A 115,343-nucleotide genomic window follows, 5' to 3' on the forward strand; every position below is an offset into this window, starting at 1 on the left:
TCGTGCCAACAAGGCTGGCAACTATGGCCTCACAGGCCATGGCACGTTGCAACAAATGTGGGAGCGGGCTTGCCCCGCGAAGCGCCGCGCGGGCGGCGCTCGATCTCAAAGGCGCTAAAGATCCCAAGCCAAGCGCTTCGCGAAGCGCCGCGCGGGCGGCGCTCGATCTCAAAGGCGCTATAGATCCCAAGGCAAGCGCTTCGCGATGCGCCACAAACCTCCTGCCTAGCGCTTGCGCCCCCCCAAGACACGCCCCTGTCCCCGCTTCCCATGTCAGACCGTCCGGTCACGATCCTTTAGCGTGTCCCCGATTCCCATTTCCAGGCAAAGCAGGATGCTTACCGATGCACTTCAGCGAACTGATGGCTGCTCTTTCCACCCGTGCAATCCGACTCCAGCGCGAAGACCAGGACCTGATCGTTCTGGGCGATGACGACACCCTGGACGATACCCTGTGGGAGGCGCTGTCTCGGCATAAGCCGGCCTTGCTGGAGATGCTCGCCGAACGCGATGACGACTGGCTGAGCCCGGCGTTTCGCATCACCCCCGACATGCTGCCGCTGGTGCAACTCGACCAGCAGGCCATCGACCGCATCGTCGCCAGCGTACCGGGCGGCGCGGCCAACGTGCAGGACATCTACCCGCTGGCGCCGCTGCAGCAAGGCATGTTGTACCAGCACCTGGCAGCCAGCGATGGCGATCCGTACCTTGCCCAGGTGCAACTGCGCTTCACCAGCAAGGCGCACCTCGAAGCCTTTGCCCAGGCCCTGCAATGGGTGATCCAGCGCCATGACATTCTGCGCACGGCGCTGCATTGGGAATACCTCGACGAACCGGTGCAGGTGGTATGGCAGGAGGCGACGCTGGTGCGCGAGGCCATCGCGGTCGATGGCAGCGATGTGTTGGCCAAGCTGTGCGCGCGTTTTGACCCACGGCACTACCGCCTCGACCTGCGCCAGGCACCGCTGATGCAATTGATGCATGCGCAAACTGAAGGCGATGAGTGGGTCGCCTTGCTGATGTTCCATCACGTGGTGATGGACCATACCGCGCTGGACATCGTACGCCGCGAAATCCAGGCGCATCTGGCCGGTGAATCGGCGCAGCTGGCTGCGCCCATGCCGTTTCGCAACGTACTCGCCGCCGCCCGCCTGGCGCTGGACGAGAAGGCCCACGAGCACTTCTTCCGCGACATGCTGGCCGATATCGATGAGCCGACCTTGGCCTTCGGCCTGCAGGATAAAGGCGACCAGGCACTGGAACAGGCGCGCCTGACCTTGCCAGCGGCGCTCAGCCAACGCCTGCGCAGCCAGGCGCGCTTGCTTGGGGTAAGCCCGGCAAGCGTGCTGCACCTGGGCTTCGCCCGCCTGGTAGGGCAATTGTCGGCGCGCCAGGCTGTGGTGTTCGGCAGCGTCCTGCTGGGGCGCATGACCACCGGCGACGGCAGCGAGCAAGCCTTGGGCATGTTCATCAATACCCTGCCGCTGCGCATCGACCTTGGCCAGCAGGGGGTGCGCGATGCACTGCTGGCGACGCATCGACGCCTCACTGCCTTGCTCGGCCATGAGCAGGCTTCCCTGGCCCTGGCCCAGCGTTGCAGCGGTGTTGCCGCGCCGGCGCCGCTTTTCAACAGCATGCTCAACTACCGCCACAGTGCCGCCGGTGATGCGGCTGAAATCATTCCGGTGGCACCCGGTATCGATATCGTCGGCGCCGAAGAGCGCACCGACTACCCGCTGACTGTCAGTGTCGATGACCTGGGTGACGACCTGCGCCTGACCGTCCAGAGCCTGCCGCAGTGGGGCGCGGCCCGTTTGAGTGAGCAGTTCGCACAAGTGCTGGCAAGCCTGGTGCAAGCACTGGAGCACCAGCCTTCGACGCCCCTGCAGGTGTTGCCGGTGCTACCGCCGCGCGAGCGCGAGCAAGTGCTGCAGCAGTTCAACCGCACCACACAGGCCTATGCGCAGGGGCAGACCGTGCATGCCCTGGTCGAGGCCCAGGCCGCGCGTGCGCCGCATGCGGCAGCGCTGGTACAGGCTGAGCAGGTGCTCAGCTACGCCGAGCTGAACCGGCGCGCCAACCAGCTTGCCCACCAGTTGATCGCGCAGGGGGTCAAGGTGGGTGACCGGGTCGCCCTGTGCCTGCCACGCAGCGCCGAGCGCCTGGTCGGCCTGCTGGCGGTGCTGAAGGCCGGTGCCGCCTACGTGCCCGTGGACCCGGCGTACCCAGCCGAGCGCATCGCCTATCTGCTGGCCGACAGTGCCCCAACCCTGGTGCTGGCGACGACGGCCAGCGAGAACCTGGCAAACGTGCCACGCTTGAACCTGGACCAGCCCGGCGCCTTCGCCGCGGATGAGGGTAACCCGGCACTGCCCGGGCTGGACGCGCAGCAGCTGGCCTACCTGGTCTACACCTCCGGCTCCACCGGCCAGCCCAAAGGCGTGATGGTCGAGCACCACACCCTGGCAAACCTTGTTCATTGGCATTGCCAGGCGTTCGAGCTGCACGCCGAATCGCACAGCTCCAGCGTCGCAGGCTTTGGTTTCGACGCCATGGCCTGGGAAGTCTGGCCGACCTTGTGTGCCGGTGCCACCTTGCACCTGCCGCCTGTGCACATCGGCAACGAACACGTCGACGAATTGCTCGACTGGTGGCTGCAGCAGCCGCTGCAGGTCAGCTTCCTGCCGACCCCGGTGGCCGAACAGGCCTTGCGCCGCGACCGCCAGCACCCAACCCTGCGCACCTTGCTGATTGGCGGTGACCGCCTGCGCCAGTTCGATCGCGACCCAGGCTTTGCCGTGGTCAACAACTACGGCCCAACCGAAACCACGGTGGTTGCGACCTCCGGGCAGCTCACCCCTGGCGCGGCTCTGCATATCGGCCAGCCAATCGCCAATACCCGCGTGTATGTGCTCGATGAGGGCCTGCAGCCTGTACCGGTAGGTGTTACCGGTGAGTTGTATATCGGCGGTGCGCAGGTCGCGCGCGGCTACTTCAATCGCCCTGAACTGACCGAGCAGCGTTTTCTGGCCGACCCGTTCAGCGAGGCTGCCAACGCCCGCATGTACCGCAGTGGCGACCTGGTGCGCTGGAACACCGACGGCACGCTGGACTACCTGGGCCGCAACGATGACCAGGTGAAGGTCCGCGGCGTGCGGGTGGAGCTGGGCGAAATCGAAGCCGCCCTGGCTATGCAACCGGGTATCGCCGATGCCGTGGTACTGGTGCGCGATGCGCGCCTGCTGGCCTGGTTCACCGAGGCCGCGCCAGTAGACCTTGAACAACTGCGTCAGGCCCTGCAGGCCAGCCTGCCGGCGCAACTGATACCGGCCGCGTTCATACGCCTGGCTGAACTGCCGTTGACCAGCCACGGCAAGCTCGACCGCCGCGCGCTGCCCGACCCCGACAGTGCGTTGCTGGCCGGCCAGGCCTACGAAGCACCGCAGAATGCCACCGAAGCGACCATGGCCGCGATCTGGGCCGAGGTGCTGGGTGTCGAGCGGGTAGGGCGCCACGACAACTTCTTCGAACTGGGTGGCCATTCGTTGCTGGCCGTGACCCTGGTCGAGCGCCTGCGCAAGGCGGGCCTGGTGATCGACGTGCGGGTGCTGTTCGCCCAGCCGACCCTGGCGGCGCTGGCCAGTGCAGCCGGGATCGGCCATGAAGCCCAGGTGCCGGCCAACCGTGTGCCGCACAACGCCCAACGCATCACCCCGGACATGCTCAGCCTGATCGACCTGGACCAGGCCGCGATCGACGCCGTAGTCGCCAGCGTGCCCGGTGGCGCCGCCAACGTGCAGGAAATCTACCCACTCGCGCCGTTGCAGGAAGGCATTCTCTATCACCACCTGAGTGCCGAGCAGGGCGACCCGTACCTGCTGCAGACCCGCCTGGCCTTCGACAGCGTCGAACGCCTGCTGGCTTGGGCCGGCGCCCTGCAGCAGGTCATCGACCGCCACGATATCCTGCGCACCTCGGTGCTCTGGCAAGGCCTGGCGCAGCAGCTGCAGGTGGTGTGGCGCAAGGCCGAGCTTGCCGTCAACGAAGTCGACGACCTGGCCGATGAGCCCGGTGCCGACCGCATCGAACAGCTGCACGCCCGCTTCGACGCCCGCCACCACCGCCTCGACCTGGGCCAGGCGCCGCTGACCCGCCTTTACTACAGCCTCGACCCTGCCAACCAGCAGGTGGTGGCGATCCTGCTGTTCCACCACCTGACCCTCGACCACACCGCCATGGACGTGGTCGCCCGGGAAATGCGCGCGCTGCTGTTCGGCCAGGCCGATACCCTGCCGCCGGCGGTGCCGTACCGCAACTATGTGGCCCAGGCCCGCCTGGCCGACCAGGCCGGGCATGAAGCGTTCTTCCGCACGATGCTGGCAGACGTCGACGAGCCGACCTTGCCGCTGGGTTTGGCCGATGTACAAGGCGACGGCCGCGGAATCGAAACCGCCTTCCAGGCACTGGATGGCGGCATCAGCCAGCGCCTGCGCAGCCAGGCCCGCCAGCTGGGCGTCAGCGCCGCAAGCCTGATGCACCTGGCCTGGGCGCGTGTGCTGGGGGTGCTCGCCAACCGCCACGACGTGGTGTTCGGCACGGTGCTGATGGGCCGCCTGCAGGGCGGCGAGGGCGCCGACCGCGCGTTGGGCATGTTCATCAACACCTTGCCGCTGCGGGTCGATACCCGCGCCTCGGTGCAAGCGGCCGTGCGCGCCACCCACCGCAGCCTGTCGGGGTTGCTTGGCCATGAGCACGCCCCCCTGGCGCTGGCCCAGCGTTGCAGCGGCGTGGCGGCCTCGGCGCCGTTGTTCAGCGCGTTGCTCAACTACCGCCACAGCGCAGCCGATGCGCCGCGCGAAGGCGAAGGGATCTGGGAAGGCGTTCGGCTGCTGGGCGGCGAAGAGCGCAGCAACTACCCATTGACCTTGAGCGTCAACGACCTGGGTGAAGGCTTCAGTTTCAGCGTGCTGGCAGTCGAAGGCATCGGCGCCACCCGGGTTGTCGCCTGGATGGCTGAAGCCGTAGGCCAGCTGCTGCAAGCGCTCGAACAAGGTCACGGCACTTCGGTCGATAGCCTGCCGATCCTCAGCGATGAGGCGCGGCATCAACTGCTCGGCAGCTTCAACGACACCGCCCGGGAGTTCTCACAAGGGCAGACCGTGCACGCCCTGGTCGAAGCCCAGGCTGCCCGTACGCCCGACGCCTCGGCGCTGAGCCAGGCAGACCGCGCGGTGAGTTACGCCGAGCTGAACCAACGCGCCAACCGCCTGGCCCACCGCCTGATCGAGTGCGGTGTGCAGCCGGGCGACCGGGTTGCCCTGTGCCTGCCGCGCAGTATTGAGCGGGTCATTGCCCTGCTGGCCGTGCTCAAGGCCGGCGCCGCTTACGTGCCGGTGGACCCGAGCTACCCGGCAGAACGTATCGCCTACCTGCTCAGTGACAGCGCCCCCGCCTTGCTGCTGGCCGAGTCGAGCCTCAATGGCCTGCCAGACGCCCCACGCCTGGACATCGATCAGCCGGCCGCCTGGCACTCATTCGACGGCAACCCGCAGGTGGCCGGGCTGGATGCCCATCACCTGGCCTATGTGGTGTACACCTCCGGCTCTACCGGCCAGCCCAAGGGCGTGATGATCGAACACCAGACGCTGGCCAACCTGGTGCACTGGCACTGCCAGGCCTTCGCGCTGGGCGCCGGCGAGCGCACCTCCAGCGTCGCCGGTTTCGGGTTCGATGCCATGGCCTGGGAGGTCTGGCCGGCATTGTGCGCCGGTGCCACCTTGCACTTGCCGCCTGCGCACATCGCCAACGAGCACGTCGACGAGTTGCTCGACTGGTGGCTGGAGCAGCCCCTTAAAGTCAGCTTCCTGCCCACCCCGGTGGCCGAGCAGGCGCTGCGCCGCGAGCGCCAGCACCCCACCTTGCGCACCTTGCTGATCGGTGGCGACCGCCTGCGCCAGTTCGACCGCGACCCCGGGTTCGACCTGGTCAACAATTACGGCCCGACCGAAACCACTGTGGTCGCCACCTCTGGCAAGGTGCTGCCGGGTGCTGCGCTGCACATCGGGCAGCCCATCGCCAACACCCGCGTCTATGTGCTCGACGAACAGCGCGAGCCAGTGCCGATCGGGGTTGCCGGTGAGCTTTACATTGGCGGTGCGCAGGTCGCCCGCGGCTATTTCAACCGGCCCGAACTGACCGCCGAGCGCTTTCTCGACGACCCGTTCAGCCGCAAGCCGGGCGCGCGCATGTACCGCAGTGGCGACCTGGTGCGCTGGAACGCCGATGGCACCCTGGATTACCTGGGCCGCAACGACGACCAGGTGAAAATCCGCGGCGTGCGGGTTGAACTGGGCGAAATCGAAGCGGCCCTGGCGGCCCAGCCGGGTATTGACGATGCCGTGGTGCTGGTGCGTGGCGAGCGGCTGCTGGCCTGGTTCACCGAAACCGCGCCGGTGCAGCTCGAACACCTGCGCCAGGCCCTGCAGGCCAGCCTGCCGGCACACCTGTTGCCGCAAGCATTGATCCGCCTGGCCCAGCTGCCGCTGACCAGCCACGGCAAGCTCGACCGCCGTGCATTGCCCGAGCCTGCGGCCGCCGACCTGGGCAGCCAAGGCTACGTGCCGCCTCAAGGCGAGACCGAAGCCGCGATGGCCGCAACCTGGGCTGACGTGCTGGGTGTGGAACGGGTAGGGCGCCACGACAACTTCTTCGAGCTGGGCGGCCATTCGCTGCTGGCCGTCACCCTGATCGAGCGCCTGCGCCAACAGGGCCTGCAAACCGACGTGCGCGTGCTGTTCGGCCAGCCGACAGTGGCCGCACTGGCGGCGGCGCTGGGCAAAGGGCGCCAGGTGACGGTGCCGGAAAACCGCATCCCGCCCGCCTGCACCCATATCACCCCGGACATGCTGGCGCTGATCGACCTGAGTGAAGCCAGCATCGCGCGCATCGCGGCCACGGTGCCGGGCGGCGCTGCCAACATTCAGGACATCTACCCGCTGGCGCCGCTGCAGGAAGGCATCCTCTACCACCACCTCAGTGCTGCCGGCGAAGACCCGTACCTGCTGCAATGGCGCATTGCATTCGACAGCCCTGCACGGCTGCACGCCTTCGCCAGCGCCCTGGACAAGGTCATCGCTCGCCACGACGTGCTGCGCACTGCGGTGCTCTGGGACGGCCTGCCGCAGCCCGTGCAAGTGGTCTGGCGCACGGTCCACCCTGTCACTGTTGACGCAGATCTTGTGGGCGCGGGCTTGCCCCGCGAAAGCAGCGCCGCCGACCTCAACTTGAGCGGCGCCCCGCTGATCCGCCTGCTGCATGCCCAACCGGCTGACGGCCAACGCATCGAAGCCACCCTGCAATTCCACCACATCGTCCTCGACCACACCGCCATGAAGGTGGTGCTCGAAGAGATCCGCGACCACCTGCGCGGCCAAGCCCCAAGCCACGCGCCCGTGCCGTACCGCAACTACGTGGCCCAGGCGCGCCTGGCCATCAGCGAAGCCGAGCACGAAGCGTTCTTCCGCACCCAACTGGCCGATATCGCTGAGCCGACGTTGCCCTACGGCCTGACCGATCTCCAGGCCCAGGCCAGCCGCTTCGAGTTGGCCAGCGTGCAACTGCAAGCCGCCGACTACCAACGCCTGCGCCACCAGGCCCAGCAACTGGGGGTGAGTGCCGCCAGCCTGCTGCACCTGGCCTGGGCCCGCCTGGTGTCGGCCACCAGCGGCAACGGCAGCGTGGTATTCGGCACCGTGCTGCTTGGCCGCCTGCAAGGTGGCGCCGGCGCCGACCGTGGCCTGGGCATGTTCATCAACACCCTGCCGCTGCGCCTGGACCTAGATGGCCTGGGCGTACGGGACGGTGTGCGCCTGGCCCACGAGCGGCTGAGCGCGCTGCTGGTGCACGAACACGCGTCGCTGGCCCTGGCCCAGCGCTGCAGCGGTGTGGCCGCGCCAATGCCGTTGTTCAGCGCGATGCTCAATTATCGCCACGGTGCGAGTAATGCCGAGCAACAGATGCACCGCGAAGCCCTTGAAGGCATCGAAGCATTGCCCAGCGGCGGGCATGGCAACTACCCGTTGAGCGTTAACGTCGACGACCTGGGCGATGGCCTGCGCATGACCGCACAAGTGACTGCGCAGGTGGGCGCGCAGCGGGTCTGCGAGCAACTGCTGCAGGTGCTCGTTGGCCTGCTCGATGCCCTTGAACAGCAGCCACAGTTGCCCCTGCAGCAACTGCCGGTGCTGGCAGCCGAGGAGCGCCAGCAATTGCTGGTCGAAAGCAACGCCACTGCGTCGCCGCATGACCTGCAACAGCCCCTGCACAGCCTGTTCGAGGCGCAGGTGCGGCGTGCGCCTGATGCGTTGGCCCTGGTGGCCGAAGAAGGCACGCTGAGCTACCGCCAACTGGACGAGCAGGCCAACCGCCTGGCCCACTACCTGATCGGCCTTGGGGTAAAACCCGACGACCGCGTGGCGATCTGCGTCGAGCGTGGCCTGTCGCTGGTGGTCGGCTTGCTGGCCATTCTGAAAGCGGGCGGGGCCTACGTGCCGGTCGACCCCGGCTACCCGGCCGAGCGTATTCGCCACATGCTGGCCGACAGCGCACCGCTGGCCGTGCTGGTGCACGGTGCCACCCGTGCGGCAGTGCAAGCGTCGCCAGCGCTGCTGGTCGACCTGGACCAGCCGGCCTGGGGCGCCCAGCCGCTCAGCAACCCGCGTGTACCGGGCCTGGCAGCGCAGCACCTGGCGTACGTGATCTACACCTCCGGCTCCACCGGCCTGCCCAAGGGCGTGATGGTCGAGCACCGCAACGTGGTCAACCTGGTGCACTGGAGCCGCCGCCTGTGCGCCGTACCGGCCGAAGGCAGCGTGCTGCACAAGACCCCGGTCAGCTTCGACGCCTCGGTGTGGGAGCTGTTCTGGCCACTGTGCAGCGGCCTGCGCCTGGTGCTGGCACGGCCAGACGGCCAGCGTGACCCGCAGTACCTCGCGAAGCTCATCCAGAAGCAGCAGGTGAGCGTGGTGCAGTTCGTACCGGCGCTGCTGCAGCAGTTCCTCGACGAAGCGCAAAGCGCCCAGTGCAGTAGCCTCAGCGATATCGTCTGTGGCGGCGGCGAGTTGACCGCAGCCCTGGCGGCACGTGTACGCCAGCGCTTGCCAGGCGTTCGCCTGCACAACGTCTACGGCCCTACCGAGACGACGGTCGACTGCAGCGTGTGGACCCTGGAGCCCGACGCCGCGCTGCCACCCGGCGTACTGCCGATCGGGCGGCCGATCGACAACACCCACCTGTACGTGCTCGACAGCCTCGACCAGCCTGTGCCGTGGGGCGTGGCCGGCCACCTGCACATCGGCGGCGCTGGCGTTACCCGGGGCTACCTGGGCCTGGCGCAGCAGCAGGCCGAGCGCTTCATTGCCAGCCCGTTCGTGGCGGGCGAGCGGCTATACCGCAGCGGCGACCTGGTGCGCCAGCGGGCCGACGGCAACCTTGAGTTCCTGGGCCGTAACGACCACCAGGTGAAAATCCGCGGCCTGCGGATCGAACCGGGTGAGATCGAGGCCTGCCTGAGCGGCGTGGCCAGTGTGCGCGAAGCCGTGGTGCTGGCCTTTGGCGAGCGCCTGGTCGGGTACTACACCGGCGCCGAACAGCCAGCTGACAGCCTGCGCCAAGCGTTGCTGACACAGCTGCCCGAGTACATGGTGCCGGGGCTGTTCATCCACCTCGACAGCCTGCCGTTGACACCCAACGGCAAGCTTGACCGCAAAGCGCTGCCCGCGCCGGACGCTGCGTTGCAGCAACGCCCCTTCGAGGCACCGCAAGGCAGCACCGAAACCCTGCTGGCACGCCTATGGGCCGAACTGCTGGGTGTCGAGCAGGTAGGGCGGCACGACAACTTCTTCGAACTGGGTGGCCACTCGCTGTTGGCCGTGAGCCTGACCGCACGCCTGCGCCTAGAGGGGCTGCAGGTCGATGTACGCACCCTGTTCGGCCAGCCGACCATTGCCGCGCTGGCAGCGACCCTCGGCCAGAACCAGCAGGTCGTTGTGCCCGAGAACCGTATCCCGGCAGATTGCGCTTCGATCACCCCGGACCTGCTCAGCCTGGTCGAGCTCGACCAGGCGGCCATCGACCGGGTCGTCGCCAGCGTGCCCGGTGGTGCCGCCAACGTGCAGGACATCTACCCACTGGCGCCGTTGCAGGAAGGTATCCTCTACCACCACCTGAGTGCGCCTGAGCACGACCCGTACGTGCTGTATTCGCGGCTGCGTTTCGACAGCCTTGCACGCCTGCAAGCCTTCGCCAACGCCCTGGACCAGGTCATCGCCCGCCACGATGTACTGCGCACCGCTGTGCTTTGGGACGGCCTGCCGCAACCGGTGCAGGTGGTCTGGCGCACGGTCCCCCCGGTCACTGTTGACGCAGATCTTGTGGGAGCGGGCTTGCCCCGCGAAAGCAGCGCCGCCGACCTCAACTTGAGCAGCGCCCCGCTGATCCGCCTGCTGCATGCCCAACCGGCTGACGGCCAACGCATCGAAGCCACCCTGCAATTCCACCACATCGTCCTCGACCACACGGCCCTGGAAGTCATTGGTGAAGAGTTGGTCGCCTTGCTCCAGGGCGAACCTGCCCCCTCGCAGCCGCCGGCACCCTATCGCAACTACGTCGCCCAGGCCCGCCTGGGCATCAGCCAGGCCGAGCACGAGGCGTTCTTCCGTTCGCAGCTGGCCGATATCGACGAGCCGACCCTGCCGTTCGGCCTGAGCGACGTGCAAGGCGATGGCCGTGGCATGCAGGAGGTCAAGCTGCCCTTGTCTGCGCACCTGGCCGCTGGCCTGCGCCACCAGGCGCGGGTGCTGGGTATCAGCGTCGCCAGCCTGTTCCACCTGGCCTGGGCGCGCCTGCTGGCAGCGGCCAGTGGCAAGGACAGCGTGGTGTTCGGCACCGTCTTGCTGGGTCGCCTGCAAGGCGGCGAGGGCGCCGAGCGGGCACTGGGTATGTTCATCAACACTTTGCCGCTGCGGGTCGACCTGGGCAGCGTCAGCCTGCGCGCGGCGGCCCATGCCACCCATCAGCGGCTCAGCGCACTGCTGGCTCACGAGCATGCTTCCCTGGCGTTGGCCCAGCGTTGCAGCGGCGTGGCGGCACCGTTGCCGCTGTTCAGCGCAATGCTCAACTACCGCCACGGTGCTCAAAGCAGTGCCGAGCAGCGTCAGGCCTGGCAGGGCATCGAGGTACTGGAGGGGCAGGAACGCACCAACTACCCGTTGAGCCTGAACGTGGATGACCTGGGTGACGGCTTCCGCCTGGTCGCCATGACGCCTGCGGACATAGGTGCGGCGCGGATCTGCGGGCAGATGAACCAGGTGCTCGAGGCCATGGTCGCGGCACTGGAGCACGAACCTGAGCTGCCGTTGCAGCGCTTGCCGGTGCTGGAGGCCGAGGAGCGCCAGCGTGTGCTGGTGGGCTTCAACGACACGGCGCAGGACTACAACCTTGCGCAGACCTTGCATGGGCTGATCGAGGCGCAGGTCGAGCGCACGCCGGATGCCGTGGCCGTGCGGGCCGAAGAGGGTATGTTGAGCTATCGCCAGCTCAACGAGCAGGCTAACCGCCTGGCGCATTATCTGATCGATCTTGGGGTGAGACCGGACGATCGCGTGGCTATCTGCGTCGAACGTGGGTTGTCGATGGTGGTGGGGCTGCTGGCCATCCTCAAGGCCGGTGGTGCTTATGTACCCGTCGATCCGGATTACCCGGCCGAACGCGTGCGCCACATGCTGAGCGACAGCGCGCCGGTGGCGGTGCTGGTGCATGGCGCGACTCGCCATGTACCGGAAGCGGGGCTGGTGATCGATCTGGAGCAGCCAAGCTGGCATGCACAGCCTGCCAGCAACCCGGTTGTGGCTGCGCTGACGCCACATCATCTGGCCTATGTGATCTACACCTCGGGCTCGACCGGCCTGCCCAAGGGCGTGATGAACGAGCACTCGGGGGTGGTCAACCGCCTGCTGTGGATGCAGGACGCCTACGGCCTTGGTGCCGATGACGTGGTGCTGCAGAAAACCCCGTTCAGCTTCGACGTGTCGGTGTGGGAATTCCTCTGGCCGCTGCAAACCGGTGCGCGCCTGGTCATGGCTCGCCCAGGCGGGCATCGCGATCCGGAGTACCTGCGCGAGGTGATTCGTAGCGAAGGCGTCACCACCTTGCACTTCGTGCCGTCGATGCTGGACGTGTTCCTCGCGCATGGCGACGCTTCGGCAGATCGCCTCAAGCGCGTGCTGTGCAGCGGCGAGGCATTGCCTGGCAGCCTGGTACGGCGATTCCATACCCAGCTTCCAACCGTGGAACTGCACAACCTCTACGGGCCGACCGAAGCCGCCGTGGATGTGAGTGCCTGGCACTGCGTCACCGCGCCGGACAACACCCCAATCGGCAAGCCAATCGCCAACACCACGTTGTACGTGCTGGATGGTCAAGGCCAGCCGGTGCCGCAGGGCGTGGCGGGCGAGCTGTTCATTGGTGGCGTACAAGTTGCCCGTGGCTACCTGAACCGTGCCGAACTGACCGCCGAACGCTTCATCGACGATCCGTTCAGCACCCGGCCCGGGGCGCGTCTGTACCGCACCGGCGATCTGGCGCGACACCTTGCGGACGGCAATATCGAATACCTGGGCCGCAACGACGACCAGGTGAAGGTCCGCGGCCTGCGTATCGAACTGGGGGAAATCCAGGCCGGCCTGACCGCCATTGCGGGTATCAAGGAAGCCGTGGTGGTGGCCCGCGATCAACGCCTGATCGCCTACTACACCGGCGAGCCGCAAGCGGTAGAAACCCTGCGCGCCGGACTGCTCCAGCACCTGCCGGAATTCATGGTGCCCGCGCTATTCATGCACCTCGAAACCCTGCCACTGAGCCCCAACGGCAAGCTCGACCGCAAAGCATTGCCGCAACCCGATGCCGTTCAGGATCGCCCGTTCGAGGCCCCCGAAGGCGAAACCGAAACCCTGCTGGCCGCGATCTGGGCCGAACTGCTGGGCGTGGAACGGGTAGGGCGCCACGACAACTTCTTCGAACTGGGCGGCCATTCGCTGCTGGCGGTGTCGCTCACCTCGCGCCTGCGCCAACACGGCCTGCATGCAGACATCCGTGTGCTGTTCGGCCAACCGACCCTGGCGGCGCTGGCGGCTGCAGTGAGCGGCGAAACCGGCCTGAGGGTGCCCGCCAACCGCATACCGGCTGACTGCAAGCACATCACGCCAGGCATGCTGCCGCTGGCCGATCTGTCGCAAGCCTCTATCGACAGGCTGACGGCGCAGGTCCCCGGCGGCGCCAGTAATATCCAGGACATCTACGGCCTGGCACCCCTGCAGCAGGGTATTCTCTACCACCACCTGGCCAGCGAAGGCGCCGACCCCTACGTGCTGCAGGCGCGCTTCGCCTTCCCCGACCAGGCCACGCTGGACGCCTTCGCTGCTGCGCTGGATCAAGTCATCGCGCGGCACGACATCCTGCGCACCAGCATCCACTGGCAGCACCTCGAAGAACCCGTGCAGGTCGTCTGGCGCGAAGTGCCCTCCGTGGGCGCGGTCTCGCCCAACGAAGGAAACGCCAACGCCCTGAACCTCGGCACCGCGCCGTTGATCCGCCTGCTCCCGGTGCAAGCCAACGGCCGCCTCGAAGCGACCCTGCTGATTCACCACATCATCCTCGACCACGCCGCAGTCGAGCACCTGGTGGCGGAAGTTACCGCCGTGCTGCAGCACCAGCCGCTGCCACACGCCAGCGTGCCTTACCGCAACTACGTGGCCCAGGCGCGCCTCGGCGGCGACAGCCAGGCCGAAGAAGCGCTGTTCCGCGAGTTGTTGGGGGATATCGACGAACCGACCGAAGTCTTCGGCTTGCGCTCTGCGCACAGCGACGGCAGCCGCGTGCTCGACAGCCGACAGGCGCTCGATGCCAGCCTGGCCAAGCGCCTGCGTGAGCAGGCCAGGCAGCTGGGCATCAGCGTCGCCAGCCTGGTCCACCAGGCCTGGGGCCAGGTGCTGGCGCAGCTGTCCGGGCGCCAGGAAGTGGTGTTCGGCACGGTGCTGCTCGGCCGTATGCAAGGTGGCGAGGGCGCCGAGCGGGCGCTGGGCATGTTCATCAATACCTTGCCGTTGCGCGTCAGCATCGGCGCAGCCGGCGTCGCCGATGGCGTGCGCCTGACCCATCAACGCCTGGCGCGGCTGCTTGCCCACGAGCAAGCCTCGCTGGCCGTCGCCCAACGCTGCAGCGGCGTACCGGCCACCCAGCCGTTGTTCACCAGCCTGCTCAACTTCCGCCACAGTGCACCGGCCAAGGCCGAATTGCGCGACGCCTGGCAAGGCATCGAGCAACTGGCGGCCCATGAACGAAGCAATTACCCGCTGGTGGTCAACGTCGACGACCTGGGCGATGGCTTCGTTGTCACGGTGCAAGCTCTGGCGCAAGTGGACGGGGCGCAGGTGTGCCGCCTGCTGGGCACAGCCCTGGAGCAGTTGGTGCATACCCTGGAGCAGGCACCGGCCACCGCCCTGCAGCGGGTCAGCTGCCTGGCGCCTGGCGAACGCGAGTTGGTACTGCATGGTTTCAACGCCACGCGCCGTGACTACCCCCACGAGCATGCCGTGCACACCCTGTTCGGTGCCCATGCGGCGCTCAGCCCGGACGCCGTGGCGGTGGTGCACGGCGAGCAGCAGGTCAGCTACCAGCAGCTTGATCAACGCGCCAACCGCCTGGCGCATCACCTGCTCGCCCTTGGCGTGCGCCCGGGGGATCGCATCGCGCTGCTGCTGCCACGCAGCGTCGACCTGTTGGCGGCGCAACTGGCCGCCAGCAAATGCGCGGCGGTCTATGTACCGCTGGACAGCAATGCACCGGTCGAGCGCCAGGCGTTCATGGTTGCCGACAGCCAGGCGCAGGTGCTGCTGACCCTCAGCGACGAGCCGCAACTGGGCCAGGCCCAGCGGGTCGAGCTGGATCAGCTCGACCTTGCGGGCTACCCCGCCCAGTCGCCAGGGCAGGCAGTCAACGCCAACAGCGCGGCGTACATCATGTACACCTCAGGCTCCACCGGTACGCCAAAAGGCGTGCAAGTGCCGCACCGGGCCATCGTGCGCCTGGTGATCAACAACGGTTTTGCCGTGTTCAACAACCAGGACCGGGTTGCCTTTGCCTCCAACCCCGCGTTCGATGCCAGTACGCTGGAAGCCTGGGCGCCGTTGCTCAACGGTGGGCGCGTGGTGGTCATCGACCAGCATCAGGTGCTGTCACGCGAAGCCTTGCGCGATGCGTTGCTGAAGCATGGGGTGAGCGTGCTGTGGCTGACTGCCGGGCTGTTCCACCAGTTTGCCGGCGACCTGCTGCCTGCGCTGGCCAAGCTGCGTTACCTGATGGTGGGCGGTGATGTGCTGGACCCGGCTGTGATCGCCAGGGTGCTGCGCGAAGGTGCACCGGCTCACCTGCTGAACGGCTACGGCCCGACCGAGGCCACCACGTTCAGTACCACCCACGAGATCACCGAAGTCGGCGAGGGCAGCATCCCCATTGGCCAGCCGATTGGCAACGGCCGCTGCTATGTGCTCGACGCCCGCCAGCAGCCGCTGCCGGTCGGTGCCGTGGGCGAACTCTACATCGGCGGCGACGGCGTCGCCCTGGGTTACCTGGGCCAACCGGCGTTGACTGCCGAGCGCTTCCTGGACGACCCGTTCAGCCCCGAGGCAGGCGCACGCATGTACCGCAGCGGCGACCTGGTGAGCTGGCAGGCCGACGGTACCCTGCGCTACCTGGGCCGCGCCGACCAGCAGATCAAGCTGCGGGGTTTTCGGATCGAGCTGGGCGAGATCGAGGCCTGCCTGGCCAACTGCACCGGCGTTCGCGACACGGCCGTGGTGCTGCGCGAGGACACGCCGGGCGACAAGCGCCTGGTCGCCTACTTCACGGCAAACGGCGCAGCCCCGGCCATCGCCGAGCTGCACGGCCAGCTGCAAGGCCATTTGCCCGACTACATGCTGCCAGCAGCCTATGTGCACGTGGCTGAACTACCGCTGACCGCCAACGGCAAACTCGACCGCCGCGCGCTGCCGCTGCCCGGCAACGAGGCGCTGCTCAGCCGTGCCTTCGAGGCGCCGCAGGGCCAGGTGGAGCGCAGCCTCGCGGCGATCTGGGCAGAGGTGCTCAAGGTCGAACAAGTAGGCCGCCATGATCACTTCTTCGAACTGGGTGGCCACTCGCTGCTGGCCGTTACCCTGATCGAGCGCATGCGCAAGGCCGGCCTCAGCGCCGATGTGCGTGTGCTGTTCGCCCAGCCCACCCTGGCCGCCCTGGCCGCAGCGGTGGGCAGTGGCCGCGAAGTGCAAGTGCCCGCCAACCGCGTGCCCGAGGGCGTCGAGCGGATCACACCGGCCATGCTCAGCCTGATCGAACTCGACCAGGCCAGCATCGACCGGATCGTCGCCAGCGTCCCAGGCGGCGCTGCCAACGTGCAGGAGATCTACCCGCTGGCGCCGCTGCAGGAGGGCATTCTCTATCACCACCTGAGCTCCGAGCAGGGCGACCCGTACCTGCTGCAGTCGCGCCTGGCCTTCGACAGCCTGGCGCGCCTGCAGGCCTGGGCCGGGGCGCTGCAGCAGGTCATCGACCGCCATGACATCCTGCGCACGTCGGTGCTGACCGAGGGGCTGGAGCAACCGGTGCAGGTGGTCTGGCGAGCAGCACGCATGGAGGTGACGGCAATCACCGACCTGGCCGGCGCTTCGCCGATCGATGCCTTGCAGGCCCGTTTCGACGCCCGCCACCAGCGCATTGACCTGGCGCGGGCACCGCTGATGCGCCTGGTACATGCCGACGACCCGGCCAACCAGCGCGTGGTGGCCATCCTGCAGTTCCACCACTTGGCTCTCGACCACACCGCCATGGAAGTGATTGCCGGCGAAATGCAGGCATTGCTGGCGGGTAACGCCGGGCACCTGGCCGCACCGGTGCCTTACCGCACCTACGTCGCCCAGGCTCGCCTGGGGGCTGATGATGCCGGGCACGAGGCGTTCTTCCGCGACATGCTCGGCGACCTCGACGAACCGACCCTGCCGTTCGGCCTGGCCGATGTGCAAGGCGATGGCCGCGCCATCGAAGAGGCACAGTTGCCCGTCGAAGCAGAGGTGGCCCGGCAGCTGCGCGAGCAGGCCCGGCGCCTGGGCGTAAGCGCCGCAAGCCTGGCGCACCTGGCCTGGGCGCGGGTGCTCGGGGTGCTGGCCAACCGCAGCGACGTGGTGTTCGGCACCGTGCTGATGGGCCGCCTGCAGGGCGGTGAAGGCGCCGACCGTGCGCTGGGTGTGTTCATCAATACCCTGCCGCTGCGTATCGACCTTGCCGCGCCTGCGCTGCAGGCCGTACGGGTTACCCACCAGCGCCTGTCGGCACTGCTCGGCCATGAACACGCCTCGCTGGCGTTGGCCCAGCGCTGCAGCGGCGTGGCACCTGGCTTACCGTTGTTCAGTGCCTTGTTCAACTACCGCCACAGCAGTGCCGGTGCACCTGCCGAAGGCGATGCCAGCGTGCAGGGCGTGCGCCTGCTGGGCGGCGAAGAGCGCAGCAACTACCCGCTCACCCTCAGCGTCGACGACCTGGGCGACGGCTTTACCTTGAGCGTGCTCGCCCAGCAGGGCATCGGTGCCGGGCGCGTCGCCCAGTGGATGAGCCAGGCGCTGGCGCAGTTGAGCGATGCGCTGGCACATGCCGACAGCACCCCCGTGGACGCCCTCCCGATCCTCGACGCAGCTGCCCGCCAACAGCTGCTGCACACCTTCAACGCCACCGCCCGAGCCTACCCGCAGGGGCAGACCGTGCATGCCCTGGTGGAAGCCTGGGCCGCCCGTGCGCCGCAAGCGGCGGCCCTGGTGCAGGATGGCCAGGTGCTGAGCTACGGCGAGCTCAACCGCAGCGCCAACCGCCTGGCCCATCACCTGATCCGCCGCGGCGTGCAACTGGGCGACCGGGTTGCCCTGTGCCTGCCGCGCAGCCTCGAACGCCTGGTTGGCCTGCTGGCGGTGCTCAAGGCGGGTGCTGCCTATGTGCCGGTGGACCCTGGTTACCCGGCCGAGCGCATTGCCTACCTGCTGCAGGACAGCGCCCCTGCGCTGGTGCTGGCCGACGCCAGCACGCTGGGCGTGCTCGGCGATAGCGCACGGGTCGAGCTGGACCGCGATGACTGGCAGGGCGAAACAGACATCAACCCGCAAGTCGCGGGCCTGGACGACCGGCAGCTGGCCTATGTGATCTATACCTCCGGCTCCACCGGCCAGCCCAAAGGGGTGATGGTCGAGCACGGCACGCTGGCCAATCTGCTGCACTGGCACTGTGAAGCCTTCGACCTCGGCGCGGGCAGCCACACCAGCACCGTGGCCGGTTTCGGTTTCGACGCCGTGGCCTGGGAGGTCTGGCCGGCCCTGTGCAGCGGGGCGGTGCTGCACCTGCCGCCTGCGCGCATTGCCGGTGAACACGTCGACGAACTGCTCGACTGGTGGCTGGAGCAACCGTTGCAGGTCAGCTTCCTGCCCACGCCGGTGGCCGAGCAGGCCCTGCGCCGCCAATGCCAGCACCCGACCCTGCGTACCCTGCTGGTCGGCGGCGATCGCCTGCGCCAGTTCGACCGTGACCCAGGCTTTGCTTTGGTCAACAACTATGGCCCGACCGAGGCGACCGTGGTCGCCACTTCCGGCCAACTGCAGCCGGGTGGCGCCTTGCATATCGGCCTGCCGATCGCCAACACCTGCGTCTATGTGCTGGACGCGCATCGTCAGCCGGTACCGGTGGGTGCGGTCGGCGAGCTGTACATCGGCGGTGCGGGTGTCGCCCGGGGTTACCTGCACCGGCCAGAACTGACCGCCGAGCGTTTCCTCGCCGACCCGTTCAGTGCCCAGGCCCAGGCGCGGATGTACCGCAGTGGTGACCTGGTGCGCTGGAACGCCGATGGCACCCTCGACTACCTGGGCCGCAATGACGACCAGGTGAAGATCCGCGGCGTGCGCGTGGAGCTTGGCGAAATCGAAGCCGTACTGGCAGCGCAGCCGGGCATCCAGGATGCGGTGGTGCTGGTGCGTGACGAGCGCTTGCTGGCCTGGTTCACCGGCGCGGCGCCGCTGGAGGCACTGCGGGAGGCGCTGCAGGCCAGCCTGCCGTCGCACCTGGTGCCGCTGGCGTTCATCCATCTGGATGCCTTGCCACTGACCCCCCATGGCAAGCTCGACCGCAAGGCCTTGCCAAACCCGGCCCCAGAACTGCTCTGCGGGCAGGCCTATGTTGCCCCGCAAGGCACCGTGGAAACTGCGCTTGCCAACGTCTGGGCCGAGATGCTGGGCGTGGCGCAGGTCGGCCGGCATGACAACTTCTTCGAACTGGGCGGGCATTCGCTGCTGGCGGTGAACCTCACCGCGCGCCTGCGCCGTGAAGGCCTGCAAGTCGACGTACGCACATTGTTCGGCCAGCCGACCATCGCCGCTTTGGCGACGACCCTGGGCCAGGCACGGCTGGTGGTAGTGCCGGACAACCTGATCCCCGCGGGCTGCACCCACATCACCCCAGCCATGCTGCCGCTGGTCGCGTTGGAGCCGCACGCCATCGAGCGTATCGTCGCCAGCGTGCCGGGCGGTGCTGCGAACGTGCAGGACATCTACCCGCTGGCGCCGCTGCAGGAAGGCATCCTCTACCATCACTTGAGCGCAGCGGAGCACGACCCTTACGTGCTGCAATCGCGGTTTGCCTTCGCCAGCCGCGAGCACCTGGCCAACTTCGCTGCGGCGTTGAACACCGTCATCGCCCGCCACGACGTGCTGCGCACGGCGGTACTCTGGGAAGGCCTGCCGCAGCCTGTGCAAGTGGTCTGGCGCAGTGCATCGCTGGGCATCTTCGAAGGTGAGGGCAGTCACAGCCTCGACCTGAGCCAGGCCCCGCTTATCCGCCTGTACTACACCCAAACCGAACAGGCCATCGAAGCCACCCTGCAGTTCCATCACATCGTCCTCGACCACACCGCCATGGAAGTGGTCGGCGAAGAGCTGATTGGCTACCTGCAGGGCAACCGGGAACCTGCCCACGCGCCGGTGCCTTACCGCAACTACGTGACCCAGGCCCGCCTGGGGGTCAGCCAGGCCGAGCACGAGGCGTTCTTCCGCTCGCAGCTGGGCGATATCGACGAGCCGACCCTGCCGTTCGGCCTGAGCGACGTGCAAGGCGATGGCCGTGATATCGAGGAGGCGCAGCTGTGGCTGCATGACGACCTGGCCCAGCGCCTGCGCCAGCAAGGGCGGCAACTGGGTATCAGTGTCGCCAGCCTGTTCCACCTGGCCTGGGCGCGGTTGCTCGGGGCCGCCAGCGGCAAGGACAGCGTGGTGTTCGGCACCGTGCTGCTTGGCCGCTTGCAGGGCGGCGAGGGCGCCGAGCGGGCGCTGGGTATGTTCATCAACACCTTGCCGCTGCGCATCGACCTTGCCGGCACCGGCCTGCGTGAAGGGGCGCAGGCGGCCCACCAGCGCCTCAGCGCGCTGCTGGCCCACGAGCATGCTTCGTTGGCACTGGCGCAACGCTGCAGCGGCGTGGCGGCACCGTTGCCGCTGTTCAGCGCAATGCTCAACTACCGCCACAGCACCCAGGTCAGTGCCAGCCAGCGCAAGGCCACCGAGGGTATCGACAACCTGGAAAGCCAGGAGCGCAGCAACTACCCGTTGAGCCTGAACGTGGATGACCTGGGCGACGGCTTCCGCCTGGTGGCCATGACGCCTGCGGACATTGGCGCAGCGCGGATCTGCGGGCAGATGAACCAGGTGCTCGAGGCCATGGTCGCGGTGCTGGAGCACGAACCTGAGCTGCCGTTGCAGCGCTTGCCGGTGCTGGAGATGGAGGAACGTCAGCGTGTGCTGGTGGGCTTCAATGACACGGCGCAGGAATACAACCTTGAGCAGACCTTGCATGGCCTGATCGAGGCGCAGGTCGAGCGCACGCCGGATGCCGTAGCCGTGCGGGCCGAAGAGGGTGTGTTGAGCTATCGCCAGCTCAATGAGCAGGCTAACCGCCTGGCGCACCATCTGATCGATCTTGGGGTGAGACCGGACGATCGCGTAGCTATCTGCGTCGAACGTGGGCTGTCGATGGTGGTGGGGCTGCTGGCCATCCTCAAGGCCGGTGGTGCCTATGTGCCGGTCGATCCTGATTACCCGGCCGAACGTGTGCGCCACATGCTGAGCGACAGCGCGCCGGTGGCGGTGCTGGTGCATGGCGCGACTCGCCATGTACCGGAAGCGGGGCTGGTGATCGATCTGGAGCAGCCAAGCTGGCATGCACAGCCTGCCAGCAACCCGGTTGTGGCTGCGCTGACGCCACATCATCTGGCCTATGTGATCTACACCTCGGGCTCGACCGGCCTACCCAAGGGCGTGATGAACGAGCACTCGGGGGTGGTCAACCGCCTGCTGTGGATGCAGGACGCCTACGGCCTTGGTGCCGATGACGTGGTGCTGCAGAAAACCCCGTTCAGCTTCGACGTGTCGGTGTGGGAATTCCTCTGGCCGCTGCAAACCGGCGCACGCCTGGTCATGGCTCGCCCAGGCGGGCATCGTGATCCGGAGTACCTGCGCCAGGTGATTCGTAGCGAAGGCGTCACCACCTTGCACTTCGTGCCGTCGATGCTGGACGTGTTCCTGGCGCATGGCGACGCTTCGGCAGATCGCCTCAAGCGCGTGCTGTGCAGCGGCGAAGCGTTGCCGGGCAGCCTGGTACGGCGATTCCACGCCCAATTGCCCACGGTCGAACTGCACAACCTCTACGGGCCGACCGAAGCCGCCGTGGATGTGAGTGCCTGGCACTGCGTCACCGCGCCGGACAACACCCCAATCGGCAAGCCAATCGCCAACACCACGTTGTACGTGCTGGACAGCCAAGGCCAGCCGGTGCCGCAGGGCGTGGCGGGCGAGCTGTTCATTGGTGGCGTACAGGTTGCCCGCGGCTACCTCAACCGTGCCGAATTGACCGCCGAGCGCTTCATCGACGATCCGTTCAGCACCCGGCCTGGTGCGCGTCTGTACCGCACCGGCGATCTGGCGCGACACCTTGCGGACGGCAACATCGAATACCTGGGCCGCAACGACGACCAAGTGAAAATCCGTGGCCTGCGCATCGAACTGGGCGAAATCCAGGCCGGCCTGACCGCCATTGTCGGCGTCAAGGAAGCCGTGGTGGTAGCCCGCGATCAACGCCTGATCGCGTACTACACCGGCGAGCTGCAAGCGGTAGAAATGCTGCGCGCCGCACTGCTCAAGCACCTGCCGGAGTTCATGGTGCCCGCGCTGTTCATGCACCTCGAAACCCTGCCACTGAGCCCCAACGGCAAGCTCGACCGCAAGGCCCTGCCGCAACCGGATGCCATTCAGGAACGCCCGTTCGAGGCCCCGGAAGGCGAAACCGAAACCCTGCTGGCCGCGATCTGGGCCGAACTGCTGGGCGTGGAACGGGTAGGGCGGCACGACAACTTCTTCGAACTGGGCGGCCATTCGCTGCTGGCGGTGACCCTCACCTCCCGCCTGCGCGAACAAGGCCTGGAGGCCGACGTGCGCGCCCTGTTCGACCAACCCACACTGGCCGGCTATGCAGCCATCACAGACAGAATGGAGATCGTCCTGTGAGCATCAACCAACTCTTGGCAACACTGACGGCCAACAACGTGCAACTGGCACTCAAGGATGGCCAGCTGGTGGTCCAGGGCAACCGTCAGGCCTTGACCGACGCCGCCTTGGTGGCGCGCCTTCGCGAGCACAAACCGGCCCTGGTGGCGATGATCGAGCGCGGCGAGTACGTGGCCGTGAAGCAAGGTGCAGTGAACGTGCCGGTCAACCTGATCCAACCCAGTTGCACACGGATTACCCCGCAATTGTTGAACCTGATCGAGCTCGACCAGGCCAGCCTCGACCGGGTCGTCGCCTGCATCCCAGGTGGTGCTGCCAACGTGCAGGACATCTACCCGCTGGCACCGCTGCAGCAGGGCATGCTGTTCCACCACGCCAGTGCCACCGACCATGACCCCTACGTGATGCAGGCGCGCTTCGTGTTCGCCAGCGAAGCGCGCTTGCAGGCGTTCGCCGACGCCCTGCGCGGGGTGGTTGCGCGCCACGACATCCTGCGCACCTCGGTGCACTGGCAAGGCCTGGAGACCCCGGTGCAAGTGGTGTGGCGCGCGGCCGAACTGAAGGTTCTGGCGCTGCCCGAGGATGATCCGCAGCGTAACCGGCTCGACCTGACCCAGGCTCCCTTGATCCGCCTGCTGCGCGAGCCGACCCAGGCCGATGGCAGCCTGAGCGCCACGCTGCAGTTCCACCATATCGCCATGGACCACAGTGCCTTGGAGGTGGTCCGCCACGAGCTGATCGCCTTCCTCACCGGCGACCAGCAGCACCTGGGCACCCCGGTGCCGTTTCGCAATTATGTCGCGCAGGCGGTGCTGGGCATCAGCGAAGCGCAGCATGAGGCGTTTTTCCGCGAGATGCTCGGCGGCATCGATGAGTCGACCCTGGCCTATGGCATTCAGGACGTGCAGGGCGATGGCGCCGTGCACAACGAGCACATGCTCGACCTGCCGCTGGACCTGTGCCTGCGCCTGCGGGCCTATGCACGGGGGCAGGGCGTCAGTGTCGCCAGCCTGTTCCACCTAGCCTGGGGCCGGGTGTTGGGCGGCCTGACCGGGCGGGCACAGGTGGTTTTCGGCACAGTGCTGATGGGCCGCCTGCAGGGCGCCGAAGCTACCGACCGCGCGCTGGGCATCTTCATCAATACGCTGCCGCTGCGGGTGGACCTGGCCAACGTCGACCTGCCCACCGCGCTGCGCGCCACCCATCAGCGCCTCAGCGCCCTGATGCGCCATGAACACGCCCCTCTGGCGCTGGCCCAGCGCTGCAGCGGCGTGGCGGCCCCCGCGCCGCTGTTCAATGCACTGCTCAATTACCGGCACAGCGCGGTCGCGGCCAGCGCACCGCGCCGCGCGGCACTGGCCGGCATCGATATCGTCGAATCGGCCGAGGCCACCAACTACCCGCTGACGCTCAGCGTCGATGACCTGGGCGAAGCCTTCCGCCTGACGTTGCTGGCCAGCGCCGAAGTGCCGGCGCAACGGGTTTGCGCCTATCTGCAGCAAACCCTGGAAAGCCTGCTGCAGGCGCCCGCAGCGCAGGTACTGGCGCTGGACATGCTGCCGGCCAGCGAGCGTTACGAACTGCTGCAAGGGTTCAATGACTACGCCGCCAGCCATGAAACCGACCTTGCCTTGCACCAGCGCATCGAACGCCAGGCGCAGGCACACCCGAACGCCATCGCCGCCACCCATGCGGGCGAAGCGCTGACGTACGCCAGCCTCAACCGCCAGGCCAATGCCTTGGCCCATCACCTGATCAGCCTTGGCGTACGCGCCGATGACCGTGTTGCGGTGGTCGCCCGGCGTGGCCTGGAGACCCTTGTGGGCATGCTGGCCGTGCTCAAGGCCGGTGCCGGCTATGTGCCGATCGACCCGGCCCACCCGGATGAGCGGGTGCAGTACCTGCTCACCGACAGCGCACCCGTGGTGGTGCTTGCCCAGCAGGCCCTGCGCGCGCGGCTGGGGGGGCTGGATGTTCCGGTAGTGCTGCTCGACCAGCCGGCCTGGGCGGCACGTGAAGACAACCCGGCGGTGCCAGCCCTCAGCGCGCATAACCTGGCCTATGTGATCTACACCTCCGGCTCGACCGGCCAGCCCAAAGGGGTCATGGTCGAGCACCAGACCGTCAACAACCTGGTCGACTGGCACTGCCGCGCCTTCGACCTCTGCCATGGCCGGCATACCTCGTGCCTGGCAGGCTTCGGCTTCGACGCCATGGCGTGGGAGGTCTGGCCCGCCTTGTGTGCCGGCGCCACGCTGCATTTGGCCCCGGCCGCCGATGGCAACGAAGACCTTGATGCGATGCTCGCCTGGTGGCGCGAGCAGCCGCTGGACGTGAGCTTCCTGCCCACGCCGGTGGCCGAATATGCCTTCAGCCACCAGGTCGAGCACCCGACCTTGCGCACGTTGCTGATCGGCGGCGACCGCTTGCGCCAGTTCAACCGCACCCAGCGCTTTGCCGTGGTCAACAACTACGGCCCCACCGAAACCACGGTGGTGGCCAGCTCCGGCGTGGTCGAGGCGGGCGGGGTGCTGCACATCGGCCGGCCAGTGGACAACGCCCGGCTGTACGTGCTCGACGAACACCGCCAGCCTGTGGCGTTGGGCGTGCCAGGGGAGCTGTACATCGGCGGTGCCGGGGTTGCACGCGGTTACCTGAACCGCCCTGAACTGACCGCTGAACGCTTCCTGGAAGACCCTTTTGCGGCCACGCCAGGCGCGCGCATGTACCGCACCGGCGACCTGGTGCGCTGGCTGGCCGATGGCACCCTCGACTACCTGGGGCGCAACGATGACCAGGTGAAGATCCGCGGCGTGCGTATCGAACTCGGTGAAATCGAGAGCCGCCTGGCCACCTTGGCGGGCATCAACGAAGCCGTGGTGCTGGCCCGCGAAGACCAGCCCGGCCAGCCGCGCCTGGTCGCCTATTTCACGCCACAGGCCGATGTCGAGGCGGCCACCCCTGAAAGCCTGCGCGCCCAGCTGCAGGCGCACCTGCCGGAGTACATGGTGCCGGTGGCGTTCGTCGAGCTGGCGGCCTTGCCCTTGACCGCCAACGGCAAACTGGACCGTCGCGCGCTGCCCAAACCTGAACGTTCGGCACTGTTCGAGCAGGGTTACGAGCCCCCCCAGGGCGAACTCGAAAACGCCCTGGCGCAGCTTTGGGCCGAGCTGCTGCAGGTCGAGCGGGTTGGCCGGCATGATCACTTCTTCACCCTCGGCGGCCATTCGCTGCTGGCGATGCGCATGGTCTCGCAGGTGCGCCTGCGCCTGGGCGTCGAGCTGAGCTTGGCCGAGCTGTTCGCCAATGCCGAACTGGCGGCGGTGGCGGCCGTACTGGCAACGGCCGGTCGCAGTGAACTGCCGGCGATAGTGCCGGTGCCACGCGAACAACCGCTGCCCATGTCGTTCGCCCAGCAGCGGCTGTGGTTCATGGCGCAGATGGAAGGCGGCAACCAGGCCTACAACGTCCCGCTGGCCCTGGGCCTGCGCGGGCCGCTGGATGCCGATGCGCTGGAGTGTGCGCTGCTGCGCATCGTCGAGCGCCATGAAACCCTGCGCAGCCGCTTCGTGCCGCGTGATGACAGTGCCGAGGTGATCATCGCTGCCACCGCCGGCGGCGAGTGGTTCCAGCGCGAAGCATCAAGCTACGATGCGTTGCCCACCCGGTTACGTGAAGAGGCCAGCGCGCCGTTTGACCTGGCCCATGGCCCGCTGCTGCGGGCACGCCTGCTGCGCATGGGCGCCGAACACCACGTGCTGGCACTGACAGTGCACCACATCGTCGCTGACGGCTGGTCGCTCGGTGTGCTGACCCAGGAGCTAAGCGCGTTGTACCCCGCCATGTGTCAAGGCCAGCCAGACCCGCTGCCGCCCTTGGCCATCCAGTACGGCGACTACGCGGTATGGCAGCGTCGCTGGCTGGCCGGTGAACAGTTGCAACGCCAGGCCGACTACTGGCGACAGGCGCTGCACGGCGCACCAACCTTGCTCAAGCTGCCCAGCGACCGGCCGCGCCCCGAACGCCAGGACTTTGCCGGGGCGAGCCTGCCGCTGGAAATTGACCTGCGCTTGGCCGCCGGCCTGCGCACGTTGGCGCAACGCCACGGCGTCACCCTTTACATGACTGTACTGGGTGCGTGGGCGGCGCTGCTGGCACGGCTTTCTGGGCAAACCGAAGTGGTGATCGGCTGCCCGGTGGCGGGGCGCAGCCGGGCCGAGGTGGAAGCGCTGGCGGGCTTGTTCGTCAATACCCTGGCCATCCGCATCGACACGCAAGCTGCGCCGACTGCGCAAGCATTGCTGGAGCAGGCCCGCACCCGCGTGCTCGACGCCCAGGCACATCAGGACCTGCCGTTCGAGCAGGTGGTCGAGATCGTCCGCCCCGCCCGCAGCCTGGCCCACACGCCGTTGTTCCAGGCAACCCTCAACTGGCAGGCAACCCATGGCCCGGCCCTTGAACTCCAGGGCCTGCAGCTGGAGGCCGTGGCCCAGACCGGGCAGGTGGCCAAGTTCGACCTTACGCTGAACCTGGGCGAGCACGGTGAGCTGTTGGCCGGCAGCCTGGAATACGCGACGGCGCTGTTCGATGAACCTACCGTGCGCCGTTACCTCGGTTACTTTGAAACCCTGCTCTGGGCGATGGTCGGCAATGACCAGGCAACCCTGGCGCATGTCGAGCTGATCGACGAGCAAGAGCGTCACACCCAGCTGCACGCGTTCAACGAAACCCGCCGCGATTACCCGCGCGAACAGAGCGTGCAGCGCCTGTTCGAACAACGCGTCGCCCGCCACCCATTGGCGCTGGCGGCGGCGCATGGCCAGCAGGCGCTGACCTATGGCGAGCTCAATGCCCGCGCCAACCGCCTGGCCCATTACCTGATCGCCGAGGGCGTAGAGCCCGGTGCCTGCGTGGCAATCCTGCTGCCACGCTCGCTGCCGCTGCTGGTGGCGCAACTGGCGGTGCTCAAATGCGCGGCGGTGTATGTGCCGTTGGATATCCATGCGCCTGTGGAACGCCAGGCGTTCATGGTCGATGACTGCCAGGCCGTGGCGCTGCTGACGCTGGCCGACGTGGCTACGGATTTCCCGGTGAGGCGCCTGGACCTGGATCAGCTGGCGCTCGACAGCCAGCCTGGGCACAACCCCGGTCTGCCCCAAGGCGCCGGCAGCAGCGCCTACGTGATGTATACCTCGGGCACCACCGGCATGCCCAAGGGGGTGTGCGTGCCGCACCGGGGCATCGTGCGCCTGGTGATGGTCAATGGCTACGCCGACTTCACGGCGCAGGACCGCATCGCCTTCGCCTCCAACCCGGCTTTCGACGCCAGCACCCTGGAGGTCTGGGGCGCGCTGCTCAACGGCGGCCAGGTGCGGGTGATCGATCACCCGACGCTGGTGGACCCTCAGCGCTTTGCCGCTGCACTGGCAGAGGAAGGCATCAGCGTGCTGTTTCTGACCACGGCGCTGTTCAACCAGTATGTGCAACTGCTGCCCGACGCGTTGGCGCGGCTGCGCATCCTCATCAGCGGTGGCGAGCGCGCCGAGCCTGCGGCCTTCCGGGCCCTGCGCGAGCGTGCGCCGGCGCTGCGCCTGATCAACGGCTACGGGCCCACCGAAACCACCACCTTCGCAGTCACCTTCGAAGTGCGCACGCTGCCCGCCAGCGCCACGCAGGTGCCGATCGGGCAACCCATCGGCAATACCCAGGTCTACGTGCTGGACACCCAGCGCCAGTTGGTGCCGCTGGGTGTGGTGGGTGAGCTGTACATCGGCGGCGATGGCGTGGCGCTGGGCTACCTCAACCGGCCTGAGCTGACCGCCGAACGCTTTGTCGATGACCCGTTCAGCCAGCAGCCCGGTGCCAGGCTGTACCGCACCGGCGACCTGGTGCGCTGGCAGGCCGATGGCCAACTGGAGTGCCTGGGGCGCAACGACGACCAGGTGAAGATCCGCGGTTTCCGTATCGAACTGGGGGAAATCCAGCAGCAGTTGGCGCAGTGCCCGGGTATCGGCGACGTCATCGTCATGGCCGTGCCAGGTGAGCAGGGGCCGTTGCGCCTGGTGGCCTGGTTCACCCGCCTTGATGAGGCGCTTGATGCAAACGGGCTGCGCAACTACCTGCGTGGGCGCCTGCCTGAATACATGGTGCCGGCGGCCTTTGTCGCCCTGCAGCGGATGCCCCTGAGCAACAACGGCAAGGTCGAACGCAAGGCATTGCCGCTGCCGGGGCCGCAGGACTTCGCGGCGGCGGCCTACGAGGCACCGCAAGGCCAGCACGAGCAGGTGTTGGCGCAGTTGTGGGGCGAGTTGCTGCAGGTCGAACACGTTGGGCGCAACGACCGCTTCTTCGAGCTGGGCGGCCACTCGCTGCTGGCCATGCGCATGCTCGCCCAGGTGCGTCAGCGCTTGGGCCTGGAACTGGCGTTGGCCGACCTGTTTGCCGATGACCGCCTGGCGGCGGTCGCGGCGAGCCTGGCCAGCCACCCCGCGCAGGTGTTGCCGGCCATCCAGCCGAGCCTGCGGGTGGGCCGCATGCCGCTGTCGTTCGCCCAGCAGCGCTTGTGGTTCCTGGCGCAGATGGCACCGGGCAGTGCGGCGTACCACATCCCCATCGGCCTGCGCCTGGAAGGGGCGCTGGACGCAAGTGCACTGGAACGGGCGCTGCAGCGCCTGGTCGAGCGGCATGAGAGCTTGCGCAGCCATTTTGTAGAGCAGGATGGCGAGCCGCAGGTAGTCCTGTCGACCGAGGCTTTCAGCCTTGCCAGGGTACAAGCCCCAGGCCTTGAGGCGGCGGCGCTGGCTGCATTGATCGAGCAGGAAGCGAGTCGACCCTTCACCCTGACCCAGGATCTGCCAATCCGTGGCCGCCTGCTGCACCTGGCGCAGGGCCACCATGTACTGCTGCTGACCCTGCACCACCTGGTGGCCGACGGCTGGTCGCTGGGCGTGCTGGTACGCGAGCTGGGCGAACTGTACCAAGCCTTCAGCCAGGATCGTGCGGACCCATTGCCAGCGCTGCCGGTGCAGTACCTGGACTATGCCCTGTGGCAGCGGCGCTGGCTGGGCGGCGATACCTTGCAGCGCCAGGCCGAATACTGGGCCGCCCACCTGGCCGGCGCGCCAACGTTGATCAGCTTGCCGTGTGACCGGCCACGGCCTGAACGTCAGGACTACACCGGTGACAGCGTTGCGATCTGCCTGGACCCACGCTTGAGTGTCGAGCTCAAGGCGCTGTGCCGCGACCAGGGGGTAACCCCGTACATGCTGTTCATGGCGGCCTGGGCGGCGTTGCTGGCGCGGCTGGCGGGGCAGGACGAGGTGGTGGTGGGTTCGCCACTGGCCAACCGCCGGCAGGCGGAGGTGGACGGGCTGATCGGCATGTTCGTCAACTCCATCGCCGTGCGCGTGGATACCACTGGCGCGCCGGACGTTGCCACGCTGCTGGCACGGGTCAAGGCGACCGTACTGGCCGCCCAGGCGCATCAGGACCTGCCTTTCGAACAGGTGGTCGAGGCCCTGCGGCCTCAGCGCAGCCTGGCCCATACACCGGTGTACCAGGTGTCGCTGGACTGGGACGGTAGCCCGGACCGCCAGGCGCTGCAGCTGGGCGAGTTGGCAGTGACCGCGCTCGGCGGCCAGGCGCGGATCGCCAAGTTCGACCTGAGCCTGGGCATGGGCGAAGGGGCGGACGGCTTTGCCGGGGGCATTGTCTACGCCACCACGCTGTTCGATCGTTCGACCATCGCGCGTTACGCGGGGTACTTGGAGCAGTTGCTGTGGACTTTTGCCGAAGGTGCGGGGGCTATTCCAGCGCACACCGGGCTGCCGGATGCGGATGAGCGCAAACAGTTGTTGCTGGCGTTCAACGACACGGCGGTGGACTACGACCTTGAGCAGACCTTGCATGGCCTGATCGAGGCGCAGGTCGAGCGCACACCGGATGCCGTGGCTGTGCGGGCTGAAGAGGGTACGTTGAGCTATCGCCAGCTCAACGAGCAGGCTAATCGCTTGGCGCACCATCTGATCGATCTTGGGGTGAGACCGGACGATCGCGTAGCTATCTGCGTCGAACGTGGGCTGTCGATGGTGGTGGGGCTGCTGGCCATCCTCAAGGCCGGTGGTGCCTATGTGCCGGTCGATCCTGATTACCCGGCCGAACGTGTGCGCCACATGCTGAGCGACAGCGCGCCGGTAGCGGTGCTGGTGCATGCCGCGACTCGCCATGTGCCGGAATCCGGGCTGGTGATCGACCTGGATCAGCCGACCTGGCATGCACAACCTGCCAGCAACCCGGTTGTGGCTGCGCTGACGCCACATCATCTGGCCTATGTGATCTACACCTCGGGCTCGACCGGCCTGCCCAAAGGTGTGATGAACGAGCACGCCGGGGTGGTCAACCGTCTGCTGTGGATGCAGGACGCCTACGGCCTTGGCGCCGATGACGTGGTGCTGCAGAAAACCCCGTTCAGCTTCGACGTGTCGGTGTGGGAATTCCTCTGGCCGCTGCAAACCGGTGCGCGCCTGGTCATGGCTCGCCCGGGCGGCCATCGCGATCCGGATTACCTGCGCCAGGTGATTCGCAGCGAAGGCGTCACCACCTTGCACTTCGTGCCGTCGATGCTGGACGTGTTCCTGGCGCATGGCGACGCTCCGGCAGATCGACTCAAGCGCGTGCTGTGCAGCGGCGAAGCGTTGCCGGGCAGCTTGGTACGGCGCTTCCACACTCAGCTTCCAACCGTGGAACTGCACAACCTCTACGGGCCGACCGAAGCGGCCGTGGATGTGAGTGCCTGGCACTGCGTCACCGCGCCGGACAACACGCCAATCGGCAAGCCAATCGCCAACACCACGTTGTACGTGCTGGATGGCCAAGGCCAGCCGGTGCCACAGGGGGTAGCGGGCGAGCTGTTCATTGGTGGCGTACAAGTTGCCCGCGGCTACCTCAACCGTGCCGAATTGACCGCCGAACGCTTCATCGACGACCCGTTCAGCACCCGACCTGGTGCGCGTCTGTACCGCACTGGCGACCTGGCGCGGCACCTTGTGGACGGCAACATCGAATACCTGGGCCGCAACGACGACCAAGTGAAGATCCGCGGCCTGCGCATCGAACTGGGCGAAATCCAGGCCGGCCTGACCGCCATTGTCGGCGTCAAGGAAGCCGTGGTGGTAGCCCGCGATCAACGCCTGATCGCGTACTACACCGGCGAGCTGCAAGCGGTGGAAATGCTGCGCGCCGCACTGCTCAAGCACCTGCCAGAGTTCATGGTCCCCGCGCTGTTCATGCACCTCGAAAATCTGCCGCTGAGCCCCAACGGCAAGCTCGACCGCAAGGCATTGCCGGAGCCCGATGCCATCCAAGACCGCCCGTTCGAGGCCCCGGAAAGCGAAACCGAAACCCTGCTGGCCGCGATCTGGGCCGAACTGCTGGGCGTGGAACGGGTAGGGCGTCACGACAACTTCTTTGAACTGGGCGGGCACTCGCTGGCGGCTATCCGCTTGATCGACAAGCTCACCAAGGCAGGCCTGCAGGCCGCTATCAATGATGTGTTCCAGCAGCCAAGTGTGGCGTCGCTGGCCCGTCATCTGGAAGCCGGCGGTGCCCGCCAGGCGCCAACCGTTATCCGGGTCAGGTCCGCAGGTACGCAACCCGCAGTGTTCCTGGTTCACGAATTCACCGGCCTGGACTTCTACTTCCCCGTGCTGGGCCAGCACCTGCCCGGTGATTTCCCGGTGTACGGCCTGCCCGGTGTGCCTTGCGGCGAACCCCAACCGCGCACCCTGGAATGCTTGGCCCGCTACCAGATCGAACAGTTGCGCAAGGTGCAGCCACAGGGGCCTTACCGCCTGGCGGGCTGGTCCTTCGGTGGCGTGGTGGCCTTTGAAATGGCCAACCAGTTGCTGGGCGAGGATGAAGTCGTCGAGTTCCTCGGCCTGATCGATACCTATGTGCCGCGCCTGGCCGACCAGGGCAAGGCGCGCTGGCAAGGGCCGCGGGCGCTGGAGCGGCAGTTGCTGCTCAACTGCAGCACCTTCTGGCGCTCGCAGGGCGAGGCTGGCGAAGCACGCCTGGCGCAACTGCAGCGCCTGGAGGCCGCGCAGGCCGATTTCGCCACGCTGCTGGCCAGCTGCCGTGAACACCACCTGCTGTATGGCCTGTGGTCGAGCATGAGCGATGAGCAGTTGCGCCATTACTTCACCCGCGAACTGGCGCACGGCCATGCCATGGCCCAGTACCGCCTGGCACCGCTGAATGTGCCGGTGCATTTGTTCCGGGCCGAGCAGGGCAGCGAGGGCCTGGCAAGCCTGGGTTGGCGCGAAGCGCTGCCGACCCAGGCGCTGGTCGAGATCGCCGTGCCCGGTGACCACCGCAGCATGATGCAGGTCCCGCAGGTGGCCGCGGTCGGTGCGGCCATTGCGCAGGCGCTCGCCAGCGCAACGGCTCGCCCGGCTGAACAGGCTGTGGCTTATCAGCCGCTGGTGGCGATCCAGACTGGGCAGCACGGCCATGCGCCGCTGTTCTGTGTGCCGGGCGCCGGTGACAGCGTTACCAGCTTCATCGGCCTGGCCGAAGCGCTGGGGCCGGACTGGCCGCTGTACGGGCTGCAGGCCCGTGGCCTGGACGGCTGCTCGGTGCCGCATGCCTCGGTGGAAGCCGCGGCCGACTGCCATCTTCAGGCCATCGAGGCGCTGTACCCGCAAGGGCCGCTGAACCTGGTGGGCCACTCGTTTGGCGGTTGGGTCGCGCATGCCCTGGCGGCCCGTTTCGAGGCAAAGGGGCGCCAGGTGCGTTCGTTGACCCTGATCGACAGCGAAGCGCCGGGTGGCGGCGCTACCTGCGGCCAGCCCTACACCTTAGGTGAAGCGCTGCAGCGCCTGATCGACTCGCTGCAGCTGTCGACCGGCAAGGCCTTGGGTATCGAGCCCCTGGCATTTGCCCAAGCCAGCGATGACGAGCAATTGCGCCAGTTGCACGGGGCCATGGTGCGGGCCGGGTTGATGCCGGCGCGCTCTGCGCCCAGGGCCCTGGAAGGCACCGTACGCACCTTTGCCACGGCGCTGCGCACCTGCTACCGGCCGGCGCAGGGTTACAGCGGGCCGGTGGGCCTGGTACTGGTCGATGACCCGAGCCTGGACGCGGCCGGTAATGCGCGGGAACAGGCGGCGATGCAGGCCGGCTGGCAGCAACTGATGCCGCAATTGGCGCTGTGGCAGGGGCCGGGCAACCACTTCAGCATCCTCAAGGTGCCGGATGTGTTCAGCCTGGCGGCTTGGTGGCATGACGGGCAGGCCCTGCAGCGGGACCGAGTGGCTCAGTAGATAGGTGGAAGGCGACTTCTTGTACTGCTGCTTGCGGCCTCATCGCCGGCAAGCCGGCTCCCACAGGTACATCAGTGCTCTCTGGTGCAGCACTGGATCTGTGGGAGCCGGCGAGCCGGCGATTGGGCGGCAGAGCAGACCCACACTTGTATGTTTTGAATGGAAAGTGAGTGTTCATGGACAAGTCCAGATTCCGCAAATACACCCTCGGCGCCGCCGTGGCCCTGGTCGCCGGCATCGCGCTGTACGCCATCCAGGCGCCGGCCAAGGCGCCGCAGTACATCACCGCCACGGTCGAGCGGGGCGACATCGAAAACGCGGTGCTGGCCACCGGCACCCTTGAAGGGATCAAGCAAGTGGACGTCGGCGCCCAGGTCTCCGGGCAGTTGAAGTCGCTCAAGGTCAAGCTCGGCGACAAGGTGGACCAGGGCCAGTGGCTGGCCGAGATCGACCCGCTGGTGTTGCGCAACACCTTGCGCCAGGCCGAGGTCGATGAAGAAAAACTGCAGGCCGAACGGCGCTCGACCCTGGCCCAGCTCAAGCAGGCCAGGCGTGTGTACGAGCGCTACCGCGAGCTGCAGGCCGACGAGTCGGTGTCGCGCCAGGACTTCGAGAACGCCGAATCGGAGTACGAGGTGCAGCAGGCCGCCGTACGCTCGCTCGATGCGCAGATCCAGAGCGCCCGGGTCGAGATCGACACCGCCAAGGTCAACCTTGGCTACACCCGCATCAACGCGCCCATTACCGGGCATGTGGTGGGCATCGTCACCCAGGAAGGCCAGACCGTGATCGCCAACCAGCTCGCACCCATTCTGCTCAAGCTGGCCGACCTCGACACCATGACCGTCAAGGCCCAGGTTTCCGAAGCCGACGTGATCCACATCACCCCCGGCCAGGAGGTGTACTTCACCATCCTCGGCGAGGACAAGCGCTACTACGCCAAGCTGCGCGGCACCGAGCCTGCCCCGCAGAACTACGCACAAAGCAGCGACAAGAGCGACGGCAGCAGCGCCAAGCCCAATGGTGCGGTGTTCTACAACGCGCTGTTCGAAGTGCCCAACCCCGAGCACCGCCTGCGCATCTCGATGACCGCCCAGGTGCATATCGTCCTCGACACCGCCGCCGGCGTACTGACGGTGCCGGTGGCGGCGCTGGGCCTGCGCAATGGCGATGGCAGCTTCCCGGTACGCGTACTCGACGGTAAAGGCTTCGCCCAGGTGCGCAACGTGCAAACCGGCATCAACAACAACGTCAAGGTGCAGATCAAGGACGGCCTGGCCGAAGGCGACCGGGTGGTGATCGGCGAGCCAGTGTCCGGCGAAGCAGGGGCCTGAGCATGAACATGAATGTCGAGCTTACCCCGCACAGGGCAGTTGCCAGCGGCACCGGCGAGCCCTTGCTGCGCCTGCAAGGCGTCACCCGCAGTTTCATGGCGGGCGACCGCGAATTCCTGGCGCTCAAGGGTATCGACCTGGACATCCGCAGCGGCGAACTGGTGGCGATCATCGGTGCGTCCGGCTCGGGCAAATCGACCCTGATGAACATTCTCGGTTGCCTGGACAACGCCAGCAGTGGCAGCTACCAGGTGGGCGGGCAGGAAACCCGCGAGCTGGACGACGATGCCCTGGCCGCGTTGCGCCGCGACCATTTCGGCTTCATTTTCCAGCGCTATCACCTGCTGCCGCACTTGGACGCCCTGCACAACGTGGAGATTCCAGCGGTGTATGCCGGTACGCCGCAGGGCCAGCGCCATGACCGTGCGCGCGAACTGCTGACGCGCCTGGGCCTGGCTGGGCACCTTGAGCACCGCCCCAGCCAGCTGTCCGGTGGCCAGCAGCAGCGGGTGAGTATCTGCCGGGCGTTGATGAACGGCGGCCAGGTGATCCTCGCCGACGAGCCCACCGGCGCCCTGGACACCGCCAGTGGCAAGGAAGTGATGAACATCCTGCTGGAGCTGCACGCCGCAGGCCATACGGTGATCCTGGTTACCCACGACCCGAAGGTGGCTGCCCATGCCCAGCGCATCATCGAGGTCAGCGACGGGCAGATCATCAGCGACCGCCGCAACGCCGCCGAAGCGTTACCCACGCCAGCCGTCGAACCGTCGCAGCAGGCACCGGCCGTGCGGCGCCTGGTGGCCAGCCTGGGCATGTTCCGCGAGGCGTTCAAGATGGCATGGATTGCCTTGGTGTCGCACCGCATGCGCACCTTGCTGACAATGCTCGGGATCGTTATCGGCATCACCTCGGTGGTGTCCATTTCGGCCATCGGCGAGGGCGCCAAGGGCTATGTGCTGAAGGACATCCAGGCGATTGGCAGCAACACCATCGATATCTACTCGGGCAGCAACTTCGGCGACAGCCGGGCCAAGACCATCGAAACCCTGCTACCCGCCGATGTCGCGGCGTTGAACGAACTCTACTACGTCGACAGCGCCACCCCGGTGATCGGCCAGAGCACCCTGGTGCGCTACCGCAACCTGGATGTCGACGTGCAGCTCAACGGTGTCAGCGAGCACTACTTCCAGGTGCGCAACATCCCGTTGGCCTCAGGCATCGTATTCAGCGCCGACGACGCCCGGCGCCAGGCACAGGTGGTGGTGATCGACCACAACACCCGCAAGCGCCTGTTCGGGCAGCACATCGACCCGCTGGGCCAGGTGATTTTGGTCGGCAACCTGCCGTGCACGGTGATTGGCGTAACCGCCGAAAACAAGAACCTGTTCGTCGCCAGCAACCAGTTGAATATCTGGGTGCCCTACGAAACTGCGGCAGGCCGCGTGCTCGGCCAGCGCCACCTGGACAGCATCAGCGTGCGCATCAAGGACGGCGTGCCGAGCAAACGGGTAGAGGAGGAGGTGACCAAGGTGATGCTGCAGCGCCACGGCACCAAGGACTTCTTCACCAACAACCTCGACAGCATCATGCAGACGGTGCAGAAAACCAGCCGCTCGCTGACCCTGCTGCTGTCGTTGATCGCGGTGATTTCGCTGGTGGTGGGGGGTATCGGGGTGATGAATATCATGCTGGTGTCGGTCACCGAACGCACCCGCGAAATTGGCATCCGCATGGCGGTGGGCGCACGGCAGTCGGACATTCGCCAGCAGTTTCTGGTGGAGGCGGTGATGGTCTGCCTGTTTGGCGGGGTGGTGGGGATTGCCTTGTCGTATGGGATTGGCTCGCTGTTCGAGCTGTTCGTCAAGCAGTGGGAGATGGTGTTCTCGCCAGGGTCCATCGTGATGGCGTTTGCCTGTTCGACATTGATTGGGGTGGTGTTCGGCTTCGTGCCGGCGCGCAATGCTGCGCGGCTGGACCCAATCGAGGCGTTGGCGCGGGATTGAGTTTCGAGTGCCCGGTCCCTTCACGGACGGTACGAATTGTCTGTGGAGGGACGGGAGTACTATCCAGATTATTCTTTGCCTGATGACATGGGGTCGTGCTGTTTCCGCTCCCCATCGCGTATAGATATTAGCGTGGCTTGCGCATCAGCGAAGTGTGCTTCATCCCATCGGGATATTCCCATGATTATACGGTGTGCTCGAATTATATCGTCAGTCCAATCATCTGCTACAAAGCTTTTCAGGGCGAGCGCTGCGGATCTACGTATTACAGCATCACTGCCCTCAGCGTTGTAATCAACAACATCATCAGCACTGAAGTATATCGGGGCTTTTCCTTTTATGATACGTTGGGCATCAGCATTAAGTAATGCCCTGGTTGGGGTCATTTGTCCTAGAGTGTCAAGTTCATAAAAGGGTAACTTCTTGGCAGCTTGTAATGCTAAAGTCTCTAAAGTCGGTACAGTCGATGATTTCGGTACAGTCGATGATGTCGGTACAGTCGATGATGTCGGTACAGTCGATGATGTCGGTAAAGGCGATGAGGTCGACCGCCTCATCATATTACCACTAGGGTCAATGAAATTGATCGGGTCACCTTGGCAGTAAGCATAGCTATTCAATCCACCCGACGAAAACGGGCTGAATGAGTCTGGTGAACAAAAGCGCATCAGGTTCGGGTTGTACAATCGCTTGCCACTTCCAAAATGGTAAACTTTTGCAACTTCATCAAAGCGTTCTGCGTTGAAGCCGATTGACGACTTGGAGGGTGATCTCCATCCATAAGGTGTATACCTGACCATTTGCGATTCTTCCCGTTTCGAATACAGGCCCGACCGGGCGAGTGATTGTCAAAGCCCACAGGCAATGCCTAGTGAAGCTGGCTCAACATACTTCTTGAACAAGAGTCGTCATACTGTCAGTTTTGTCAGTTGTACTCGATGGCGCGGCGTGATTGAATTGGCTGCTGCGCGTTATGCTAACGGGTAGGTCGCTCATCATGGTCTGTAAGGCAAACGCCACGGCACGAGGCGTTATCACCCTAAACTGTCACATCATCGGTGAACAGCCTGCCCGGTTCTCGCCCGGCTTGATCATGATGGCGTTTGCTTGTTCGACATTGATAGGGGTGGGGTTCGGCTTTGGGCCGGCGCGCAATACTGCGCGGCTGGACCCGATCGAGGCGTTGGCGCGGGATTGAACCGCGCCAACATGCGTGGGGCGTCAGGTTGTCAGCTTCGCTATCGATTCAATGCCAGGGGCGCTACAGACAATGCGGATACCGTCATCGTTTACAAAAACCGCTTCGCCGTATTGGTAGCCTTCTGGGCCGCGAAAGTGCCCGTTATCTGCGAATTCAGGGTCCAGAGTGCCATTGCTGAGCAGGCGCGTGACATGGCACTCACTGCTTAAGCCTGAATCCACAGACCATCTCCCACCCGAGAGAATGATGCGCTCATCTTCGTCGATTACCGCGTTATACAGTGTCAGCGTGGTGGCGTCTGTGGCGGCAATTGTCAGGGGTTGGCCCAAATTGAATTCGCGGTCCGCAGTCCCATCCTTATCGAACGCGTATACGGTGGTCCCTCCGCCCAATGGCAGAGGGCTGGCTGGGATTGTCACAACCAAGCGCTTTTCAGAGACGGCTAAATACGAGAGGACACCCAGTGGCAATTTGATCGGTTGACCGTCGGCAAAACCGTCATCCAGTTGGCCATTGGCATGAAAGCGCATCAGGTACGTGGATGCCGACGTGACAGCGAGCAAGACAAAGCTGCCGTTATCATAAAAATGAGCACCTGTGGGTTCCAGCGCCTCTCCGTCCCGTTCAGGCAGCACTACTGTTTCAGCATCATGGTTTTCCCCGATATCAGAAATCGGCTTTCCCGTCGCTGAATCGAATGATGCAAGTAGCGTGGTCGTGTCAATAATCTCCGTATTTTCGTTATCAATCAAAAAACTTTGGAAGACGACTCGGATACGCTTACCGATTACCGCGCCACGTGGCAGGCCGATGTTGTCAGCTAATCTGTTCTGGGCAGTATTGGATTGCACACATGGCAACGTCGACGATCCTGCCGGCCTGAGTGAATCGTTGAACATAGGCAGTGGAATGACGATGCCGTTGTCACCGAATTCAGGCAGTGGCGTGAAGTCCTCTGCGAAGCGGCTGATACCAATGTAACTGCGATAGCGGGCGAATTTCGCAACTGGGTGGACAGGTAGGGAGAACCCCAATATACCTGCATTAACGGCGGTACGGCTGACAGTGAAGTCATAGTTGGAGGTCGAGACAGGGCATGCAACGCGATGGACAGGAGCGGCTTCTGTGGGTGTGCCATCAGGCGTTAATCGGCCGAAATAGAAGCCGGTTTGTTCCGCCGGAAGTTCGGCGACGGCGGCATGGCCGTAATAGACCATGCTGCCATCGGGCTCGGTATAACAGCTGAGAGGCTCGAATTCCCGGTGGCCAATCGGCAAGGTCAAGGGCGCGATACCGTTATCGCCAAACGTTGGGTCGAGTACGCCAGCCCGGTGAGTGTGCAGGTTCATTGCTAAACTCCGAATAGTTTGAGGTGCCGCTTAAAATTAAGCGGCACTTCAGTTATTCGTAACTCGCACATCTGCTAGTTTTTTATACCTGCCTGGGCCATAAGTAATCAGCGGTCACCATACATCCAGCGCATCAACGAATGCCGCCCAGCAATCCCCAGTTTGATCGCCGCCCGTCGCAGGTAGCTTTCCACCGTATTCACTTTCAACGCTAGCCGTTCGGCCTGCTCCGGCGCAGTATGCCCGGCCAGCAGGCCCAGGCACACCTGGCACTCACGCTCGGACAGTTTCAGCCCCGACTGCGCCAGGCGGTCTAGAAAGCGCTGCTGCAGGCTCTCTGGCGCACTGCGCTCAGGGCCAGGCTTCAAGGCAGCGATGTGTTTTTCGAGCATCGGCAGCAGCAGCGGCGAGATGTCATCCAGCCGGCTACGCTCGTGCGCCGAAAAGCTGTACGTAGCGCCACCGCGCAGAACCTGGATCTCAAACCGTGAATCGCCCTTGCGGCGAATCAAATGCAGGCGCGACGGGTCGTTGAAGCCGGCTTCCAGGCACTGATCTGAAGAAAACACCGTTTCATCGATCAACGCTGCATCCGTATTGGCTGCGGGCAGTTGCCGTATCTGGGTGGCATCGATACTCAGATGCGCGTGGATCAGGTCGTGCAACATACGTGGGAACTGGCGGCTGCCGGTGCTGGCAATCACTTTGCCGATCTGCGGGTAGAGCAAGTGCGAATTCATCGTGTCATCCCTGAGGTTGCGAGGTGCAGACTCCCACCGAATTGCCGGCCTGCATCCTGGGCCTGTGGCGGGAGGTGGTTCATATCCTAGTACAACGAATGAGTGACCGTTAAATGAAGTTGGAATAGTGGCAGAATAATGGCTTCTGTGCGCGGGCATCTACTGCGGTGCGGGTTGTCGGGTATCATGCAGCCCCATCTTTTTCACGAGGCCTGCCCCATGTCCCTGAGTGCTGAACAGATCGGCGAATACCGCGCCTTTGCCGAGCAGTTGGCTGATGCCGCTGCAGCGGCGATACAGCCGTACTTTCGCGCCAGCCTGGACGTCGAGGACAAGGGGGGGCGCCTGTACGACCCGGTGACGGTGGCCGACAAGGCGGCCGAAGATGCCATGCGTGAACTGATCCAGGCCCGCTACCCGGCGCACGGCATACTGGGTGAGGAGCAGGGCGTGGCGGTTGGCAGCAGCCCGCTGACCTGGGTGCTGGACCCTATCGACGGCACGCGTGCCTTCATCACCGGCCTGCCGCTGTGGGGCACGCTGATCGCCTTGAACGATGGCACGCGCCCGGTGGTGGGTGTGATGAACCAGCCGTTCACAGGCGAGCGCTTCATCGGCACCCCGCAAGGTGCCTGGCGCAGTGGTACGCCGTTGAAGGCCCGGGCCTGCGCAGACCTGGCCTCGGCCACGTTGATGTGCACCACGCCAGACATGTTCGACACGGCTGAGCGCAAGGCAGCCTTCGAAGCGGTGGCCGGCAAGGCGCGCCTGATGCGCTACGGTGGCGACTGCTACGCCTACTGCATGCTGGCGTCGGGCTTTGTCGACGTGATCGTCGAGGCCAGCCTGCAGCCGTATGACGTGCAGGCGCTGATACCGATCATCGAAGGGGCGGGCGGGGTGATCACCGCCTGGGATGGCAGCTCGGCGCAGAACGGCGGGTGTGTGGTGGCCTGTGGTGACCCGGTGTTGCATGCGCAGGTGGTGGAGATGTTGCGTCACGCCATGTGATTGTTGTGTTTTTGCGGGCCTCTTCGCGGGCAAGCCCGCTTCTAGAGGTTCGCCACTTGTAGGAACGGGCCTGGCAACATCGCACTTTTTCTGCTTTCCGGGCTCTATGCATGGCCAGGCCGCGCCGATCCCCAGCGCCGCCGCCGATTTCGACCCGGTGCCGATGGTTGCAACCACATCTCAAATGCTCCCGCGCCTGCTGCTGGCAGGCGCACTGATCTGCCTCGGCGCTTGCACCCAGCAGCAAGGCCAGGACATTGTCAGCCAGTTCGGCAACGGCAAGCCCAGCGAGCTGTTCCAGACCAGCGTGGACCGCATGGCGACGCTGGCCATGCGCGACAACCTGCAAAGCCTGTACCTGCTGATGAACAAGCTGTACTTGCGCAACCCCAGCCAGTGGAAGATGTCTGGCTACCTGGATGCCGCCACCGCCGAGCGGCAGATCCGCCTCGCCATCGAACAGCGCCAACCCTTGGCCCAGCTTGGCAACCGCCGCGACCTGGCCGCGTTGAGCTATGCCCTGAGCCCGGAGTTTCGCGGCGACCGGGTGGGCGCGTTCATCTACGCCATCGGCAGCATGCTGGTCACCGCGCACGGGGGGCGTACCGAGTTCTACATGACCGACACCATCGACCCGCTGTTCGTCAACAACGCGGCGCGCAACATCGAGAAGGCCACCTGGATGCTGAGCCAGCGTCAGGACGCCAACGGTGTGTTGCTGCTGTTCTCCAACGAGATATCGGAAGAGGGCAGCAACCTGAGTTTTGCGGTGGAGTTCGGCAAGATCGTGGCCCGGCTGGATTTGCTGGCGCAGTTGCTGGATGAGCGTTACCGGCGCATTGGGCTCAATTATGCGCAGAGCTTGTTATTGATGAACTTCTTGCCGGTGCAATAGCCTGCACACCCGCACAATTGCGTATCGCGGTCGTTGTTGTAGGAGCTGGCTTGCCTGCGATCGGCTGCGCAGCAGTCGTAAAGTCGGTATTAGCGCAGTGCCAGACGGAATGCGGATACAGGGTTTACGACTGCTTCGCAGCCGATCGCAGGCAAGCCAGCTCCTACATGCCAAGCCCAGGCAGGCGTTGCGGTGCCTTCAAAGCAGCGCCTGTATCGCTCGACGATAACGCTGCCCTGCCAGGCTCATGCTGTTGTTGTGCGTGGCCCCCGGCACCAGCAGCAAGGTCTTGGGTTCCTGCGCGGCCTCGAACAGCTGCTGGCTAAAGCGCGGCGGCACGAAGCGGTCGTCCAGGCCGTGCACCAGCAACAGCGGCAGGCCGACGTCCTTGATCTTGTCCAGCGAATCGAATTTCTGCGACAGCAACCAACGCACCGGTAGCGTGGTGTCGGCCACTGCGGCAGCGACATCGCCAAGGGAGGTGAAGGTCGATTCGAGGATCAGCCCGCGTGCCGGCGCTTGGGCACCGTTTTTCTGCGCCTGGCGGGCCAGCTCGGAAGCCAGCTCGACCGCCACTGCGCCGCCCAGGGAGTGGCCGAATATCAGGCGCTTGTCGGCATCCGGTTGCAGCTGGGCAAAGCGCTCCCAGGCAATTCGCGCGTCTTCATATACCGTTGCCTCGGACGGCAGGTCGCCACGGCTCTGGCCAAACCCGCGGTAATCCACGGCCAGCACCGAATAGCCCATGGCATGCAGCTGCTCGATGCGGAACAGCTGGCCGGTGAGGTTCCAGCGCACACCGTGCAGGTACAGGATGGCCGGCGCATCAGCGCGCCGGGCGGGCCACCACCAGGCGTGCAGGCTCTGGTTGTCGGCGAAACTGCGCGGGCGCAGGTCCAGTTCCTGCACGCCGCTGGGCAGGCCACGGAACCAGCTGGCCTGGCCGGGCTCGATGCGAAATACCAGCTCGCGCTCTTTATGCTCCAACACGGCGCAACCGGAAGGCAGGCCGATGACCAGCAAGCTGGCGCACAGCCAGGTGAGCCAGCGACGGCGCAGGTGGGTAATGAATAGGCTAGGCATGTGGGGTTTTTTAACAGATGCCTAAGGCTTGATGTCGGAAAAGTTACCGAACGGAGGAGGCGGGATTGTTACGAGAGGTTAAGCAACGGGGCCGCAGCGCGGCCCCGTTGACGGCTCAGCTTGCCCGAGCAGCACTCAAGGCGCCGGCGCGGGTAATGCGCAGGGCCACCAGGCTGCCCAGCACGATCAGCGCGGCCAGCGAGTACAGCGCAGCGTCGGTCGAGCCGGTCTGGTCCTTGATGAAACCGACCAGATACGGGCTGAGGAACCCGGCCATCTGCCCCACCGAGTTGATGATCGCCAGGCCGGCAACGGCGGCACTGGCACTCAGCAGCGCCGTCGGCATCGGCCAGAACATCGGCAGGCCGGTGAGGGCGCCCATGGTGGCGATGGACAGGCCGAGGATGGCGATGGTCGGGTTGGCGGCGAAGTTGACCGCGATCAGCAGGCCCAGGGCGCCCATCAGCATCGGTACTACCAAGTGCCAGCGGCGCTCGTTGCGCAGGTCTGCCGAGCGGCCGCAGAGGATCATGAACACACCCGCCAGCAAATACGGAATGGCGCTGAGCCAGCCGATCAGCAACGGGTTGTCGAAGCCCATGCTCTTGATGATCGACGGCAGCCAGAAGTTGATCGCGTACACGCCGCTCTGGATGCAGAAGTAGATAAAGCCGAAGGTCCAGATCAGCGGGTTGGTCAGCACGGCCAGCACGCCGTCACCACGGGTGGCGGGTTTGCTGGCGGCGTCGGCCTTGAGGTCGGCCTCGATCAGCTGGCGTTCGGCTGGGCTCAGCCAGGCGGCTTTCTGGTAACCATCACTGAGCATGCCAAAGGCCAGCACGCCCAGCGCAACCGTCGGCAAACCCTGGATCAGGAACATCCACTGCCAGCCGGCCAGGCCATGCTGGCCTGCTGCGAAGTGCTCGAGGATCCAGCCGGAGAACGGCCCACCGAGCAGGCCCGACACCGGGATCGCCGACATGAACAACGCCATGATGCGGCCACGGCGGTCTGCCGGGAACCAGCGCGAGAGGTACAGCACCACGCCGGGGAAGAACCCGGCCTCGGCCGCGCCGGTGAGCAAACGCAGGGTGTAGAACTCGGTGGGTGTGGTGACGAACAGCAGGCAGGTCGAAAGGCTGCCCCAGGCGATCATCATTGCCGCAATCCAGCGCCGCGGGCCGAAGCGGTTGAGCGCCAGGTTGCTCGGCAGGCCGCAGAGCACGTAGCCGATGAAGAAAATCCCGGCGCCGAGGCCGTAGACGGTTTCGCTGAATTTGAGCGCGTCGAGCATCTGCAGCTTGGCGAAGCCGACGTTGACGCGGTCCAGGTAGTTGAAGAGGTAGCAGATGAAAATGAACGGGATCAGCCGCAAGGTGATGCGCCGGTAGAGCGCGTTGCGGGTGATGTCCGTGCCTTGGTCAGGGGCGGGGCTGTGTGCCATGATCGGGTTCTCTGTTGTTATGGTTGTCGCCGCGTCGCCTGTGCCGGCGCTCGCCCTGACGAGTCTCGGGGAGTGCGACGCGCCTGTCTTTGTGCTTTTGCACAGCCATGGGCCTGGCCTGCTGTGCCGAGGTACAAAGCCTACCACCCACAAGGATCGCTGAATGTTCGAACTCGACCATGACCTGGCGCAGGATATCGTTGATCGGGCGATGGCCATCCTGCCGTGCAACGTCAATGTCATGGACAGCCAAGGGCTGATCCTGGGCAGTGGCGAGCCGGAGCGCATCAATACCCGCCACGAAGGTGCGCAGCTGGTCCTGGCCAATGGCCGCATCGTCGAACTGGACGTGGACGCCGCCAAATGCCTGAAAGGCGTGCAACCGGGGGTCAACCTGCCGCTGATGCTCGATGGCAGGCTGATCGGCGTGCTCGGGCTGACCGGCGACCCGCAGCAGATGCGCACCTATGGCGAGCTGGTGCGCATGACCGCCGAAATGCTGCTTGCGCAGCGCCACTTGCAGGTTGAACAGCAATGGCGGCGCCAACGTTGTGACGACCTGCTGGCCCTGCTGTTGGGCGGCACGGGTGACTCGCCACGGCTGCTGGATGAAGCGCAGCAGCTAGGCTTGAAGCCGCAGTTGCCGCGCATTCCGTGTTTGTTCGAACTGTACGCAGGCCCTCCCGCCGAAGCGTTGGCGGCCTGGTTGCTGAGCCGCTACCCGGACAGCTGGTGCGTGAGCCCCGCGCGGGATTCACTGCTGTGGTGCCGCCCGGCCGGGGTGGTGCTGGACGAAGAGCGCTTGTTCGAACGCGTGCAGCGCGCTGGCTGGGAGATCGAGCGCCTGGCGCTGGGCAGCCCTGCGCAGAGCCTGGAACAATTGCGCCGTGGCTACCGACGTGTTCGCGACTTGCTGGCCTATGGCCGTGAAGTGTTGCCCAACGAGCAGCTGCTGAGCCTTGCCCGCTACCGCCTGCCGGCCTTGCTGTGGCGCCATCGCAACGAAGATGCGCTGGATGAGCTGCTGGAACCGCTGCACCGTATTCGCGCCAAGGATGCTACCGGGCAATTGCTCGCGACCTTGCGCGCCTGGTGTGCCCACGATGGCCAGAGCCAGGCCTGTGCCGATGCCCTGGGCATCCACCGCAACAGCTTGCGCTACCGCCTGGAGCGCATTGCCGAGCTGGGTGAAGTGGACCCTCTGCGCATGGAAGGCATGTTGAGCCTGTACCTGGGCTTGCAGCTGTTGCCTGCCGATTGACTGCCGGCAAAGGCATTTGCCCAAACAACCCGTCGGCCCTTTTGTGCATCCGACCGAGGCCCTTGCGCGGCGCAGCTGTCAGCATGCCGGTCATCTGGACAGGAGAATCCCCATGAAGATCGTCATCGCCCCCGACTCGTTCAAGGACAGCCTCGACGCTGCCGGCGTCGCCCGTGCCATCGCTGCCGGCCTGGCCGACGCGTTGCCTGCTGCCGAACTGGTCGAGTGCCCCATGGCCGATGGCGGCGAAGGCACCATGGAGGCGATTGTTGCCGCCAGCCACGGCGAACTGCGCCGCCTGAACGTGCGCGGGCCGCTGGGGCAACGTGTCGAGGCCGGCTGGGGTTGGCTGGCCGAGAGCCGCACGGCGATCATCGAGATGGCCCAGGCCAGCGGCATTCAGCTGGTGCCGAGTGCGCAGCGTGATGCCTGCCGCAGCACCACCTGGGGCACTGGCGAGCTGATCGCGGCTGCGCTTGCTGCGGGTGCGCAGCGTATCGTGCTGGCGATTGGTGGCAGCGCCACCAACGACGGCGGCAGCGGCATGTTGCGGGCCTTGGGCCTGCGCTTGCTGGATGCCGATGGCCAGGCGCTGGAAGAGGGTGGGCTGGCCTTGGCCGGTTTGGGGCGCATCGATGCCAGCGGCCTCGACCCGCGCTTGGCGCAGGTGCAGGTCGAAGTGGCGGCCGACGTCGACAATCCGCTGTGTGGGCCCAATGGTGCCTCGGCGATTTTTGGCCCGCAAAAAGGCGCCAGCCCGGAGCAGGTGCAGGCGCTGGATCAAGCGTTGGGGCACTTCGCTGACCACTGCGCGAAGGTGCTGGGCAACGATGTGCGTGAACAGCCAGGCAGCGGCGCAGCCGGCGGCATGGGCTTTGCGGCCAAGGCCTTCATGGGCGCGCAATTCCGCCCGGGGGTTGAAGTGGTGGCCGAGCTGGCCGGCCTCGATGCGCTGGTACAAGGGGCCGACCTGGTGATCACCGGCGAAGGGCGCTTCGACGCCCAGACCTTGCGGGGCAAGACACCGATGGGCGTGGCGCGGGTCGCCAAGCGCCACGGCGTGCCAGTGGTGGTGCTGGCAGGCACGTTAGGTGAGGGGTATCAGCAGCTGTATGCACACGGTATCGATGCGGCGTTTGCCCTGGCCAGCGGGCCGATGACCCTGGAGCAGGCGTGTGCCGATGCCGCGCAGTTGCTGCAGGCACGGGCCGGTGATATCGGCCGGGTTTGGCGTTGTGCTGGCAAGCCTTGACCGAGTTGGGATTTGGGGGGCTGCAACGCAGCCCCTAGGCCTCCGGCTCTATTTGCTGCAACCCAGATCGCGATTTGCCTGGCTGAGCCATCAACAAGCCCAGCGCAAGCAACCCCGCTGCAGCGCCCGCCAACGGCAGGTAAGCCAGCCCAACCCGTTCAATCATCCAGCCCCCCAGCGCACCCCCTAGCGCCGTGCCGAGGTTGAATGCCGCGATGCTCAACCCAGATGCCACACCGGTAGCATGGGGTGCCAACTGCTTCGCAAACCCAAGCAGGCGCAGGGTCGACAAGGTGACGATGGCAAAGAAGACTGCTCCCAGCACGCCAACCAGCAGCACCACCGCCCACGCGTGTTCACGGCCCAGGTAAAGCAGCGCCAGGTTGGCAGCCAGCAACCCCAGGGCTATTTTCAGGCAGCGCCCGGCCTCGAAGCGGTCCGCCAGCTGGCCAGCCAGCATGTTGCCGAGCATGGTCGCCGCACCGAACATCAACATTGCGAGGCTCAACAACCTCACGCCCCCTTGCGTCACCTGCAGCAGAAACGGTGACACATAAGTCAGGAACGAAAAGGTTGCCACGCTCACCAGCATGGCGATGCCGGCAGCCGCCATTAGCGGCCGTTGCATCAGCGCAGCCACGCCTGCCAGACGGCCGCCAGCGGGCAGTGGCGCTGCCGCTTGCCGGGGCATCAGGCGCAGCAGCCCAAGCAAACTGAGCAAGCCCAGCACGCCCAGCGCGGCGAAGATGGCCCGCCACGACCACAGGCTGCCGAGCAACGTCCCCAGTGGCACACCCAGAGCCAGCGCCAGGGTCAGCCCCAGCCACACCAGCGACAAGGCGCGGCCTGCGCGGGGCGCGTCGACCAGTTTGACCGCCACGTCGGCCGCGATTGCCATGAAAACGCCATGCGCCAGGCCGATGACGAAGCGGACAAGGTTCACCGTCCATAACTGCTCGGCCCAGGCGAACGCCAGGCTGCCGACGGCCAGCACGGCCAAGGTCAGCGACAGTGAAGTACGGTCTCGCCAGTTGAGCAGCAAAGCGGTCAGCAGTGGCGCGCCGATGGCCGCGCCCAAGGCATAGGCAGCGATGGCCGAGCCGACGGCGGTGGTCGAAGTACCCAAGTCTTCGGCCATGGCCGAAACCAGCCCTGCCACCACGAACTCCGAAAGCCCGAAGGTGAAGGTACACAGGGAAAACACATAGATGACGGTTGGCATGGGGTGAACGTAATCCTTACAGGTTCAAGGGCACTGTCGCCACGTGTTGGCGTCGAGGCTCACGCGCAGCGCCAATTCCATGGCCTGATCGCGATTGAGCCGCGGGTCGACCTGGCTCACATAGCGCCGGGCAAGGTCAGCGGGTTGCAGGCCAGCGGCGCCCCCCAGGCATTCGGTGACGTCGTCACCGCTGGCTTCCAGGTGCAAACCGCCAAGGGCCGAACCATGCCGGGCATGCACGGCGAACGCGCCGGCGACCTCTGCGAGGATGTCGTCGAAGGCGCGGGTCTTGGTGCCGCAGGGCAGGGTGCGGGTGTTGCCGTGCATCGGGTCGCACAGCCACAGCACCTGTGCACCGGTTGCCTGAACGGTTTCGATCAGCGGCCCCAGGTGGTCTTGCAGGTGGGCAGCGCCCAGGCGGTGGATCAGCGTCAGCCGGCCAGGTTCGTTGGTGGGGTTGAGCCGTGCAATCAATCGCTGTAGCTGCTCGGGGTCGGTATCAATACCTACCTTCACCGCCACCGGGTTGGCCAGGCCGCGCAGGTACTCGACATGTGCGCCGTCGGGTTGTGCGGTACGCAGGCCGATCCAAGGGAGGTGGGTGCCCAGGTTGAACCAGTCGCCATCGCTGTGTTGCCGCGTCAGCGCCTGTTCGTATTCCAGCAACAGGGCTTCGTGGGACACGTACAGCTCACGGTGCAGGAATTCGCCCGGCTGGGAGCCTGCCAGGGTGCGCATGAAACGCAGGGTGCCATGGACTTCTGCCAACAGCGGGCGAAGCCGCTGGTGATCCTGCGCCTGTGCGAGCCAGTCGAGCGGCCAGCAGTCGGCAAGCAACAGGTTGTCGATGCCCTGCGCCTGCAGCGTGTGCAGGTGTTGCAGGGTCAGCGCCGAGTGGGCATGCGCCTGCAACAGGCGCTGCGGGTCAGGCCGACGCGCCTCAGGGCTGAAGGAATACTGGTTGACGATGTCGCCGCGATACACCGGCAGGCTCACGCCATCACGCCGCTCGATATCACTGGAGCGAGGTTTTGCATATTGCCCGGCGAGGCGACCAAGCTGCACGATCGGCAGTTGCAGGCCGTGCATCAGTACCTGGCTCATCTGCTGCAGCAGCGCCACTTGCCGCGTGCTTTGCGCAAGATCGTTGTGTTCGAAGCGCTCGGCGCAGTCCCCCAGTTGCAGGACGAACCGCTTGCCCTGTTGGGCCTGCGCGAGCAACGCCTTGAGCTGCAGGATGCGCTCCGCGCCCAACAGCGGCGGGCGCAGGGCAAGCGCGTCGAGTGCCAGGCGCAAAGCGTGCGGGTCGTCATAGCAGGGTTGTTGCAGGGCAGTGCAGCTGCGCCATGAATTGATCGTCCAGGTTGCCTGGGCGTCCGCCACTGCGGCGGTGGGGGTCAGCATGGTGTGTCTCTCCTGAGAGGTACTTCGCTTGATCTGCCTGGGGAGCAGGTGGCGGCGATAGTGCGCAGGGCGGACACGGCTTGGGAAATACATTAAATATCTTTGTCTGATATCTCACCGGGTTTGCGAGGTGAATCGACACGCAAGACCAGAAAATACCCACGTACCGATCGGAATTAACCCGGTGTGAGTGTTGAATAATACTTTTGAACTATCACCGCCGGGTTCAAATAAGTATTTTACTTGGGCCGGGCGCTCGCCAATTCTCTGCGCTGTTTATTCGAGAGGGCGAGTCGATGTTAGTTCACAGCGACCAGGATTACGGCGTACTGAAAGACGCGGAACGCGAGCTTCAGCTGCAGGCGGGGCACATTCCCGACGCCGCGTTTTATGCACGCAAGTTGCAAGCAGTATGGACGCGAGCACAACACAGCGCCCACTACGCACACATAGGTCAATACAGTTACAGCGCGTTCAAGCAATTGCCACCGACGGCCAAGGGCTTACTCAAAAGCCAGCCGCTGAACTTCTGCACGGTCGAACTTGGCGAGGCAGCGAAGTATTACGCTACCACCGGCACCACCGGCGAGCCGACGCCGACGCCGCGGTTGAAAGAGGACATCATCTGGAACGCCGTCAGCGTCGCCAGCCACTGGCGCGCCGTGCTGCGCCCCGGTGCGCGGGTGGCCAACCTGATGCCATCGGACATCGTCCCGGTCGGCGACCTGATCGCCAACGTCTGCGAATACCTGGACGTTTCCCACGTGCGCCTTTACCCGTTCACCACCGGTATTACCGACTGGGAGCGGGTGTGCAAAACCTTCGATACCTATAAGCCGACGGTACTGTTCATCGCCCCCGGCGTACTGGTGCAACTGACCCGCTACCTGAAACAGCGTGAACTGCTGCAGACGATCGCGGGCTCCGTGCGCGCGATCATGTTGCTTGGCGAGGTCAACACCCAGCCGTTGCGTGAGCGCCTGGCGCGATGGTGGCAGTGCGAGGTGTTCGACGCCAGCTACGGCAGTACCGAAACCGGTACCCTCGCGGCAGTGGGCGAAGACCTGCACATGCGCCTGGCCACCGCCACCAATTATTTCGAGCTGCTGCTGCCCGATGGCCGTCTGGTTACCCCGGCCGAAGGCCTGACGGGCCGGCTGGTGGTGACGCCGCTCAACCTGTATGCCCGGCCGCTGTTGCGCCTGGATACCGGCGACAGCGTGACCATCACCGCACCCTGGGAGCCGGGCCGGGCCAGCCCGGGCCTGCTGATCAACGGGCGCGACAGCGACAGCATCGTGGTTGGCGGCGTACCCTTGGAAATTCGCGCAGTCGAGGAGGTGGTATACGGCGCTTGCGATGCCACCGGCTATGTCATCGAAGTGGATCGCCAAAGCGACAGTGCTGCGCTGATTCTGGAGCGCGATGTGGGTTGGGACATCACCCAGGAAGCGCAGTTGCAGGCCGATTTGCTGGAGCGGTCCGAGCAGCACATGGGGCTGCGCTGGAGCCGGGTGCTGTTCGTCAACAACCTGTCGGCGCTGAACAAGAGCGGTGCGTCGCAAAAGAGCTGGAAGAAGACCAACCTGCGCTTTGTCGGTGGCCAGCAATGATGCCACCGCGTTTTCCCCAAGGGCAGGGCCTGGGCAACGGCCAGCCGGATTTGTGGTGCACCTATGCTGCGATACGCACCTTGGCATGGGTCGAACGGCTGGACCAGGCCGACGCCCCGGCACTGCAGGCGTACATCCAGTCACGGCGCAACCGTGACGGCGGCTTTGCCTGGAGCAAGGGCATGCCTTCCGATGCCTGGGCCACCTTCTACTGCACCGAAACACTGCACGACCTGGGCGTTGCAGTGGAACGCCGCGACGAGACGGCGGCGTGGCTGCATACGCTGTTCGACGGCGACGCCTACGCCATGTGCCCCGGGCAGACGGCCGACGTCTGGGCCAGCCACTATGCGCTGCGAACCTTGATCGAAGTTTGCCAGGGCCGGGTGCTGGACACCGAGCACCTGTACGCCTGGCTGGAGGGCCTGCAATGTGCCAATGGCGGCCTCAGCTGGTCCGCCGAGTTTGCCCGGCGCAACCTCGCCGATACCCGCGCCTGCTTCTACGGTGTGATGGCCGCCCGCGCGCTGCAACGCCAAGGCTTGCCGGCACCCCAATGGGACCTGCCACGGTTGATCGGCTGGTTGCAGGCGCAGCAGATGGATTGTGGCGGCTTCCGCTTCAGCGAAACGGCAGAAGTACCTTGCCTGTGGGCGACCTATCGCGCCACGGCCAGCCTCGCGGCCCTGCAGGCGCAGCCACTGGGCCGCCGCCGCTGCGCGGAATGGATCGACAGCTTGCGCGGCCCCACCGGCGCCTTCGTGCGCTGGGCAGGTTATGACGGTGAGGATGTCTGGGCAGCGTTCTGTGCCGTAGGGTCACTGAAGGCCATGGGTGAGCCGGTGGCGCAGCTGGCTGACGAGGTGGCTGCCTTCGTTGCAACCTTGTCGATGCCCCAGGGCGGCTACACCTATCGCTTGGCTGACACCGCGCACGACGTGCTCACCACTGCGGCTGCGCTGCTGGGTGAAAGTCTGCCGGCGGCGCAGCGCGATGGCGCCTTGCGCTGGATCGAAGGCTGCCAGATGCCCAACGAGCCCGGGATCATGTACATGCCCGGCCGGGGCGCCGAGGTGCGCTGCACCAATTGGGGCCTGGCCGCCGGTGCCTTCGTTGGCCAGCCGGGGCCGCGCCAGGCAATCGGCCACTGGCTGGCCTCGTTGCAGAACCCCGACGGCGGTTTCGGCTTCTGGGAGGGGCGCGGTTCGGACATGGTGTCTACCGCCTCGGCCGTGTCGATCCTACGCCAGTTGGGCGACAACAGCGGTGTCGATCGGGAGGCTCTCGAAAGCTACGTGGCCAGCTGCCGGCAGGTGCAGGGTTATGCCTCGTTCCCGCGTGGCGAAACTTCCTTGCGCGCCGGGCTGCAGGCATTGGCGTGCCTCGCCTACATTGGCCACGACGTCACGCAGGCAGCCACCGAGCTACTGGCCGCCCACAAGGTGCGGCAGGGTGGTTTCGCCAACCAGGGCCAGCGCATTCCCGACCTGCTGAGCACCTACCAGGCCGTGGCACTGGCCGCTGACCTCGGCCTGACGGTGGACCTGCCGCATTTGCGGTACTTCCTCGACAAGGTCTGCGGCCCCGCAGGCCACGCCTGGTCACCGTTGTTCCTGCAAGGGGTCGATGCCTTGTCGGCCTGCCTGGGCCGCCTGCTCGAAGCCTTTGCCGAGGGCCGGCAGCAATGCCTGCCCAGTTTGCAGTTGTCGTAAGGACCTGACATGCCAACCCTCAATGTTTCCAGCGCAGCGCTGCAACCGCTGGCGCGCAAGCGCCTGGCCCTGGCCTTTACCCGGCTGCTCAAAGCCCTTGGCGCAGAGACTGCTCACTGCATGGTGTTCTTCAACCCGTTGCCGGAGGCGTGCGTGTTCAGCGCCGGCATGCCGATGCCGATCACCGACCACGATGGCTTGCCGGCGCAGTTTCATGTGCGCATTACCCTGGCTGCGGCGCGCGACCGGCTGGCCCACCAGGCGTTGGCCGAAGGGCTGCACGCCTGCCTGCGCACGCACTACCCGAACGCCTTCATCTACTTGCATTTCGACCCGATCCTGCCCGAGCACGTGTTCTTCAGTGCCGGCGCGGAATTGATCAACGCTGCCCACCCACAAGGAAAGACCGGCTCGTGAACGACCTCAGCATTGAACAGCGCATTCGTCAGACCCTCGCCCAGCTGCTTGGCGATGAGGTCGAGGCCATCGACAAGCGCGACAGCTTCCGCGACTTCCTTGGCGAGCGCTTCGACAGCCTGATGGCCGTCGAGGTGATTACCGCCATCGAGGGCTGTTTCGACATCGAGGTGGATTACCTCAGCGACGATGTGCGCTTCTGGTTTGAAACCCTGGAAAAAATGGAGCAATTCGTCGGCCAGAAACTGGAAGATCAACTGACCCTGCAGGCCACCGAGTGAGCGCCGAACATCTGTTTACCACCTCCGGCTCCACCGGCGCGCCGCGCCAGTGGCTGCGCAGCGTGGCGCAGATGGAGCGCGAGGCAGCCTTGATCCTTGGCCGCTGGGCGCCGGATGCACGGGAGATTTTCGCCTTTGCGCCGGCCAGCCACAGCTACGGGATGATCCTCGGTGATGTCGGTGCGCGGGTGTTGAACGCGCACCTGCACACCTGCTCGCTGGAGCAGCAACGGCTGCCTGCCCTGGATGGCGAGGGGCCGTGCGTGATCCTCGCCATTGCCAGTACCTGGCGTGTGCTGCCGGCGCTGCTGGCCAAGCGCTCTGCGCGCCGTGCGGTGCTGGTGGTGCACAGCGCCTCGTTGCTGCCACCGGGCGCCCTGGCCACTGTGCAGCGCCATGCCGGGCCACGCGTGCGCTTTGTCGAACTGCTGGGCTCCACCGAAACCGGCGCCATGGCTTACCGCGAGCTGCAGGCACATAGCAGCCCGGAGCAGGCCTGGACGCTGCTCGACGATGTCACGTTGCTGAGCACGCCAGGCCAACCGCGTGCACTCGAAGTGGCCAGCCCGCGCATCGCTCGCGAGCACGGCCAACCGCGGCCTGCGGCCACGTACTGCTGCGATGACCAGGTGCTGGCCCTGGATGCACGCCGCTTCACGTGGCTGGGCCGGGCGAGCAGCCTGATCAAGGTCAACGGCCTGCGTGTCGATCTGGCTCGCCTGACCCGCGACCTTGGCCAGCAGCTGAACTGCCCGACGCTGGCCTGCGTGGCGGTGCGTGATGCGCTGCGCGGCGAAGCGTTCGAAGTGCTGTTCAGCTCCGTCACGCTCAGCGAACGCGCGGTACTGGATGCGTTCAGGCAACTGCCCCCAGGCCATCCACGGCCCGTTGCCGTGCGCCGCGTCAGCGACCTGCCTTTATCCGCCACCGGCAAGCCAATGCCGTGGGCAGCCTCAACTTTTGTCAAGGAATACACCCATGACCCACGCTAATACCCAGGACACCATCACCCAGTACCTCAGCAACTGCGGCGCCGATGCCAGCCGCGGGCGCGAGCAGCCCGAATACCTTGGGCTGAGCCTGCGCAAGCGCCACGAATTGCTGCAGCGCAACCCCGCGCTGGCGGCCGACTGGGCGGCCCAGTACGGCCAATGGTCGGTGCATGCCGACAGCCACTACCGTTGCCTGACCAGCACCCGCGAAGCCCTGGCGCCGTGGTACCGCCTGGGCGTCAAGGACACCGTCGACGTCGCCGGCCTGCCGACCCGCCTGGGCCTGCGCAGTTACCGCCACTACCCGCAGCGCAGTGCCGAGGCGCTGACCTTCCTCGACCCGCGCATCGCCCTGACCAGCAAGGTTGCCACCACCGAGCTGAACATCGCCTTCGGCGCCGGCTGCCGTAACCCGCATTTCCCGAGCATCGACCCGTCCGGCTCCAGCACGGGGTCTGCGGTTTCGGTGGCGGCGGGCCTGTGTGATATCTCGCTGGGCACCGACGTGCTGGGCTCGGTACGCTGGCCGGCCTCGCACTGCGGCATGGTCGGCCTGCGCATGACCCAGAAGGCCGAAAGACTGGCTGGGGTGTTCCCGTTGTCGCCACGCATGGATGCACTGGGCTGGGTCACCCGCAGCGCAGACGATCTCGATGTGCTGTTCCCGCTGCTGGGGCTGGAGCCGCTGCTCGGCCAGCAACAACCCCTCAAGGACCGCTACCAGGTCGCCATCCTGGAACACGCGCTGGACCCGACGCTGACCAGCCCGGCAATGCTCGACATGCTCGGCCAGGCGCGTAGCGCGCTGGCAGACCTGGGCATGGCGCCCGGTGAAGTCGCCATGCCCGAGCTCTGGGCCTGCCGCGGTGACGCCTGGCAACTGTGTGCGCGTGATGCCTGGCTGGCTTCGGCGGCTTGGGCGCGGCGCTTCGACTGCGAGCTGCACTGGTCCACGCTGAGCGCACTGAAGGTAGGCGAGGGCGTCAGCGACAGCGACTACCAGCGCATCCACCAGCGCATGGACACCCTTCGCGGCGGTATCGACGCCTGGTTCGACCAGGCCCAGGTGGACTTCGTGGTGTTCCCCATGGACCCTAACCGGCCGTTCGACCGACGCAACCCGCAGCCAGGCGACTCGACCATTCCGTCGCCGGCCGAACCTGGCTATGAGCAGAAAATCAGCTTCACCCCGCTGGCCAGCTTCAGCGGCCTGCCGGCCATCACCGTGCCGGTCTGCCTGAGCGCCGACGGTAAAGCGCCGCTGGCCGTGCAGATCATGGGCCGTCGCGACAGCGAGCGGCAGCTGCTGGACATCGCCAAGCGCCTGCAAGCCGTCACCGGCCTGCTGCCAACCCGCCGTCTTCAGGTTTAAGGAGCGCAGCATGTGCGGAATCACAGGCTGGGTGGACTACACCCGCGACCTGGCCCAGGCCACCGCGGCGCTCAGCGCCATGACCGATACCCTGGCCCTGCGCGGGCCGGATGCCAGCGGCAGCTGGCTGCATCGCAATGCCCTGCTGGGCCACCGGCGCCTGGCGATCATCGACCTTGGCGGCGGCGTTCAGCCGATGACCTACCGCTGTGCCGGCGGCGAGGAAATCGCCCTGATCTACACCGGCGAGGTCTACAACCACAACGCACTGCGTGAGCAGCTACAGAAGGCCGGCCACCAATTCCATACCCGCAGCGACACCGAAGTGGTGCTGCATGCCTACCTGGAGTGGGGGGATCAGTGCTGCGAGCACCTGAGTGGCATGTTCGCCTTCGCCGTGTTCGACGGGCGTGACGGGCACTTCCTGCTGGTGCGTGACCGCCTGGGGGTCAAGCCGCTGTACTACGCCCGCCATCAGCAGGGGCTGCTGTTCGGGTCGGAGGCCAAGGCCATTCTGGCGCACCCGGAATTCACCAGCGCGCTGGATGTGGTCGGCCTCGTTGACGACCTGAGCCTGTCTCGCGGCACCGTGCGCACAGCCCTGCGCGGGGTCAGCGAACTGCCACCAGGGCATCGGTTGTCCTGGCGGCCCAACGGGCAACCGAAGCTCAGCCGCTACTGGCAGTTGCAGCGGCGCGAGCATGCGGATGATCTGGCCACCACCGTGGCGCGCACCCGGGAGCTGCTCGGTAACGCGCTGGGCGAGCAGTTGCATGCCGACGTGCCGGTCTGCTCGCTGCTGTCTGGCGGGCTGGATTCGACCATCCTCACCGCCATGGCGCAGCAACGGTTGCAGGCGCAGCAGGGTGGCGCGGTCAATTCGTTCTCGGTGGACTTCGTCGGCCAGGCCGAGCAGTTCCAGAGTGACGAATTCCGCCCGGAGCGCGACCAGCCCTACGCGCTGGCGGCCGCCGAGTACATCGGCAGCCACCACCAGACCATCCTCATCGACAACCGCGAGCTGGTCGCAGCCCATGCGCGCAGAGCGGTGTACCGGGCCAATGACTCGGCGGCCACCTTCGGCGACGTGGACACCTCGCTGTACCTGCTGTTCAAGGCCATCCGCGGGCATTCCACAGTAGCCATCTCCGGCGAGGCGGCGGACGAGGTGTTTGGCGGTTACGCCTGGTTCCGCGACCCGCAGGCCATTGCGGCGCAACGCTTCCCGTGGCTTTCGCGCATGCAGTTGCTGCAGCCCGAACTGATCAACCCTGACTTCAACCGCCAGTGCAACTTCGTTGATTACCAGAGCAGTTGCTATCACCAGGCGCTGGACAGTGTCGAGCACTTGCCAGGTGACAGCCCGCAGGAACGGCGCATGCGCGAGCTGTGCCACATGCACCTGCAGCGCTGGCTGCCGATCCTGCTCGACCGCAAGGACCGCTTGAGCATGGCCGCCAGCCTGGAGGTGCGGGTGCCGTTCACCGACCATCAGCTGGTGGAGTATGTGTACAACGTGCCGTGGGCGATCAAGGGCAAGGACGGCGAAGAGAAATGGCTGCTCAAGCAGGCCTGCAAGGACATCTTGCCGCCGGCCGTATTGCAGCGGCGCAAGAGCCCGTACCCGACCTCGGCCAACCTGGCCTACGAACGGTTCCTGCGTGAGCGTGCCCGGGGCTTGCTGGCAGAGGCCGGCAGCCCGGTGTTTGCGGTGATCGACCGGGGCCGGCTGGCGGCTGAATTGCGCCAGGCGGAGGGTTATTTCAATTCGCAGCTGCGCCGCAACAACCTGGAGACGGCCCTGGCGCTGGATGCTTGGCTGCGCGAATACCGCTTAACGCTGTAGTTCGCGGTTGTCGCTACCATCCAGCATCACCGGGTTCTGGATGGTGTCGGCATAGCGCCGTGGCGCGCCCAGGTCGAGCATGGAAATGAAACTGCCCAGGGCCGGGGACGCGTTCTGGATGTTCCAGTTCATGTACAGGCCCATGGTCGGCGTAGGCTGGTCCTTGATCGGCCGGATCGGGCGGAACTGCACGCGGTCGCGCAGCGTGGAGTAGGCGATCGACTCCGGCACCAGGGCCACGCCGAAGCCGCAGGCCACCAGGCCGATCAGAGTATGGATCTGCGCCGCTTCCTGCACCACCTTGGGGTAGAAACCGGCCGATTCGCACAGGGCGATCAACTGGCTGTGGTAGCCGCTGCCCAGCGCCTGCGGGGTGAACACGAAGTCCTCTTCGGCAAAATCGCGCAGGTCGACCACCGGCTGCTGCGCCTTGGGGTGGCTGGCGGGGAGGGCCATGACGATCTGCTCGTTGAGCAGCAGCCGCGATTCGATGGTGTCCGGCGGCATCGGCAGCTTGCGCATGAAACCGATGTCCGCCTCGCCAGCCATCAACGCCTTGGCCTGTGAAGCCGAGGGCATTTCGCGGATGGTCAGCCGCACGTTCGGGTAGATTTCGCGAAATTTCTTCAGGGTATTGAGCAGTGACTCGTAGTAAGCGATGGAAATAGCGGTGATGGTCAGCTTGCCGCAGATCCCTTCAGAGACGTTGCGCGCGTACTCGATGCCTTGCTCCAGCTCCTTGAGCGTGCGGTAAGCGGTTTCCAGAAACGCCATGCCGGCCGCCGTCAGCTTGACCCCCCGCTTGTTGCGCAGGAACAGGCTGAAGCCCAGCTTCTCTTCGAGTCGGTTGATCGCCTGGCTCAGGGGTGGCTGCGCCATGTGCAGGCGGATGGCTGCCTTGTGAAAGTGCAGCTCCTCGGCCACGGCAATGAACTGCCTGAGCAAACGTGTCTCGATCATGCTTACGTTCCTTCATCGAGTCGAACGGGCGCCAGGAAGGCGTTTTCCGGCGGCCGACCCTGCAAGGCGGCCATCATAGTGCGTGACATCGCGGCGACAAAGCCTCTGCTGCCATCGCTTTTTGTAGGGCATCACGCTGGTGGCTGGCGTACATCGGCATGTGGCGGGTTTCAGGTGATATCTCGGAGATATCAAAGTTGCATGCTTTTAATATTAAGTCATTGATTTTTTTATTGTTATCGTAAAAAAGGAGAATCGGAAGGGCTCTACAATGCCAAGCACAGACCCATTCAAGAACAAAGTGGCCATCGTCACCGGTGCCGCCCAGGGCCTAGGCCTGGACTACGCCATGGCGTTGGCCGCACGCGGTGCGCGGGTGGTCATCAGCGACCTGGGCACTGACCGTTCCGGCGAAGGCCAGGACCCGGCGGCCGTCAGCGTTGCCCTCGACGCCCTGAAAGCCAAGGGGCATGACGTGGTCGCCCATGTCGGCCACCTGGAAAACGAAGAAGAATGCCGCCAGCTGGTCGAGCTGGCCATCAGCCATTTCGGTGCGCTGGACATCCTCATCCATAATGCCGGCTGGGTCGATTACCAAGGCATCGAGACCCAGGAGCAGGCGTTTCTCGAACGCGCCCTGGGTATCAGCGTGCACGCCCCGGTATGGTTGGCCAAGCACGCCTGGAAGCACCTCAAGGCCTCCGAAGCGCCGCGTATCGTGCTGACCACCTCGGACCGCGCCATGTACCAGCGCTACGCCCAGCCCGGCTTGGTTGCCTATTCGGCGGGCAAGATGGCCCAGGTGGGCATCATGAACGCACTGAGCATGGAAGGGCTGGAGCACGGCATCTTGGTCAATGCGATCTCGCCGGTGGCCAAGACCCGCATGTGGGGCGTGACCCAGCCGCCAGAAGAGCTCAAGCCAGAATGGGTGACACCGGGCGTGCTGTACCTGGCCAGCCCGCTGTGCCGGGACACCGGCTATATCCTGCGCGCCAGCAACGGCCAGTTCACCGCCACGCGTTTCAGCGAAAACAGCGGGGTCAGCTACCCGCGTGACCTGGCGCGGGTTGAAGCGTCCAGCCTGGCCGAAGTTGCCGAGCGCTGGAGCCGCATCAAGGAATGCCAATACGTGCCGATCAAGGTCGCCAACACCCGCGCCGACCTGGGCGAGAGCCCGGTGTGGGATGCGCGCACGGGCGCGCTGTATTTCGTCGATATCACCGGCGGGCGTATCCACCGGCTGCTGCCCGATGGTGAAGTCGAAAAACTGTATGAATCGGCTGCGCGCATCGGCGCCTTGGCGCTGACCGACCAAGGCAACCTGATCTTCACCGAGGACGCCAGCGTTGCCATCCTCGATGTGGCGCCGGGCAAGGTGCGCCAGTACTCGATGCCGGTGCACCACCGCCCGAGCTACCGGTTCAACGATGGCGCCTGCGACCCACACGGGCGCTTCGTCACCGGCCTGATGGACGAGGGGCCAAGCGGCAAGACCGGCGCTTTGTTCCGCTTCGACGGCGAGCTGCACGATGAGGTGATCCACGATGGCTTGTCGTTGCCTAACGGCATTACCTGGTCGGCCGACGGCCAGACGGTATTCTTCGTCGATTCCGTTGCCCGCGCGATCTACCGCGCCGAATACCTGCCCGAAGGCCGACTGGAGCAGGTCAGCCTGTTCGCCGAGACGCCGGCCGAGCTGGGGCGCCCGGACGGTATTGCGCTGGATCGTGAAGGCGGGCTGTGGGTGTGCCAGTTCAATGGCAGCTGCCTGTTGCGCTATGACCGCCACGGGCACCTGACCGACCAGGTGGTGATGCCCGTGCCGCGCCCGACCAGCGTCTGCTTCGGTGGCGATGGCATGGACACGCTGTTCATCACCACGGCTCGCGTCGGCATGTCGCCGGCAGAGCTGCGCCACTACCCGGATGCCGGTGACCTGTATGCGATCCGCCCGGAAGTGGGCGGCATCGCGCGCTACACCTTCAAGGAATAAGCGCTTGCACCTGGCTGGCCGGTAACACGGCCAGTTCGCCAAAGCGCTGGGCCGAGTCGATGTAGCGCAAGGCCGACTTGGCGTCCTTCCAGCCCACGTAACTCATCAGCGACTTCAACTCCCAGCCGTTGGCCGTGGCCCAGGTGGCAAAGCCGCGGCGCAGGGAGTGGCCGGTGTACAGCGCGGCGGGCACGCCGCCGCGTTCGAGCATGCGCCGCAGCAGGCCGACCAGGCTGTTGCTGTTGAGCGGCATGTCGCTCAGGTTGCCCCAACGGTCGAGCTTGCGAAACACCGGGCCGTGAGCGATGCCAGCGACTTCCAGCCATTGCAGGTAGGCCGTGACCGGGCACAGCGCCTTGAGTGCCGGGGTGCGGTGCTGCACGCCCAGGGCTTCACGGTCGCCCTTGCTGCGTGGCAGGAACAGGGTGATGCCGACGCCGGCCTCGGCCTGGATGTGCTCGACGCGCAGGCGCGCCAGTTCATCACCGCGAAAGCCCCGCCAGAACCCCAGCAGCAGTAGTGCGGTATCGCGCCTGGCGCGGCGCAACGCCGGCAGGTCGTGGTGCTCGCGGGCCTGCCGGGCTTCTTCTGCAAAATGTTCGACGGCAGTTTGCAGGTGTTGCAACAGCAGCGGCGCGGCCTGCTTCGGCGGCGTTGGGTGCAAGGTGCGGATGCCGCGCAGCACCTGGCGTACCAGCGGCGCCTTGGTCGGGTCGGGGAAGCCTTGGCTGATGTGCCATTGGCTTAGCGCTGCCAGGCGTTGGCGCAGGGTGCTGACCGCATGCTGTTCGGCATGGTCGGCCAGGTAGCGGGCAATGCTGTCGGCCGTGGCCGGCAGAAAGCCGCCCCAGTGCGCCTCGAAGTGCTCGATGGCGGCCTGGTAGCTGCGGCGCGTGTTGTCGCGGGTGGCGGCGCGTACGTAGCGCTCGATGTCGGTCATGGTCGGCGGTGTGGTGATAGACAGTGACACGATAAAGCTTATTGGTTTGCCTGTCCCGGCCCTTTCGCGGGGCAAGCCCGCTCCCACAGATGCGTGACTGGCAGCTCTGGTGATTGGGCCCGTGACAATGCCCGTGCAAGTGCTGTATACCTGCACCCCACCAAGGGGAGTCCGGCAACGGGCTGAGAGACCGCTGGCATTGCAGCGCGGTGACCCTTAGAACCTGATCCGGATCATGCCGGCGAAGGGATGGGACTGCCGACCTGCCTTTTTGCCGGCCTCACTGCGAGGCCGCTCGATGCACCAACGCAACGGTCTCGCTGTCACCCCCATGGAGGACAGCACCATGACCGCACGCTTCACCGAAACCCTGCGTCGCCAGAACGAGCCAACCTGGTCGGCTGCCGTTGGCCACCGCTTCGTCCGCGAACTCTGCGCCGGCACCGTGGCGGACCCGATCATGGTTCGCTACCTGGTCCAGGACCATCGCTTTCTCGACAGCTTCCTGACCCTGCTGGGCGCTGCCATTGCCAGCGCCGACACCTTCGAGGCGCGCCTGCGTTTCGGCCGCTTCGCCGGGATGATCTCCAGCGACGAAAACACATACTTCCTACGTGCTTTCGAGGCGCTGGACGTCAGCCCCGCGCAGCGCTCTGAACCCAAGGACACGGTACCCACCGCAGGCTTCAAGGCAATCATGCGCGAGGCTGCCGCCACCCGTTGCTACGCAGCGGCGCTGGCGGTGCTGAACGTTGCCGAAGGCCTGTACCTGGACTGGGCGACCAAGGCAGCCAAACCACTGCCCGGCAACTTCGTGCATGCCGAATGGATCACCCTGCATGACAACCCGGCGTTCGCCGAATTCGTCGGCTTCCTGCAAACCGAACTTGACCGGGTAGGGCCGCAACAGGCTGCACTGAGTAGCGACTTCTTTGCGCGCACCGTGGCCCTCGAGCTTGCCTTCTTCGACGCAATCTACGACGAGGAGGCCTGACCATGGATATCTTTGCGCGCCTGAAAGCTGCCACCGCGCCGCAGTGGTCCAGTTACGTGGACCATGATTTCGTGCGACAGATGGGTGAGGGCACCCTGAGCGAGGACGCCTTCCGGACATACCTGGTGCAGGACTACCTGTTCCTCATCCAGTTCGCCCGCGCCTGGGCCCTGGCCGCTTACAAGAGCCGCCTGCCGGCCGACATCCGCGCCGCCCAGGCGGGCCTGGCGGCAATCCTCGATGAAACCGAACTGCACCTGCGCCTGTGCGCCCGCTGGGGGCTGTCCCAGGCCGATATCGAGGCGGCGCCGGAGCACCAGGCGACAGTGGCTTACACCCGTTATGTGCTTGACTGTGGCGCTGCCGGTGACCTGCTGGAGCTGCACGTGGCGTTGGCGCCGTGCGTGATTGGCTACGCCGAGATTGGTCGCACACTGGCGGCGCAGATCGGTGAGCTGAGCAACCACCCTTACCGAGAGTGGATTGGTGAATACGCGGGCGAGGGGTATCAGGGGGTGGCGGCCAATGCACGCAAGCACCTTGATGAGCTGGCGGCACGCAGCATGACCGAGCAGCGCTTTGTCGAGCTGGCGGGGATCTTTGGCCAGGCTTCGCGGCTGGAAGCGGATTTCTGGCAGATGGGGTTGGATAGCGCAGCTTGAATGGTGCGCCGTTTTTGTGGGAGTGGCAGGTCGTTGATTGGACGTGCCACGACGGTCCTGGAATAGGGGCCGTTAATTCGGGCACTGGATAATCACGGGGCCTCCCCTGTGGCCGACCCCGGTTCTAGCGCAGGCATCGCTCGCAACTAAAACAACAAAAGCCTGCAGCAAACCGAAAAGGGCCCATCGATGGCAACGCAAGAGAACGTTGAAACACCGGCGCTCGGCGTCACCGACCCGTCCAAGACTGCCGAAGCCAGGCAGGACCGTCACCTTGAAGGCAAGCTCGACTGGGTGGTGTTCGGCTTCACCAGCCTCCTGGCCATTGCTTTCATCCTCTGGGGTTTCGTCAATCAGGCAAGCCTCGCCGCCAGCGCATCCACGGCGCAGTCCTGGGTCATCGTCAATTTTGGCTGGTTCTTCGTCCTCACCTCGACCTTCTTCGTGATCTTCGTGCTGTGGCTGGCCGCCAGCCGCTACGGCCGAATTCCGTTGGGGCGTGATGGTGAAGCGCCGGAATTTCGCACGGTGTCCTGGGTTGCCATGATGTTCAGCGCGGGGATGGGCATCGGCCTGATGTTCTTCGGCGTGGCCGAGCCGCTGTCGCACTACGTCTCACCGCCGCCGGGAGCTGCCGCCGGGCAATCCGACGAGGCGCTGCAGGTGGCAATGGCCACCACGCTGTTCCACTGGTCGCTGCACCCCTGGGCGATGTACGCCATCGTTGGCCTGGCGATCGCCTATGGCACCTTTCGGCGCGGGCGCTCGCAGCTGATTTCCACCGCGTTCCGGCCCTTGATAGGCAAACATGCCAATGGCCCCATCGGCCGGGTGATCGACATGATGGCGATCTTCGCCACCCTGTTCGGTTCGGCGGCGTCGCTGGGGCTCGGCGCCCTGCAGATCGCCGGCGGCCTGGAATATAACGGCTGGATCGAAAACCCCGGCAAGCTGTTCTACATCGGCCTCATCACGTTGCTGACCATCGCTTTCGTTGCCTCGGCGGTGTCGGGCATCGGCAAGGGCATCCAGTGGCTGTCCAACACCAACATGGTGCTGGCACTGGCGCTGGCAGTGTTCGTGTTTCTGGTCGGGCCGACGCTGTTGATGCTCAACCTGCTGCCAACCTCGATCGGCGTCTATATAAAGCTGCTGCCCGAGATGATGGCGCGCACCAGCGCCAGTGGCGGCGATGCGATGGACAGCTGGCTGGCCAGCTGGACGGTGTTCTACTGGGCTTGGTGGATTTCCTGGACGCCCTTCGTCGGCATGTTCATCGCCCGTATCAGCCGTGGGCGCAGCATCCGCCAGTTCGTCAGCGGCGTGCTGCTGGTGCCAGGCCTGGTCAGCCTGGTGTGGTTCAGCATTTTCGGCGGTGCCGGCATCGATGCGCTGCGTGAGGGCACCTTCGTGCTGATCGACGGTGCCGTGAACAGCAACCATGCGCTGTATCAGCTACTCGACAGCTACCCGTTTGCAGCGGCGACTTCAGTACTGGTGATGATTCTCGTGGCGATCTTCTTCGTCTCTGGCGCCGATGCGGCCTCGCTGGTGATGGGGACCTTGTCCGAACACGGCACCACGGAGCCCTCGCGGCGCACCGTGATTTTCTGGGGCGCCCTGACCGGCACCGTGGCCGCCATCATGCTGGCCATTGGTAACTCGGGTAACCCGGGTGAAGCGCTTACGGGCCTTCAGAACTTGACCATTGTGGTGGCGCTGCCCTTTGTGGTGGTGATGGTGCTGCTGTGCCTGGCGCTTTACCGCGACTTGCGCAAGGACCCGATGATGCTGCGCCACCTGCGCGGCAGCGAGCTGATTGAAAAAGCGGTGCTGTACGGCGCGGTCAAGCACGGGGAGGAGTTCTACATCGTGGTGCAGGAGAAAAAGGCCTCGCCCAAGGCATCTCGGGCAGAGGCAGAAGTTTCGCAATCGTAGCGCGCTCACATACCCAGTGAGGCCAGCGCACAGCTTGAGATCTGGGTGTCCTGCACGGCCACGCCAGTCAGGTCGGCCAGGGTGACCTGCTGATCGTTGTCACGGCCTGGCACGCGGCCTTCGAGTAGCGCGCCAAGCTCTGCAAGCTGGTGCTCGCCGATCAGGCCGCCCTTCAGTGCATGGGAGGCTTCACCGTAGTGGCTGCATTGATAAATGGAGTCGACAATGATGCGGTCTGCCCGTGCGACCAGTGCCGGGTCGAGCTCTTGCTTCCCCGGTGCGTCTGCGCCTACGGCAGTAATATGCGTGCCAGGTTGCACCCAGCCGCTATGCAGCAACGGTGCGCGCGAAGGTGTTGCACAGATGATCAGGTTGGCGTTGCGTGCCACCACTTCAGCGCTGCGCGTGACCTCGATTTCATAGCCCAGACCCGTGGCGAATGCACTGTAATCAGCCAACGCGGCCTCGCTGCGCCCCCACACGACCACCTTGCGACAAGGGGTGACGGCGGCCAGCTGCTCTAGCTGCATGCGCGCCTGCGTGCCAGTGCCGAGAATGCCGATGGCGTTGACCTTCGAAGGGGCCAGCAGGCGGGCGGCGATGCGGCCGGCCAGCGCGGTGCGGATACAGGTTAGCCAGCCCTCGTCCTGCAGCAAGGCAATGGGCTGCCCGGTGGTGGCCGAGATCACCATCATCAAGCCGTCGTTGCTCGGCAGGCCTTTGGCTGGGTTGTCATAGAAGCCAGTCGACACCTTCACCGTGAAGGTGTCGCTGCCTTCGACATGCGCAGATTTGATGCAGCAGTCGCCGTTCGCCTGGGGGAACGCGAATGCCTGCACCGGCGGCACCTGCGCCTTACCTTGCGAGAAGGCGATGAAACCTTGCTCAAGGTGCTGCACCGCCAGGTTCAGGTCGAGCCGGGCAATGATCTGTTCTTTATTGAAGACTTTCATTGGACCGCCTCGAGGAATTTCTCCAGCACGATGTTGCGGCCGCATATCACAACGGCTACGCGCTTGCCACGGTACTCCTTGGCCAGCTTCTGCATGCCGGCCACCGCAACACCTGCCGCGCCTTCGATGATCCAGCGCTCAGCGCTGGCGACTTCACGCATCGCTGCCTTGATTTCTGCTTCGTTGACCAGCACGGTGCGCGTCAGCAGTGCTTGGCACAGCGGGAAGGTGATGGCGCCGGGTTCGACACCGCCGGCCGTACCGTCGGAGATCGTATCGGTTTCTTCCATCTCGATGATTCTCCCGGCTTCGAGCGAACGCTGCAGCGTCGGCGCGTTTGCCGGCCAGCAACCGATGATGTCGATGCCTGGGTTGAGTGCACGCAGCGTGGCACCGATGCCCGCGATCATGCCGCCACCGCCAACCGCGACGAACACTGCGTCCAGGTCGGGGGCCTGTTCGAACAGTTCCATGCCGATGGTGCCTTGGCCGGCGATGACCTGCGGGTCGTTGTAGGGCGAGACGAAGGGCTTGCCCTGGAGCGTCGCCTGCCGTGCGGCTTCCAGCTCGACCCCCAGCGGGTCCAGGTCGAGGCTGACCACCTCGGCGCCGAGCGCCCGAATGGCACCGACCTTGTAGGTGGACGCCGATGTGGTGGTGTAAACGGTGACCGGCACCCCCATCACCTTGCCCGCCAGGGCGAGCGCTTGCCCGTGGTTGCCCGACGAGGCGGTGATGACGCCCAGCTTGCGTTGCCCGGCCGGCAGCAGGCGCAGCTTGTTACTGGCGCCACGGAATTTGAACGAGCCGGTGTGTTGCAGGTGTTCGCATTTCAGGTAAACGCTGCATTCGGTCAATGCCGACAGCCGGGCGCTGTAGGTGAGCGGGGTGACACTCACCGCAGGGCGCAGGGCCTGGTGTGCTTCAGCGATGGCGTGGTGCAGAGAGGCGAGGTACTGGGCATCGACAGGCATGGGAACACGGTCCGCTTATGGAATACGAGTCCACAATAGACTCAATATCCACAATGGACAAGTGCTTGACACATTTTCAGACGGGCTGATCCCGCAGCTCCTTCAGGTATTTGTAAACGGTCGCCCGGCCCATGTTCAGCACATTGGCCACATAGTCGGCCCCGCTGCGGCCTTCGAATGCGCCTTCGGCATGCAGCGCCTCCACCAGGGCGCGCTTCTCCTTCATCTTTAAGGTGCGCAGCGACAGGTTGCGCGCCTGGAGCCAGGCGTGAAGGAAGGTATTGATGCGCTCCTGCCAGTCATCCTTGAACAGTGCGTCCGGTTGCGGCACCAGGCGGCTGATCTTGAAGAACGCATCGAGTGCTTCGCGGGCTTGCTCCAGCACCGAGAAATTCAGGTTGATGCACAACAGGTGCTCAGCTTCGCCGTTCGGGTTGTACAGCACGGTGGTAATGGAGCGGATCTTCTGGCCGTCCCAGTTGAGCTTCTCGTAAGGCCCGAGCTTGGCCGCGTTGCGAAAGTCGCCCAGTTCAAGGTCCAGCGCCGAGTCATCACCCAGTGCACGCTTGGAGAAGTTATTGGCGATGTGGACCACCGTCTGGCTCTTCACCTCGTGAACGATGACTTCAGCGTGAGGGAAGAGCAGCAGCGCGATGCTGTCGGCGATTGCCTTGTAGTTTTCGATGTTCATCTTGGGCCAAGGGTAAGGGCTTGATTGGGCGGATAGCCATTTTGTCCATGGTGGACTCAAGCGCCACCTAACTTCAAGGCGGCTGCACACTCACCTTTGGGCCCCTTTCGTACTGCCACCGCTACCTAAGCCCACCTGAAACCCGCTTTTCACACCTTCTCATGCGATAAGCCGTGATTATTAAGCCTTAGTAATCGCTTGAAATAACGCCTGAAAAAAGACAGAATTCGTATGTAAATACATAGTACGTACCACAACACGAAATCGTAGGAGCAAACATGGCCCGGGGCGGCATCAACAAGGCGGTAGTGCAGCAGGCAAGGCAGGTGCTGATCGCCCGGGGTGAATACCCCAGTATCGATGCGGTACGCATCGAGCTGGGCAACACTGGCTCGAAGACCACCATTCACCGGTACCTCAAGGAGCTGGAAGGGATTAAGCCTGCGGCGCTGCAGGGCACCCCTGCGTTGAGCGACACTCTGGCAAAACTGGTGGCGCAGCTGGCAGAGCAACTGCAGGAAGAGGCGGACGCGCGGGTCGAGCAGGCTGAAGCCAGCTTCAACGAACAGCGCGAACAACATGAAGCCCAGTTGCAACTGGCTCAGCAGGCGCTGGCCGCTGCGCACCAGCAACAGCAGATCCAGGACGCCGCCCTGGCCGCCGAGTCGGAGCGCTTGAACGCTACGCAAAGCACCCTGCAAGCCGAGCAGCTGCGCGGCGCCAGCCTCAACCAGGCACTTGGCGAGCTGCAGGTACGCTTGGCTGACAAGGAGGAGCAGGTGCGGTCGCTGGAAGAGAAACACCGGCACGCACGCGATGCTTTGGAGCATTACCGCAGCGCCAGCCGTGAGCAGCGCGAGCAGGATCAACGCCGGCACGAAGCGCAGGTGCAACAGCTACAGGTCGAAATGCGCCAGCTGCAGCAGGGGTTGATCGTCAAACAGGATGAATTGACCCGGCTGCACCGGGACAACGAGCGCCTGCTGGGGGAGCACCGTCAGGCGAGCAGCGAACGCAAGGTTCTGGATGACTTGCTCGAGCAGCGTGATACACAGATCCAGGGCCTGCGCACGATACTGGCCCAGGCGCAGGGCGCCAGCGACGAAATGCGCCGGCAGCTGCATGCGCAAAACCAGAGCCTGGAGGAGAAGCGGGCACTGTGTGCGGAGCAGGGCAGGCAGTTGCAGTTTCTGGAAGATCAATTGCTCAAGCGCGACGAAGCACACAAGGCACATCCGACCATCACCGAACTCGTGCCCAAGTAATTTTGTGGGAGATTACCCATCCCTTCGGCTGCGCTGTCGCGCAGAGAACAAAGCCCGCTAGCGCGCCGCATACCCTGTAGGAGCGGCTTCAGCCGCGAAGCAGGCGCCGCGGTGGATGGCACCGGCTTTGCCGGTGTTCGCGGCTGAAGCCGCTCCTACAGGATCCGCGCCAAATCAGTAAGTTAGCGTTTGTTCTGTGGGAGCGGGCTTGCCCCGCGAACACCGGCCATGCCGGTGCCATTCGCCGCGGCGTTTGCATCGTACACAAACCCGCTCCCACAAAGCCTTGCCAGGCGGGTCTAACCCTCAACCTGCTTTGCCGCCTCAACGCCGGCCGCAGACAGTTTGATCGGGTAACTGATGCTCAACGGCTGATCATTCTCGCTAACCACGCTGCCGTCCTGGATCAACCCGTGCTGCTGCAAGGTATTGAGCACATCAGCGATCGCCTTCTCGCCGCGGTAGTTGTCGAGTACTTCCTTGCCCAGCCCGTGCGGGTGGGCATGCAGCAACCGAGTGAGGATTTCGCTGCGCAAGCTATCGTTAGTCATCTGGGTCCTCCAATTACTTGCCGTGGGTGGCCTGAAGCGCCTTGGCTTGCTCCAGGTGGTGCTCCAGGGTAGGCAGCGTTTCACTGGCGAAAGCCTTCAGCTCAGCCTTGTCGGATGAAGCGGCTTCCTTCTTGAACAGCTCCACGGCTTTTTCGTGGGCATCGACCTGATTGTTGACGTAGGACTTGTCGAACGACTCCTCGCGCCATTCGAGGATCATCTTCTTGACCTTATCGGTCAGTGCAGCTTCGTCTGGCACGCTGATATCGAGTTTTCGGGCGATGTCGCCAAGTTTCTGGTTAGCCTTGGTGTGGTCGGTGACCATCTGCTGGGCGAAGGTCTTGATCTCTGCGTTCTGGCTCTTCTCCAGGGCCAGGTTGCCGGTGACCACCTCGGCGATCCCGGCCTCGGTGGCCGCGTCGACGAAATCATCGGACGACGCCGCCATTGCCTGCCACGACGCCATGCCCAGCACCAGCGACAAACCTGCGCGCTTGATGAACAGATTGCTCATGTTTCACTCCTTGCTATCGGTGGCGCGACCTCAGTGTCGCTAACGGTTGAGCCGCGCGCAGGGCCATAGGTTTAATTTTTTTTGCGGCCAGGGCGACCACCACGGCATTGCGGTTGAACGATGCCCGGCAGCTAAGCTCACACATTCAAAGGTTGCCGCAAAGGAGCAGAGGATGAGCATCGAACGCAGCATTCCCGAGCTTGAAGCCTGGTACGCGCAGTACGACGATGACAGTTACCGGCGCGAATCACCGGACGCCTATCACCATGAGCTGGTGCGCACGGCCGAAGCGCTGCGCGACGATGGCGCCATCGACTGGGACGACTGGCTGGCACTCAAGGCGCTGGCGGATGAAGCCCACCTGGGCGCGCTGCAAGCGGCAGTGCAGGCCCATGTGGAAGACCCGGACGCATGAAAGCCCTGCGCATCGCCACCTTCAATATCAACGGCATCCGTAGCCGCCTGCCGGCACTTCTGGCGTGGCTGGAAAGGGAACAGCCCGATGTCGCTTGCTTGCAGGAACTCAAGGCAGCCGATGCCCAGTTTCCGGGCGAAGCCTTCGAGGCGGCGGGTTATGGCTACCTGCATCACGGCCAGCCGTCATGGAACGGGGTGGCGATACTGGCGCGCGATAGCCAGCCTTTGGAAGTGCGCCGCGGGCTGCCAGGCATGGAAGACGACGACCAGAGCCGTTACCTGGAGGCCGCAGTGCACGGGGTGCTGGTTGGGTGCCTCTACCTGCCCAACGGCAACCCGCAGCCGGGGCCGAAATTTGACTACAAACTGCGCTGGTTCGAAAGCCTGAACGCCCATGCACGCGGCTTGCTGAGCAGTGGCCACCCAACGGTGCTGGCGGGCGACTTCAATGTGGTGCCGACCGATTTCGACATCTATGACCCCAAATCCTGGCGCAAGGATGCCTTGCTCCAGCCCGCGTCCCGCGATTGCTACCAGTCGCTACTGGAGCAAGGCTGGACCGACGCCATCCGCGCGCTGTATCCCGAAGAGCGCATCTATACCTTCTGGGATTATTTTCGTAACCACTGGGCACGCAACGCCGGGCTGCGTATCGACCATCTGTTGCTCAACCCGCAGCTTGCGCCGTACCTCAAGGCGGGCGGGGTCGATGCCTGGGTACGCAATGAACCCAAAGCCAGTGACCATGCGCCGACGTGGATCGAGCTGGGTACGCGCAAGCAGCGCTGAACTATAGTGGTAAGCGGCGAACGCTTGAGGGCAAGGAGTTCCATGAGTGCGGCCAAGAACCAGGACGATGACGGGCTGTTCGGGGTACCCGGTGAGGGGCGCGCCGTAGCGCTGTTCCGCCTGGTATTGACGTTCATGGCCGTGGTGATGATGACCTTCGTGTTGATCGAAGGTTGGCGCATCTGGCGCGACTACCGGCACGCCTTCACCAATGCCGAGAACATGGTCAGCAACCTGGCCAGGGCCACGGCCCAACATGCAGAGGACGCCATCCGCCAGGTCGACGCCATTACTGCAGCACTGGCCGAGCGCCTGGAAGGCGATGGCTTCAGCCACCTCGACCGGCCACGCCTGCACGCCTTGCTGGCGCAACAGAAGGCAATCATCCCGCAGTTGCAGGGTTTGTTCGTGTATGGGGCCGATGGCAGCTGGATCGTCACCGACCAGGCTGCGATTCCACCCAAGGCCAATAATGGCGACCGTGATTACTTTGTATTCCACCGTACCCATACCGACCGCAACGTGCGCATCGGCTCGGTGGTGCGCAGCCGCTCCAGCGGCGATCTGATCATTCCCATCTCGCGCAGGCTGGACAACCCAGACGGCAGTTTTGCCGGGGTATTGCTGGGGACCATTAAAGTGGATTGGTTCGTGCGCTACTACGGTGACTTCAGGATCGACGAACGCGGCGCGCTGGTGCTGGCCAAGCGCGACGGCACTATTCTGGTCCGCCGGCCATTCGTCGAGCAGGTGGTAGGTCGCAGCCTGGCCAACAGTGAGATTTTTCGCGATCACTTGCCCTATGCCAGCGAGGGGCTGGCCGAGGCGGTGGCGGTAGTGGACGGAACACCGCGCTTGTACGCTTATCGGGCACTGACGAGTTACCCGATGGTGGTGGAGGCAGGCTTGTCCCGTGAGTCGATCATCGCGCCCTGGCGGCATGATGTATTCAAGTCGGTGGCGGTCTTGCTGTTATTGCTGGTGGGGTTGGGCGCGTTTGGCTGGGTGGTACTGCGCCAGTTGCGCGAGCGGATTGCCATCGAACGGGCGCTGCACCAGGCACATCAGACCCTCAGGTCGCTGGCCCTGACCGACAGCCTGACTGGCCTGGGCAACCGCCGCAGGCTGGACGCGGTGTTCGAGGCAGAGATACGCCGGGCGCGGCGCCACGGGTATGCGCTGGCGCTGGTGATGCTCGACCTGGACTATTTCAAACTGTACAACGACCGTTATGGCCACCCGGCGGGTGATCAGTGCCTGCGGCGGTTTGCCGAGTTGTTGCAGCAGGCATTGAAGCGGCCGGCCGACCTCGCCGTGCGCTATGGCGGTGAAGAATTCACCGTGTTGCTGCCGGACACCGACGTGCAGGGCGCCGAACTGGTTGTCGAAGAAATCATGCAGTTGCTGCGCCGCCAGGTGATCGAGCATGCCGCTAGCCCGCTGGGGCGAGTGTCGGCCAGCGCCGGGATTGCCGTTGGCCACCCGGCACTGGATGCGAGCACCCCGGAAAGCCTGATGGCGGCAGCCGACAGGGCGTTGTACCAGGCCAAGCAGCAGGGGCGCGACGGGTACACCGTTGCAGGCAACATGGCGATGAGCGCCGGCTAGCGCTGGGCAGTGTACTCAACCAACGAGCAGGCGCATTGACATCAAGCGCTCCTTAGTCCGTCGCCAATACCTGCGCTTGCAGCTGCCAGCGCACCGTACTGACGCCTTTCTCCAGGCTCACGCGGCTGACCAGCCGCTCCAGCTGCGCCGGTGCCTGCGGGTTGCCGAGCAGCTCGGCGCGAACTTCCAGGCGCGCTGGGTTGGCCAGGTCTTCGCTGTGCAGCGACTGCAGGCGCAGCTCCGGGTCGCCCAGGCTGTGCAGCATCAGGCTGCGCACCTGGATTTCATCCTCGGCGCGGCATACTACGCGCACTTCGTAGCGTTGTCCGACCTCGCTGGCGGGCAGCACCTCCTGCCGGTCCAGGCGTTGCGCGATATCACGCAGCAGAATGTTGGCACACAGCACCACCAGGCTACCCAGCGCCGCTTCCAGCAGCAGGCCCAGGCTGCACAGCACCCCGACCGCCGCCGTACACCACAGGGTGGCGGCGGTGTTCAGGCCGCGCACGGTCAAACCGTCGCGCATGATTACACCGCCCCCCAGAAAACCGATGCCCGACACCACATAGGCCGCAACTCGTGAGGCATCGGTGGGCGCCATGCCCGGTACCGCCTGGGTCATCAGTACGAACAAGCAGGCGCCGGTGCTGACCAGCGCATTGGTGCGCAGCCCGGTCAGGCGTTGGCGCAGTTGGCGCTCGGCACCGATCAGGGCACCCAGCAGCAAGGCGATGCTGACACGCAGCAGAAATACTTTCCAATCCATAGCGAACCTCTTGCGCGGGCACGTGCCCGCTCTGACGCCACGTCAGGTGGCGCGGTTGAATAACCAGAAATGCGCAGGACCACGAAGAGGAAGAAAAGAGGAGGGGCTCGAGCCTTGATTGGCTGGAGCAATCCACCGTCTAGCCGATAGCGAGACAGTGGCAGGAAGCTGCCGGACTAGCTCGCCGAGTGGGCCTGTCGCAAGCGACTGGGGCTACTGTCCAAAGCGGGGCTCCTGTTGAGGGATGCAAAATTGCGGGGTGGACCTTACGCCCCGGTTCGCGCAGGGTCAAGGGTAAAAACATGACAATGGCTTCATAAGGAAATGCCCTACAGCCGGTCACTCCACATGGAAAAAAACGCCGCTAATCGGTACCCTTGCGCCATTCTTCGTCTTCCCCCGGACCGTTACATGCTGTTCAACTTCGTCGTGCTGATCGGCACCCTGGTGGCCATGGAAGGTGTCGGTACGCTGGCGCACAAATACATCATGCATGGCTGGGGCTGGTGGCTGCACCGCTCGCACCACGAGCCGCACCTGGGCATGCTCGAAACCAACGACCTCTACCTGGTGGCCCTGGGCCTGATCGCCGCCGCGCTGATGGCGCTGGGCAAGGCTGGCCATGCTCCGTTGCAGTGGGTGGGCGGCGGTGTGGCGGCTTATGGACTGCTGTATGTGCTGGCGCACGATGGCTTTTTCCATCGGCACTGGCCACGCAAGCCGCGCCCGATCAACCGTTACCTCAAACGCCTGCACCGCGCCCACCGCCTGCACCATGCAGTCAAAGGGCGTACGGGCAGTGTGTCGTTTGGTTTCTTCTATGCACCACCGCTGAAGGTGCTCAAGCGCCAACTGCAGGCCCGGCGCAGCCGCAGCTGACGGCGTCAGTTCGCCGTTTCACCCTTGCCTTGCGGTGCTACCGCTGCCTGTCCGCGGCTAACCCACCAGCCAAACCCCGCCGCCGTAAAAAACATGATCAGGCTGTACAGGGCCGCTGGCACCGCCATGGTCGGGTTGTTCAGCAGCGACGGGCTCAAGGCCAGGGCAATCGCCAGGGTGCCGTTGTGAATACCAATTTCCATGCCGATGGCGATGGCCTGGCGTTTGGGGATGCTCAAAAGCCGCGGCACCCAGTAACCGACAGCCAGGCTGATCACATTGAACAGCAACGCCGCCAGACCAACCACGGGTGCGTACTCGACCACGGTCTGCCAGTCCTTGCTCAGCGCCAGCACGATGGTGAATGCCAGGAACAGCGCGGCCACCAGTTTCATGGGCTTTTCCATGCGTGCGGCAAAACCTGGCGTCCAGCGCCGGATCATCATGCCCAGGGCAACCGGCAGCAGGACGATGGCGAACACCTGCATAACCTTGGCAAATTGCAGCGGGATGGCCTGGTCCGACGCCATGAACCAGACCAGCGACAGGTTTACCAGCAGGGGCATGGTCAGGATCGCGATCAACGAGTTGACCGCCGTCAGGGTGATATTGAGCGCCACGTCACCGTGCGCCAGGTGGCTGAACAGGTTGGCGGTGGTGCCACCGGGTGAGGCTGCCAGCAGCATCAGGCCAACAGCCAGCGCCGCTTCCAGCCCGAACCCATTGGCAATCAAAAAGCACACCAGCGGCAGCAGCAGGATCTGGCAGCCCAGGCCGATCAGCACCGGCTTGGGATACTTCACCACGCGGGCAAAGTCGGCCAGTGTCAGCGACAAGCCAAGGCCGAGCATGATGATGCCCAAGGCCAGCGGAAGAAACGTGGACAGCAAGGGCGAGGCGGTCATGGGCAATCACTCGGGCATGGGATCAAGGCAGTCTAGGCCGCGCCTGAACGATAGCTAATTGCAATGCGCCAGCACTTGGTAACCTTTTGTTACTGCAATCTCGCCAGGCCCGGTGCCATCACGTTTGCATGCCGCGTTGCGATGGCCTGCCGCGCGCAGTAGCATGCCGCTTTTTTAGCTAGGATTAGCCTGTCATGCCGTTCCAGCAAGGTCTGCTTGCCACCCCGGTGCCGGGACAAGCCCGTCACCTGTTCTTCACCCTGCATATGCCCCAAGCTTTGCCTGGCGCACTGGATGCTCTCTTGCCGCATGTCGATGGCCAGCGCCTGATCGTCGGCATCGGTGCCCCACTGGCCAAGGCCCTGGGCCGTGAAGTGCCAGGCCTGCGCCCATTCCCGCAGCTGGATGCGGCCGTGGAGAATCCAAGCACCCAGCATGCCCTGTGGCTATGGCTGCGCGGGGATGAGCGCGGCGACCTGCTGCTGCAGGCCCAGGCCCTGGAACAGGCACTGGCCCCGGCCTTGCGGCTGGCCGACAGCGTCGACGGCTTCCTGCACCGTGGCGGCCACGACCTGACCGGTTACGAAGACGGCACCGAGAACCCGGTTGACCAGGCTGCCGTCGAGGCTGCCATCGTTGCCACCGAGCAGCCGGGCCTGGCAGGCTCCAGCTTTGCCGCCTTCCAGCTGTGGAAGCACGACCTGGAATACTTCAAGTCGCTGCCCCAAGTGGACCAGGACAACATCATCGGCCGTCGCCTGAGCGACAACGAAGAGCTCGACGATGCGCCAGAATCGGCCCACGTCAAGCGCACCGCCCAGGAAAGCTTCGCGCCCGAAGCGTTCATGGTGCGGCGTTCGGTGGCGTGGGCGGACAGCCGCGGCGCCGGCCTGGCATTCGTCGCCCTGGGCCACAGTTTTGACGCGTTCGAGGTGCAATTGAAGCGTATGAGCGGCCTGGAAGACGGCATCATCGACGGCCTGTACCGTTTCAGCCGCCCCCTGACCGGTGGTTTCTACTGGTGCCCACCCATGACCGCGAAGAGCCTGGACCTGAGCCTGCTGCTGCAAGCTGATCACTAAACATCCAGATACAGAATCACCTGCCAGCGTGGGGCGATGCGGCTAGCCTTGAAAGTTTCCGACTCATAATGGGAGCTTTGCCATGTATGCACGTCGCGATGTCCTACGTGCCGGGGCGGCTTTGGGGCTGCTTGCCACCGTGCCTTGGCTGCATGCGGCACCTTCTGCCGGGTTGCTGACACGCAAGGTCCCGTCTACCGGCGAGGCCTTGCCGGTGATTGGCGCTGGGACCTCCGGCAGCTTCGAAGTCGAGCCCGGCTCTGCCGAGTACCTACAACTCAAGCAGGTGCTCAAGGCGTTTTTCGACGGGGGTGGCAAGGTCATCGACACCTCGCCGAACTATGGCGGCGCCGACAGTATTCTCGGCCAGCTGCTGGAGGAGGGCGGTTGGCACCGGCAGTGCTTCATCGCCACCAAGATTGCCGCCGACAGCCGCGCGGATGCCGAAGCGCAATGGGCCCAAAGCCTCAAGAGCCTGCGCACCGACAAGGTTGATTTGCTGCAAATCCACAACCTGCGCGACTGGCAGACGCAACTGCCCTATGCCCGTGAACTCAAGCAACAAGGCAAGACCCGCTACGTCGGCATCACCCACTATTTGAACAGCGGCCAGGACGAGGTTGCGCGCATCGTGCGCAACGAGCCGCTGGACTTTATCCAGATCAATTATTCGGTCAATGCGCCACAGGCCGCGCGTGAGTTGTTGCCGCTGTGCCAGGAAAAGGGCATTGCAGTGCTGATCAACCGCGCGTTTGACGACGGCCGGCTGTTTGCCAAGGTCAAGGACCAGCCCTTGCCAGCCTGGGCCGCAGAGGCGGGCATCGGCAGCTGGGCGCAGCTGTTTCTGAAGTTCGCCATCAGCCACCCGGCCGTGACCACGGTGATCCCGGCCACCGGCCGGCCCGATCGCCAGCTCGACCAGCTCAAGGCCGGGCACGATCCACTGCTCACCCAGGCGCAGCAGCAGGCGCTGATCAAGCAGTTCGGCTGACGCCATGGCCAACTGGCGCAAAGGGCTGAACATCCAGCCCGGGGAAGGCCCCGCCGTTGCTGCAGGCCTGGCACTGTTCTACCTGCTGTTCACCGGCTATTTCATGCTACGGCCGGTACGCGAAACCATGGGCGTAGCAGGCGGTGTCGACAACCTGCAGTGGCTGTTCACCGGCACCTTCATTGCCACGCTGGCTTGCCTGCCGCTGTTCGGCTGGCTGGCCTCAAAAGTGCGTCGGCGGCATATCCTGCCCTGGACCTACGGCTTCTTCGCCAGCAACCTGCTGCTGTTTGCCGTGCTGTTTGCCCGCGCGCCGGACGATCTGTGGAATGCCCGGGCGTTCTACATCTGGTTGTCGGTGTTCAACCTGCTGACCATCTCGCTTGCCTGGAGTGTGCTGGCCGACCTGTTTTCCACCGAGCAAGGCAAGCGCCTGTTCGGCCTACTCGCGGCCGGGGCCAGCCTGGGCGGCCTCAGCGGGCCAATTTTCGGCACGCTGCTGGTTGCGCCACTGGGCCATGCCGGCCTGGTCGTGCTGGCTGCGCTGTTTCTGCTGGGCAGCATTGCCGCAGCGGTTTACCTGCAGCACTGGCGTGACCGCCACCCGTTGCCGGCTCACAGCGCCCAGCCTGCCTCCAAACCCTTGGGCGGCAATCCATTCGCCGGTGCCACCGCTGTGCTGCGCTCACCGTACCTGTTGGGGATTGCCCTGTTCGTCGTGCTCCTGGCCAGCGTCAGCACCTTCCTGTACTTCGAGCAGGCGCGGATCGTCAGCGAAACGTTCACCGACCGCACCCGCCAGACCCAGGTGTTCGGCCTGATCGACAGTGTTGTCCAGGCCCTGGCGATCCTTACCCAGGTGTTCATTACCGGCCGCCTGGCCAAACGCATGGGCGTGGGCGTGCTGTTGGTGGCCGTGCCCTTGGTGATGGCGGCCGGGTTCCTGTGGCTGGCCCTGGCGCCGGTATTCGCGGTGTTCGTGGTGGTGATGGTCGTACGCCGCGCCGGCGAATACGCCCTGGTGCGGCCAGGGCGGGAGATGCTGTTCACCGTGTTGCCGGCCGAAGACAAGTACAAGGCCAAGAACTTCATCGACACAGTCGTCTATCGCGGCGGCGATGCATTGAGCGGTTGGGTCAAGCGCGGGCTGGATGTGCTGGGGGACCATCCCCAGCTGGCCATGATCATCGGCGCCGTGCTCGCGCTGGGTTGGGGCGTGACCGGTGGTTGGCTCGGGCGGCGGCAGCGACAGCTGGACGCGAGCGCGCCGGCATCCACTGGCGCACCAAATACTCCACCGCCGCTTATTTAACGCCACCGGTCCGAACCCTTCGCAATAAAACGAATGTCTCGATATCGCTGAACTCCGAACCTATGTACGGCAGTTGTGCCGTGCATCCCGAAGTCACATGAGGTTTCGCACCATGGACAAGAAAGAAAAGGGCAGTACCGGCAGCCAAGGTGGTCAAGGCAACCAAGGCGGTACCAAAAACCCAGGGAACTTCGCCAATGACCGCGAGAAGGCATCCGAAGCCGGACGCAAAGGGGGCCAACAGTCTGGTGGTGGCCACACCAACGACACGAGCCGCAAGGGCGGCCGTTCGTAAGTGACGTAGCGCAGTGCCGGGGCAACCTGGCACTGCGGTTCACCTGCACACGAGGACATCCCATGCGCTTGATACCGATTATGGGCCTGCTGGGTAGCCTGACCCTGGTTGGCGGCTGTTTTGATCGAGACTCCGATCACCCGGCCAAGGACGCCGACCAGAGCAAACCCTCCCTGCAAATGCAGCAGAACACCGAAAAACCCGCACCACAACCTGCGCCAGGCCCCGAGCCAATGCCGCAGCAGCAAGGCCAAAGCCAGTAACCAGACGAGGAGTGCGGTATGACGGCCCTTACCCGCAACGATTCACCTTTGGCGCCAGCCACGACCGCGCATCCAACCCTCGCCGAACGCTACCAGGCATTACTGGCTGGCACTTCCAGCGACACCCACCATTGGCTTGCCGAACAACTGGGCAAGGCCTTTGAGCTGGCAGACGACCTGCCGGACAGCCCAGACCAGTTGCATGCCTGGAGCGTGCGTCACGCCGCACAGGTAGCTGCGGATTACGCCCACTACCTTGAGCAACGCGCGCAAGGCGCGCCACGCAAGTATTTCACCCATCGCGCCCAGGCATTGTGGTTTCTGCAGCAAGTGGCGCCGACCAAGGCGGTCGATGGTGCCTGGCTGTTCAGCGCCTTGCGCCACTGGCAAGACCCGCGCTTTCACGGTTTGATACGCACTTACCTTGAAGAGCTGGGCGACGGTGACCCGCGTTGCAACCATGTGTTGATCTACCAGCGGCTGCTCAGCCGGCTCGGCTGCCTCGAGCCCGTGTCGCTGGATGACGCGTGCTATTTGCAGGGCACCTTGCAACTGGCGCTGGGCGCCTGCGGTGATGACTACTTGCCCGAAGTCATCGGCTACAACCTTGGCTATGAACAGCCGCCGTTGCACCTGCTGATCACTACCTACGAGCTGGCAGAGCTTGGCATCGACGGCCACTACTTCCAGCTGCACGTGACCATCGACAACGCTGCCAGCGGCCATGCCAACAAAGCCATAAGCGCGCTGCAGCAACTGTGCCCGCGCGAGGGCCGCGAACTGTTCTATCAGCGGGTCAGGCACGGTTATCGCCTGAACGACCTGGGCACCGACACGCCGACGCTCATCAGCCGCTTCAACCTCGACGCCCAGTTACTGGCAGCGCTGGAGCGCAAGCGCCTGTTCGGGCAGTTCATGCACGCCGACCGTTGCCGGCTGCAGCAGCGCACCGTCAACCAGTGGCTTGCCGAGCCCGGGGCGCTGCCGGCATTTTTGCAGGCCTTGCAAGCACAGGGCTGGATCAAGCGCGGCGTGGACCCTGCCCAGAGCCGCTGGTGGTCGCTGATCGAAGGCCCGAGCGCGCCGATGTTCGGCGTTTTCGATGCTTACGAGAAGCAGCTGTGGCACGACTGGATAGCAAACGGCTGGCAAGTGCGGCTGCGCCGCGTGCCCCCAGGCAGCTGGGAGGCAGCACTTGGGCAGGAACCGCCGCCTGCCACCCGCAAGCAGTCGATGAACATCGACACCCTGATTGCGCAAATGGCCGGTAATCGTCATGCATTGCCAGACGGCCTGCAGGCCACTCGTACCTACCTTCATGTAACCGGCCTTGCCCAGGAGGGCCCGCACTGATGCTACCCGACCCGCACCAGGCCCAGGCCGATGCAGCGCTGCTGCAACTGGGGCGGCGCCTGCGCGCCGACGGCTATCGTTTCACCTGTGTGACGCCCGCTACCCATGCCCGTAACAACGCCAGAGCCGGGGCGCAGCGTGCGGGTAACTTGCGCGATGTGTTCGGCTGGAGCCGTGCGTTTTCGCCCTCGCTGATATCGGCTGACGCGCTGGAACAGCTGCGCACCGCGCAGGTAGTTGATGATGACGGCGAGCTGCTGCGTAGCCGGGTGCGCTGGTCCAGCCTCGATGACCTGTTGCTGGTGCATTCTGCCTACCCGACCGAGGCCAGCGATGCGGTGTTCTTCGGCCCCGACAGCTACCGCTTCGCCCAGGTCATCCACGACCACCTGCAACGCAGCCCGGTACGCGTCGAACGCGCCGTGGACATTGGCTGCGGCAGCGGAGTGGGTGCCTTGCTGATCGCTCGCGCCGTGCAACACGCCCACGTCAGCGCCGTCGACATAAACCCGCTGGCACTGCGCTACACAGCGATCAACGCCGCGCTGGCGGGCGTGAACAATGTTGCCATTCAGCCCAGCAATCTGCTCGACGCCCTTAGCGGCAACTTCGACCTGATCGTCGCCAACCCGCCGTACATGCTCGATCACAACCATCGCACCTACCGCCACGGTGGTGGCGACCTTGGCGCGGCGCTGTCGTTGCGCATCGTCGAGCAGGCCTGCGAGCGCCTTGACCCGGGTGGGTCGCTGCTGCTCTACACCGGCGTGGCCATTGTCGAAGGCCGCGACCCTTTGCTCGAAGCCATTCGCCTGCGCCTGGCCGGCCCGGAATGGGCCTGGGTGTATCGCGAAGTGGACCCGGACGTATTCGGCGAGCAATTGTCAGAGCCAGGGTACGAGCGCGTCGAGCGCATCGCGGCCGTGGCCATGACCGTCAACCGCAGCGCTTGACCCCCATGGACCGGGCGTGCACGTTCGGCATCGAAGAAGAATACCTGCTGGTCGGGCTCGCCAGCCGGCGTGTACACGCCGCGCCGTCGCCTGCCCTCAATCGGCAGTGCCATGAAGTGTTGGGGCGCTATTTCGCCGAGGAAATGTTCCGCAGCCAGATAGAAGTGGCATCGCCGGTCTTCGGCAACCTGCACGAGGCGCGCAATTTTTTCACCGACAGCCGCCAGCTGCTCAACGAGGTGCTCGGGGGACATGGCGTGGGCCTGTACGCCGCTGCCAGCCACCCCAATGCACCCTGGCAGCGGCAAAAACCCAGGGCAACGCCGCACTATCGGCAGCTGTTCGCCGATTATCAGCAAGTGGCCCGGCGTAGCCTGCTCAACGGGCTCCATGTGCACGTGGGTGTTGCGCCTGGCTGTGATCGCATGCAACTGATCAATCGGCTGCTTTACTGGCTGCCGTTGCTGCTTGCCATGAGCACGTCGTCACCCCTGTGGGCAGGCCAGCAGACCGGCTACATGAGCTACCGCCGGGTAATCTGCGGCGAGTGGCCCCACATGGGGCTGCCGGAGCCACTGGCGGATTGGGGCGCGTACCAGCGCTATCGGGCATTGCTGCAACGTACCGGTGCGCTGGCAGCGGATGGCGATTTCTGGTGGGCGGTCAGGCCTTCGCGACGTTTTCCGACCGTGGAGCTACGCATCTGCGACGGCTGCCCGTTACTTGAAGACGCCCTGTGCCTGGCCGGCCTGTTCCGCCACCTGGTGGAGCACTGCCTGGTGCCGCACCCGGCCATGGCGCCGTTCAGCCGCGAATTGCGCTGGGTTACCCAGGAAAACTACTGGCGCGCGATGCGCTACGGGCGCAGCGCTACATTCATTGGTATTCACGCCCAGCAGCCGGTTACCGCATTGGCGTGGCTTGCGCAGATGCAGGCGTGCTTCCCGGTCGACACCGTGGACGCCGAGCGCTCGTTCGAACATGCCCGGGGGATTTTGCGCGCAGGGACCAGCGCCGACCGCCAGCTCGGCTGCCTGCAGCAAGCGATAGTGCGCGGTGCCAGTGCAGCCCAGGCCGTCAATAGCGTGGTAGACCAGGTCCTGGCTGAAGCAAACCCCAGCTGCAGCCCTGCAGCGGCGCTTGCATTCCGGCAGGGTTCCCCGACAATGGCGGCGCCCCCTGCAAACCACTCGGACCTGCCCGCTCCATGATGCTGATCAAGCAATTCCCTGATATTTCAATGGCCGACACCCTGTTTGTTTTCGCCCTCGAAGCTGAGGCCGGCAACGTTTTTGCCCAGATGAACACTGTGTTCACCGGGATCGGCAAGGTCAACGCCGCCATCGCCCTGACCAAGGCCATCCACCAGCGCAAGCCCAAGCTCATCGTCAACCTGGGCTCCGCCGGTAGCCAGGGGCATGGCAAGGGTTCGGTGGTGTGCTGTACGCGCTTCGTGCAGCGCGACATGGACGTGACCCCGCTGGGCTTTGCCCGCTACCAGACGCCGCTCTCGGATACCCCGGTGGTGCTGGAATATGGCCATGTGATCCCTGGCCTGCCCGTGGAAACCTGCGGCAGCGGCGACAGCTTCGAGATCAACCACGGCGATGCGCCGTACGACGTGGTCGACATGGAGGCCTACGTGCTCGCGCTGATTGCCCGCAACGAAGGCATTCCCTTCGTCTGCCTCAAGTACATCTCCGATGACGCCGGCAGCGAGGCGGCAGACGATTGGGCGGTGCAGGTGCACCTGGCCGCCGAAGCCTTCCAGCGGGTGCTGTTCAGCGCGCCGAGCTGACCATCTGCCCGGCCGAACGCTGACTGGATCAAACCTTCGCGGCGCTGTGCAGTCACTTCAAGTAAGCGCCCGACATTCACGGGCCGAGGAGGTGGCTGATGACATTTGTCTGCCTGCTGCGTGGCTGCCACTGGCGTGCCATGGCCAACCCTGAAGTGACAGGGCTGCGCTGCCAGCTCTGTGAACGCTGCGGCGCGGTGCGCTACTGCCAACCCGGTCAACCCGTGCAACCTTAGGAGGCTCGCCATGGCCAGGGCAATCTGGAAAGGCGCTATCAGTTTCGGCCTGGTGCATATCCCGGTCTCCCTCAACACTGCCGTGCGCACCGAGCGCATCGATTTCGACTGGCTCGACAAGCGCAGCATGGAGCCGGTGGGCTACAAGCGGGTCAACAAGGTGACCGGCAAGGAAATCGACAAGGACAACATCGTCAAGGGCGTGGAATACGAGAAGGGCCGCTACGTGGTGATCAGCGAGGAGGAGATCCGCAAAGCGCGGCCTGAAGCGACCCAGACCATCGATATTTTCTCCTTCGTCGCCGCCAGCGAAATCCCTCTGCAGCAATTCGACACCCCGTATTACCTGAGCCCGGACCGCCGTGGCGGCAAAGTGTATGCATTGCTGCGTGAAACCCTCGAAAGCACCGGCAAGGTGGCGCTGGCCACGGTGGTACTGCACACGCGTCAGCACCTGGCGTTGCTGCGGCCGCTGGAGGACGCACTGGTGATGATCACCCTGCGCTGGCCCGAGGAAGTCCGCGGGCTGGACACCCTGGAGCTGGACAAGAGCGTGACCGACACCAAGGTCGACAAGCGTGAGCTGGACATGGCCAAGCGCCTGGTCGAGGACATGAGCGGTGCCTGGTCGCCGGATGAATACCACGACGCCTTCCGCCAGACCATCATGGACCTGGTGGAAGAGAAGGCCAGCAAAGGCAAGATCAGTGTGGTCGACAAAGGCGAGGGCGGCGATACCGAGAAGAGCGCCGACATCATCGACCTCACCGAACTGCTCAAGCGCAGCCTTGGCGGCAAGGCTGCCAAGAAGGCGCCGGCGGAGAAGAAACCAGCCAAGCGGCCGCGCAAGGCGTCTTGAAAGCAGGGCTGGCCTCTGCGCGGGCAAGCTCGCTCCTATGAATCAGAGCACGCAGAGCCCAAAGCCCGCGAGCGCGCCGCACACTCTGTAGGAGCGGCTTCAGCCGCGAAGCAGGCGCCGCGGTGGATGGCACCGGCTTCGCCGGTGTTCGCGGCTGAAGCCGCTCCTACAAGATCCGCGCCAAATCAGTAAGTTAGCGTTTGTTCAGTGAGAGCGGCTTGCCCGCGAAGAGGCCGGCAAACGCCCTACAGAACCTGAGCCTGCAAATCCGCCAGAAAATCCCCAAACCCTTCCCGGGCGCGGCTGTCCAGCCGGCTGCTGGTGGCCACACTGTGCCTGGCCGTCCACACGATCTGCGCACCGCTGGCCTCCAGGTCGCGCACCAGTTGCACATCCTCGTGCGCCGGCAGCGGCTGAAAGCCGCCTACACGTTCATAGGCGCGGGCACACACACCCAGGTTGGCGCCATGCACATGCCGATGCCCCTCGCACGCCTGGTAGCCACTGCGGTACAACTTGCGCAGCGCAGCGCGTTGCCAGGGCTGCCAACGCTCGATGTGCACCGTGCCGCACACCACCTCGGCCGTGCAGGCCAGCTGCGACAGCAGCCAGTGCGGCGGCACCTGGCTGTCGGCATCGGTGCAGGCCAGCCAGCTCGCACCCTGTTCCAGCATCAGGGCTGCGCCCAGGCGGCGGGCCATGCCCACGCTGCCTGCTTCCACCGCCAGCGCCTGGACGCCAAAGCGCCTGGCCACCGCAGCACTGCCGTCGATGCAGCGGTCCAGCACCACCAGCACCTCGACCTGATGCCCCGCCTGCTCGGCCAAGGCAACTGCTGCAGCCACAGCCTTGAGACACCGGCCCAGCCGGCGGGCTTCATTGTGTGCGGGGATGACGACGGCAATCATGAGCATGTCTCGTCGAGGTCGACCACGCTGGGCTCGCATGACCAATACTCCAGCAGAAAATCTGCCTCTTCATGGCGCAGCACTGGGTACAGCGGCAGGTGCTTGGCAAGCATCTGGTGAACTTCGCGGCCATCCTGCGGGCAGCCCGCGATCGGGTGGCGCCAATGGCAGGCGAGCAGGCCGCCGTCGTAAGTCAGGCTGGCGACGGACTGCTCAATCACTTGCAGCCAGTCGGTCGGGTCCAGGTAATAACCCATTTCACTGAGCACGATCAGGTCGAAACTGCCGCCGGGCCAGTCCCCCGGCAGGCAGCCCGCGACCACCGAGGCATTGTGCACGCCCGCCAGGCGCTGGCGGGCCAGCGCTACAGCGGTGGGGTTGAGGTCCTGACACAACAGCTCGGCGCAGCGTTCGGCCAGGCCGGCGCTCAGTTCGCCATTGGCGCAGGCGGGCTCGAACACGCGCTGGTAGCACTGCCGCGGCAGGCTGGCCAGCAGCAGGTCACGCTTGCGCCGCTCGTACCAGCGGGTGCGAAAGGCCCAGGGGTCTTCATTGTTGGCATACAGGTCGGCGAAATACTGCGCATCGAGGCTCATCACGTATCCCCTTACATAAACACGAGTTCGAACGGTTGCAGCAGGCAATCGAGCAGGTGCGCAGGCAGCACCGGTGGCCGGTTCTGGTCCGGCTCCAGCTGGCTGTGGTGCGCGGCCAGCGCCTGGCGCTTGCGCGCCACGCGGGTTTCGTCCAGCTCCAGCCGATGCGCGCGGGGCCAGGGCAGGCGTGGGTCGTCAGGCTTTGCCCAGTGCCAGGCCCACACTGGCACCTCGACCAGTTGAACCTTGCGGGCCAGCGCCGCTTGCGCTGCCGCACGGCCAAGGGCTTCGTGGTCGCAGTGGCCGTCGCCTCGCCAGGTGGTCATCAGCACGTCATCGGGCCTGAGCAATTGGTTGAGGTGGTTGACCAGAAAGGCCTCGTCGCGGGGCAACGCCCCGTCCTTGAGGTGCAGCCGCCGCCAGTCCAGTTGGTTGACGTCAAGGTCGAGCTGCTGCAGGGCGTGCCGGCTTTCCAGTGGCCGCTGGCGGCGCAGGCGGTGTTCGGTCCAGGTTGCGGAGTCGGGGTGGCTGCCCTCACCGTCGGTAGCCGAGATCAGCAACAGGTCATGCTCGCGGCCGTGCAGGCCAGCCAGCAAACCACCCGCCATGAGAATCTCGTCATCCGGGTGCGGGGCAAGCAACACCAGGCGCCGCCCGGGTGGCAGCAGTTGCTCGGGCATGATCCAAGTGGCCCGCGCCAGGTGCGCCGAATGCTGCCAGTCTGCCCATGGCGTGCCTGAACTGGCCTGAATGAGGTTTTCCGTCATAGTTGCCAGGCTCCTGCCGGCACCTGCGCCAGCTGTTGTCCAAGGGCGGCCAGGTCGCGCTCGGCGTGGCTCTGGCGCAAGAACACCGGCAAGTCGGCGCTCAGCCGGGCGAAATGGCTGCTGCGGCAAAACGGTGTTGCACCCAGTGCGCGGCCGACGTGCCGGATCACCTGTTCAACCGCCTGTTCAACCTGGGCACGCGCCCGACGAACTTCGAAACTGGCATCGGCCGTAGGTTGGCGGTCTATCCACGCGGCGCATTCGCGCAACGCGGCGCGGGCGCCGTATAGCGCTGCATCCACGGCGCCTAGGTGCGCCTGAGCATGGGGGTCGGGCCGGGGCTTGCGGCACTGTTCCCGCAGGTAATCCGCCAATGCCTCGGCGGCCCCATACCAGCAAGCGGCGATGCCAGCACCGCCATGCCAGAAGCCTGGGCGCGACAGGTACTGGCCAGGCTGGCCGACCGCAATCCCCGGGGCATCGTCAAACTCGATCTCCACGCTGGTGGTGGTGCCCATGCCGACCGCTTGCCAATTGTCGATGTGCAGGCGCTGGCGGGTGTGGGCCAGTTCGATGGCGACCAATTGCGGCTGGTCGTCATCGGCCCAGGCGGTGATCAGCGCCCGGTCGATCTGCAAGGCCCCCGAACACCAGGCCTTGCGCCCGGCCAGGCGCACCTGGTCGCCTTCGCGGCTGACGACACGGGCGCGGGCATCCGGCGGTTCGGCCGCCCACACGCCCCAGATGGCATCCCCCACCAGGTGAGCGCTGCCACATTCGGCGAGGATAGCCAGCGCGTCGGTATGGCCCTCGTACAACTTGGCCAGCGCCAGGTCGCAACCGGCGACCCGGGCCAGGGTTTGCCAGCGCTGCAGGGTGTGGCCCTGGCCGGGTAGGGGCAGCAGGTCGAGGTGGTCGGCCAGTAACGCCTGCATCAGTTGCGCAAGCTTGGTGTCCAGGTTGAGGGCCTGCGGCCGTTCGCTGAAAGTGCGCAGCAAGCTGTCGAGATTGCTCAAGTTGAAGTCCTGAATGATGCTCATGCCATCCCCATCTGTTTGCGCATGCGTGCGGTGATCGATTGCCGGGTCTTGGCCATGTCCGCCCAAGGGTCGTCGACCTCGGCCAGGCGCTCGTGCAGGTTGCCGATGTGCCACTGGTTGGCGCCCTTGAGCTGGGCCAGCTCCTCGCGCCAGATCGGCACCGACACGGGCAGGCCTTCGCGTGCCCGCAAGGAATAGGCGCAGGCCGTGGTTGCCCCTTTGCCGTTGCGCAGGTAGTCGATGAAGATCCGCCCGACCCGGTTTTTCGGCCCCGACACCGCGCTCAGGCGGTCAGGGAACAGCTTGGCCAGGTAATTGACGATGGCATGGCTGAACTCCTTCACCTCGTCCCAGCCGGCGCGCCGGGTCAGCGGCACCACCAGGTGCATGCCTTTGCCACCACTGGTCTTGAGAAAGACCGTAAGGCCAAGTTCGTCGAGCAGCGTCAGTGCCAACTGGGTGGCTTCGATCATCGCCTTCCAGGGCAGTGCCGGGTCCGGGTCGAGGTCGAGCACGAAGCGGTCGGGCTTGTCGAAGTCCTTGTCGGTCGCGTTCCAGGTGTGCAGTTCGAGCATGTTCATCTGCACCGCGCCCAGCAAGGTGTCGGGGCGGTTGATGACCATCGCCGCCTGGCCGGCCTGGGCCTTGTCATAGCTGACCACATGGGCGATGTGCAGCGCGTCGGCGTTTTTCTGGAAGAACAGTTCGCCATTGAGCCCCTCGGGCGCACGCACCAGCGCCACTGGGCGGTCCTTGAGCTGCGGCAGCAGCCACTCGCTGACCCCGGCGTAATATTCTGCAACGTCCCGCTTGGTGGCGCCGATGCTGGCGTCGATCACCCGGTCCGGGTGGGTCAGGCGCAAATCGCCCATGGCTTCGGGTGCTTTCGCGGGCTTGCGTTTGGACACGGTCTTGGCAGGCATGGCGCGCTCCAGATCGATGGCCCTGGCAGGTTTGTCATCGCGCAGGCCGTGGAACACCGAATGGCGCACGATGCCGTCCCGGGTCATCTGCGCGTACGCCACCTCGGCCATCAGTTGCGGCTTGAGCCAGTGCACGCCCCGGGCTTCGGCACCTGTGGGCGGCCGGGGCAGGGCGGGCTTGGCGATTTCCAGGGGTTTGAGGCGGGCATGGATGCTGGCGAGCGTGGTAGCGCTGAAGCCGGTACCCACCTTGCCGGCATACTGCAGCTCACCGCTGGCCTGGTCATGCAGGGCCAGCAAGAGGGCGCCGAAGCCGCTGCGGCTGCCCTTGGGGTCGGTGAAGCCGACGATCACGAATTCCTGGCGCTGCTTGCACTTGAGCTTGACCCAGTCGGCGCTGCGCCGGCCGCTGTACGGGCTGCCGGCGCGTTTGCCGATCAGGCCTTCGAGCTCCATACGGCAGGCGCTGTCTAGCAGCGACGCCACGGGCTGGTCGAAGTCGGCAGAGAAGGCCAGCACATCAGACGTGTCCTGCTCCAGCAGTTGGCGCAGGGCCTCGCGCCGGTCCTCGACAGGCTGCTCGCGCAGGTCCTCGCCGCCAAGGAAAGGCAAGTCGAACAGGTAATAGATGATCTGCTCGTCCTGTGCGGTATCGAATGCATTCTGCAGGGCCTGGAAATCAGCCGTGCCGTTTTCGCCGTTGACCACCATCTCGCCATCCAGCCAGGCAGCCTCGACGCCCAATGCCCGCAGCGCAGCAACCTGCCGGGGCATCTTGCTGCTCCAGTCGTGGCCGTTGCGGGTAAACAGGCGCACATCGTCGCCTTCGATGCGGGCGAGGATGCGGTAGCCATCGAACTTCACTTCATAGCGCCAGTCGCCAGCGGGCGGCGAATCGACCAAAGTCGCCAATTGAGGCTGCAAGGTATCGGGCAAGGCCGTTTTATGGGCGGCGCGGGTACGCTTGCGCTTCGCAGGTTTGGCGGCTTTATCGGCTTTGGCCGCACGGCGCGGTACCAGCGTGCGATCGCTGAGCACGCTGTCGGGTTGCGCATCGACAATGCTGTACTCGGCCTCGCTGCGCGCCTGGCCGTCATGCGACTTGACCAGCATCCACTGCTCTTTCTTGCCGCCCAGGTGGGTGCGGAACAGGTTCCACACGCCGCTGAGCTTCTCACCCTGCAGGCGAAAGCGCAGCTTGCCCTTGGCATAGGCTGCATGGACGTCACCCTCGGGCTCCCAGATACCCCGGTCCCAGACAATCACGTCGCCGGCGCCGTAATGCCCTTCGGGGATGCTGCCTTCGAAATCGGCATAGTCGAGTGGATGGTCCTCCACATGCACGGCCAGGCGGCGGACTTTCGGGTCGAGCGAGGGGCCCTTGGGGATCGCCCAGCTTTTCAGGGTGCCGTCCAGCTCCAGGCGAAAGTCGTAATGCAGGTGGCTGGCGTCATGCTTCTGGATACAGAACTGCAGGGCATGTGCACCTTTGGCGCGGCCGCGCTTGCCACTGGGCTCGGGGGTGGCATTGAAGTCGCGCTTGCGCGCATATTCCTGCAGGGGCTTGGCCATGACAGGCTCCAAATAGGGGTCGCGGTCTTTAATTAGGGAGGCAGCGGGCGGGGTGGTAGTTCAAAATTTCATTTCAGCGCCGGTGCGAAAAACTCTGAATCTTCGGCGGTGATGTGGAGTCGACCGCATACACCCCTGACGGAGAGCCGATATGAGCCAACCCACTGACCGCAAGCCTTACACGCCCAGCGAGATCGACAACACCGAAGACCGCATGGGCAGCGTTCACGAGCTGGACTTCAGCGAACGCAACGATGACCGCCAGGGGCGGATTGGCGACGAACGCCCGGCAGCTGAAGTGGACAAGGAGTTACCCCCAGGGCGCGTCGCGCAAAGCGGCATGACCGGCGGTGAGGCGCTGACCGACAGCCTGCACGAGGACAATGTCACCGACGACGACCTGAGCCCTGACACGCTGTTTGACGAAACCGGCGCGCGAGACCCCTACGAACCGGGCGATGGCGATGGGCCTGCCGACCAAAGCCTGCGCCAGGTCGATGCGGATGAGATTGGCGGCGGCATTGGCCTGGACGAGGCCGAGCTGGCGCGGTCTGCGCCGCTGGATGGTGAGCCCTGGACGGATGACGTGGTTGATGAGCAGCCCAAGCGCTGACCTTTCGCGACAGGGTCGATGACATCGACTAATGGTTCGGCCCTGTCGCACTCCGTTTTACGACCGGTACTTAGCCAACGCCTCTAGCAAATCGGCCTTGCGCATGGTCGACCGCCCGGCAATGTCGTGCTTGCGCGCGTGCTCCATCAACTCAGCCTTGGTCATGTCGGCCAACTGCTGCCCCGGGCGCGGCGCACCTTTACGTGTTGCCGCCGCGCGTTTGGCCGAGGACTCACGTGCCTTGGCCTTGGCGGCCGGGCTCTTCGCCTGACCAGCGCCGCCCTTGCGTTCGCCGCCGCCGGACTGCTTGTTGACCGTCGCCCAGGCACGCGCCTCGGCCTCACCTTTGGAAATGCCCTTGGCCTCATAGCTCTCCTCGATATGCTCGGCCTTGCGCTTTTGCTTGTCGGTGTACTTGTCTTTGTCGCCACGCGCCATGTTTGCTTCCTCCCTTCACTCAGTGCGTCTGCCAGATACCGTCGTTGCGCTCGCAGTCGGCGCGCGCCTGGACCAGGCTTGGGGTGTCGTAGTAGTAGGTGATCACCCGCGCGTCCTTTGGTAGCGAAGGCTTGGTCGAGGGCTCACTGCGGCCTGCCGACTTCGGGTTGGCCAGGCTTTCCTGGGTCAGCGGTGCGATGCAGCTGCCGACGCTGCCGTCGGCGCAACGTGCCACCTTGTGTTTCTCGGTGCTGAGCATTTCCTTGCTTTCGTTGCTGCACGACCAATTGATGGCTTCGGCCGGCATATTGCTGTAGCTGTAACAGGTTCGGCCTTCCACCGGTTTGACCGCTTCGCTTGACGAGCGGGTCATGACCTCGCAGGCTTCGGCCAGTACCTCGCCGCTGGCCAGGGTGCCCAGCATCACCATCAGCAGGGTTAGACGCATGTGTCACCTCCCAGGCACTTGGCCCGTGTTCAGGTCTTGCGTAGTGTCGCTTCGCCGCGTTGGCGCATGGCCCGCGCGCGTTTCTCCAGTACCAGGTAGGTGATCACCGCCAGCAGCAGAGGGATCAGGTAGTAGAGGGTGCGGTAACCCAGCAGCGCTGCCACCAGTGTGCCCTGGCCCAACTGACCGTGCAGCAGGGCGAGAAACACCGCTTCGAGCACCCCGAGCCCTGCGGGAATATGCGCCACCACGCCCGCCACGCAACTGATCAGCAGAATGCCAAGCACCGACGGGTAGAACAGGTCATCCGGCAGCAACCAGTAGATCAGCGCCGCCATCAAGGCCCAGTTGCTCGCGCCTAGCGCCACCTGGCACAGCGCCAGGCGCAGCGAGGGCAGGGTGATCTCATGCTCGCGCACGCGCCAGGTGCGGCGCTTGGCAAAACCGCAGGCCAGCAGGTACGCCAGTGCAATGCCAAGCAGCACAAAGCCGATAAGCTGCAGCCCGGTCACGCCCACTGCCCAGCTTTCCGGCAGCTTGACCAGCCGCAGCGCAAACACCGTGCCGGCCAGCAGCATGTAGCCCATCCAGTTGGTCAAAAGGCCCAGGGTCAGGATCTTGGTGATGGTTGCGGTATCAAGCCCCAGGCGCCCGTACAGCCGGTAACGCAATGCCACGCCACCCACCCAGGTGGTGAAATTGAGGTTGAACGCGTAGCAGACGAAAGCGATCGGCAATACCTGGCGCGCGGGCAGGTGATGCCCGGTGTAGGCCCGCGCCAGCAGGTCGTAGCTGGCAAAGGTCAGGTAACTGCACAACGCCAGCCCCAGGCCGATGATCAAGGTACTCGGTTTGTAGGCAACGAGGGATTGGCGCACCTCGTTCCAGTCCAGGTTGCGCGCCAGCAAAAATAGCAGCACGGGAATCAGCACGATGAACAGCAGGGTGAGCAGGCGCTTGCCCCAGGTGTGCCACGGTTTATGCGTCATCAGGTGTTGCCCTCGTGAAGGTCGCCCTGGGCCTGCATTTCCGGCTGCACCGAGTGCAGGCGCTGACGGTGCGCTGGAAACCAGCCAGCAATGCGCGGGAAGTAACGGGTGAGGTGGAAACCGATGAAGATCAGCGGTGCGCGCCACCAGTAACCGCGGATCATGCGTTCCAGGGTCACCGCTTTGCATTGTTCGCTGGCCAGGGAGGTCAAGTGCTCATGCAGGTGCTGGTTGAACGCCCGATCGCGGATCAGCAGGTTGGCCTCCAGGTTGAACGACAGGCTCAGCGGGTCGAGGTTGCTCGAACCCACGGTCGACCACTCATCGTCCACCAGGGCGACCTTGCCGTGCAGCGGCCGTTGGCAGTACTCGTGAATGTGCACGCCGTCACGCAACAGGTAGTTGTACAGCAGCCGTGACAGCGCGCGCACCCAGCGCATGTCCGGTTGGCCCTGCAAAATCAGTGTCACCTGCACACCCCGGCGTGCCGCATTGCGCAGTTCGCGCAACAGCCGATACCCCGGGAAGAAGTAGGCGTTGGCCACCACGATACGCTGGCGGGCTGCGCGCAGCGCTTGCAAGTAGCACGCCTCGATATCGGTGCGGTGCCGGGCATTGTCGCGCTCCACCAGCACCGCGCTGACCTGGCCGGCAGGCGCGGTAAGCGGGCGCACCTCGCTGGGCGGGTCGAGCACCGGGGCCATCAAGCGTTTACTGGAGGCATGCACCTGCGCCACCACCGGGCCGCGGACCTCCACAGCATAGTCCTGCTTGGCCATCGGCCCAAAATCGCCCAGGTGATCGGCGCTGTAGTTGATGCCACCGATGAATGCCCGCTCACCGTCGACCACCACGATCTTGCGGTGCAGGCGGCGGAACAGGTTGGTGCGCATACCCGCCACGCGTGGCTGTGGGTCGAATGCGTGGAAGTTCACGCCGGCTTCGGTCATTGCCGAGATGAACGCATCCGGCAGGTCTGCCGTGCCATAGCCATCGACTGCAAGTTCCACGCGTACGCCACGGCGTGCGGCGTCGATCAACACCTGCTGCAGCTGCTGGCCGACTTTGTCGTCGAAGATGATGAAGGTTTCCAGCAGTATTTCTTCCCGTGCCTGGCCCATGGCCTCGAACACGCGGGGGTAATAGTCTTCGCCATTGATCAACAGCTCGACGCTGTTGCCCTCTACCCAAGGTCTGTTCACAAATCGATCTCCGCGGCCAAGGGGGCATGGTCAGACAAGTGCGACCATGGGTATTTCGACAACACCTGCGCTTTGCTCGCCTTCGCGTTGCGCAGGTAGATGCGGTCCAGGCGCAGCAGCGGCAAACGCGCGGGGAAGCTGCGTGCCGGGCTGCCAAAGGCTTCAACCACATGCGGCGAGAGCATGGCATCGGCTTTCAGGCGCCAATCGTTGAAGTCGCCCGCGATGATTACCGGCGCGTCGGCCGGCAGGCTGTCCAGCAGCTCGAGCAGCAGGCCCACCTGACGCTGCCGGTGCGCCTCGCGCAAGCCCAGGTGCACACAGATCGCGTGTACCTCGTCATGGCCTGGCACATCCAGGCGGCAGTGCAGCAGGCCGCGCTCTTCGTTACCACGGATCGACACGTCGAGGTTGCGGTGGTCGGCGATGGGGAATTTCGACAGCAGTGCATTGCCGTGGTCGCCGTGCGGATAAACGGCGTTGCGCCCATAGGCGAACTGCGGCCACATGCTGTCGGCGAGAAATTCATACTGCGGGGCCTCGGGCCAGGCTGGGTGGCGCAGCGCATGCTGCTGGTGGCTACCATGCACTTCCTGGAGGAACACAAGGTCGGCACCGGTCGCGCGCACGGCCTCACGCAGCTCCGGCAAAATGAAGCGGCGGTTCAGCGCGGTAAAGCCCTTGTGCACATTGATCGTCATCACGTTCAGGCGGTGTACCGTGGTGATGCGGTCGATGATGCAGCCGGGGCTGGGCAGGGTTCTGTTCACAGGGCCACCTCCGGCTCGACGCCGGGCTCGGTCACCAGCTCACCGTCCAGGGCCAGCTTTTGCAGCAGGCGCCGGGCATCGAACGGGGCGTGAACCTTCTGGTCGTTGTCGAAGTAGCAGTAGACATCCCGCGAGGCCCGCCGCCGTGGCGGCTTTTCAACGATCAGCTGGGCATCGTCCGGTTGCTCGCCCTGGCTCCAGCGCAGGATCCGCTGTTTCCAGTGGCGCAGGGCGCGGGCGGTATAGCCGCTGCTGTAAAGCTCGACATCACCGTGCAGGCGCATGTACACGAAATCGGCGGTCACGTCCTCGACACACGGCCACTTGCCCGCGCTGTCGGCCACTACCAGGGCCACGCCGTGCTTGCGCAGCAGCTGGACGAAGGCTTCACACAGGAAACTCTCGTTACGGATCTCCACGGCATGGCGCAGGCGTGCATTGCCACGGATGCCCGTGCTGCCGTTGCCCTCCAGGCGCTCGGCGCATTGCCGGGCACAGGCCCGAGCTGCCTGGCGGTCGCGGGGCAGCAGCTCAAGGAAGCGAGAAAACCGGGCCTCATCGAACTTCATGTTGGGCGGGAATTGCCACAGGATCGGCCCGAGCTTGTTGCCAAGCAGCAAGGGGCCGGACGCAAAGAAATTCGCCAAAGGCTCCTCGATGTCCTTCAGCCGACGCACATGGGTGATGTAACGCGGCCCTTTGACTGAAAACACGAAGTCGTCGGGCGTGTCATCGTGCCAGTGCCGATAACGCTCCGGTGTCTGCAGGCTGTAGAACGAGCCATTGATCTCGATGCTGTTGACCGCCCGGGAGGCAAAGGCCAGCTCGCTGTCCTGCCGCAGGCCCTTGGGGTAGAAGTCTTTGCGCCAGGGGCCATAGCGCCATCCGGATATGCCGATACGGATCTCGCTCACACTGTCGTCCTCATTGCTGTCCCTTGAATAGCGACCCGCCGCCAACGCAAACGGTTCCAGAGTGTGTGACCAATGGCCGGCAGGCCTGCGCAGGGAACTTTGCGCCCGCCAGCGATTCCACCGAAGGGCAGAGTGCCGAGGACCGTTGGCATGGAATTCCACCGTTTCGCCCAAGCCCTAGCCAACTGGGCCCTCCAACGAGGATGACGCGCGCGATTGAAGGGCTGCCCGTTCATCTGCAATGACCGCCACCCTGGAGGCACGCATGGCCAGACACATCATCCACTTCACCGGCCCGATCAATTCTTCTACCTGCGGCAACCTGATCAACACCTGCTCCAAGGTGTTGCAGCAAGGGGCCGAGGTCGTGCAGTTGAACATCGCTACCATGGGCGGGGAATGCAGCTACGGCTTTACCCTGTACAACTTCCTGCGCACGTTGCCGATCCCCGTGCATACGCACAACCTGGGCACCGTGGAGTCGATGGGCAATATCCTGTTCCTGGCGGGCGAGCACCGCACCGCCTGCGCCCACAGCAAGTTCTTGTTCCACCCGTTCCACTGGACGCTGCACGGCTCGATAGACCATGCGCGCATGGCCGAGTATGCGATGAGCCTGGATTACGACTTGCGCCTGTATGCAGAAATCGTGGCCGAGCGCACGCAAGGCAGCAGCGAGGTGCTGGATGTACCGCGCTACCTGATGGCGTATCCGCGCATTCTTGGGCCAAAGGAGGCGCTTGAGAGCGGGATGATTCATGCCATCGACGAAATGCCCATCGAAGCTGCGTCCACCCAGTGGAGCGTGCATGCCTGAAAGCGCTCAGGTAAAAAATGGCGCGCAAGCATTTGCCTTGCCGATGTTTCGCGCCACCCGTCAGCTGCGGCCATCTGGATTGAGCAGACGCGTGCAAAGCCGGTTCGGAAACAAGGCATGGCACAGATTCATGCGTCATTCCATCCAAACGCAAGGAGAAACGACATGGCTCGTGATCAAGAGCGGACCGGACAACGTGGCGGCACCAAGGAAACCAACCCGGGCAACTTCGCCAATGACCGCGAACGGGCGTCCCGAGCTGGCCACAAAGGCGGCCAGGCTTCGGGCGGCAACTTTGCCAACGACCGTCAACGGGCATCGGAAGCCGGCCGCAAGGGTGGGCATAACAGCCACGGCGGGGGCCGCCAGCAGCACGGTTAAACCGCAGCGGCGCCCAGGGCCCGCTGGGGTATGCCCGGCGGGTTTGCTAACCGTGCAATTGTTCGACAATTTTTTTGAATCTTTCCAGGCGGGCATCACTCAATGAAGAAGTCATCCATGGAGAAGAGGAGGGCCCCGTGATGCCTAACCCCCAGCTGTACATCATCGACTACCAACTGCATGGCGAGCCACGCAGTTTCATCATTCGCATGGAGCGAATGGACAATACCGAAGCCTGGCATTGGGCTAGCTGTGATGCGGGTATCGGCATCATTCCCAAATTCGGCCGCGAAAAAATCAAGAAGGTCAGCAGGCCGATGGCCGAGCGCTACGGCATAACCGCAGTCAGTTGGCGGGTATCGGGAGGCAAGCCGAGCCAGTCGGTTGGCGATTCTGCAGTTATCAGTTAAATGAGGGAGCGGGCTTTCAGGCCCGCTCCAACGCGTCATGCACCCGATTCCGGGTCGCTGGCAGGTACCCCAGGGCGGTTTTGATCATCATCGGCGACGTTCGGGTCGGCATCCGGATCGTCTGCCCGGTCGTTGCGTCTTTCCGGCTCCAGTTCGGGCCAGTCATCCTGGGCATTCCCACCGCCCATTCGCAGTGTCTCGTTCATAATGCTCTCCTTGGTGGCATGTGCACGTTAGAGTGCCTATGACTCCAGGATGATCGTGCTGCACGCGCGCCGCCCCGACCAGCGGCGTCAGGTGCCGGTGTACTTGACCGCCGCCGCTGTGCGCGAGGTGACATTGAGCGCCTTGAGCAACGACGACACATGAATGCGCACGGTAAACGGCGAGATATCCAGCGCCCGGGCGATTTCCTTGTTGGTCTTGCCCTGGGCGATCAGCCGCAACACCTCGTGCTGGCGGTGGGTGAGGTGTTCCAGCTCGGCGTCGCTGCCCAGGTTTGGCAACAACCCTGACGGTGCGTACTTGACCAGCACTTCACCCTCGCGGATGGCCAGGATCGCCGCGCCGATCTCGTCAGGGGCAATGCTCTTGCCGATAAAACCGTCAACGCCACTGGCCATGACCAATTCGATCAGCGACGGCTCATCGACCATCGAAACGACGATCAGCGTGGTGCTGCGCAGTTGCTGGCGCAGGTCGACCAGGCGGTCGATACCGGTCAGGCCAGGGAAGCGCAAGTCGAGAATGAGGGTATCGGGGGCTTCGCCTTGGCTGGCGAGCTCGAGGACCTGTTGCAGGTCGCCGGCCTCTTCCAGCAGGGCATCCGGCAACACCCGCTGCACGGTACGGGCCATCGCCTCCCTGAACAGCGGATGGTCATCCGCCACAATGATGCGGCACGTCACGTCCTGACACTCCCTGTGAACGCCGGTCTTCCGGGTCGTGCTAATTTAGCAGGTGACAACGGCTAGCGTCGCGCCGAAATGGCAGATATGCGACCCCGTGCACAGGGACGTCACCATGGACTACAACAAGAACAACGAACTCGACCAGGCCAACCTGCGGGTCATCGTCGCCAGCTGCGCGCTGGTGTACATCACCGTACTGGGCTTTCTGCCCGGCCATTCGCTGCAGGACTACCTGCCGGTCATCTATTACATCGTCAGTTTCATCCTGTTGTCGATCGGCTTGCGCCAGGCCATCGCCCGCTGGCCGGGGCATTACCCGTGGCGGCGTGTGCTGGGCATCGTGCACGACTACACCGGCACCTGTTTTGGCCTGGTGCTGGGGGGCGAAGCTGCGTTGCCGCTGTATGCGGTGATGGTCTGGGTGAACTTGGGCAATGGCATGCGTTTCGGCACCCGCTACCTGATCATCGCCACCGTGCTGGCGCTGACGGCGCTGCTGGTGGTGTACCAGCTGAACCCTTATTGGCAGGCCAACCCGTTCATGGTGCTGATGTTGCTGACCACCAGTACCGTAATCCCGATCTATGCCCACATGCTGCTGGAGCGCACCCGCAAAGCTTCGGAGCTGGCGATGGCCGCCACCCGGGAGAAATCGCGTTTCCTCGCCCAGGCCAGCCACGACCTGCGTCAGCCAATCCATTCGATCGGCCTGTTCACCGCCTGCCTGCGCGAAGCGCCCCTGGGCGACCAGGAGCGGCGCCTGGTGGACAGCATCGACCGTTCGCTGCTCAACGTGTCGCAGCTGTTCCGCTCGATCCTCGACCTGTACACGCTGGACAACGGCCGCGTGCAACCCAAGTGCGAAACCTTCGCCCTGGGTGACTTTCTAGCCGACCTGCTGCGCCAGAACGCCGAAGCGGCCCGTTGGGCCGGTGTGGAGATGCGCTTGCGCCCTTGCCGGCACTGGACCCGCGCCGACCGGGGAATTCTCGCGACCATGGTGCAGAACGTGCTTTCCAACAGCTTCAAGTACGCGGCCCATCGGCCTTTGCTGGTTGCTGTTCGCCGCCACGGCGACGGGCTGGCCATCGTGGTGTATGACCAGGGGCGGGGCATCGCCGATGAACACCAGGGGCTGGTGTTCGAGGAGTTCTACCGAGTACGCCAAGTGCGGGACAAGGATGTTGAAGGCGTTGGGTTGGGGCTGTCGATCGTCAAGCGGCTGGGGCGGTTGATGGGCTTGCAGGTGCGTTTGCGTTCGCGTCTGGGCCGAGGCACGGCGGTCAGCCTGCAGGGTCTACCCCGGCTAGCTGCGGAAAAACCGGCGCTTGGCGTAGAGCAACAGGCCGTGCAGAACGCGATGCTCGGCGGGTTGCGGGTGTGCCTGGTAGAGGATGACCACAACGTGCTGCGCGCAACGTCGGCGCTGCTGCAGCGCTGGGGGTGCGAGGTGGAGGCGCACAGTTCGCCGGTGGGGCTGAGCAGCCAGTGTGAGGTGATCGTGGCCGATTATGACCTGGGGCAGGAGGCCACGGGGGTCGATTGCATCGAAAGCCTCCGGCAACAGCGGGGCTGGCAGGTGCCGGCGCTGATCATGACCGGGCATGACCTGGAGAGAATCCAGGCGGTGGTGCAAGGGCGCGATATTGCCATTTTGTCCAAGCCGGTGAGGCCGGCGCAATTGCGGGCGGCGCTGCGGGGGATGCGGGGGGGTGTTGTTTGAAGGCGAGCCTGTCATTCAATGCGCTTGTCTTGGGATCTTTAGCGTCCTTGAGATCGAGCGCCGCCCGCGCGGCGCATCGCGGGCAAGCCCGCTCCTACATTTGTTGCAACGTGCCATGGCCTGTGAGGCCATAGTTGTCAGCCTTGATGGCACGACGTGATTTCTCGGCTGGCGCTGCCGGCGCCCCACCAGTCTTCAGCCATGCGCCAAGGCGAACAACCATGGCCTGACTGGAACGGCGCGTTGCAACAAATGTAGGAGCGGGCTTGCCCGCGATGCGCCGCGCGGGCGGCGCTCGATCTCATGGGCGCTGAAGATCTCAAGGCAAGCACCCCGCGAAGCGCCGTGCGCTCGACAAGCCCACAAACCTAGCGCTTGAGCACCAACGTCAGAATGTCATAGCTCGCCACCAGCTCACCCAGCTGGTTGGTCACCTCGACATCCCACGCCACCACGCCCTGTGGCTGCCCCAGCGGGCTGGCCTTGCCCTGGTCGATCTTGCGCTTGCAGGTCAGCCGCGCCTGGATGGTGTCGCCGATCCCCACGGGGGTGATGAAACGCAGGGTGTCCAGCCCGTAGTTGGCCAGCACCGGCCCGGCGCCTGGCGAAACGAACAGCCCGGCCGCCGCCGACAGCACGAAATAGCCGTGGGCAATGCGCTTGCCGAACTGCGACGCCTTGGCTGCGATCTCGTCGAAGTGCATGTAGAAGTGGTCGCCCGACAGGCAACCGAAGTTGACCAGGTCGGCCTCGGTCACCGTGCGCCGGTGGGTGAGCAGCGACTCACCAATGCGCAGGTCTTCGAAATGCCGGCGGAACGGATGCACCTCAGTCTCGATCACTTCAGCGCCGCGCACATATTCACCGGTCACCGCCGTGAGCATGCTCGGCGACCCCTGCACGGCAGCACGCTGCAGGTAATGCTTGACCGCTCGCAGGCCACCCAGCTCCTCGCCGCCACCGGCGCGACCGGGGCCGCCGTGCTTGAGCTGTGGCAATGGCGAGCCGTGGCCGGTGGACTCCTTGGCGGCCTCGCTGTCCAGCACCAGCAGGCGACCGTGCCAGGCGGCGGCCACTGGGATTGCCTTGGCGGCAACAGCGCGGTCAGCGGTAACCAAGGTCGCCACCAGGCTGCCTTTGCCACGTGCCGCCAGGGCCAGGGCCTCGTCGAGGTCGTCGTAGGCCATCAGCGTGCTGACCGGGCCAAACGCCTCGATATCGTGGGCGCCGCCGTCGGCATGCGGGTCGCGGGCCTGGAGCAGGGTCGGGGCGAAGAAGGCCCCTTCGGCAACACCCTCACCACGCGGGGCAAAACCGTCGCTGGCGCCAAACAGCTGGTTGCAGCTTTGCAGCAGGGCGCGAACGCGCTCGCTGACGTCACGCTGCTGGTCATGCGAGGCCAGCGCGCCCATGCGCACGCCTTCTACCGAAGGGTCGCCGACCACCACCTTGCTCAGGCGCTCACGCAGGCGCGTGGCCACCGCATCCAGGTGCTTGGCCGGGACGATGGCGCGGCGGATGGCGGTGCATTTTTGCCCGGCCTTGGTGGTCATTTCACGCACCACCTCCTTGATGTACAGGTCGAACTCTTCGCTGTCCGGGGCCACATCAGGGCCAAGGATGGCGCAGTTGAGCGAATCGGCTTCGGCGGTGAACGGCACCGAATTGCGGATCAGGTTGGGCGTGACGCGCAGTTTTGCCGCGGTGTCGGCAGAGCCGGTGAAGGTCACCACATCCTGCCCTTGCAGGCGGTCGAGCAAGTCGCCGGTACTGCCGATCACCAGTTGCAGGCTGCCGGCTGGCAGCAGGCCGGAGGCGTTCATCAGGCGCACCACGGCTTCGGTCAGGTAGCTGGTGGACGTGGCCGGTTTGACGATGCACGGCATGCCGGCGAGGAACGTCGGGGCGAATTTCTCGAGCATGCCCCAGATCGGGAAGTTGAACGCGTTGATGTGTACGGCGACACCGGCACGCGGCACCAGGATGTGGCTACCGGCAAAATGGCCTTGCTTGCCCAGCGGGATCGCCGGCCCTTCATGCACCAGGTTCCCCGAAGGCAGCTCGCGGCTGCCGATACCGGCGTAGGCGAACAGCGTGGCGTTGCCGCCTTCGATGTCGATCCAGCTGTCGGCGCGGGTGGCGCCGCTGTGGTGGGACAGCGTGTACAACTGTTCCTTGCGCTCGGCCAGGTACAGGGCAATGGCTTTCAAGCGGGCTGCGCGTTGCTGAAAGTCCATGGCCATCAGTTCAGCCAGGCCACGGGCGCGGGCAAAATCCACGGCCTCGGCGAAATCCGGGCGCTCTTCATGGCTGTAGGCCAGGACATGGCCGTCAAGGGCGCTGCGCAAGGCCTGGGCGCCGTGCTGGCCGACCCAGCGGCCGGCGATGAAACTCTGCAAGGTTGGGGCGTCAGACATGCTGTTCTCCATGCTGTTCTAATGTCAGGAAGGGCGCTGTTACCACAGCGCCAGGGTGTAGCCGATGATCAGGCGGTTTTCGTCCACGGCGTTGGTCAGGCCATTGCCGGAACGGAAGGTGACGTTGCGCCAGCGCAGGCTGACGTCCTTGAGCGGGCCGCTCTGGATGACGTAGGTGAGGTCAGTGTCACGCTCGCGCTCACGGCCGTTGCTGACCGTGGCAGTCTCGGCGTGACGGCCGTCGGTGTAGCGGGTCATGAAGCTCAGGCCGGGGATGCCCAGGGCGACGAAGTCGTAGTCGTAGCGCACCTGCCACGAGTCCAGCCCGGCACGGGTGAAGGTGTTGTAGGTCACCAGGTTGACGGTGAACGGGTCGCCGCCGTTGACGAACGGGAAGGCGCTGTCGCCGGACATCTGTTGCCAGGTCGCGGTGAACTTGTGGGCCCGGACACCCAGGGTGAACATGGCGTTGAAGTTGCGGTTGTCGATGTTGCCGGCGCGTTCGGCACCGTCGTTGCGGCTGTCGAAGTAACGCAGGTCGGTGCGCAGGCTAACGCCTTCAGCCAGCGGGCGGGTGTCGATCAGGCCGATGAACTGCTGGCGGTAGATGTCTTCGAGTTTGGCGTAGTAGTAGCTCACGCTGGTCTGCGGGGTGAGCGCGTAGCTGCCGCCGGCAAAATCCAGGTGGTCGCTGCTGGCGGCGCCGTAACCTATGTCGTCGCGCCCGGACGAATCACGCAGGTTGGCCTTGGTCAGGCGCCCGGCATTGACGGTCAGGCGGTCGATGTCCTGGCTGGTCAGCTGGCCGCCCTGGAAGGTCGAGGCCAGCAGGCGGGTGTCGTTGTACACCACCACCGGCAGGATCGGCTGCAGCGTCCCCAGGCGCAGGGTGCTCTTGGCCAGGCGCACCTTGCCGGTCAGGCCCAGCTCGCTGTAGTCATCGACCGGCTCACCGCTGTTCGGGCCGAACGGCAGCAGGCCGGTATTGCGCCGCTCGCGGCTGGAATCGAGCTTGATGCCCAGCTGCCCCATGGCGTCCACGCCAAAGCCCAGCGGGCCGTCGGTAAAGCCGGATTCCAGCCGGGCGGTAAAGCCTTGGCCCCATTCCTCGGCCTTGGCTTGCGGCGCATTGCTTTGGCGCAAATCGCGGTTGATGTAGTGGTTGCGCAGGTCCAGCCGTGCATGGCTGTCGCCGATGAAGTCGGCAAGGGCCGGCACGGGCAGGGCGAGGCTGGCCAGCCAGGCGGCAGAAGTGAGTTGCATGCGGTTCATTGTTTTTATACCCGACATATTCAAGGGTCAGTGCTTGCTTGCGCCAGCGGCGCCGATGCCGGTCATGGACCGGATGAACTGCGCCAGGTAACGGCCACGCTCTTCGCTGGCACGCACGGAGGTGTCCGTCACCGAGAACACCCAGGCGCCAAGGAACGCCAGGCTCATGGAGAACAGCGCCGGGTTGCTGTAGGGGAACAGCGCCCGCTCGTTGTGCAGCACGTTGACCCACACCGCCGGGCCCAGCACCACCAGCACCACGGCCGAAACCAGCCCGGCCATGCTGCCGCACACTGCGCCGCGGGTAGTCAGGCCCTTCCAGAACATGGAAAGCAGCAACACCGGGAAGTTGACCGAAGCGGCCACGGCCAGTACCAGGCCGGACAGGAAGGCAATGTTCTGCGACTCGAACACCAGCCCCAGCACCACCGCCAGCATGCCGATCACCAGCGTGGCGATCCGCGACACGCGCATTTCTTCTTGCTCCGTGGCCTGGCCCTTGCGCACCACGCAGGCATACAGGTCATGGGACACCGCCGAAGCCCCGGAAAGCGCCAGGCCAGCCACCACAGCCAGAATGGTCGCGAACGCCACGGCAGAGATGAAGCCCAGGAACAGGTTGCCACCCACCGCCTGCGCCAAGTGCACGGCGACCATGTTGCCGCCGCCGATGATCGCGCCGCTGGCATCGCGGTAGGCCGGCTCGGTGCCGACCATGACAATGGCGCCAAAACCGATGACGATCAGCAGCAGGTAGAAGTAGCCGATGAAGCCGGTGGCGTAGAACACGCTCTTGCGCGCTTCCTTGGCGTCGCTGACGGTAAAGAAGCGCATCAGGATATGCGGCAGCCCGGCGGTACCGAACATCATGCCCAGGCCCAGCGAAATCGCATCCACCGGGTTCGACAGCAAGCCGCCCGGCGCCATGATCGCCTGGCCCTTGGCGTGCACGGCCACGGCGTTGGCGAACATCGCTTCAGTGCTGAAGCCGAAATGCTTGAGCACCATGAACGCCATGAAGGTGGTACCCGAGAGCAGCATGACCGCCTTGATGATCTGCACCCAGGTGGTGGCGAGCATGCCGCCGAAGGTGACGTAGGCGACCATCAGCACGCCTACCAGCATGACCGCGTACAGGTAACTGATGCCAAACAGCAATTCGATCAACTTGCCGGCACCGACCATCTGCGCCACCAGGTACATCAGTGCCACCGCCAGGGTGCCGAACGCCGAAGTGAGGCGCACCGGAGTTTGCGCGAGGCGGTAGGAAACCACGTCAGCAAAGGTGTATTTGCCCAGGTTGCGCAGGCGCTCGGCGATCAGGAACAGGATGATCGGCCAGCCGGCCAGTACGCCCAGGGCATACAGCAGGCCATCGTAACCATTCAGGAACATCATCGCTGAAATGCCGAGGAAAGACGCTGCGCTGATCATGTCGCCGGCAATTGCCAGGCCGTTCTGCATGCCGGTCAGGCCGCCGCCGGCGGTGTAGAAGTCGCTGGCCGAGCGGGTGCGCAAGGCCGCCCAGCGGGTCACCAGCAGGGTAAAGCAGACGAACACCATGAACATCGAGATGGCGGTCCAGTTCATTGCGCGCACTCCTGCTTGACCTTGTCGTTAAGCGGGTCGAGCACGTTGTTGGCGCGGTGCACATAGATGCCGGTGAGGGCGAAGGACACCAGTACCATGAGCACCCCGACCAGCATGCCGACGGTGGTCACGCCGCCGCTGAGGGACTGGCCCAGGGTGCTGGGGGAGAACGCCACCAGCAGGACGAAGCCGTAGTAGATCACCAGCATGGCCAGGGTCAGGCTGCCGTTGAGGCGGCGCTTGCGCCGTACCAGGTGCTGGAAATCGGGGTGTTTACTGATGCTCTCGATGTGTTCGGGGGTCATGGCAAGCGATCTCTTGGTGTTGTAATTGTTTTTGTTGAGGTCACGCGGGTGTTGCGGTGTTGCTGAGGGCCCTATCGCGGATGAATCCGCTCCTACATGGGCCGAGCAGGCCCGTAGGAGCGAATTCATCCGCGAAAAGGGTGACTCGGTTTCAGAGCTGGTCGAAGTCCAGGACCACCTTGTCGCTGAGCGGGTAGGTCTGGCACGACAACACGTACCCGGCCGCCACTTCGTAATCTTCCAGCGCATGGTTGCTGTCCATCTCCACCTCGCCCTCGATCACCCGGCACTTGCAGGTCGAGCACACCCCGGCTTTGCACGAGTAGGGCAGTTCGGCGCCGATGGCGTTGCCGGCGTCGAGCACGTTTTGGGTATTGCGCGGCAGGTCGAAGCTCAAAGCCCGCCCATCGCTGATCACGGTGATCTGGCTGAGCGCCGAATCGGCTTGGCGCGCCGCCTCGCGGGCTTCGCGACGGGTCTCGCTGCCGGCAGCAGCGAAAAGCTCGAAATGGATGCGATCCTTGGCCATGCCGTTGGCCTGCAGGCTGTCGCGCACGGTCTCGGTCATTGCCTGCGGGCCGCAGATGAACGCAGCATCCAGGTTGGCCACGTCCATCCAGCGGGAGAACAGCTGGCCGCACTTGTCGGCGTCGATGCGGCCGTTGTACAGGTCGACGTCCTGCTGCTCGCGGCTGAACACGAAAATCAGGTTGAGGCGGTCGAGGTAGCGGTTTTTCAGGTCTTCGAGCGTGTTGCGAAACAGCGCGCCTGCGCTTGCGCGGTTGCCGTACAACAAGGTGAAGCGGCTGTGCGGCTCGCTGGCCAGGGTAGTGGCGATGATCGACAGGATCGGCGTAATGCCGCTGCCGGCGGCCACGCCCAGGTAGTTACCCTGGCGGGTCGGCTGCAGCGGTACGAAGAAGCTGCCGGCGGGTGGCATTACCTCCAGTTGCTGGCCGGCCTTGAGCGTGTCATTGGCAAAGGCCGAGAAACGCCCGCCGGCTACGCGTTTGACGGCTACGCGCAGCTCGCCATCCTGCACGGCGCTGCAGATGGAATAGGAGCGGCGTACCTCTTCATTGCCCAGCTGGGTGCGCATCACCAGGTACTGGCCCTGGGTGAAACGGAAGGCGTCCTGCAGGTGTGGCGGCACGTCGAAAGCAATCGATACCGCGTCACGGGTTTCGTTGCGCACTTGCTTGATGGTCAGGCTGTGAAACTGGCTCATGGTGGCCTCCACGGCTCAAATGCATTTGAAATAGTCGAACGGCTCCAGGCACTCGCGGCAGCGGTACAGCGCCTTGCAGGCCGTGGAGCCGAACTGGCTGAGCAGTTCGGTGTGGTGGCTGCCGCACTGCGGGCAGCACACCTGGGGCGCCTCGCCGAGCAGGCTGCGCTTGCTGGCGCTGCCACTGGGTGGGGCGATGCCGTAGGCGCGCAGGCGTTCACGGCCCAGCGCGCTGATCCAGTCGGTGCTCCAGGCCGGGGTCAGCCGACGCTCAAGGTCGGGCGCCGGAAAACCGGCCTGCTCCAGCGCCTGGCGGATATCGCCCTCGATCACTTCGGTGGCTGGGCAACCCGAGTAGGTGGGTGTGACCACCAGGTGCAGGTGGCCGGCACGCCAGCCCAGGTCACGGACAATGCCCAGGTCCACCACACTGACCACCGGCACTTCCGGGTCCATGACCTCGCCCAGTACCGCCCAGGCGCGCGCGAGGTCGTCGCTTTGCGGCGCCCGGGCACCGCGGTCGCCGGCAATCAGCTCACCAGGTTGCATCGGGGTAGGCCCTTGGCAGGCACTGCATTTCGGCCAGCAACAGGCCCAGGTGTTCGGTGTGCAGGCCTTGGCGGCCACTGAGGTAGAAGTGGCTGGCTGCCTTGGGCAGGGGCAGTTCGACCGTGGCGAAGATGGTGCTGACCTGCTTGAGCCAATCCGCGCCAACCTGCGCAGGGTCGGCCGCGATGCCGGCGTCAGCCAGTTGCACCTCGTTATCGCTGCCTGCCGCGAGCTCGACAGTGAAGCGCCACAGCGCCGGGATCGCTTCGAGCATGCGCCGACGGCTTTCGTCGGTGCCGCCGCCCAGGCGCTGCACCCATTCAGCCGAACGGCGCAGGTGGTAGGTGACCTCCTTCAGCGCCTTGGCGGCAATGCCGGCAATACGTGCATCGCTGGAGTCGACCAGGCGCTGCAGCACCGCGTGATGCCAGGCGTCATAGAAGAATTGCTTGGCCATGGTCACGGCGAAGTCGCCGTTGGGTTGCTCGACCAGCAACAGGTTGCGGTACGCGCGCTCGTCACGGCGAAACGCCAGGGCGTCGGCGTCGCGGCCGTCGTCCAGCAGCTCGGCGGCGTACTCCAGCCAGTTGCGGGCCTGGCCCACCAGGTCGAGGCCAACGTTCATCAAGGCCAGCTCTTCTTCCAGTGCCGGTGCGTGGCCACACCATTCGCACAGGCGCTGGCCCTGGACCAGGGCGCTGTCGCCGAGCAACAGCAGGTAAGGGATGAGATCGTGCTTGTGCATGGCCAACCTCACATGTGCCCGACTTCGTCGGGCAGTTGGTAGAAGCTGGCGTGGCGGTAGACCTTGTCGTCCGACGGGGCGAACAGCGGGTCTTTCTCGTCAGGCGAGGTGGCGGTGATCAGTGCCGAAGGCACCACCCACAGGCTGACCCCTTCGCTGCGGCGGGTGTACAGCTCGCGCGCGTTCTCGATGGCCATGGCGGCGTCGGCGGCGTGCACGCTGCCGACATGCTTGTGGTTCAGGCCGTGCTTGCTGCGCACGAACACTTCGTAGAGGGTCCAGACAGACATTTCAGATCTCCGCATCAATCGCCGCTCAGGCGGCGTTCTTGTTCTGTTGCTTGCGTGCGTAGGCCACGGCCGCTTCGCGCACCCAGGCGCCATCCTCGATGGCCTTGCGCCGGGTGGCGACGCGTTCCTGGTTGCACGGGCCGTTGCCCTTGATGACTTCGTAGAACTCGCCCCACTGGATCTCGCCGAAGTCGTAGTGGCCGCGGGCTTCGTTCCACTTGAGGTCGGGGTCGGGCGCCGTGCAGCCGAGCAGTTCGAGCTGCGGCACGGTCTGGTCGATGAAGCGCTGGCGCAGTTCATCGTTGGTCTGGCGCTTGATTTTCCAGGCCATCGACTGGGCGCTGTTGGGGGAGTGTTCGTCGCTGGGGCCGAACATCATCAGCGACGGCCACCACAGGCGGTTGATGGCGTCCTGGACCATGTCCCTCTGTGCCTGGGTGCCCTGGCGCATCATGGTCAGCAGCAGCTCGTAGCCCTGGCGCTGGTGGAAGCTTTCTTCCTTGCAGATGCGCACCATGGCGCGGGAGTAGGGGCCATAGGAAGTGCGCTGCAGCACCACCTGGTTGACGATGGCGGCGCCATCGACCAGCCAGCCCACCGCGCCCATATCGGCCCAGCTCAGGGTCGGGTAGTTGAAGATGCTCGAGTACTTGGCCTTGCCGCTGTGCAGCTTGGCGATTTCTTCGTCGCGGTCGGCGCCGAGGGTTTCCATGGCGCTGTACAGGTACAGGCCGTGGCCGGCTTCGTCCTGGATCTTGGCCATCAGTTGCAGCTTGCGCTTGAGGCTGGGGGCGCGGGTGAGCCAGTTGCCTTCGGGCAGCATGCCGACGATTTCCGAATGGGCGTGCTGGGAGATCTGCCGGATCAGGGTCTGGCGATAGGCCTCGGGCATCCAGTTCTTGGCTTCGATCTTGATCTCGGCGTCGATCTTCTCCTGGAAGTGGCGTTCTTCAGGCGACATCTCGTTCAGCGCCTTGACGCGTTTTACTCCGGTTTCCACTAGCTGTGCGTACATGTTCCGACTCCTGCTAAGGCATGAGTCATTTGTAAGCGATACAAAACACAGCGTCAAACGGTTTTAGATGTATCAAATAAAATTTATGTATCGCTTGGGGAGACTGGGGGCTGCTTTGCAGCCCTTTCGCGACGCAAGGCCGCTCCCAACCCGGCACCTCATGCCCTTGTGGCAGCGGCCTTGTGTCGCGAAAGAGCGCAGACTGCCCCCAAGCTTTCTCCTAGGCAAAAAAAAGCCCCGGGCCAGGCCGGGGCGCAAATGGCAGCCGATGACTCAGCCAGCCAACCGTTTATCAAACACGTGGCACGCCTTGCCTTCTGAGCGTTTCAGCGTACCGCAGGGCTGCAGCCGCACCTGGGTGCTGATACCGATGTAGGTCTTGATCTGCTTGCTCAGTTCACCGGTGAGCAGCTTGCGCTGGCCCTCGTCCATGGCCTGGCACTCAGCGCGCAGTTCCACGTGCACCTCGACGCTGTCCAGGTTGCCATTGCGATACAGATGAATCTCGTAAAGCTCGGAAAGATGTTTTATTTTAAGCACCTGCTCCTCGATCTGCGTCGGGAACACGTTGACCCCACGAATGATCAGCATGTCGTCACTACGCCCGGTGATCTTGCCGATACGCCGCATCGGCCGCGCCGTACCGGGCAGCAGGCGCGTCAGGTCGCGGGTGCGGTAGCGCACCATCGGCAGGGCCTCTTTGCTCAGCGAAGTGAACACCAGCTCGCCGAGCTGGCCGTCAGGCAACACCGCGCCGGTGACCGGGTCGATGATTTCGGGGTAGAAGTGGTCTTCCCAGATGGTCGGGCCATCCTTGGTCTCGATGCACTCCATGGCCACGCCCGGGCCCATGATCTCGGACAGGCCATAGATATCCAGCGCATCGATGCCCAGCCGCTGCTCGATGGAGCGGCGCAGTTCGTCTGTCCATGGCTCGGCACCGAAGATGCCCAAACGCAGCTTGAGGTCGTGCGGGTCGATGCCCTGGCGCTCGATCTCGTCGGCCAGGTTGAGCATATAGGAGGGCGTGACCATGATGATGTCGGGCTGGAAGTCCCGAATCAGCTGCACTTGCTTTTCGGTCTGGCCACCCGACATGGGGATTACCGTACACCCTAGGCGCTCCGCCCCATAGTGCGCACCCAGGCCGCCGGTGAACAGGCCATAGCCGTAGGACACATGCACCTTGTCGCCCTTGCGCCCACCTGCAGCGCGGATCGAGCGGGCGACCACATTTGCCCAGGTGTCGATGTCGTTCTGGGTGTAGCCCACCACGGTCGGCTTGCCTGTGGTGCCACTGGAGGCGTGCAGGCGCACCACCTCCTGCTGGGGCACGGCGAACATGCCGTAGGGGTAGTTGTCGCGCAGGTCGTTCTTGCCGGTGAAGGGGAATTTCGCCAGGTCGTCGAGGGACTTCAGGTCCTCCGGGTGGGCGCCGCACTCGTCGAAGCGTTGACGGTACAGCGGCACGTTGTCGTAAGCGTGGTTCAGGCTCCAGCGCAACCGCTCCAGCTGGTGCTGACGCAGGGCGTCGACACTGGCGGTTTCCATCGGGTCCAGCAGGGCACGATCGGCATCATGGTACATGTTCATGGCATCACTCGAATTGTTCTTGTAGGCCGGCGCCTTCCTCTGTAGGAGCGGTGCCGTGAGTGTCATGGACGCAGCATAACCGGCGGCGTCGCGTTCAGTAACAAGCCATTGGTCAGAGGCGTTCGATGACCATGGCAATGCCTTGGCCGACGCCGATGCACATGGTGCACAGGGCGTAGCGGCCGGCGCTTTCTTCCAGTTCGTGCAGGGCGGTGGTGACCAGGCGGGCGCCGCTCATGCCCAGCGGGTGGCCAAGTGCAATGGCGCCGCCGTTACGGTTGACCCGCGCGTCGTCATCAGCCAGGCCCAGCTCGCGCAACACGGCCAGGCCTTGGGCGGCGAAGGCTTCGTTGAGTTCGATGACGTCCATGTCGGCCAGTGACAGGCCGGTCAGTTCCAGCACCTTGTGGGTCGCCGGCACAGGGCCGATGCCCATGATGCGTGGCTCAACGCCGGCCACCGCCATGCCGACGATCCGCCCTCGCGCCTTCAGGCCATGGCGGCGGGCGGCTGCGCTGCTGGCCAGCAACAGCGCGCACGCACCATCGTTGACCCCCGACGCATTGCCCGCCGTGACGCTGCCGCCTTGACGGAACGGCGTACCCAGCCTGGCCAGTTGCTCCAGGGTGGTGTCGGCGCGCGGGTGTTCATCCTGCTCGATCCGAATGGCCGGGCCTTTGCGCTGGGCGATTTCCACCGGCACGATTTCGCGTGCCAGCCGGCCGCGGGCCTGGGCGGCGGCGGCCTTGTGCTGGCTGCGCAGGGCGAAAGCATCCTGGTCGGCACGGGAGATAGCGAACTGTTCGGCGACGTTTTCTGCCGTTTCCGGCATCGAATCGATGCCGTACTCGGCCTGCATCAGTTTATTGACGAAACGCCAACCGATGGTCGTATCGAACAGCTCTGCGCTGCGGCCAAAGGCCTGCTCGGACTTGCCCATGACAAAAGGTGCACGCGACATCGACTCGACGCCGCCGGCCAGCATCAGCCCGGCTTCACCGCAGCGCAGGGCACGGGCGGCGTTGCCGATGGCGTCCATGCCGGAGCCGCACAGGCGGTTGATAGTGGTGCCGGGCACGCTGATCGGCAGGCCGGCCAGCAGCGCGGCCATGCGCGCCACGTTGCGGTTGTCCTCACCGGCCTGGTTGGCGCAACCAAGGATCACGTCGTCGATGGCGGACCAGTCAAGCGCCGGGTAGCGCGCGACCAGCGCCTTGATTGGCACGGCGGCCAGGTCGTCGGCGCGCACGCTGGCAAGGGCGCCGCCGTAACGGCCGATTGGCGTGCGCACGGCATCGATGATCAGCGCATCGAGGTGGGTGTGTTCAGTCATTTGCGGTCTCCTGCGCGAGCACCGTGCCGCGCACTTTGTAGGATTTGCCGTGGAACAGGGCGATCAGCTCGCCGCGCTGGTTTTCGATGCGCACGTCGTACAGCCCGGTGCGGCCCTTGCGGCTCATTTCGGCCGCACTTGCAGTCAGTACGTCACCGCACAGTGCGGGGGCGACGTAGTCGATGCTGCAGCCCAGGGCGACCGTGGCTTCGTCGTAGCTGTTGCAGGCGAAGGCAAAGGCTGAGTCGGCGAGGGCGAACAGGAAGCCACCGTGGCAGGTGCCGTGGCCCTGGATCATGTCGGCGCGCACCGGCATGCTCAGGCGGGCCTGGCCTGCGCCGGTACTGCGCAGGCGGATGCCCAGGGCCTGGCTGGCCTGGTCGCGGGAGAACATGGCGGCGGCGCAGGCCTGGGCCAGTTCGTCCGGGGTGCGTTGCAGTTCAGTCATGCAGGCGGGCTCCTTGGGCGTGGCTGCGGCGCAGCAGCAGGGAAGGGCGGTAGCGGCTTTCGCCATAGCTGGCCTGCAGGTGTTCCAGCACGCGCAGCGTGTAACCCAGGCCGATCTGCTCGGCCCAGGCCAATGGGCCGCGTGGGTAATTGACCCCGGCGCACATGGCCAGGTCGATGTCGGCGGCGCTGCCGACGCCTTGCAACACGGCATCGGCGGCCTCGTTGGCAAGCATGGCCACGGTGCGCAGCACCACCAGGCCAGGCAGGTCGGCAACCGCGGCAACCTGGATGCCTGCCCGGTGCAGCAGTGCAACAACCTGGTCACGTGCTGCGGCAGTGGTGTCGGCCGACCAGCTGATGGCGATGCGTGAAGCCGTGCGGTAATCCAGGGCCAGATCGATCAGCACCAGGTTGCGCAGGCCCTCTTCCCGGGCACGCTGGCTGGCCATGCGCCCATCGCAAAGCGCAAGGGCCGCATCGCCAACGTGGATCACGCCACGGCCTGCGCGTTCGGTAATGGCAAGCCCACTGTCGCGCAAGCGCTCAACCAGCGGCTGCAGCGCCCCGAGATGGCCTTCGACCACGCAGCGGTCAACCGTCAGCGCACTGGCAAGTTCTGCCACGGGCGGGCGCTCGGCGCCTTCGGCGTAGCGATAGAAGCCATGCCCGCTCTTGCGCCCGAGACGACCAGCATCCACCAGCTCCTTCTGTACCAGCGAGGGCTGGAAGCGGGAATCACCATAAAATGCATCGAACACCGAACAGGTGACGGCGTAGTTGACGTCATGCCCGATCAGGTCGGTGAGTTCGAACGCGCCCATGCGGAAACCACCGGCATCGCGCAACAAGGCATCGAGTGTTGCGCAGTCGGCGGCACCCTCCTGCAGCAGGCGCAGGCTTTCGGCATAGAACGGCCGCGCCACGCGATTGACGATGAAACCGGGCGTGGAACGGGTGTGAACCGGCTTTTTACCCCAGGCCTTTGCCGTGTGATAAAGCACGGCGGCGACGTTTGGTTCGGTGGCCAGGCCCGAAACGATTTCAACCAGCGCCATCAGCGGCGCAGGGTTGAAGAAGTGCATGCCGACCACGTTCTGCGGCCGGGCAAGGCCCGCCGCCAGGCTGGTGATCGACAGGGACGAGGTATTGCTGGCGAGTATGCAGTCCTCTGCGCACAGTGCTTCCAGCTGGCGTAACAGGTCTTGCTTGACCTGCAGGTTTTCGACGATGGCCTCGATCACCAGCTGGGCGTCGACCAAGGCTTCGATCACCTCCACCGGCTGCAGGCGCGCCACGATCGCTTCGCGGGCATCGGGCTGCAGATTGCCTTTTTCTACAAGGCGACCGAGCCGGCGATCGATGCCGGCCACGGCCTGCGCCGCAACACCGGGGCGGTTATCGTAGAGCTTTACCGGGTGGCCAGCCCGGGCTGCCACCTGGGCGATACCAGCCCCCATGGCGCCCGCACCGATCACTGCGACCAAGGCACTGCTTTGAAGTGCGTGCATGTTCAACGCCCCTTGAACGCAGGTGTGCGCTTGTTCATGAAGGCGCTTACGCCCTCGCGATAATCTTCACTGCGCCCGGCCAGGCGCTGCAGGTCGCGCTCAAGCTCCAGCTGCTGGTCGAAGCTATTGTCGAAGCTGGCATTGAGGCTGCGCTTGATCAGTGCCAGGCCGTAGGTGGGCTGGCTGGCCAGGTGGCGGGCGAGGGCGAGGGCCTCGTCGCGCAGCTCGGCATCGT

81 protein-coding genes, 4 pseudogenes and 1 riboswitch (1 of these 86 running past the window's edge) are annotated in these 115,343 nt (G+C 64.9%); of the genes and pseudogenes, 42 read left to right on the forward strand and 43 right to left on the reverse strand.

Annotation, left to right across the window (positions count from 1 at the left end):
- Window positions 1-551: 551 nt before the first annotated feature.
- From ACFY68_RS04735 to ACFY68_RS04755, 5 genes and pseudogenes are all read left to right on the forward strand, one after another.
- Window positions 552-16,304 (forward strand): annotated as a pseudogene (locus ACFY68_RS04735) (amino acid adenylation domain-containing protein); the annotation flags it as partial.
- A 66-nt stretch (window positions 16,305-16,370) separates the two neighbouring features.
- A pseudogene (locus tag ACFY68_RS04740) lies at window positions 16,371-22,678 on the forward strand (amino acid adenylation domain-containing protein); the annotation flags it as partial.
- A 9-nt stretch (window positions 22,679-22,687) separates the two neighbouring features.
- Window positions 22,688-34,012, forward strand: a complete 11,325-nt coding sequence (locus ACFY68_RS04745) for an amino acid adenylation domain-containing protein (protein WP_387524642.1) — start codon at window positions 22,688-22,690, stop codon at window positions 34,010-34,012.
- A 176-nt stretch (window positions 34,013-34,188) separates the two neighbouring features.
- Window positions 34,189-35,346 (forward strand): macrolide transporter subunit MacA, encoded by a 1,158-nt coding sequence (gene macA / locus ACFY68_RS04750; RefSeq protein ID WP_387523818.1) that lies wholly within the window; start codon window positions 34,189-34,191, stop codon window positions 35,344-35,346.
- A gap of 2 nt (window positions 35,347-35,348) precedes the next feature.
- Window positions 35,349-37,352, forward strand: coding sequence for a MacB family efflux pump subunit (locus tag ACFY68_RS04755; RefSeq protein WP_387523821.1), 2,004 nt, complete (start codon window positions 35,349-35,351; stop codon window positions 37,350-37,352).
- Window positions 37,353-37,420: 68 nt separating this feature from the next.
- Here ACFY68_RS04755 and ACFY68_RS04760 read toward each other — a convergent pair whose 3' ends face one another.
- From ACFY68_RS04760 to ACFY68_RS04770, 3 genes are all read right to left on the reverse strand, one after another.
- A complete protein-coding gene (locus ACFY68_RS04760; protein WP_387523824.1) occupies window positions 37,421-38,152 on the reverse strand; it encodes an RHS repeat-associated core domain-containing protein in 732 nt (243 codons plus the stop codon).
- 421 nt (window positions 38,153-38,573) lie between these two features.
- The gene (locus ACFY68_RS04765; protein ID WP_387523827.1) at window positions 38,574-39,902 is read right to left on the reverse strand and encodes a hypothetical protein; all 1,329 of its coding nucleotides are present in this window, start codon (window positions 39,900-39,902) and stop codon (window positions 38,574-38,576) included.
- A 107-nt stretch (window positions 39,903-40,009) separates the two neighbouring features.
- Window positions 40,010-40,642, reverse strand: a complete 633-nt coding sequence (locus tag ACFY68_RS04770; RefSeq protein WP_387523829.1) for a LuxR C-terminal-related transcriptional regulator — start codon at window positions 40,640-40,642, stop codon at window positions 40,010-40,012.
- A gap of 219 nt (window positions 40,643-40,861) precedes the next feature.
- On the opposite strand from ACFY68_RS04770, the gene hisN reads away from it, so the two are divergent.
- The gene (gene hisN, locus ACFY68_RS04775; RefSeq protein ID WP_387523832.1) at window positions 40,862-41,653 is read left to right on the forward strand and encodes a histidinol-phosphatase; all 792 of its coding nucleotides are present in this window, start codon (window positions 40,862-40,864) and stop codon (window positions 41,651-41,653) included.
- 163 nt (window positions 41,654-41,816) lie between these two features.
- Window positions 41,817-42,548 (forward strand): hypothetical protein, encoded by a 732-nt coding sequence (locus ACFY68_RS04780; RefSeq protein WP_387524644.1) that lies wholly within the window; start codon window positions 41,817-41,819, stop codon window positions 42,546-42,548.
- Window positions 42,549-42,746: 198 nt separating this feature from the next.
- On the opposite strand, the gene ACFY68_RS04785 is transcribed toward ACFY68_RS04780, so the two are convergent.
- Window positions 42,747-43,631 carry an alpha/beta hydrolase gene (locus ACFY68_RS04785; RefSeq protein WP_387523835.1) on the reverse strand — a complete coding sequence of 295 codons (885 nt, stop codon included), beginning with the start codon at window positions 43,629-43,631 and terminating at the stop codon, window positions 42,747-42,749.
- 115 nt (window positions 43,632-43,746) lie between these two features.
- Window positions 43,747-45,075 (reverse strand): MFS transporter, encoded by a 1,329-nt coding sequence (locus ACFY68_RS04790; protein ID WP_387523837.1) that lies wholly within the window; start codon window positions 45,073-45,075, stop codon window positions 43,747-43,749.
- 163 nt (window positions 45,076-45,238) lie between these two features.
- Between ACFY68_RS04790 and ACFY68_RS04795 the strand changes: the two genes are divergently transcribed.
- Window positions 45,239-46,336 (forward strand): sugar diacid recognition domain-containing protein, encoded by a 1,098-nt coding sequence (locus ACFY68_RS04795; RefSeq protein ID WP_346613272.1) that lies wholly within the window; start codon window positions 45,239-45,241, stop codon window positions 46,334-46,336.
- Window positions 46,337-46,448: 112 nt separating this feature from the next.
- Window positions 46,449-47,588: a glycerate kinase gene (locus ACFY68_RS04800; protein ID WP_387523840.1), complete on the forward strand. Its 1,140-nt coding sequence runs from the start codon at window positions 46,449-46,451 to the stop codon at window positions 47,586-47,588.
- A gap of 34 nt (window positions 47,589-47,622) precedes the next feature.
- On the opposite strand, the gene ACFY68_RS04805 is transcribed toward ACFY68_RS04800, so the two are convergent.
- Window positions 47,623-48,810 (reverse strand): MFS transporter, encoded by a 1,188-nt coding sequence (locus ACFY68_RS04805; protein WP_387523843.1) that lies wholly within the window; start codon window positions 48,808-48,810, stop codon window positions 47,623-47,625.
- 24 nt (window positions 48,811-48,834) lie between these two features.
- The gene (locus ACFY68_RS04810) at window positions 48,835-50,214 is read right to left on the reverse strand and encodes a 3-deoxy-7-phosphoheptulonate synthase class II (RefSeq protein WP_387523846.1); all 1,380 of its coding nucleotides are present in this window, start codon (window positions 50,212-50,214) and stop codon (window positions 48,835-48,837) included.
- A 296-nt stretch (window positions 50,215-50,510) separates the two neighbouring features.
- On the opposite strand from ACFY68_RS04810, the gene ACFY68_RS04815 reads away from it, so the two are divergent.
- Genes ACFY68_RS04815 through asnB form a run of 7 tightly spaced genes read left to right on the forward strand, consistent with a single transcriptional unit; the run spans window position 50,511 to window position 58,447 of the window.
- Window positions 50,511-51,827 (forward strand): phenylacetate--CoA ligase family protein, encoded by a 1,317-nt coding sequence (locus ACFY68_RS04815; RefSeq protein WP_387523849.1) that lies wholly within the window; start codon window positions 50,511-50,513, stop codon window positions 51,825-51,827.
- Complete coding sequence (locus tag ACFY68_RS04820) at window positions 51,824-53,539, forward strand: prenyltransferase/squalene oxidase repeat-containing protein (protein WP_387523852.1); 1,716 nt, start codon at window positions 51,824-51,826, stop codon at window positions 53,537-53,539. Before ACFY68_RS04815 ends, ACFY68_RS04820 begins: the two co-directional genes overlap by 4 nt.
- Before the next feature lie 9 nt (window positions 53,540-53,548).
- On the forward strand, window positions 53,549-53,956 hold the full coding sequence (locus ACFY68_RS04825; RefSeq protein WP_387523854.1) for a hypothetical protein: 408 nt from the start codon (window positions 53,549-53,551) through the stop codon (window positions 53,954-53,956).
- Window positions 53,953-54,237, forward strand: a complete 285-nt coding sequence (locus ACFY68_RS04830; RefSeq protein WP_387523857.1) for an acyl carrier protein — start codon at window positions 53,953-53,955, stop codon at window positions 54,235-54,237. The genes ACFY68_RS04825 and ACFY68_RS04830 overlap by 4 nt, the downstream gene beginning before the upstream one ends.
- Window positions 54,234-55,229: an acyl-CoA synthetase gene (locus tag ACFY68_RS04835; protein WP_387523860.1), complete on the forward strand. Its 996-nt coding sequence runs from the start codon at window positions 54,234-54,236 to the stop codon at window positions 55,227-55,229. The genes ACFY68_RS04830 and ACFY68_RS04835 overlap by 4 nt, the downstream gene beginning before the upstream one ends.
- Window positions 55,216-56,601 carry an amidase family protein gene (locus ACFY68_RS04840; RefSeq protein WP_387523863.1) on the forward strand — a complete coding sequence of 462 codons (1,386 nt, stop codon included), beginning with the start codon at window positions 55,216-55,218 and terminating at the stop codon, window positions 56,599-56,601. The genes ACFY68_RS04835 and ACFY68_RS04840 overlap by 14 nt, the downstream gene beginning before the upstream one ends.
- Before the next feature lie 10 nt (window positions 56,602-56,611).
- Entirely contained in the window at window positions 56,612-58,447 is a 1,836-nt protein-coding gene (gene asnB, locus ACFY68_RS04845; RefSeq protein ID WP_387523866.1) for an asparagine synthase (glutamine-hydrolyzing), read from the forward strand.
- Here the strand turns inward: asnB and ACFY68_RS04850 are convergent.
- Complete coding sequence (locus tag ACFY68_RS04850; protein ID WP_346613283.1) at window positions 58,436-59,407, reverse strand: LysR family transcriptional regulator; 972 nt, start codon at window positions 59,405-59,407, stop codon at window positions 58,436-58,438. The two genes, asnB and ACFY68_RS04850, sit on opposite strands and share 12 nt — an antisense overlap.
- 271 nt (window positions 59,408-59,678) lie before the next feature.
- On the opposite strand from ACFY68_RS04850, the pseudogene ACFY68_RS04855 reads away from it, so the two are divergent.
- Together ACFY68_RS04855 and ACFY68_RS04860 are read left to right on the forward strand one after the other, a co-directional pair.
- A pseudogene (locus tag ACFY68_RS04855) lies at window positions 59,679-60,311 on the forward strand (SDR family NAD(P)-dependent oxidoreductase); the annotation flags it as partial.
- On the forward strand, window positions 60,294-61,403 hold the full coding sequence (locus tag ACFY68_RS04860; RefSeq protein ID WP_387524646.1) for an SMP-30/gluconolactonase/LRE family protein: 1,110 nt from the start codon (window positions 60,294-60,296) through the stop codon (window positions 61,401-61,403). The pseudogene ACFY68_RS04855 and the gene ACFY68_RS04860, both read left to right, overlap by 18 nt.
- Here the strand turns inward: ACFY68_RS04860 and ACFY68_RS04865 are convergent.
- The gene (locus ACFY68_RS04865) at window positions 61,393-62,373 is read right to left on the reverse strand and encodes a site-specific integrase (protein WP_387523869.1); all 981 of its coding nucleotides are present in this window, start codon (window positions 62,371-62,373) and stop codon (window positions 61,393-61,395) included. The genes ACFY68_RS04860 and ACFY68_RS04865 overlap by 11 nt on opposite strands.
- Window positions 62,374-62,496: 123 nt before the next feature.
- Window positions 62,497-62,610, forward strand: a riboswitch (TPP riboswitch).
- A 79-nt stretch (window positions 62,611-62,689) separates the two neighbouring features.
- Between ACFY68_RS04865 and ACFY68_RS04870 the strand changes: the two genes are divergently transcribed.
- The 3 genes from ACFY68_RS04870 (at window position 62,690) to ACFY68_RS04880 (ending at window position 65,937) form a co-directional block, all read left to right on the forward strand.
- Window positions 62,690-63,337, forward strand: coding sequence for a TenA family protein (locus ACFY68_RS04870; RefSeq protein ID WP_387523872.1), 648 nt, complete (start codon window positions 62,690-62,692; stop codon window positions 63,335-63,337).
- Window positions 63,338-63,339: 2 nt separating this feature from the next.
- Window positions 63,340-63,999: a thiaminase II gene (tenA, locus tag ACFY68_RS04875; RefSeq protein WP_387523875.1), complete on the forward strand. Its 660-nt coding sequence runs from the start codon at window positions 63,340-63,342 to the stop codon at window positions 63,997-63,999.
- Between the two features lie 189 nt (window positions 64,000-64,188).
- A complete protein-coding gene (locus tag ACFY68_RS04880; RefSeq protein WP_387523878.1) occupies window positions 64,189-65,937 on the forward strand; it encodes a BCCT family transporter in 1,749 nt (582 codons plus the stop codon).
- 5 nt (window positions 65,938-65,942) lie between these two features.
- Here the strand turns inward: ACFY68_RS04880 and ACFY68_RS04885 are convergent, their stop codons facing one another.
- The 3 genes from ACFY68_RS04885 to ACFY68_RS04895 form a co-directional block, all read right to left on the reverse strand.
- Window positions 65,943-66,890, reverse strand: a complete 948-nt coding sequence (locus ACFY68_RS04885; RefSeq protein ID WP_387523881.1) for an ornithine cyclodeaminase family protein — start codon at window positions 66,888-66,890, stop codon at window positions 65,943-65,945.
- The gene (locus ACFY68_RS04890) at window positions 66,887-67,864 is read right to left on the reverse strand and encodes a threonine/serine dehydratase (protein WP_387523884.1); all 978 of its coding nucleotides are present in this window, start codon (window positions 67,862-67,864) and stop codon (window positions 66,887-66,889) included. The genes ACFY68_RS04885 and ACFY68_RS04890 overlap by 4 nt, the downstream gene beginning before the upstream one ends.
- Window positions 67,865-67,940: 76 nt before the next feature.
- Window positions 67,941-68,555 (reverse strand): transcriptional regulator, encoded by a 615-nt coding sequence (locus tag ACFY68_RS04895; protein ID WP_387523887.1) that lies wholly within the window; start codon window positions 68,553-68,555, stop codon window positions 67,941-67,943.
- Window positions 68,556-68,833: 278 nt separating this feature from the next.
- Between ACFY68_RS04895 and ACFY68_RS04900 the strand changes: the two genes are divergently transcribed.
- The gene (locus ACFY68_RS04900) at window positions 68,834-69,820 is read left to right on the forward strand and encodes a DNA-binding protein (RefSeq protein WP_387523890.1); all 987 of its coding nucleotides are present in this window, start codon (window positions 68,834-68,836) and stop codon (window positions 69,818-69,820) included.
- Window positions 69,821-70,119: 299 nt separating this feature from the next.
- Here ACFY68_RS04900 and ACFY68_RS04905 read toward each other — a convergent pair whose 3' ends face one another.
- Together ACFY68_RS04905 and ACFY68_RS04910 are read right to left on the reverse strand one after the other, a co-directional pair.
- Window positions 70,120-70,371 (reverse strand): hypothetical protein, encoded by a 252-nt coding sequence (locus tag ACFY68_RS04905; protein WP_387523893.1) that lies wholly within the window; start codon window positions 70,369-70,371, stop codon window positions 70,120-70,122.
- Window positions 70,372-70,384: 13 nt separating this feature from the next.
- Window positions 70,385-70,885 carry a DUF4142 domain-containing protein gene (locus ACFY68_RS04910; RefSeq protein WP_387523896.1) on the reverse strand — a complete coding sequence of 167 codons (501 nt, stop codon included), beginning with the start codon at window positions 70,883-70,885 and terminating at the stop codon, window positions 70,385-70,387.
- A 172-nt stretch (window positions 70,886-71,057) separates the two neighbouring features.
- Between ACFY68_RS04910 and ACFY68_RS04915 the strand changes: the two genes are divergently transcribed.
- The 3 genes from ACFY68_RS04915 to ACFY68_RS04925 are packed head-to-tail and all read left to right on the forward strand — an operon-like array spanning window position 71,058 to window position 73,699.
- A complete protein-coding gene (locus ACFY68_RS04915) occupies window positions 71,058-71,300 on the forward strand; it encodes a hypothetical protein (RefSeq protein ID WP_346613294.1) in 243 nt (80 codons plus the stop codon).
- Window positions 71,297-72,091, forward strand: coding sequence for an exodeoxyribonuclease III (xth, locus tag ACFY68_RS04920; protein WP_387523899.1), 795 nt, complete (start codon window positions 71,297-71,299; stop codon window positions 72,089-72,091). Before ACFY68_RS04915 ends, xth begins: the two co-directional genes overlap by 4 nt.
- 42 nt (window positions 72,092-72,133) lie before the next feature.
- Window positions 72,134-73,699, forward strand: a complete 1,566-nt coding sequence (locus ACFY68_RS04925; protein ID WP_387523902.1) for a diguanylate cyclase — start codon at window positions 72,134-72,136, stop codon at window positions 73,697-73,699.
- A 52-nt stretch (window positions 73,700-73,751) separates the two neighbouring features.
- Here the strand turns inward: ACFY68_RS04925 and ACFY68_RS04930 are convergent, their stop codons facing one another.
- The gene (locus ACFY68_RS04930; RefSeq protein WP_387523905.1) at window positions 73,752-74,465 is read right to left on the reverse strand and encodes an MgtC/SapB family protein; all 714 of its coding nucleotides are present in this window, start codon (window positions 74,463-74,465) and stop codon (window positions 73,752-73,754) included.
- 411 nt (window positions 74,466-74,876) lie between these two features.
- On the opposite strand from ACFY68_RS04930, the gene ACFY68_RS04935 reads away from it, so the two are divergent.
- Window positions 74,877-75,344: a sterol desaturase family protein gene (locus tag ACFY68_RS04935; protein ID WP_387523908.1), complete on the forward strand. Its 468-nt coding sequence runs from the start codon at window positions 74,877-74,879 to the stop codon at window positions 75,342-75,344.
- 5 nt (window positions 75,345-75,349) lie between these two features.
- Here the strand turns inward: ACFY68_RS04935 and ACFY68_RS04940 are convergent, their stop codons facing one another.
- The gene (locus ACFY68_RS04940; RefSeq protein WP_387523911.1) at window positions 75,350-76,249 is read right to left on the reverse strand and encodes a bile acid:sodium symporter family protein; all 900 of its coding nucleotides are present in this window, start codon (window positions 76,247-76,249) and stop codon (window positions 75,350-75,352) included.
- Window positions 76,250-76,443: 194 nt separating this feature from the next.
- On the opposite strand from ACFY68_RS04940, the gene ACFY68_RS04945 reads away from it, so the two are divergent.
- The 11 genes from ACFY68_RS04945 to ACFY68_RS04995 all read left to right on the forward strand — a co-directional run bounded on the left by ACFY68_RS04945 (window position 76,444) and on the right by ACFY68_RS04995 (window position 85,391).
- Window positions 76,444-77,331 carry a Dyp-type peroxidase gene (locus ACFY68_RS04945; protein WP_387523914.1) on the forward strand — a complete coding sequence of 296 codons (888 nt, stop codon included), beginning with the start codon at window positions 76,444-76,446 and terminating at the stop codon, window positions 77,329-77,331.
- Between the two features lie 82 nt (window positions 77,332-77,413).
- On the forward strand, window positions 77,414-78,322 hold the full coding sequence (locus ACFY68_RS04950; protein WP_387523917.1) for an aldo/keto reductase: 909 nt from the start codon (window positions 77,414-77,416) through the stop codon (window positions 78,320-78,322).
- A 4-nt stretch (window positions 78,323-78,326) separates the two neighbouring features.
- Window positions 78,327-79,634: an NTP/NDP exchange transporter gene (locus ACFY68_RS04955; RefSeq protein WP_387523920.1), complete on the forward strand. Its 1,308-nt coding sequence runs from the start codon at window positions 78,327-78,329 to the stop codon at window positions 79,632-79,634.
- A gap of 112 nt (window positions 79,635-79,746) precedes the next feature.
- Complete coding sequence (locus tag ACFY68_RS04960; RefSeq protein ID WP_346613303.1) at window positions 79,747-79,929, forward strand: KGG domain-containing protein; 183 nt, start codon at window positions 79,747-79,749, stop codon at window positions 79,927-79,929.
- A gap of 62 nt (window positions 79,930-79,991) precedes the next feature.
- Entirely contained in the window at window positions 79,992-80,192 is a 201-nt protein-coding gene (locus ACFY68_RS04965) for a hypothetical protein (RefSeq protein WP_387523924.1), read from the forward strand.
- Window positions 80,193-80,210: 18 nt separating this feature from the next.
- On the forward strand, window positions 80,211-81,545 hold the full coding sequence (locus tag ACFY68_RS04970) for an iron-containing redox enzyme family protein (protein ID WP_387523927.1): 1,335 nt from the start codon (window positions 80,211-80,213) through the stop codon (window positions 81,543-81,545).
- Entirely contained in the window at window positions 81,545-82,498 is a 954-nt protein-coding gene (locus ACFY68_RS04975; protein WP_387523930.1) for a methyltransferase, read from the forward strand. Before ACFY68_RS04970 ends, ACFY68_RS04975 begins: the two co-directional genes overlap by 1 nt.
- Window positions 82,499-82,503: 5 nt before the next feature.
- The gene (locus ACFY68_RS04980; protein ID WP_387523933.1) at window positions 82,504-83,709 is read left to right on the forward strand and encodes a carboxylate-amine ligase; all 1,206 of its coding nucleotides are present in this window, start codon (window positions 82,504-82,506) and stop codon (window positions 83,707-83,709) included.
- Window positions 83,706-84,296: a nucleosidase gene (locus tag ACFY68_RS04985; protein ID WP_387523936.1), complete on the forward strand. Its 591-nt coding sequence runs from the start codon at window positions 83,706-83,708 to the stop codon at window positions 84,294-84,296. Before ACFY68_RS04980 ends, ACFY68_RS04985 begins: the two co-directional genes overlap by 4 nt.
- A gap of 98 nt (window positions 84,297-84,394) precedes the next feature.
- Complete coding sequence (locus ACFY68_RS04990; protein WP_387523939.1) at window positions 84,395-84,532, forward strand: PSPA7_2676 family Cys-rich small protein; 138 nt, start codon at window positions 84,395-84,397, stop codon at window positions 84,530-84,532.
- Between the two features lie 10 nt (window positions 84,533-84,542).
- Window positions 84,543-85,391, forward strand: a complete 849-nt coding sequence (locus ACFY68_RS04995) for a Ku protein (protein ID WP_387523942.1) — start codon at window positions 84,543-84,545, stop codon at window positions 85,389-85,391.
- Window positions 85,392-85,636: 245 nt separating this feature from the next.
- Here ACFY68_RS04995 and ACFY68_RS05000 read toward each other — a convergent pair whose 3' ends face one another.
- The 5 genes from ACFY68_RS05000 to ligD are packed head-to-tail and all read right to left on the reverse strand — an operon-like array spanning window position 85,637 to window position 91,197.
- Window positions 85,637-86,299, reverse strand: coding sequence for a glycosyltransferase (locus ACFY68_RS05000; RefSeq protein WP_387523945.1), 663 nt, complete (start codon window positions 86,297-86,299; stop codon window positions 85,637-85,639).
- On the reverse strand, window positions 86,296-86,895 hold the full coding sequence (locus ACFY68_RS05005) for a class I SAM-dependent methyltransferase (RefSeq protein WP_387523948.1): 600 nt from the start codon (window positions 86,893-86,895) through the stop codon (window positions 86,296-86,298). The genes ACFY68_RS05000 and ACFY68_RS05005 overlap by 4 nt, the downstream gene beginning before the upstream one ends.
- An 11-nt stretch (window positions 86,896-86,906) precedes the next feature.
- A complete protein-coding gene (locus tag ACFY68_RS05010) occupies window positions 86,907-87,662 on the reverse strand; it encodes a PIG-L deacetylase family protein (RefSeq protein ID WP_387523951.1) in 756 nt (251 codons plus the stop codon).
- A complete protein-coding gene (locus tag ACFY68_RS05015; protein ID WP_387523954.1) occupies window positions 87,659-88,702 on the reverse strand; it encodes an acyl-CoA dehydrogenase in 1,044 nt (347 codons plus the stop codon). The genes ACFY68_RS05010 and ACFY68_RS05015 overlap by 4 nt, the downstream gene beginning before the upstream one ends.
- Entirely contained in the window at window positions 88,699-91,197 is a 2,499-nt protein-coding gene (gene ligD / locus ACFY68_RS05020) for a DNA ligase D (protein WP_387523957.1), read from the reverse strand. Before ligD ends, ACFY68_RS05015 begins: the two co-directional genes overlap by 4 nt.
- A 151-nt stretch (window positions 91,198-91,348) precedes the next feature.
- Here ligD and ACFY68_RS05025 point away from each other — a divergent pair, with 151 nt between their 5' ends.
- Entirely contained in the window at window positions 91,349-91,810 is a 462-nt protein-coding gene (locus ACFY68_RS05025; RefSeq protein WP_387523960.1) for a phosphotransferase system, HPr-related protein, read from the forward strand.
- 57 nt (window positions 91,811-91,867) lie between these two features.
- On the opposite strand, the gene ACFY68_RS05030 is transcribed toward ACFY68_RS05025, so the two are convergent.
- Genes ACFY68_RS05030 through ACFY68_RS05055 form a run of 6 tightly spaced genes read right to left on the reverse strand, consistent with a single transcriptional unit; the run spans window position 91,868 to window position 96,571 of the window.
- Window positions 91,868-92,248: a Rho termination factor N-terminal domain-containing protein gene (locus ACFY68_RS05030; protein ID WP_387523962.1), complete on the reverse strand. Its 381-nt coding sequence runs from the start codon at window positions 92,246-92,248 to the stop codon at window positions 91,868-91,870.
- Between the two features lie 19 nt (window positions 92,249-92,267).
- The gene (locus ACFY68_RS05035) at window positions 92,268-92,696 is read right to left on the reverse strand and encodes a hypothetical protein (RefSeq protein WP_387523965.1); all 429 of its coding nucleotides are present in this window, start codon (window positions 92,694-92,696) and stop codon (window positions 92,268-92,270) included.
- 29 nt (window positions 92,697-92,725) lie between these two features.
- Complete coding sequence (locus ACFY68_RS05040; protein WP_387523968.1) at window positions 92,726-93,685, reverse strand: lysylphosphatidylglycerol synthase domain-containing protein; 960 nt, start codon at window positions 93,683-93,685, stop codon at window positions 92,726-92,728.
- Window positions 93,685-94,887, reverse strand: a complete 1,203-nt coding sequence (clsB, locus tag ACFY68_RS05045; protein ID WP_387523971.1) for a cardiolipin synthase ClsB — start codon at window positions 94,885-94,887, stop codon at window positions 93,685-93,687. The genes ACFY68_RS05040 and clsB overlap by 1 nt, the downstream gene beginning before the upstream one ends.
- Window positions 94,884-95,657, reverse strand: coding sequence for an endonuclease/exonuclease/phosphatase family protein (locus tag ACFY68_RS05050; RefSeq protein WP_387523974.1), 774 nt, complete (start codon window positions 95,655-95,657; stop codon window positions 94,884-94,886). The genes clsB and ACFY68_RS05050 overlap by 4 nt, the downstream gene beginning before the upstream one ends.
- Complete coding sequence (locus tag ACFY68_RS05055) at window positions 95,654-96,571, reverse strand: DUF72 domain-containing protein (RefSeq protein ID WP_387523977.1); 918 nt, start codon at window positions 96,569-96,571, stop codon at window positions 95,654-95,656. Before ACFY68_RS05055 ends, ACFY68_RS05050 begins: the two co-directional genes overlap by 4 nt.
- Before the next feature lie 265 nt (window positions 96,572-96,836).
- Between ACFY68_RS05055 and ACFY68_RS05060 the strand changes: the two genes are divergently transcribed.
- The 3 genes from ACFY68_RS05060 (at window position 96,837) to ACFY68_RS05070 (ending at window position 98,179) form a co-directional block, all read left to right on the forward strand.
- The gene (locus ACFY68_RS05060) at window positions 96,837-97,388 is read left to right on the forward strand and encodes an ATP-dependent Clp protease proteolytic subunit (RefSeq protein ID WP_387523980.1); all 552 of its coding nucleotides are present in this window, start codon (window positions 96,837-96,839) and stop codon (window positions 97,386-97,388) included.
- 165 nt (window positions 97,389-97,553) lie between these two features.
- Window positions 97,554-97,769 carry a general stress protein gene (locus tag ACFY68_RS05065; protein WP_387523983.1) on the forward strand — a complete coding sequence of 72 codons (216 nt, stop codon included), beginning with the start codon at window positions 97,554-97,556 and terminating at the stop codon, window positions 97,767-97,769.
- Window positions 97,770-97,909: 140 nt separating this feature from the next.
- Complete coding sequence (locus tag ACFY68_RS05070; protein ID WP_346613323.1) at window positions 97,910-98,179, forward strand: DUF6555 family protein; 270 nt, start codon at window positions 97,910-97,912, stop codon at window positions 98,177-98,179.
- A gap of 35 nt (window positions 98,180-98,214) precedes the next feature.
- Here the strand turns inward: ACFY68_RS05070 and ACFY68_RS05075 are convergent, their stop codons facing one another.
- Entirely contained in the window at window positions 98,215-98,385 is a 171-nt protein-coding gene (locus ACFY68_RS05075) for a hypothetical protein (RefSeq protein ID WP_387523986.1), read from the reverse strand.
- A gap of 87 nt (window positions 98,386-98,472) precedes the next feature.
- Window positions 98,473-99,087 carry a LuxR C-terminal-related transcriptional regulator gene (locus ACFY68_RS05080; RefSeq protein ID WP_387523988.1) on the reverse strand — a complete coding sequence of 205 codons (615 nt, stop codon included), beginning with the start codon at window positions 99,085-99,087 and terminating at the stop codon, window positions 98,473-98,475.
- 115 nt (window positions 99,088-99,202) lie between these two features.
- Here ACFY68_RS05080 and ACFY68_RS05085 point away from each other — a divergent pair, with 115 nt between their 5' ends.
- Window positions 99,203-100,813 (forward strand): hybrid sensor histidine kinase/response regulator, encoded by a 1,611-nt coding sequence (locus ACFY68_RS05085; protein WP_387523991.1) that lies wholly within the window; start codon window positions 99,203-99,205, stop codon window positions 100,811-100,813.
- Between the two features lie 368 nt (window positions 100,814-101,181).
- Here ACFY68_RS05085 and paaZ read toward each other — a convergent pair whose 3' ends face one another.
- The 14 genes and pseudogenes from paaZ to paaG all read right to left on the reverse strand — a co-directional run.
- Window positions 101,182-103,230: a phenylacetic acid degradation bifunctional protein PaaZ gene (gene paaZ / locus ACFY68_RS05090; protein ID WP_387523994.1), complete on the reverse strand. Its 2,049-nt coding sequence runs from the start codon at window positions 103,228-103,230 to the stop codon at window positions 101,182-101,184.
- Window positions 103,231-103,269: 39 nt separating this feature from the next.
- The gene (locus ACFY68_RS05095) at window positions 103,270-104,502 is read right to left on the reverse strand and encodes an OprD family porin (protein ID WP_387523997.1); all 1,233 of its coding nucleotides are present in this window, start codon (window positions 104,500-104,502) and stop codon (window positions 103,270-103,272) included.
- 27 nt (window positions 104,503-104,529) lie between these two features.
- Window positions 104,530-106,098 (reverse strand): annotated as a pseudogene (locus ACFY68_RS05100) (cation acetate symporter); the annotation flags it as partial.
- Window positions 106,089-106,397, reverse strand: a complete 309-nt coding sequence (locus tag ACFY68_RS05105; RefSeq protein WP_387524000.1) for a DUF485 domain-containing protein — start codon at window positions 106,395-106,397, stop codon at window positions 106,089-106,091. The gene ACFY68_RS05105 and the pseudogene ACFY68_RS05100, both read right to left, overlap by 10 nt.
- A 151-nt stretch (window positions 106,398-106,548) precedes the next feature.
- Window positions 106,549-107,625 (reverse strand): 1,2-phenylacetyl-CoA epoxidase subunit PaaE, encoded by a 1,077-nt coding sequence (paaE, locus tag ACFY68_RS05110; RefSeq protein ID WP_387524003.1) that lies wholly within the window; start codon window positions 107,623-107,625, stop codon window positions 106,549-106,551.
- Between the two features lie 15 nt (window positions 107,626-107,640).
- Window positions 107,641-108,174, reverse strand: coding sequence for a 1,2-phenylacetyl-CoA epoxidase subunit PaaD (paaD, locus tag ACFY68_RS05115; RefSeq protein WP_346613332.1), 534 nt, complete (start codon window positions 108,172-108,174; stop codon window positions 107,641-107,643).
- Complete coding sequence (paaC, locus tag ACFY68_RS05120; protein WP_387524007.1) at window positions 108,161-108,919, reverse strand: 1,2-phenylacetyl-CoA epoxidase subunit PaaC; 759 nt, start codon at window positions 108,917-108,919, stop codon at window positions 108,161-108,163. The genes paaD and paaC overlap by 14 nt, the downstream gene beginning before the upstream one ends.
- Before the next feature lie 8 nt (window positions 108,920-108,927).
- Entirely contained in the window at window positions 108,928-109,209 is a 282-nt protein-coding gene (paaB, locus tag ACFY68_RS05125) for a 1,2-phenylacetyl-CoA epoxidase subunit PaaB (RefSeq protein WP_346613334.1), read from the reverse strand.
- A gap of 25 nt (window positions 109,210-109,234) precedes the next feature.
- Window positions 109,235-110,224, reverse strand: coding sequence for a 1,2-phenylacetyl-CoA epoxidase subunit PaaA (gene paaA / locus ACFY68_RS05130; protein ID WP_387524010.1), 990 nt, complete (start codon window positions 110,222-110,224; stop codon window positions 109,235-109,237).
- 273 nt (window positions 110,225-110,497) lie between these two features.
- Entirely contained in the window at window positions 110,498-111,817 is a 1,320-nt protein-coding gene (paaK, locus tag ACFY68_RS05135; RefSeq protein WP_387524013.1) for a phenylacetate--CoA ligase PaaK, read from the reverse strand.
- Window positions 111,818-111,929: 112 nt separating this feature from the next.
- Entirely contained in the window at window positions 111,930-113,150 is a 1,221-nt protein-coding gene (pcaF, locus tag ACFY68_RS05140; protein ID WP_387524016.1) for a 3-oxoadipyl-CoA thiolase, read from the reverse strand.
- Window positions 113,143-113,598 carry a hydroxyphenylacetyl-CoA thioesterase PaaI gene (gene paaI, locus ACFY68_RS05145; protein WP_387524018.1) on the reverse strand — a complete coding sequence of 152 codons (456 nt, stop codon included), beginning with the start codon at window positions 113,596-113,598 and terminating at the stop codon, window positions 113,143-113,145. Before paaI ends, pcaF begins: the two co-directional genes overlap by 8 nt.
- Window positions 113,591-115,108 (reverse strand): 3-hydroxyacyl-CoA dehydrogenase PaaH, encoded by a 1,518-nt coding sequence (gene paaH, locus ACFY68_RS05150; protein ID WP_387524021.1) that lies wholly within the window; start codon window positions 115,106-115,108, stop codon window positions 113,591-113,593. The genes paaI and paaH overlap by 8 nt, the downstream gene beginning before the upstream one ends.
- Window positions 115,109-115,110: 2 nt before the next feature.
- Window positions 115,111-115,343, reverse strand: the end of a protein-coding gene (gene paaG / locus ACFY68_RS05155) for a 2-(1,2-epoxy-1,2-dihydrophenyl)acetyl-CoA isomerase PaaG (RefSeq protein ID WP_387524024.1). The gene runs 559 nt beyond the window's last position; the window shows 233 of its 792 coding nt (coding positions 560-792); the start codon falls outside the window, past its right edge; the stop codon is at window positions 115,111-115,113.

Origin of the sequence: Pseudomonas sp. NPDC012596 (assembly GCF_042902325.1) — a bacterium.
Taxonomy (GTDB): Bacteria; Pseudomonadota; Gammaproteobacteria; order Pseudomonadales; family Pseudomonadaceae; genus Aquipseudomonas.

What these genes read in the sequence shown, in the direction of transcription:
- macA (WP_387523818.1), top strand. Translation starts at nt 34,189, where the DNA reads ATGGACAAGTCCAGATTCCGCAAATACACCCTCGGCGCCGCCGTGGCC.
- ACFY68_RS04755 (WP_387523821.1), top strand. Translation starts at nt 35,349, where the DNA reads ATGAACATGAATGTCGAGCTTACCCCGCACAGGGCAGTTGCCAGCGGC.
- ACFY68_RS04760 (WP_387523824.1), bottom strand. Translation starts at nt 38,152, where the DNA reads ATGGTCAGGTATACACCTTATGGATGGAGATCACCCTCCAAGTCGTCA.
- ACFY68_RS04765 (WP_387523827.1), bottom strand. Translation starts at nt 39,902, where the DNA reads ATGAACCTGCACACTCACCGGGCTGGCGTACTCGACCCAACGTTTGGC.
- ACFY68_RS04770 (WP_387523829.1), bottom strand. Translation starts at nt 40,642, where the DNA reads ATGAATTCGCACTTGCTCTACCCGCAGATCGGCAAAGTGATTGCCAGC.
- hisN (WP_387523832.1), top strand. Translation starts at nt 40,862, where the DNA reads ATGTCCCTGAGTGCTGAACAGATCGGCGAATACCGCGCCTTTGCCGAG.
- ACFY68_RS04780 (WP_387524644.1), top strand. Translation starts at nt 41,817, where the DNA reads ATGGTTGCAACCACATCTCAAATGCTCCCGCGCCTGCTGCTGGCAGGC.
- ACFY68_RS04785 (WP_387523835.1), bottom strand. Translation starts at nt 43,631, where the DNA reads ATGCCTAGCCTATTCATTACCCACCTGCGCCGTCGCTGGCTCACCTGG.
- ACFY68_RS04790 (WP_387523837.1), bottom strand. Translation starts at nt 45,075, where the DNA reads ATGGCACACAGCCCCGCCCCTGACCAAGGCACGGACATCACCCGCAAC.
- ACFY68_RS04795 (WP_346613272.1), top strand. Translation starts at nt 45,239, where the DNA reads ATGTTCGAACTCGACCATGACCTGGCGCAGGATATCGTTGATCGGGCG.
- ACFY68_RS04800 (WP_387523840.1), top strand. Translation starts at nt 46,449, where the DNA reads ATGAAGATCGTCATCGCCCCCGACTCGTTCAAGGACAGCCTCGACGCT.
- ACFY68_RS04805 (WP_387523843.1), bottom strand. Translation starts at nt 48,810, where the DNA reads ATGCCAACCGTCATCTATGTGTTTTCCCTGTGTACCTTCACCTTCGGG.
- ACFY68_RS04810 (WP_387523846.1), bottom strand. Translation starts at nt 50,214, where the DNA reads ATGCTGACCCCCACCGCCGCAGTGGCGGACGCCCAGGCAACCTGGACG.
- ACFY68_RS04815 (WP_387523849.1), top strand. Translation starts at nt 50,511, where the DNA reads ATGTTAGTTCACAGCGACCAGGATTACGGCGTACTGAAAGACGCGGAA.
- ACFY68_RS04820 (WP_387523852.1), top strand. Translation starts at nt 51,824, where the DNA reads ATGATGCCACCGCGTTTTCCCCAAGGGCAGGGCCTGGGCAACGGCCAG.
- ACFY68_RS04825 (WP_387523854.1), top strand. Translation starts at nt 53,549, where the DNA reads ATGCCAACCCTCAATGTTTCCAGCGCAGCGCTGCAACCGCTGGCGCGC.
- ACFY68_RS04840 (WP_387523863.1), top strand. Translation starts at nt 55,216, where the DNA reads ATGACCCACGCTAATACCCAGGACACCATCACCCAGTACCTCAGCAAC.
- asnB (WP_387523866.1), top strand. Translation starts at nt 56,612, where the DNA reads ATGTGCGGAATCACAGGCTGGGTGGACTACACCCGCGACCTGGCCCAG.
- ACFY68_RS04850 (WP_346613283.1), bottom strand. Translation starts at nt 59,407, where the DNA reads ATGATCGAGACACGTTTGCTCAGGCAGTTCATTGCCGTGGCCGAGGAG.
- ACFY68_RS04860 (WP_387524646.1), top strand. Translation starts at nt 60,294, where the DNA reads ATGTGGGGCGTGACCCAGCCGCCAGAAGAGCTCAAGCCAGAATGGGTG.
- ACFY68_RS04870 (WP_387523872.1), top strand. Translation starts at nt 62,690, where the DNA reads ATGACCGCACGCTTCACCGAAACCCTGCGTCGCCAGAACGAGCCAACC.
- tenA (WP_387523875.1), top strand. Translation starts at nt 63,340, where the DNA reads ATGGATATCTTTGCGCGCCTGAAAGCTGCCACCGCGCCGCAGTGGTCC.
- ACFY68_RS04880 (WP_387523878.1), top strand. Translation starts at nt 64,189, where the DNA reads ATGGCAACGCAAGAGAACGTTGAAACACCGGCGCTCGGCGTCACCGAC.
- ACFY68_RS04885 (WP_387523881.1), bottom strand. Translation starts at nt 66,890, where the DNA reads ATGAAAGTCTTCAATAAAGAACAGATCATTGCCCGGCTCGACCTGAAC.
- ACFY68_RS04890 (WP_387523884.1), bottom strand. Translation starts at nt 67,864, where the DNA reads ATGCCTGTCGATGCCCAGTACCTCGCCTCTCTGCACCACGCCATCGCT.
- ACFY68_RS04895 (WP_387523887.1), bottom strand. Translation starts at nt 68,555, where the DNA reads ATGAACATCGAAAACTACAAGGCAATCGCCGACAGCATCGCGCTGCTG.
- ACFY68_RS04900 (WP_387523890.1), top strand. Translation starts at nt 68,834, where the DNA reads ATGGCCCGGGGCGGCATCAACAAGGCGGTAGTGCAGCAGGCAAGGCAG.
- ACFY68_RS04905 (WP_387523893.1), bottom strand. Translation starts at nt 70,371, where the DNA reads ATGACTAACGATAGCTTGCGCAGCGAAATCCTCACTCGGTTGCTGCAT.
- ACFY68_RS04910 (WP_387523896.1), bottom strand. Translation starts at nt 70,885, where the DNA reads ATGAGCAATCTGTTCATCAAGCGCGCAGGTTTGTCGCTGGTGCTGGGC.
- ACFY68_RS04915 (WP_346613294.1), top strand. Translation starts at nt 71,058, where the DNA reads ATGAGCATCGAACGCAGCATTCCCGAGCTTGAAGCCTGGTACGCGCAG.
- xth (WP_387523899.1), top strand. Translation starts at nt 71,297, where the DNA reads ATGAAAGCCCTGCGCATCGCCACCTTCAATATCAACGGCATCCGTAGC.
- ACFY68_RS04925 (WP_387523902.1), top strand. Translation starts at nt 72,134, where the DNA reads ATGAGTGCGGCCAAGAACCAGGACGATGACGGGCTGTTCGGGGTACCC.
- ACFY68_RS04930 (WP_387523905.1), bottom strand. Translation starts at nt 74,465, where the DNA reads ATGGATTGGAAAGTATTTCTGCTGCGTGTCAGCATCGCCTTGCTGCTG.
- ACFY68_RS04935 (WP_387523908.1), top strand. Translation starts at nt 74,877, where the DNA reads ATGCTGTTCAACTTCGTCGTGCTGATCGGCACCCTGGTGGCCATGGAA.
- ACFY68_RS04940 (WP_387523911.1), bottom strand. Translation starts at nt 76,249, where the DNA reads ATGACCGCCTCGCCCTTGCTGTCCACGTTTCTTCCGCTGGCCTTGGGC.
- ACFY68_RS04945 (WP_387523914.1), top strand. Translation starts at nt 76,444, where the DNA reads ATGCCGTTCCAGCAAGGTCTGCTTGCCACCCCGGTGCCGGGACAAGCC.
- ACFY68_RS04950 (WP_387523917.1), top strand. Translation starts at nt 77,414, where the DNA reads ATGTATGCACGTCGCGATGTCCTACGTGCCGGGGCGGCTTTGGGGCTG.
- ACFY68_RS04955 (WP_387523920.1), top strand. Translation starts at nt 78,327, where the DNA reads ATGGCCAACTGGCGCAAAGGGCTGAACATCCAGCCCGGGGAAGGCCCC.
- ACFY68_RS04960 (WP_346613303.1), top strand. Translation starts at nt 79,747, where the DNA reads ATGGACAAGAAAGAAAAGGGCAGTACCGGCAGCCAAGGTGGTCAAGGC.
- ACFY68_RS04965 (WP_387523924.1), top strand. Translation starts at nt 79,992, where the DNA reads ATGCGCTTGATACCGATTATGGGCCTGCTGGGTAGCCTGACCCTGGTT.
- ACFY68_RS04970 (WP_387523927.1), top strand. Translation starts at nt 80,211, where the DNA reads ATGACGGCCCTTACCCGCAACGATTCACCTTTGGCGCCAGCCACGACC.
- ACFY68_RS04975 (WP_387523930.1), top strand. Translation starts at nt 81,545, where the DNA reads ATGCTACCCGACCCGCACCAGGCCCAGGCCGATGCAGCGCTGCTGCAA.
- ACFY68_RS04980 (WP_387523933.1), top strand. Translation starts at nt 82,504, where the DNA reads ATGGACCGGGCGTGCACGTTCGGCATCGAAGAAGAATACCTGCTGGTC.
- ACFY68_RS04985 (WP_387523936.1), top strand. Translation starts at nt 83,706, where the DNA reads ATGATGCTGATCAAGCAATTCCCTGATATTTCAATGGCCGACACCCTG.
- ACFY68_RS04990 (WP_387523939.1), top strand. Translation starts at nt 84,395, where the DNA reads ATGACATTTGTCTGCCTGCTGCGTGGCTGCCACTGGCGTGCCATGGCC.
- ACFY68_RS04995 (WP_387523942.1), top strand. Translation starts at nt 84,543, where the DNA reads ATGGCCAGGGCAATCTGGAAAGGCGCTATCAGTTTCGGCCTGGTGCAT.
- ACFY68_RS05000 (WP_387523945.1), bottom strand. Translation starts at nt 86,299, where the DNA reads ATGATTGCCGTCGTCATCCCCGCACACAATGAAGCCCGCCGGCTGGGC.
- ACFY68_RS05005 (WP_387523948.1), bottom strand. Translation starts at nt 86,895, where the DNA reads ATGAGCCTCGATGCGCAGTATTTCGCCGACCTGTATGCCAACAATGAA.
- ACFY68_RS05010 (WP_387523951.1), bottom strand. Translation starts at nt 87,662, where the DNA reads ATGACGGAAAACCTCATTCAGGCCAGTTCAGGCACGCCATGGGCAGAC.
- ACFY68_RS05015 (WP_387523954.1), bottom strand. Translation starts at nt 88,702, where the DNA reads ATGAGCATCATTCAGGACTTCAACTTGAGCAATCTCGACAGCTTGCTG.
- ligD (WP_387523957.1), bottom strand. Translation starts at nt 91,197, where the DNA reads ATGGCCAAGCCCCTGCAGGAATATGCGCGCAAGCGCGACTTCAATGCC.
- ACFY68_RS05025 (WP_387523960.1), top strand. Translation starts at nt 91,349, where the DNA reads ATGAGCCAACCCACTGACCGCAAGCCTTACACGCCCAGCGAGATCGAC.
- ACFY68_RS05030 (WP_387523962.1), bottom strand. Translation starts at nt 92,248, where the DNA reads ATGGCGCGTGGCGACAAAGACAAGTACACCGACAAGCAAAAGCGCAAG.
- ACFY68_RS05035 (WP_387523965.1), bottom strand. Translation starts at nt 92,696, where the DNA reads ATGCGTCTAACCCTGCTGATGGTGATGCTGGGCACCCTGGCCAGCGGC.
- ACFY68_RS05040 (WP_387523968.1), bottom strand. Translation starts at nt 93,685, where the DNA reads ATGACGCATAAACCGTGGCACACCTGGGGCAAGCGCCTGCTCACCCTG.
- ACFY68_RS05060 (WP_387523980.1), top strand. Translation starts at nt 96,837, where the DNA reads ATGGCCAGACACATCATCCACTTCACCGGCCCGATCAATTCTTCTACC.
- ACFY68_RS05065 (WP_387523983.1), top strand. Translation starts at nt 97,554, where the DNA reads ATGGCTCGTGATCAAGAGCGGACCGGACAACGTGGCGGCACCAAGGAA.
- ACFY68_RS05070 (WP_346613323.1), top strand. Translation starts at nt 97,910, where the DNA reads ATGCCTAACCCCCAGCTGTACATCATCGACTACCAACTGCATGGCGAG.
- ACFY68_RS05075 (WP_387523986.1), bottom strand. Translation starts at nt 98,385, where the DNA reads ATGAACGAGACACTGCGAATGGGCGGTGGGAATGCCCAGGATGACTGG.
- ACFY68_RS05085 (WP_387523991.1), top strand. Translation starts at nt 99,203, where the DNA reads ATGGACTACAACAAGAACAACGAACTCGACCAGGCCAACCTGCGGGTC.
- paaZ (WP_387523994.1), bottom strand. Translation starts at nt 103,230, where the DNA reads ATGTCTGACGCCCCAACCTTGCAGAGTTTCATCGCCGGCCGCTGGGTC.
- ACFY68_RS05095 (WP_387523997.1), bottom strand. Translation starts at nt 104,502, where the DNA reads ATGAACCGCATGCAACTCACTTCTGCCGCCTGGCTGGCCAGCCTCGCC.
- ACFY68_RS05105 (WP_387524000.1), bottom strand. Translation starts at nt 106,397, where the DNA reads ATGACCCCCGAACACATCGAGAGCATCAGTAAACACCCCGATTTCCAG.
- paaE (WP_387524003.1), bottom strand. Translation starts at nt 107,625, where the DNA reads ATGAGCCAGTTTCACAGCCTGACCATCAAGCAAGTGCGCAACGAAACC.
- paaD (WP_346613332.1), bottom strand. Translation starts at nt 108,174, where the DNA reads ATGCAACCTGGTGAGCTGATTGCCGGCGACCGCGGTGCCCGGGCGCCG.
- paaC (WP_387524007.1), bottom strand. Translation starts at nt 108,919, where the DNA reads ATGCACAAGCACGATCTCATCCCTTACCTGCTGTTGCTCGGCGACAGC.
- paaB (WP_346613334.1), bottom strand. Translation starts at nt 109,209, where the DNA reads ATGTCTGTCTGGACCCTCTACGAAGTGTTCGTGCGCAGCAAGCACGGC.
- paaA (WP_387524010.1), bottom strand. Translation starts at nt 110,224, where the DNA reads ATGTACGCACAGCTAGTGGAAACCGGAGTAAAACGCGTCAAGGCGCTG.
- paaK (WP_387524013.1), bottom strand. Translation starts at nt 111,817, where the DNA reads ATGAACATGTACCATGATGCCGATCGTGCCCTGCTGGACCCGATGGAA.
- pcaF (WP_387524016.1), bottom strand. Translation starts at nt 113,150, where the DNA reads ATGACTGAACACACCCACCTCGATGCGCTGATCATCGATGCCGTGCGC.
- paaI (WP_387524018.1), bottom strand. Translation starts at nt 113,598, where the DNA reads ATGACTGAACTGCAACGCACCCCGGACGAACTGGCCCAGGCCTGCGCC.
- paaH (WP_387524021.1), bottom strand. Translation starts at nt 115,108, where the DNA reads ATGCACGCACTTCAAAGCAGTGCCTTGGTCGCAGTGATCGGTGCGGGC.